Annotated in this window: 86 protein-coding genes (2 of these 86 cut by a window edge); 54 read left to right on the top strand and 32 right to left on the bottom strand. The window is 66.3% G+C overall.

Annotated elements, in window-relative coordinates:
• Positions 1-233, top strand: the 3' portion of a protein-coding gene (locus tag PTT45_RS12535; RefSeq protein ID WP_273813625.1) for a paraquat-inducible protein A. The gene continues 427 nt to the left of window position 1, outside the view; the window shows 233 of its 660 coding nt (coding positions 428-660); the start codon falls outside the window, past its left edge; the stop codon is at positions 231-233.
• Positions 220-870, top strand: coding sequence for a paraquat-inducible protein A (locus PTT45_RS12530; protein ID WP_273813624.1), 651 nt, complete (start codon positions 220-222; stop codon positions 868-870). Before PTT45_RS12535 ends, PTT45_RS12530 begins: the two co-directional genes overlap by 14 nt.
• Positions 871-917: 47 nt before the next feature.
• Here the strand turns inward: PTT45_RS12530 and PTT45_RS12525 are convergent, their stop codons facing one another.
• A complete protein-coding gene (locus PTT45_RS12525) occupies positions 918-1091 on the bottom strand; it encodes a general stress protein (protein ID WP_273813623.1) in 174 nt (57 codons plus the stop codon).
• 238 nt (positions 1092-1329) lie between these two features.
• On the opposite strand from PTT45_RS12525, the gene PTT45_RS12520 reads away from it, so the two are divergent.
• Positions 1330-1782 (top strand): phosphotransferase system, HPr-related protein, encoded by a 453-nt coding sequence (locus PTT45_RS12520; protein ID WP_273813622.1) that lies wholly within the window; start codon positions 1330-1332, stop codon positions 1780-1782.
• Positions 1783-1786: 4 nt separating this feature from the next.
• Here PTT45_RS12520 and PTT45_RS12515 read toward each other — a convergent pair whose 3' ends face one another.
• A complete protein-coding gene (locus PTT45_RS12515; RefSeq protein ID WP_273813621.1) occupies positions 1787-2155 on the bottom strand; it encodes a Rho termination factor N-terminal domain-containing protein in 369 nt (122 codons plus the stop codon).
• 144 nt (positions 2156-2299) lie between these two features.
• Between PTT45_RS12515 and PTT45_RS12510 the strand changes: the two genes are divergently transcribed.
• From PTT45_RS12510 to PTT45_RS12480, 7 genes are all read left to right on the top strand, one after another.
• Positions 2300-2488: a PSPA7_2676 family Cys-rich small protein gene (locus tag PTT45_RS12510; RefSeq protein WP_273813620.1), complete on the top strand. Its 189-nt coding sequence runs from the start codon at positions 2300-2302 to the stop codon at positions 2486-2488.
• On the top strand, positions 2479-2973 hold the full coding sequence (locus PTT45_RS12505) for an MgtC/SapB family protein (protein WP_273813619.1): 495 nt from the start codon (positions 2479-2481) through the stop codon (positions 2971-2973). Before PTT45_RS12510 ends, PTT45_RS12505 begins: the two co-directional genes overlap by 10 nt.
• Before the next feature lie 11 nt (positions 2974-2984).
• Positions 2985-3227, top strand: coding sequence for a hypothetical protein (locus tag PTT45_RS12500; RefSeq protein ID WP_273813618.1), 243 nt, complete (start codon positions 2985-2987; stop codon positions 3225-3227).
• A 116-nt stretch (positions 3228-3343) separates the two neighbouring features.
• Positions 3344-5335 carry an alpha-1,4-glucan--maltose-1-phosphate maltosyltransferase gene (locus PTT45_RS12495; RefSeq protein ID WP_273813617.1) on the top strand — a complete coding sequence of 664 codons (1992 nt, stop codon included), beginning with the start codon at positions 3344-3346 and terminating at the stop codon, positions 5333-5335.
• 13 nt (positions 5336-5348) lie between these two features.
• Entirely contained in the window at positions 5349-8648 is a 3300-nt protein-coding gene (gene treS, locus PTT45_RS12490; protein ID WP_273813616.1) for a maltose alpha-D-glucosyltransferase, read from the top strand.
• Positions 8645-10798: a 1,4-alpha-glucan branching protein GlgB gene (glgB, locus tag PTT45_RS12485; protein WP_273813615.1), complete on the top strand. Its 2154-nt coding sequence runs from the start codon at positions 8645-8647 to the stop codon at positions 10796-10798. Before treS ends, glgB begins: the two co-directional genes overlap by 4 nt.
• A gap of 153 nt (positions 10799-10951) precedes the next feature.
• Positions 10952-11410, top strand: coding sequence for a PA2169 family four-helix-bundle protein (locus tag PTT45_RS12480; RefSeq protein ID WP_273813614.1), 459 nt, complete (start codon positions 10952-10954; stop codon positions 11408-11410).
• Positions 11411-11580: 170 nt separating this feature from the next.
• On the opposite strand, the gene PTT45_RS12475 is transcribed toward PTT45_RS12480, so the two are convergent.
• From PTT45_RS12475 to PTT45_RS12460, 4 genes are all read right to left on the bottom strand, one after another.
• The gene (locus PTT45_RS12475) at positions 11581-12969 is read right to left on the bottom strand and encodes an efflux transporter outer membrane subunit (RefSeq protein WP_273813613.1); all 1389 of its coding nucleotides are present in this window, start codon (positions 12967-12969) and stop codon (positions 11581-11583) included.
• Complete coding sequence (locus tag PTT45_RS12470; protein WP_273813612.1) at positions 12966-16148, bottom strand: efflux RND transporter permease subunit; 3183 nt, start codon at positions 16146-16148, stop codon at positions 12966-12968. Before PTT45_RS12470 ends, PTT45_RS12475 begins: the two co-directional genes overlap by 4 nt.
• 11 nt (positions 16149-16159) lie before the next feature.
• Positions 16160-17401, bottom strand: coding sequence for a multidrug efflux RND transporter periplasmic adaptor subunit MexE (mexE, locus tag PTT45_RS12465; protein WP_273813611.1), 1242 nt, complete (start codon positions 17399-17401; stop codon positions 16160-16162).
• 161 nt (positions 17402-17562) lie between these two features.
• Complete coding sequence (locus PTT45_RS12460; RefSeq protein WP_273813610.1) at positions 17563-18480, bottom strand: LysR family transcriptional regulator; 918 nt, start codon at positions 18478-18480, stop codon at positions 17563-17565.
• A gap of 196 nt (positions 18481-18676) precedes the next feature.
• Between PTT45_RS12460 and PTT45_RS12455 the strand changes: the two genes are divergently transcribed.
• The 11 genes from PTT45_RS12455 to fhuF all read left to right on the top strand — a co-directional run bounded on the left by PTT45_RS12455 (position 18677) and on the right by fhuF (position 44889).
• Entirely contained in the window at positions 18677-19699 is a 1023-nt protein-coding gene (locus PTT45_RS12455; protein ID WP_273813609.1) for a zinc-dependent alcohol dehydrogenase family protein, read from the top strand.
• Between the two features lie 132 nt (positions 19700-19831).
• Positions 19832-20398, top strand: a complete 567-nt coding sequence (locus tag PTT45_RS12450) for a sigma-70 family RNA polymerase sigma factor (RefSeq protein WP_273813608.1) — start codon at positions 19832-19834, stop codon at positions 20396-20398.
• Positions 20399-20420: 22 nt separating this feature from the next.
• Entirely contained in the window at positions 20421-22091 is a 1671-nt protein-coding gene (locus tag PTT45_RS12445) for a multidrug ABC transporter permease/ATP-binding protein (protein ID WP_273813607.1), read from the top strand.
• Positions 22092-22283: 192 nt separating this feature from the next.
• A complete protein-coding gene (locus tag PTT45_RS12440) occupies positions 22284-22487 on the top strand; it encodes an MbtH family protein (protein ID WP_273813606.1) in 204 nt (67 codons plus the stop codon).
• Entirely contained in the window at positions 22487-23212 is a 726-nt protein-coding gene (locus tag PTT45_RS12435; RefSeq protein ID WP_273813605.1) for a thioesterase II family protein, read from the top strand. Before PTT45_RS12440 ends, PTT45_RS12435 begins: the two co-directional genes overlap by 1 nt.
• Before the next feature lie 23 nt (positions 23213-23235).
• A complete protein-coding gene (locus tag PTT45_RS12430) occupies positions 23236-34023 on the top strand; it encodes a non-ribosomal peptide synthetase (RefSeq protein WP_273813604.1) in 10788 nt (3595 codons plus the stop codon).
• On the top strand, positions 34020-39401 hold the full coding sequence (locus PTT45_RS12425; protein ID WP_273813603.1) for a non-ribosomal peptide synthetase: 5382 nt from the start codon (positions 34020-34022) through the stop codon (positions 39399-39401). Before PTT45_RS12430 ends, PTT45_RS12425 begins: the two co-directional genes overlap by 4 nt.
• Positions 39402-39505: 104 nt before the next feature.
• On the top strand, positions 39506-41689 hold the full coding sequence (locus tag PTT45_RS12420; protein ID WP_273813602.1) for a TonB-dependent siderophore receptor: 2184 nt from the start codon (positions 39506-39508) through the stop codon (positions 41687-41689).
• Positions 41679-42677, top strand: a complete 999-nt coding sequence (locus PTT45_RS12415; RefSeq protein WP_273813601.1) for a GNAT family N-acetyltransferase — start codon at positions 41679-41681, stop codon at positions 42675-42677. The genes PTT45_RS12420 and PTT45_RS12415 overlap by 11 nt, the downstream gene beginning before the upstream one ends.
• Positions 42678-42827: 150 nt before the next feature.
• Positions 42828-44123: a lysine N(6)-hydroxylase/L-ornithine N(5)-oxygenase family protein gene (locus PTT45_RS12410; protein WP_273813600.1), complete on the top strand. Its 1296-nt coding sequence runs from the start codon at positions 42828-42830 to the stop codon at positions 44121-44123.
• Between the two features lie 16 nt (positions 44124-44139).
• On the top strand, positions 44140-44889 hold the full coding sequence (fhuF, locus tag PTT45_RS12405) for a siderophore-iron reductase FhuF (protein ID WP_273813599.1): 750 nt from the start codon (positions 44140-44142) through the stop codon (positions 44887-44889).
• Positions 44890-44984: 95 nt separating this feature from the next.
• On the opposite strand, the gene fhuB is transcribed toward fhuF, so the two are convergent.
• From fhuB to PTT45_RS12375, 6 genes are all read right to left on the bottom strand, one after another.
• Complete coding sequence (fhuB, locus tag PTT45_RS12400; protein WP_273813598.1) at positions 44985-47000, bottom strand: Fe(3+)-hydroxamate ABC transporter permease FhuB; 2016 nt, start codon at positions 46998-47000, stop codon at positions 44985-44987.
• Positions 46997-47854: an ABC transporter substrate-binding protein gene (locus PTT45_RS12395; protein WP_273813597.1), complete on the bottom strand. Its 858-nt coding sequence runs from the start codon at positions 47852-47854 to the stop codon at positions 46997-46999. Before PTT45_RS12395 ends, fhuB begins: the two co-directional genes overlap by 4 nt.
• Positions 47854-48621 (bottom strand): ATP-binding cassette domain-containing protein, encoded by a 768-nt coding sequence (locus tag PTT45_RS12390; protein ID WP_273813596.1) that lies wholly within the window; start codon positions 48619-48621, stop codon positions 47854-47856. The genes PTT45_RS12395 and PTT45_RS12390 overlap by 1 nt, the downstream gene beginning before the upstream one ends.
• Before the next feature lie 305 nt (positions 48622-48926).
• Positions 48927-49823 carry a UTP--glucose-1-phosphate uridylyltransferase GalU gene (galU, locus tag PTT45_RS12385; protein ID WP_273814242.1) on the bottom strand — a complete coding sequence of 299 codons (897 nt, stop codon included), beginning with the start codon at positions 49821-49823 and terminating at the stop codon, positions 48927-48929.
• Positions 49824-49894: 71 nt separating this feature from the next.
• Positions 49895-50860 (bottom strand): class I SAM-dependent methyltransferase, encoded by a 966-nt coding sequence (locus PTT45_RS12380; protein WP_273813595.1) that lies wholly within the window; start codon positions 50858-50860, stop codon positions 49895-49897.
• Between the two features lie 2 nt (positions 50861-50862).
• Positions 50863-52218: an iron-containing redox enzyme family protein gene (locus PTT45_RS12375; RefSeq protein WP_273813594.1), complete on the bottom strand. Its 1356-nt coding sequence runs from the start codon at positions 52216-52218 to the stop codon at positions 50863-50865.
• A gap of 112 nt (positions 52219-52330) precedes the next feature.
• Here PTT45_RS12375 and PTT45_RS12370 point away from each other — a divergent pair, with 112 nt between their 5' ends.
• Complete coding sequence (locus PTT45_RS12370; RefSeq protein ID WP_273813593.1) at positions 52331-53506, top strand: carboxylate-amine ligase; 1176 nt, start codon at positions 52331-52333, stop codon at positions 53504-53506.
• Here PTT45_RS12370 and PTT45_RS12365 read toward each other — a convergent pair.
• Positions 53487-53957, bottom strand: a complete 471-nt coding sequence (locus PTT45_RS12365) for a hemerythrin domain-containing protein (protein WP_273813592.1) — start codon at positions 53955-53957, stop codon at positions 53487-53489. The genes PTT45_RS12370 and PTT45_RS12365 overlap by 20 nt on opposite strands.
• Positions 53958-54172: 215 nt before the next feature.
• Between PTT45_RS12365 and PTT45_RS12360 the strand changes: the two genes are divergently transcribed.
• Both PTT45_RS12360 and PTT45_RS12355 read left to right on the top strand, forming a co-directional pair.
• Complete coding sequence (locus PTT45_RS12360) at positions 54173-54520, top strand: hypothetical protein (protein ID WP_273813591.1); 348 nt, start codon at positions 54173-54175, stop codon at positions 54518-54520.
• Positions 54517-55641, top strand: a complete 1125-nt coding sequence (locus PTT45_RS12355; protein ID WP_273813590.1) for a mechanosensitive ion channel family protein — start codon at positions 54517-54519, stop codon at positions 55639-55641. Before PTT45_RS12360 ends, PTT45_RS12355 begins: the two co-directional genes overlap by 4 nt.
• Positions 55642-55645: 4 nt before the next feature.
• Here the strand turns inward: PTT45_RS12355 and PTT45_RS12350 are convergent, their stop codons facing one another.
• Positions 55646-56128: a CinA family protein gene (locus PTT45_RS12350; RefSeq protein ID WP_273813589.1), complete on the bottom strand. Its 483-nt coding sequence runs from the start codon at positions 56126-56128 to the stop codon at positions 55646-55648.
• 322 nt (positions 56129-56450) lie between these two features.
• On the opposite strand from PTT45_RS12350, the gene glgA reads away from it, so the two are divergent.
• From glgA to PTT45_RS12300, 10 genes are all read left to right on the top strand, one after another.
• Positions 56451-57950, top strand: a complete 1500-nt coding sequence (glgA, locus tag PTT45_RS12345) for a glycogen synthase GlgA (RefSeq protein ID WP_273813588.1) — start codon at positions 56451-56453, stop codon at positions 57948-57950.
• A complete protein-coding gene (treZ, locus tag PTT45_RS12340; protein WP_273813587.1) occupies positions 57950-59701 on the top strand; it encodes a malto-oligosyltrehalose trehalohydrolase in 1752 nt (583 codons plus the stop codon). Before glgA ends, treZ begins: the two co-directional genes overlap by 1 nt.
• Positions 59698-61755, top strand: coding sequence for a 4-alpha-glucanotransferase (gene malQ, locus PTT45_RS12335; protein WP_273813586.1), 2058 nt, complete (start codon positions 59698-59700; stop codon positions 61753-61755). The genes treZ and malQ overlap by 4 nt, the downstream gene beginning before the upstream one ends.
• Positions 61748-64552 (top strand): malto-oligosyltrehalose synthase, encoded by a 2805-nt coding sequence (locus PTT45_RS12330; RefSeq protein WP_273813585.1) that lies wholly within the window; start codon positions 61748-61750, stop codon positions 64550-64552. Before malQ ends, PTT45_RS12330 begins: the two co-directional genes overlap by 8 nt.
• Positions 64539-64823 carry a DUF2934 domain-containing protein gene (locus PTT45_RS12325; protein WP_273813584.1) on the top strand — a complete coding sequence of 95 codons (285 nt, stop codon included), beginning with the start codon at positions 64539-64541 and terminating at the stop codon, positions 64821-64823. The genes PTT45_RS12330 and PTT45_RS12325 overlap by 14 nt, the downstream gene beginning before the upstream one ends.
• A 9-nt stretch (positions 64824-64832) precedes the next feature.
• Entirely contained in the window at positions 64833-66959 is a 2127-nt protein-coding gene (gene glgX, locus PTT45_RS12320; RefSeq protein ID WP_273813583.1) for a glycogen debranching protein GlgX, read from the top strand.
• A gap of 121 nt (positions 66960-67080) precedes the next feature.
• Positions 67081-67863 carry an endonuclease/exonuclease/phosphatase family protein gene (locus PTT45_RS12315; protein WP_273813582.1) on the top strand — a complete coding sequence of 261 codons (783 nt, stop codon included), beginning with the start codon at positions 67081-67083 and terminating at the stop codon, positions 67861-67863.
• 8 nt (positions 67864-67871) lie between these two features.
• Positions 67872-69083 (top strand): cardiolipin synthase ClsB, encoded by a 1212-nt coding sequence (clsB, locus tag PTT45_RS12310; protein ID WP_273814239.1) that lies wholly within the window; start codon positions 67872-67874, stop codon positions 69081-69083.
• Positions 69080-70060: a lysylphosphatidylglycerol synthase domain-containing protein gene (locus PTT45_RS12305; protein ID WP_273813581.1), complete on the top strand. Its 981-nt coding sequence runs from the start codon at positions 69080-69082 to the stop codon at positions 70058-70060. Before clsB ends, PTT45_RS12305 begins: the two co-directional genes overlap by 4 nt.
• 88 nt (positions 70061-70148) lie before the next feature.
• On the top strand, positions 70149-70556 hold the full coding sequence (locus PTT45_RS12300; protein ID WP_273813580.1) for a hypothetical protein: 408 nt from the start codon (positions 70149-70151) through the stop codon (positions 70554-70556).
• 70 nt (positions 70557-70626) lie between these two features.
• Here the strand turns inward: PTT45_RS12300 and PTT45_RS22265 are convergent, their stop codons facing one another.
• Positions 70627-70764, bottom strand: a complete 138-nt coding sequence (locus tag PTT45_RS22265) for a PSPA7_2676 family Cys-rich small protein (RefSeq protein WP_337961738.1) — start codon at positions 70762-70764, stop codon at positions 70627-70629.
• Between the two features lie 156 nt (positions 70765-70920).
• On the opposite strand from PTT45_RS22265, the gene PTT45_RS12295 reads away from it, so the two are divergent.
• The 10 genes from PTT45_RS12295 (at position 70921) to PTT45_RS12250 (ending at position 78110) form a co-directional block, all read left to right on the top strand.
• Complete coding sequence (locus tag PTT45_RS12295) at positions 70921-71142, top strand: hypothetical protein (protein WP_273813579.1); 222 nt, start codon at positions 70921-70923, stop codon at positions 71140-71142.
• A 3-nt stretch (positions 71143-71145) separates the two neighbouring features.
• Entirely contained in the window at positions 71146-71748 is a 603-nt protein-coding gene (locus PTT45_RS12290; protein ID WP_273813578.1) for an NAD(P)-dependent oxidoreductase, read from the top strand.
• A complete protein-coding gene (locus PTT45_RS12285) occupies positions 71748-71987 on the top strand; it encodes a hypothetical protein (protein WP_273813577.1) in 240 nt (79 codons plus the stop codon). The genes PTT45_RS12290 and PTT45_RS12285 overlap by 1 nt, the downstream gene beginning before the upstream one ends.
• Positions 71988-72056: 69 nt before the next feature.
• Entirely contained in the window at positions 72057-72455 is a 399-nt protein-coding gene (locus PTT45_RS12280; protein WP_273813576.1) for a hypothetical protein, read from the top strand.
• A gap of 189 nt (positions 72456-72644) precedes the next feature.
• Positions 72645-73490 (top strand): STAS domain-containing protein, encoded by an 846-nt coding sequence (locus PTT45_RS12275; protein WP_273813575.1) that lies wholly within the window; start codon positions 72645-72647, stop codon positions 73488-73490.
• Positions 73491-73500: 10 nt separating this feature from the next.
• On the top strand, positions 73501-73926 hold the full coding sequence (locus PTT45_RS12270; protein ID WP_273813574.1) for an STAS domain-containing protein: 426 nt from the start codon (positions 73501-73503) through the stop codon (positions 73924-73926).
• Entirely contained in the window at positions 73886-74284 is a 399-nt protein-coding gene (locus PTT45_RS12265; protein WP_273813573.1) for an ATP-binding protein, read from the top strand. Before PTT45_RS12270 ends, PTT45_RS12265 begins: the two co-directional genes overlap by 41 nt.
• Positions 74281-75258, top strand: a complete 978-nt coding sequence (locus PTT45_RS12260; RefSeq protein WP_273813572.1) for a SpoIIE family protein phosphatase — start codon at positions 74281-74283, stop codon at positions 75256-75258. Before PTT45_RS12265 ends, PTT45_RS12260 begins: the two co-directional genes overlap by 4 nt.
• Positions 75251-77011, top strand: coding sequence for an ATP-binding protein (locus PTT45_RS12255; RefSeq protein ID WP_273813571.1), 1761 nt, complete (start codon positions 75251-75253; stop codon positions 77009-77011). Before PTT45_RS12260 ends, PTT45_RS12255 begins: the two co-directional genes overlap by 8 nt.
• On the top strand, positions 77001-78110 hold the full coding sequence (locus PTT45_RS12250) for a hybrid sensor histidine kinase/response regulator (protein WP_273813570.1): 1110 nt from the start codon (positions 77001-77003) through the stop codon (positions 78108-78110). The genes PTT45_RS12255 and PTT45_RS12250 overlap by 11 nt, the downstream gene beginning before the upstream one ends.
• A 6-nt stretch (positions 78111-78116) precedes the next feature.
• Here PTT45_RS12250 and PTT45_RS12245 read toward each other — a convergent pair whose 3' ends face one another.
• Together PTT45_RS12245 and PTT45_RS12240 are read right to left on the bottom strand one after the other, a co-directional pair.
• Entirely contained in the window at positions 78117-80555 is a 2439-nt protein-coding gene (locus PTT45_RS12245) for a glycogen/starch/alpha-glucan phosphorylase (RefSeq protein ID WP_273813569.1), read from the bottom strand.
• 10 nt (positions 80556-80565) lie between these two features.
• Positions 80566-80904, bottom strand: coding sequence for a DUF2513 domain-containing protein (locus tag PTT45_RS12240; RefSeq protein ID WP_273813568.1), 339 nt, complete (start codon positions 80902-80904; stop codon positions 80566-80568).
• 145 nt (positions 80905-81049) lie between these two features.
• Here PTT45_RS12240 and PTT45_RS12235 point away from each other — a divergent pair, with 145 nt between their 5' ends.
• From PTT45_RS12235 to PTT45_RS12220, 4 genes are all read left to right on the top strand, one after another.
• Positions 81050-81478, top strand: coding sequence for a hypothetical protein (locus PTT45_RS12235; protein WP_273813567.1), 429 nt, complete (start codon positions 81050-81052; stop codon positions 81476-81478).
• A complete protein-coding gene (locus tag PTT45_RS12230; RefSeq protein WP_273813566.1) occupies positions 81475-82572 on the top strand; it encodes a DUF3182 family protein in 1098 nt (365 codons plus the stop codon). The genes PTT45_RS12235 and PTT45_RS12230 overlap by 4 nt, the downstream gene beginning before the upstream one ends.
• Positions 82559-83329, top strand: a complete 771-nt coding sequence (locus PTT45_RS12225) for an alpha/beta hydrolase family protein (protein WP_273813565.1) — start codon at positions 82559-82561, stop codon at positions 83327-83329. Before PTT45_RS12230 ends, PTT45_RS12225 begins: the two co-directional genes overlap by 14 nt.
• A gap of 74 nt (positions 83330-83403) precedes the next feature.
• Positions 83404-83910: a DUF4142 domain-containing protein gene (locus PTT45_RS12220; RefSeq protein ID WP_273813564.1), complete on the top strand. Its 507-nt coding sequence runs from the start codon at positions 83404-83406 to the stop codon at positions 83908-83910.
• Positions 83911-83943: 33 nt separating this feature from the next.
• On the opposite strand, the gene PTT45_RS12215 is transcribed toward PTT45_RS12220, so the two are convergent.
• The 7 genes from PTT45_RS12215 to PTT45_RS12185 form a co-directional block, all read right to left on the bottom strand.
• On the bottom strand, positions 83944-87522 hold the full coding sequence (locus PTT45_RS12215; RefSeq protein ID WP_273813563.1) for an EAL domain-containing protein: 3579 nt from the start codon (positions 87520-87522) through the stop codon (positions 83944-83946).
• A gap of 1 nt (position 87523) precedes the next feature.
• Positions 87524-88585, bottom strand: coding sequence for a chemotaxis protein CheB (locus PTT45_RS12210; RefSeq protein WP_273813562.1), 1062 nt, complete (start codon positions 88583-88585; stop codon positions 87524-87526).
• Positions 88586-88595: 10 nt separating this feature from the next.
• Positions 88596-90794, bottom strand: coding sequence for a hybrid sensor histidine kinase/response regulator (locus PTT45_RS12205; RefSeq protein ID WP_273813561.1), 2199 nt, complete (start codon positions 90792-90794; stop codon positions 88596-88598).
• A gap of 84 nt (positions 90795-90878) precedes the next feature.
• Positions 90879-91487, bottom strand: a complete 609-nt coding sequence (locus PTT45_RS12200) for a chemotaxis protein CheW (RefSeq protein WP_273813560.1) — start codon at positions 91485-91487, stop codon at positions 90879-90881.
• On the bottom strand, positions 91472-92962 hold the full coding sequence (locus PTT45_RS12195) for a CheR family methyltransferase (RefSeq protein WP_273813559.1): 1491 nt from the start codon (positions 92960-92962) through the stop codon (positions 91472-91474). Before PTT45_RS12195 ends, PTT45_RS12200 begins: the two co-directional genes overlap by 16 nt.
• The gene (locus tag PTT45_RS12190; RefSeq protein ID WP_273813558.1) at positions 92949-93425 is read right to left on the bottom strand and encodes a chemotaxis protein CheW; all 477 of its coding nucleotides are present in this window, start codon (positions 93423-93425) and stop codon (positions 92949-92951) included. The genes PTT45_RS12195 and PTT45_RS12190 overlap by 14 nt, the downstream gene beginning before the upstream one ends.
• 103 nt (positions 93426-93528) lie before the next feature.
• On the bottom strand, positions 93529-93963 hold the full coding sequence (locus PTT45_RS12185) for a PACE efflux transporter (protein ID WP_273813557.1): 435 nt from the start codon (positions 93961-93963) through the stop codon (positions 93529-93531).
• A gap of 120 nt (positions 93964-94083) precedes the next feature.
• On the opposite strand from PTT45_RS12185, the gene PTT45_RS12180 reads away from it, so the two are divergent.
• From PTT45_RS12180 to PTT45_RS12170, 3 genes are all read left to right on the top strand, one after another.
• Complete coding sequence (locus tag PTT45_RS12180; protein WP_273813556.1) at positions 94084-94986, top strand: LysR substrate-binding domain-containing protein; 903 nt, start codon at positions 94084-94086, stop codon at positions 94984-94986.
• Between the two features lie 49 nt (positions 94987-95035).
• Positions 95036-95695 carry a glutathione S-transferase family protein gene (locus PTT45_RS12175; RefSeq protein ID WP_273813555.1) on the top strand — a complete coding sequence of 220 codons (660 nt, stop codon included), beginning with the start codon at positions 95036-95038 and terminating at the stop codon, positions 95693-95695.
• 89 nt (positions 95696-95784) lie between these two features.
• Entirely contained in the window at positions 95785-96234 is a 450-nt protein-coding gene (locus PTT45_RS12170; protein ID WP_273813554.1) for a nuclear transport factor 2 family protein, read from the top strand.
• 61 nt (positions 96235-96295) lie between these two features.
• On the opposite strand, the gene PTT45_RS12165 is transcribed toward PTT45_RS12170, so the two are convergent.
• The 8 genes from PTT45_RS12165 to PTT45_RS12130 form a co-directional block, all read right to left on the bottom strand.
• On the bottom strand, positions 96296-97747 hold the full coding sequence (locus PTT45_RS12165) for an efflux transporter outer membrane subunit (protein ID WP_273813553.1): 1452 nt from the start codon (positions 97745-97747) through the stop codon (positions 96296-96298).
• On the bottom strand, positions 97744-100851 hold the full coding sequence (locus PTT45_RS12160; protein WP_273813552.1) for an efflux RND transporter permease subunit: 3108 nt from the start codon (positions 100849-100851) through the stop codon (positions 97744-97746). The genes PTT45_RS12165 and PTT45_RS12160 overlap by 4 nt, the downstream gene beginning before the upstream one ends.
• On the bottom strand, positions 100848-103946 hold the full coding sequence (locus tag PTT45_RS12155; protein ID WP_273813551.1) for an MdtB/MuxB family multidrug efflux RND transporter permease subunit: 3099 nt from the start codon (positions 103944-103946) through the stop codon (positions 100848-100850). Before PTT45_RS12155 ends, PTT45_RS12160 begins: the two co-directional genes overlap by 4 nt.
• Positions 103943-105148, bottom strand: coding sequence for an MdtA/MuxA family multidrug efflux RND transporter periplasmic adaptor subunit (locus tag PTT45_RS12150; protein ID WP_273813550.1), 1206 nt, complete (start codon positions 105146-105148; stop codon positions 103943-103945). Before PTT45_RS12150 ends, PTT45_RS12155 begins: the two co-directional genes overlap by 4 nt.
• Positions 105149-105377: 229 nt before the next feature.
• Positions 105378-105878 carry a thiol peroxidase gene (gene tpx / locus PTT45_RS12145; protein WP_273813549.1) on the bottom strand — a complete coding sequence of 167 codons (501 nt, stop codon included), beginning with the start codon at positions 105876-105878 and terminating at the stop codon, positions 105378-105380.
• Between the two features lie 100 nt (positions 105879-105978).
• On the bottom strand, positions 105979-109653 hold the full coding sequence (locus PTT45_RS12140; RefSeq protein ID WP_273813548.1) for a translocation/assembly module TamB domain-containing protein: 3675 nt from the start codon (positions 109651-109653) through the stop codon (positions 105979-105981).
• A complete protein-coding gene (locus PTT45_RS12135; RefSeq protein ID WP_273813547.1) occupies positions 109650-111380 on the bottom strand; it encodes an autotransporter assembly complex protein TamA in 1731 nt (576 codons plus the stop codon). The genes PTT45_RS12140 and PTT45_RS12135 overlap by 4 nt, the downstream gene beginning before the upstream one ends.
• A gap of 64 nt (positions 111381-111444) precedes the next feature.
• Entirely contained in the window at positions 111445-112086 is a 642-nt protein-coding gene (locus PTT45_RS12130) for a GNAT family N-acetyltransferase (protein WP_273813546.1), read from the bottom strand.
• 132 nt (positions 112087-112218) lie between these two features.
• On the opposite strand from PTT45_RS12130, the gene xthA reads away from it, so the two are divergent.
• The 3 genes from xthA to PTT45_RS12115 form a co-directional block, all read left to right on the top strand.
• The gene (xthA, locus tag PTT45_RS12125) at positions 112219-113031 is read left to right on the top strand and encodes an exodeoxyribonuclease III (RefSeq protein ID WP_273813545.1); all 813 of its coding nucleotides are present in this window, start codon (positions 112219-112221) and stop codon (positions 113029-113031) included.
• Positions 113032-113132: 101 nt separating this feature from the next.
• Positions 113133-114488 (top strand): phosphate ABC transporter substrate-binding/OmpA family protein, encoded by a 1356-nt coding sequence (locus PTT45_RS12120; RefSeq protein WP_273813544.1) that lies wholly within the window; start codon positions 113133-113135, stop codon positions 114486-114488.
• Between the two features lie 154 nt (positions 114489-114642).
• Positions 114643-115343, top strand: partial view of a TerC family protein gene (locus tag PTT45_RS12115; RefSeq protein WP_273813543.1) — the 5' portion only. Its footprint extends 286 nt past the window's final position; the window shows 701 of its 987 coding nt (coding positions 1-701); the start codon lies at positions 114643-114645; the stop codon falls past the right edge of the window.

The following is a 115343-nucleotide window of genomic DNA, read 5'->3' as shown; positions in this document are numbered from 1 at the left end:
GCCGCCTCTACCGCATCTACCACCACCTGCGTGAGTGGGGGATGCTCGAGGTCTACCTGTTCGGCATCTTGGTTTCCATCGTCAAGCTGATCGACATGGCCGAGCTGCATCTGGGCCTCGGCCTGGCCTGCTTCATTGCCCTGATGATGGCGCAGGTATGGCTGGAGGTGACCATGTCGCCGCACCAGGTATGGGAAGCACTGAGCGAGGAGGGCGAAGATGCGCGCGATTGATGCCGGCATCCTGCTGTGTGGCGAGTGCCACAAGCTGGAATACCTGCGAGAGGGAGAGCATCAGCACTGCAGTCGTTGCGGTGCGCAGCTGCATGATCGGCGGCCCAACAGCATCGCGCGTACCTGGGCGCTGCTGATTACTGCGGCGATTCTGTACCTGCCGGCCAACCTGCTGCCAATCATGACGGTCAGCATGCTCGGCAAGGGTATGCCGGCGACCATCATGGAAGGGGTAGTCGAGCTGATCCACGCGGATATGTTGCCAATCGCCCTGGTGGTGTTCGTCGCCAGTATCCTGGTGCCGACCTTCAAGCTGGTGGGGATCGCACTGCTGCTGTACTCGGTGCAGCGGCGCCAGCCGATGTCGGCCAGGCAACGGATTCTCATGTACCGCTTCATCGAATGGATCGGGCGCTGGTCCATGCTCGATATCTTCGTCATCGCCATCCTGGTTGCGCTGGTCAACTTCGGCAACCTGGCGAGTATCGAGGCAGGCATGGGGGCTTCAGCCTTCTGTGTGGTGGTGATTCTCACCATGCTGGCCGCAGTGACCTTCGATCCCAGGCTGATCTGGGACAACACCTTCGATGACGAGGAAGAGCTGGGGGAAAGCGAAGAGGCTGGCGCTCGCAGCTGAGGCCAGCGGCGAGAGCGAAGCGAGCGCTCCGCTCTCGACTGCCTGTATCAGTTACTACGCGAGCCGTGGCTGTTCTGGCCGCCTTTGCGACCTGCCTCGGAGGCACGCTGTGGGTCGTTCCTGAAATTCCCTCCGCTCACATGGCCACCTTTCTTGCCGGCCTCGGACGCGCGCTGGGGGTCTTCCGCAAAGTTACCTTTACCACCTCGATGTCCAGCCATAGTCACATTCCTCGTTAGTAATCTAGGTGCGTGCCCAGCGGGCACACTTATTCGGAGGAACTAAGGAAGGAGGTGTTCAGTTTTTTTTAATTCCATGTGGGCATATCAAACCGTTTCTCGTGCCCTAGCAGGCCGGAAAAGGCATAAGGCCCAGACACATCTCCTCGCGTAAACAGCCTGAATCATTCCCGCCAGGGGCCAGTCGACAGTGAACGAACACTGCGACGGGAGCATCCCCATGAGCGAGCACGACAGCCGAGTGAAGGAAATCGACGACACCGAGGACCGCATGGGCTCCATGCACGAGCTGGACTTCAGCGAGCGCCGCGACGCGCGAAAAGGGCGGATCGGTGACGAGCGCCCCGTGGCTGAGGTCGAGAAGGAATTCCCGCCGCAGCGCGAGGCGCAGGCCGGCATGAGCGGGGGCGAAGCGCTGACGGATAGTTCCCACGAAGACAATGTGACCATGGACGACCTGACCCCGGAGACGCTGATCGACGAGGACGGCGAGTTCTCGCCGGACGGGCGCGGTGCCAGCGGCCCAGCTGACAAGGAGCTGAGCGTGGTGGATGGCACACGGATCGGCGGCGGCATCGGCCTGGATGAGGCGGAGTTGGCCCGCTCGGCGCCCCTCGACGGCAAACCCTGGACCGACCAGGTCTCACCGCCGGAAGACAAGGAGGAGCCGTAGCGGCTCAGCGCAGCGCGTCGAGCAATTCGGCCTTGCGCATGGTCGAGCGGCCACGGATGTCGCGCTTGCGAGCCAGGTCCATCAGCTCCTGGCGGGTCATGGATTCCAGCTTGGTGCCCGGACGTGGCACGCCCTGCCGGGTTGCCACCGCGCGGCGCGCCGAAGACTTCCGTGCGGCAGCCTTCTGCTGCGGGCTGGTGGTCTGGCCGGAGCCACCCTTGCGCTCGCCGCCACCGGACTGCTTGTTGACCGTCGCCCAGGCGCGGGCTTCGGCCTCTTCCGTGGGAACGCCACGCGCCTCGTAGCTTTCCTCGATATGCGCGGCCTTGCGCTTCTGTTTAGCCGTGTACTTGTCTTTGCTGCCGCGTGTCATGAGTTCTGCCTCCGCTTGCGCCGTGTGAGTACGGCCTCTTTCCAAGAGAAGGCGGCGCCCGCCCGATAGTTCGAAAAATCCTCAAACCTTCCGCGCCCAGCCACGGTCTCTGGCTTGAGTCCCCACGGATATGGAGCTTTCGTCATGCGTCTGCTTTGTCTGATTTCCGGTTGCCAGTGGTTTTCCAGCTCTTCCTCGGCAATGCCGCGCGTCTGCGGCAGCGATCTGCTGCACGAATGCTGCAGCCGCTGCGGTGGCCAGCGTTTCCTGCTGCCGGGTGAGCAGCGTGCGCTGTTCAGCCTGCGCCCCGGTCAACGGCTGCCGTGGAATTGAGCGATTACCTGTGGGCGGTGGTGTATGACGAGTTCGCCGACCTGGGCCAGCCGGAGCAGATGCTGCGCGCCACACTGCGCCTGAGCATGGCGGCAGTGCTGGGCGGATTGCTTGGCTTCGAGCGCCAGGCCAAGGGCAAGGCGGCGGGGCTGCGCACCCACATGCTGGTTACCCTGGGCGCGGCGTTGTTCGTGATGGTGCTGGACCTCGATGGCGCCGAGCACGACGCCGTCAGCCGCGCCATCCAGGGCATCGCCGCCGGCATCGGCTTCCTCTGTGCCGGCACCATTCTCAAGGGCGACAGCATCAGCCAGATAAAGGGCCTGACCACTTCGGCGTCGCTGTGGTTCAGCACCGCCGTCGGCATTGCCGTAGGCCTCGGGCGCGAGGGCACCGCGCTGCTTGGCACCCTGTTGGCGCTGTTGATCCTGCATGCCATGCCGCTGCTCGAGCGCGAGGCGCGGCAGCAGCCGCCCGATCATTGAAGGCTCAAGCCATGTTCCGCGAGTTCGAGCACTGCACCGCCTGGACCGACGCAATGTACAGCGGCGCCGGTTTCATCGGCCTGATCGAGTACCAGCCCAAGCGCTACGGCGGCGAAGTCACGGTGCTCTGGGTCTTCGACCCCAACTGCATCTGCGAGCGCGAGGCAGAGAACGCCGCCGAGCGCATGCTGCAGGCCATCCTCGATATCCACCCGGAGCGCGGCGTGCTCTACGCCGACGGGGTCCCGTTGTAAGCGAGCTGAACTTTTGCCGTCGCGCCGGGCTCGGAAACTCCATGCACCGGCAGCCGTGCCGGCCCACCGTTTTCACCCCCAGCCCACGTCCGCCAGGCGTCAAGGAGCCCGCCGAGATGCATTCGATTCGCCAGGCAGAATCCCGCAACAGCGCTACTCGCGCGGTTCAGATCGCCCGTATCGCCATCGAGTCGGTGACGCCGCAGGTCGAGGCGGGCCGCTTCGCCGCCAAGTGCCTGGTCAACGAGCCGCTGGAGGTGCGCGCGGTGATCTTCACCGACGGCCACGACCAGATCGCCGCCTCTGTGCTGTGGCGCCAGGACGGCGAACCGAACTGGCGCCGTGTGCCAATGCGTGCCCAGGGCAATGACCGCTGGCAGGCCTGGCTGACACCCGAGGCACTGGGGCGTGTGGAGTTCGTCATCGAAGCCTGGCAGGACCTCTACGCCAGCTACCACTACGAATTGAAGAAGAAGTACGCGGCCGGCGTGCCGGTAAGCCTGGAAGTACAGGAAGGCGAGCAGTTGTTGCGCGAGATCGGCTCCGGCGCGCCAGCCAGCCTGGCGGAGCGCTTTGTCGAGCTGCTGACGCGTTTCACCGATTGCCAGTCGCTGGACCAGCGCGTGGCCGTGCTGCTCGATCCGCTCACCAGCGAGCTGATGAGCCGCGCCGAGCATCGTCCGCACCTGACGCGCAGCGCACTGTTCCCGCTCGACGTGGACCGCCAGCTGGCCCAGTTCGCCAGCTGGTACGAGCTGTTTCCCCGCTCCGAGAGCGGCGATCCGCAGCGTCACGGCACCTTTCGCGATGTGCAGCGGCGCCTGCCGGACATCGCGGCGATGGGTTTCGACGTGCTGTATTTCCCGCCCATCCATCCCATCGGCCGCACCCACCGCAAGGGGCCGAACAACAGCCTCAAGGCCGGCCCGGATGATCCCGGCAGCCCCTACGCTATCGGCAGCGCGGAAGGCGGGCACGAAGCGGTGCATCCCGAACTGGGCAGCCTGGAAGACTTCCGCGAACTGGTGCAGGCGGCGCGCAACCATGGCCTGGAAGTGGCGCTGGACTTCGCCATCCAGTGTTCGCCCGACCATCCCTGGCTGAAGCAGCATCCGGGCTGGTTCAGCTGGCGCCCGGACGGCACCATCCGCCACGCCGAGAACCCGCCGAAGAAGTACGAGGACATCGTCAACGTCGACTTCTACGCCGAAGCCGCCGTGCCGGAGCTGTGGCTGGCACTGCTGGAGGTGGTGCAGGGCTGGGTGGAGCAGGGCGTCACCCTGTTTCGCGTGGACAACCCGCACACCAAGCCAATGCCGTTCTGGGAATGGCTGATCGCTGAGGTGCGCCGCTCGCACCCCGAGGTGATCTTCCTGGCCGAGGCCTTCACCCGCCCGGCGATGATGGCGCGCCTGGGCAAGCTCGGCTTCGCCCAGAGCTACACCTACTTCACCTGGCGCAACAGCAAGCAGGAACTGGCCGAATACCTCAGCGAGCTGAACGAGTCGCCCTGGCGCGAGTGCTATCGGCCCAACTTCTTCGTCAACACGCCGGACATCAACCCGTACTTCCTGCACCACAGCGGGCGCGCCGGGTTCCTCATCCGCGCCGCGCTGGCAACCATGGGCTCGGGCCTGTGGGGCATGTATACCGGCTTCGAGCTGTGCGAGTCGGCGCCGGTTCCGGGCAAGGAGGAGTACCTCGACTCCGAGAAGTACCAGCTGCGCAGCCGGGACTACCACGCGCCCGGCAACATCGTCGGCGAGATCACCCGGCTCAACCAGATCCGCCGCGACAACCGCGCGCTGCACAGCCACCTCGGCTTCCAGGCTTACACGGCGTGGAACGACAACATCCTGTACTTCGGCAAGCACACCGCCGAACGCGACAACTTCATCCTGGTGGCGGTCAGCCTCGATCCGCACCAGGCCCAGGAAGCGCATTTCGAACTGCCGCTGTGGGAGTTCGGCCTGGCCGACAATGCCGCACTGGAAGGCGAGGACCTGATGACCGGCCACCGCTGGACCTGGCACGGCAAGGTGCAGTGGATGCGCATCGAACCCTGGCACCTGCCGTTCGGCATCTGGCGCGTGCGCCCGGTGCGTTGAGAGGAGTATCGCCATGGCCCGAAGCAAGCCGTTTCTCGACGATCCGCAGTGGTACAAGGATGCGGTGATCTACCAGCTGCACGTGAAGTCGTTCTTCGATGCCAACAATGACGGCATCGGTGACTTCGCCGGGCTGATCGACAAGCTCGACTACATTGCCGAGCTGGGGGTGAACACCCTCTGGCTGCTGCCGTTCTATCCCTCGCCACGCCGCGACGATGGCTACGACATCGCCCTGTACAAGGGCGTGCACCCGGACTACGGCACCCTGGCCGATGCCCGCCGCTTCATCGCCGAGGCGCACAAGCGCGGGCTGCGGGTGATAACCGAGCTGGTCATCAACCACACCTCCGACCAGCACCCCTGGTTCCAGCGCGCGCGGCGTGCCAAGAAGGGTTCCAAGGCGCGCGACTGGTACGTCTGGTCCGACACGGACGACAAGTATCCCGGCACACGGATCATCTTCCTCGACACCGAGAAGTCCAACTGGACCTGGGACCCGGTCGCCGGTCAGTACTTCTGGCACCGCTTCTACTCGCACCAGCCGGACCTCAACTTCGACAACCCGCGGGTGCTGAGCGCCGTGCTCGGGGTGATGCGCTACTGGCTGGACATGGGCGTGGACGGCCTGCGCCTGGACGCGATTCCCTACCTGATCGAGCGCGACGGCACCAATAACGAGAACCTGGCCGAGACCCATGTGGTGCTCAAGCGTATCCGCGCGGCACTGGACGAGCGCTACACCGACCGGCTGCTGCTGGCCGAGGCCAACCAGTGGCCGGAGGACACCCGTCCGTACTTCGGCGGGATGGAAGAAGGCGAGGAGGGCGACGAATGCCATATGGCCTTCCACTTCCCGCTGATGCCGCGCATGTACATGGCCATCGCCCAGGAAGACCGCTTCCCGATCACCGACATCCTGCGCCAGACGCCGGAGATACCGGCCAACAGCCAATGGGCGATCTTCCTGCGCAACCACGATGAGCTGACCCTGGAGATGGTCACCGACGACGAGCGCGACTACCTGTGGAACTACTACGCCGCCGACCACCGCGCGCGCATCAACCTGGGCATCCGCCGGCGCCTGGCGCCGCTGCTGGAGCGTGACCGGCGCCGGGTGGAGCTGCTCAACAGCCTGTTGCTGTCGATGCCCGGCACGCCGGTGCTGTACTACGGCGACGAGATCGGCATGGGCGACAACATCTACCTCGGCGACCGCGACGGCGTGCGCACGCCCATGCAGTGGTCGATGGACCGCAACGGCGGTTTTTCCCGCGCCGACCCTGCCAAGTTGGTGCTGCCGCCGATCATGGACCCGCTGTACGGCTATCAGACCATCAACGTCGAGGCCCAGGCTGGCGACGCCCACTCGCTGCTCAACTGGATGCGCCGCATGCTCGCCGTGCGTAGCCAGCAGAAGGCCTTCGGCCGCGGCGCACTGAAGATGTTGGCACCGAGCAACCGGCGCATCCTCGCCTACCTGCGCGAGTACCGCGGCGTCGATGGCCGCGACGAGAGCATCCTCTGCGTGGCCAACCTGTCGCGGGCAGCGCAGGCGGTGGAGCTGGAGCTGGCCGCCTACGACGGCCGCGTGCCGGTAGAGATGGTCGGCGGCGCGTCGTTCCCGCCAATCGGCGAGATGACCTACCTGCTGACGTTGCCGCCCTATGGTTTCTACTGGTTCTACCTGGCGGATGCCTCACAGATGCCCAGCTGGCACATGGCGCCGGTGGAGCGCATGCCGGAGCTGCCAACCCTGGTGATCAAGCGCGACCTGCAGGAGCTGGCGCAAGCGCCCGCGCGCAAGGTGCTGGAGCAGGACGTGCTAGGCACCTACCTGAGCAAGCGCCGCTGGTTCAGCGCCACCGGTGAGACCGGCACGGCCCCGAGCCTGTCCTACGTGTTGCCCTTCGGCGACCTGGGCGCGCTGGCCGAAGTGACCCTGGACGGCGAGCGTTACCAGCTACCGCTGGCCTATGTCGATGAACGCCCGAGTGGCAACCCGTTGCCGCAACAGCTGGCCCTGGCGCGCCTGCGCCGTGGGCGCCAGGTCGGCCTGCTGACCGATGCCTTCAGCCTGCCGGCATTCACCTACGAGGTGCTCGCCCACCTGCACAGCCGCCAGGTGTTGCAGGGCGAGGGGCAGGAGATCCACTTCCTGGCCACGGTCAATTTTGCCGATTACCAAGCAGTGGCCGGCGAAGAGGTACAGGTGATCTCGTCCGAGCAGTCGAACAGCTCGCTGATCATCGGCGAGCGCATGGTGCTCAAGCTGGTACGCCGGCTGTTCCCGGGCGTGCACCCGGAGGCGGAGATGGGCGGCTTCCTCACCGCCCACGGCTACGCCAATGTCGCGCCGATGCTCGGTGAAGTGCGCCGGGTGGATGGCGAGGGCGAGTCGCACACGTTGATGATCCTGCAGGGTTACCTCGGCAACCAGGGCGATGCCTGGAGCTGGACCCTGAACAATCTGGAACGGGCACTGCGCGACGAATTGACTGGCGGCAGCTCGGTGGTCGACAGCTCGTACGACGCCCTTAGCGAGCTGCGCACCTTCGCCGGCATACTCGGGCAACGCCTGGGCGAGATGCACCTGGTGCTGGCACAGCCCAGCGACGATCCGGACTTCGGCGTGCGCCCGAGTGGCGAGCAGCACAGCGAGCAATGGGGCGAGTCCATCGCCGCCCAGCTACAGCAGGCGCTGGACGCCCTGGACCAAGGCCGCAGCCGCCTGGACGATACCCAGGCACGCGAGCTGGACGGCCTGTTGCAGCAGCGCAACGAACTGCAGCGCCTGGTGCGCGACCTGGCCAGCCTGGCGGCCGGCGGCGTGTGCATCCGCGTGCACGGCGACCTGCATCTGGGCCAGGTGCTGGTAGTGCAGGGCGACGCCTACTTCATCGACTTCGAGGGTGAGCCGAGCCGGCCGCTGGAGCAGCGCCGCCAGCGCCACAGCCCGATGAAGGATGTCGCCGGCATGCTGCGCTCCTTCGACTACGCCGCGGCCCTGGCACTGCGCAACGCCCAGGGAACCGACTCGTCGGAGGAGGCGCAGCAGCGTCGTCAGAGCCTGGTCGCCCGCTACCGCGGGGAGGCGCGCACGGCCTTCTACGACGCCTACCGCCTGGCCGCCGCCGATCTTCCGCACGAATGGCATGCACGTGAAGGCGAGGGCGCCGCACTGGCCCTGTTCAGCCTGGAGAAGGCCGCCTACGAGGTGCTCTACGAAGCCGCCTACCGCCCCGACTGGCTGGGTGTGCCACTGAGCGGGCTGCTGGAACTGCTCCATCAACTACAAGGGCATGGCCGATGAACGACCTGCAACGCTTGCGCCGCGCCGAACATGGCGACCCCTTTGCCTTCCTCGGCCCGCAGCGCGATGAGCGCGGGCCGCTGGTGCGCGCCTGGCTACCCGGCGCGCTGGCGGTGGAGCTGCTCGGCGCAGATAGCGGCGAGGTGCTCGGCGCCATGCATCTGGACGACGCTGCTGGCCTGTTCAGTCTGCCATTGCAGCGTGAGCAGCCTTATCGCCTGCGCGTCCACTGGCCGGACGGCGAGCAGGAGGTCGAGGACCCGTACTCGTTCGGCGCGCTGCTCGGCGAGATTGACCTGTACCTGTTCGCCGAAGGTAACCACCGCCAGCTGGGGCAATGCCTGGGCGCGCAGCCCATCGAGATCGACGGCGTGCCCGGCGTACGTTTCGCCGTCTGGGCGCCCAACGCCCGGCGGGTCTCGGTGGTCGGCGGCTTCAATGGCTGGGACGGTCGCCGCCACCCGATGCGCCTGCGCTACCCGAGTGGCGTGTGGGAGCTGTTCATCCCGCGCCTGGCGATCGGCGAGGTGTACAAGTACGAGATTCTCGCCTCTGACGGCGTACTGCCATTGAAGGCCGACCCGCTGGCGTTGCAGGGCGAGGCGCCGCCGGCGACCGGCTCGCGGGTCGCCGCGCCACTGCAGTTCGACTGGAACGACGAGGACTGGCTCGCCAAGCGCCGCGAACACCAGGGCCATGACCGGCCACTGAGCATCTACGAGATACACGTGGGCTCCTGGCAGCATGTGGACGAGCGCCCGCCGACCTGGGCCGAGCTGGCCGAGCGCCTGATTCCCTACGTGCTGGACATGGGCTTCAGCCATATCGAGCTGCTGCCGGTGATGGAGCATCCGTTCGGCGGCTCCTGGGGCTATCAGCCGCTGTCGATGTTCGCACCGACCTCGCGCTACGGCTCGCCGGCCGACTTCGCCGCCTTCGTCGACGCCTGCCACCGCGCCGGCATCGGCGTGATCCTCGACTGGGTGCCGGCCCACTTTCCCACCGACGAGCACGGCCTGGCGCGCTTTGACGGCACCGCGCTGTACGAGTACGAGCACCCCTTCGAGGGCTTCCATCAGGACTGGGACACCTTCATCTACAACCTCGGGCGCATCGAGGTGCACGGCTTCATGCTGGCCTCGGCGTTGCACTGGCTGCGCACCTTCCACATCGATGGCCTGCGCGTGGATGCGGTGGCCTCGATGCTCTACCGCGACTACTCGCGCAAGGAAGGCGAGTGGATTCCCAATCGTCATGGCGGCCGCGAGAATCTCGAGGCCATCGAGTTCCTGCGCCACCTCAATGAGGTAGTGGCGAGCGAGGCGCCGGGCGCGCTGGTGATAGCCGAAGAGTCCACCGCTTGGCCCGGGGTCAGCCGGCCCAGCGTCGAAGGCGGTCTGGGCTTCGCCTACAAGTGGAACATGGGCTGGATGCACGACAGCCTGGCCTATATCCAGCAGGACCCGGTGCACCGCAGTTTCCATCACCACCAGATGACCTTCGGCCTGATCTACGCCTTCTCCGAGCAGTTCATCCTGCCCATCTCGCATGACGAGGTGGTGCACGGCAAAGGCTCGCTGCTGGGCAAGATGCCCGGCGACCGCTGGCAGCAGTTCGCCAACCTGCGCCTATTCCTCAGCTTCATGTGGATGCATCCGGGCAAGAAGCTGCTGTTCATGGGCTGCGAGTTCGGCCAGTGGCGCGAGTGGGATCACGACCAGCAGCTCGACTGGTACCTGCTGCGCTTTGCCGAACATGCCGGCGTGCAGCGCCTGGTGCGCGAGCTCAACCGGTTGTACCGCGACTATCCGGCCCTGCATCGCCTGGATGGTCGTTCGGAGGGCTTCCGCTGGCTGATCGGCGATGACCAGCGCAACAGCGTATTCGCCTGGTTGCGCCAGGCCGACGGCGAGCCGCCGTTACTGGTGGTGCTCAACTGCACGCCGCTGCCGCGCAATGGCTACCACGTCGGCGTGCCACAGCGGGGCCGCTGGCAGGTGCTGCTCAACAGTGACGATGAGCAGTTCCTTGGCTCTGGCGCCGGCAGCCGAGGCGAGCGGGAGTGCTCGGTGGAATCGGCCCACGGCCAGCCACAGTCGCTCAACCTCGACCTGCCGCCGCTGGGCGTGCTGGTGCTCGCGCCGCTCTGAGCCAAGTCATTGATCTGCAAGCCGACCGCCCATCGGGTAGGTGGAACACCCCTCGAAGCGGTCCGGTCGATTCCCATAGGCGGCGCAGGCCGGACCCGCGCCTCTACTGTCATCATCCACAGCAGTCGGCACTGCCGGCAAAGGAAGCAAGCGATGAGCGATACCCTCAAAGACACCATCAAGGTCCTCAACAACCTGATCGAAACCAGCAAGGACGGCGAAGCCGGGTTCCGCACCTGCGCCAAGGACGTCAAGGACGCGCAGCTGCAGTCGCTGTTCAGCAACCGTTCGCGCGAGTGCGCCGCCGCTGCCGGTGAATTGCAGGGCCTGGTGCTGGAGCTGGGTGGCAAGCCGGAAGACAGCACCAGCGTCGGCGGCGACATGCATCGCCGCTGGGTCGACCTCAAGGCGCTGGTCACCGGTAAGAGCGACGAAGCCATCCTCAACGAGTGCGAGCGCGGCGAGGACGTGGCCAAGAAGCACTACTCCGAGGCGCTGAAGGAAACCAGCCTGCCAGTGAAGGTCCGCGAGGTGGTGCAGCGCCAGTACAACGGCGTGCTGCGCAACCACGACCAGATCAAGGCGCTGCGTAATATCGCCCGCGCCAGCTGATCGAGCTGTACCCCGCACAAGCGGCCGGCATTTGCCGGCCGTTTTCGTTTTCTTGAGCGCAAAAAAATCCCCACGGCCAGGAGCAGCCGTGGGGAGCGCAATGGCCGACAAAGGGCAGGGTCGACCCAGGAGGGACTGGGTGGCCTGAGCAGGCTCGGGCCGAATGTGGATCAGGCGCTCGGCTGCCAGCCTCCGCCGAGGGCCTTGTAGATGGCGACGATGCCGCGGTACAGCTCGATCTCGGCCAGGGCCTGGGCGTCTTCGGCGGCCAGGCGCTCGCGCTCGGCGTCGAGCAGCACGAGGAAGTCCTCGGTGCCTTCGCGGTAGCGCACTGCGGCCTGGGCTGCCGCTGCGCGGCTGGCTTCGGACTGGCGCACCAGCGAGACCAGACGTTGCTGGCGCTTGGCGTAATCGCTGAAGGCGTTTTCCGACTCTTCCAGAGCCAGCAGCACCTGCTGCTCGTAGCTGGCCAGGGCGCCATCGGCGTCGGCCTCGGCGCCGCGCAGGCGAGCCCGCACGCTGCCCAGGTCGAACGCCGCCCAACTGATGGTCGGTGCCACGCCCCAGGCCCGCGCATCGGCGGCGCCGAGTTGCGAGCCACGCCCGGCGGTAAAGCCGAGGAAGCCGGATAGGCTGACCCGTGGGAACAGGTCGGCGGTAGCTACCCCGACGTTGGCGGTGGCGGCGGCCAACTGGCGTTCGGCCACGCGCACGTCCGGACGGCGTCGCAGCAGCTCGGCCGGATCACCGATCGGCAGTGCCTTGGCGATCATCGGCAGCGGCTTGGCCGACAGGTCGACGGTCAGCTGTTCCGGACGCTGGCCGAGCAGGGTGGCGATACGGTGACGGGCACGCGCCTCTTCGGCCTGCAGTTGCGGCAGGCTGGCTTCGGTGGCGGCCAGGCGTGCGTCGCTGCGCAGCACGTCCAGCTCGCTGCCGACGCCGGCGTCGCGCAGTTGCTCGGTGAGGCCACGCGACTCCTGCTGGTTCTTCAGGTTGTCACGGGCGATCCGCTCGCGCAGCTGGGCGCCACGCAGGTTGCCGTAGGCGTCCACCAATTCGGCGATCAGGCTGACCTGCAGCTGGTACAGCTCGGCCTCGGCCGCTTCGCTCTGCGCGTCGCTGGCTTCGATGGTGCGCTGGATACGGCCGAACAGGTCGAGCTCCCAGGCCATGTCCAGGCCCAGGTCGTAACGCTCCTGGCGGATGCGCTCCTCGCTGGTCGGCGGTTGCTGGGCCTTGCCGAACTCGCCACTGGCGCGGCTGGTGATCACCGGCATCTGGTCGTTACCGACATCGTCACGGATGGCGCGGGCGGCACGCAGGCGGGCGAAGGCCACCCGCAGCTCGCGGTTTTCCTTGAGCGACTGCTGGACCAGCTGGCTCAGGGTCGGGTCTTCGAACTGCTGCCACCAGGCCGATTCGAAATCGGTGCGGTCGTAGTCGCCGGCCTCCAGCGCAGTGATCTGCGCTGGCTGGGTTTCTGGCGCCTTGTAGTCCGGGCCGACGGCACAGGCACTGACCGCGAGGGCGAGCAGGGCGGGAATCAACGGCTTCATGCATGCACCTCGTGAGCGATCTGGTTGGCCTTGCGTGCTTCGCGCTTCTCCACGAAGGCGCGGATCAGCACGTAGAACACAGGGGTCAGGAGCAGACCGAAGAAGGTCACGCCGATCATCCCGCTGAATACCGCCACGCCCATGGCATGGCGCATTTCGGCACCGGCGCCGCTTGAGAGCACCAGGGGCACCACGCCCATGATGAAGGCGATGGAGGTCATCAGGATCGGGCGCAGACGCAGGCGGCAGGCTTCCAGCACCGCGCTGATGCGGTCGAGGCCTTCTTCCTGTTTCTCCTTGGCGAACTCGACGATGAGGATGGCGTTCTTGCATGCCAGGCCCACCAACACGATCAAACCAATCTGGGTGAAGACGTTGTTGTCGCCGCCGGCCAGGATCACCCCGACGATGGCGGAGAACAGCACGGTCGGCACGATCAGGATCACCGCCAGCGGCAGGCTCCAGCTCTCGTACTGGGCAGCCAGCACTAGGAAGGCCAGCAGCACGCAGAGCGGGAAGATGAAGATCGCGGTGTTGCCGGCGAGGATCTGCTGGTAGGTCAGCTCGGTCCACTCGTAGGTCATGCCGTTGGGCAGCTCCTCCTTGAGCAGCTTGGCGATGGCCGCTTCGGCCTGGCCGGAGCTGTAGCCGGGAGCTGCCGCACCGTTGATCTCGGCGGTGAGGAAGCCGTTGTAGTGCATCACGCGATCAGGACCTGCGCTGTTGTCCACCTTGACGAAGGTCGACAGCGGGATCATCTCGCCACGGTTGTTGCGCACCTTGAGCTGGCCGATCTGCTCGGGCTCCAGGCGGAACTGCTGGTCGGCCTGGACGTTGACCTGGTAGGTGCGGCCGAAGCGGTTGAAGTCGTTGGCATACAGCGAACCCAGGTACACCTGCATGGTGTCGAAGATGTCGCTGATGGCCACGCCGTGGGTCTTGGCCTTCTCGCGGTCGATGTTGGCATCGATCTGCGGCACGTTGACCTGGTAGCTGGTGAACACCGACATGGGGTTCAGCTCCGGCAGCGCGCGCGCCTTGGCCAGGATGTTCTGGGTCTGCTTGTACAGCTCCTCGTAGCCGAGGCTGCCGCGGTCCTGGATCTGCAGACGGAAGCCACCGATGGTGCCGAGACCCTGTACGGGAGGCGGCGGGAAGATGGCGATGTAGGCATCCTGGATATCGGCGAACTGCGCGTTCAGCTCGGCGGCGATGGCATTGGCCGAGAGGCTCGGGTCCTTGCGCTCATCGAACGGCTTGAGCGGGGTGAACACGATGCCGCTGTTCGGGCTGTTGGTGAAGCCGTTGATCGACAAGCCTGGGAAGGCCACGGTGTTCTCCACGCCCGGGTGCTTGCCGGCGATTTCCGACATGCGCTTGATCACGTCCTCGGTACGGTCGAGGGTGGCGGCGTCCGGCAGCTGGGCGAAGGCGACCAGGTACTGCTTGTCCTGCTGCGGCACGAAACCGGTCGGGGTGCTGGAGAAGCCCAGGTAGCCGAGCGCCAGCAGGCCGCCATAGACGAACAGGGCGATCGAGCTGCCCCGCAGCACGCGCTTCACGGTGCAGACGTAGCCATGGCTGGCGCGGTCGAAGAAGCGGTTGAACGGGTTGAACAGCCAGCCGCCGAACAGCTTGTCGAGCACGCGGGAGAAGCGGTCCTTCGGCGCGTGGTGATCCTTCAGCAGCACGGCAGCCAGGGCCGGCGACAGGGTCAGCGAGTTGAACGCCGAGATCACGGTGGAGATGGCGATGGTCAGCGCGAACTGCTGGTAGAACTGCCCGGTGAGGCCGGAGATGAACGCGGTCGGCACGAACACGGCGCACAGCACCAGGGCGGTGGCGACGATGGGGCCGGTCACTTCCTTCATGGCCTGGCGGGTGGCATCGATGGGCGACTTGCCCAGGCCTATGTTCCGTTCGACGTTCTCCACCACGACGATGGCGTCGTCCACCACGATGCCGATGGCCAGCACCAGGCCGAACAGCGACAGGGCGTTGAGAGAGAAGCCGAACAGGTGCATCACGGCGAAGGTACCGATCAGCGACACCGGCACGGCGGCCAGCGGGATGATCGAGGCGCGCCAGGTCTGCAGGAACAGGATCACCACCAGCACCACCAGCACGATGGCTTCGAGCAGGGTGTGTACTACCGCCTCGATGGATCCACGCACGAAGATGGTCGGGTCGTAGACGATCTCGTAGTCCACGCCCTGGGGGAAACTCTTCTTCAGTTCGGCCATGCGTTCGCGCACCGAGTCGGAGATCTCGATGGCGTTGGAGCCGGGGCGCTGGAATACCGGGATGGCCACGGCCGGCTGGTTGTTCAGCAGCGAGCGCAGGGCGTACTGGTTGGAACCCAGCTCGACGCGGGCGATGTCCTTCAGGCGAGTGATCTCGCCATCGTCACCGGCGCGGATGATGATGTTCTCGAACTCTTCCTCGCTGACCAGGCGGCCCTGGGTGTTGATCGACAGCTGGAAGCTGTTGCCGGCATCGGTGGGCGGCGCGCCGAGGGCACCGGCAGCGACCTGGCGGTTCTGTTCGCGGATGGCGTTGACCACGTCGGTGGCGGTGAGGTTGCGCGAAGCCACCTTGTTCGGGTCGAGCCACACACGCAGCGAGTAGTTGCCCATGCCGAACAGCTGCACGTCGCCCACACCGTCCAGGCGCGCCAGCTCGTCCTTGACGTTGAGCGCGGCGTAGTTGGACAGGTAGAGCATGTCGTAGCGGTTATCCGGCGAGGTCAGGTGCACTACCATGGTCAGGTCCGGAGAGGCCTTGTCCACGGTCACGCCGAGCCGCTGCACTTCGGTGGGCAGGGTCGGCATGGTGCGGGTCACGCGGTTCTGTACCTGCACCTGCGCGTTATCCAGGTCGGTACCCAGGGCGAAGGTGATGGTCAGGGTCAGCTTGCCGTCGTTGGTCGACTGCGAGGACATGTAGAGCATGCCTTCCACACCGACGATGGCCTGTTCCAGCGGCGAAGCGACGGTCTCACCGATCACCTTGGGGTTGGCGCCGGGGAAGTTGGCGCGCACCACCACGGTGGGCGGCACCACTTCCGGGTATTCGCTGATCGGCAGCTGGAACAGCGAGATCGCACCGGCGATCAAGACCAGCAGGGACAGCACGGCCGCGAAGATCGGCCGCTTGATGAAGAACTGGGAGAAGTTCATGAAGTTCTACCTCAGCCGCGCGGTGCGTTGCTGGATTTGACTTGTTTGTCGGCTACGCGCGGAGCGTCGCGGCCATCCACGGCCTGGCGCAGGTTGGCGAGCTGGGCGAGGGTGGCCTCGTCGGCCATCGGCACCGCTTGCGGTTCGACGGTGGCACCGGGCATGGCGCGCTGCAGGCCGTTGACCACGATCTTCTCGCCCTTGGCCAGGCCGGTACGGACGATGCGCAGGCCTTCCAGCTTCGGGCCGAGCTCGATGGCGCGGTAGTTCACGGTGTTGTTCTCACCGAGGACCAGGACGAATTTCTTGCCCAGGTCGGTACCGACCGCGTCGTCCTTGATCAGCGCAGCTGGGTAGGTGCTGCTGCCGACCAGCTTGAGGCGGGCATACAGGCCGGGGGTGAACTCGCCCTTGCTGTTGTCGAACACGGCGCGGCCACGGATGGTGCCGGTGCGCGGGTTGACCTGGTTGTCGAGGAAGTCCAGCTGGCCCTGGTGCGGGTGACCGGCTTCGCTGGTCAGGCCCAGGTACACCGGGCTGGCGCCACGGGCATCGCTACCGGCCTTGCGCGCCAGCTCGACGTACTTGAGGAACACGCGCTCGTCAGCGTCGAAGTAGGCGTAGACCTTGTCGGTGGAGACCACCGAGGTCAGCAGCGACTCGCCGGCGTTGACCAGGTTGCCCGAGGTGATTTCGGCGCGGCTGACGCGGCCATCGATCGGTGCGGTGATGCGGGTGAAACCGAGGTTGAGCTGGGCGTTGTCCAGTTGCGCCTGAACGGCAGCGACCTGCGCCTGGGCAGCGGTGGCGGCACTGCTGCGCGCGTCGGCCAGTTCCGCGGAGATGGCATTGCTCTGGCGCAGGCGATCGCCACGACGGGCTTCGTTGGCGGTACGGGTGTAATCGGCGCGGGCCTGTTGCAGCTGCGCTTGCAGGCGCTTGACCTCGGCCTCGAAGGGGCGCGGGTCGATCTGGAACAGCAGGTCGCCTTTCTTCACCAGGCTGCCTTCGTCGAAGGCAACGCGGTCGATGTAGCCGGAGACGCGTGGGCGGATATCGACGGACTCCGGAGCCTCGAGGCGGCCGGTGAACTCATCCCACTCGTTGATTGGCTGTTCGATCACCTCGGCAACGCTGACCTTGGCGGCTGCAGCCTGCTGGCTGGCTTCTTCGCCCTTGCCGCAGGCGCTCAGCGCCAGGGCTGCGGTGATGGCCAGGGGCAGGCCCCAGGAGATATTGCGTGACTGTTCCATGTTTGACTCCGCCAGTCGGATTTGTGAATGGGGCGGAGTCTGATTTGGCGGCTTTGATGAGACTAATCGAACGCTGCGAAGTTGAACATCATCCGTAATGATGATTCAGCCTCTTGCGTTAATAGTTTCTGCAGCCCGCGTGATAGAGGGCTCGCGCGGAGTCAGGCGAGGCTGTCCGGATCGCCGCAGAACATCTGGATGCGCGAACGCAGCCAGCGCTCGGCAGGATCATTGTCCTGGGCGCCGCGCCAGCACATGTGCAGCTCGAAGGTGCGGCTATCCAGCGGCAGGTCCTCGGCACGCAGGCCGCCGGCGGCGGTGAGCGCGGCGGCGGTGTAGTCCGGCACGGTGGCCAGGATGTCGGTACCGGACAGCAGGGTGCCTAGGCCGTTGAACTGCGGCACGGCAAGCACCACGCGGCGCTTGCGGTCGAGCTTCTCCAGTTCCTCGTCGATGAAGCCGCTGAGGTCGCCGGCGAACGACACCAGTGCATGCGGGCGTGCACAGAAGTCGTCGAGGGCGATGTTGCCCGGCACGCTGTCGGCGCGCAGCAGGCGTGGCTTGCTGCGGCGCAGTACCTTGCGCTTGGCGTTGGCCGGCAGCTCATCGGTGTAGCTAACGCCTACCGATATTTCACCGGAGGCCAGCAGGTTGGGCATCAGCAGGTAGTTGGCACGGCGAATCACCAGCACCACGCCAGGGGCTTCGGCACGCAGGCGGCGGAGCAGGGGCGGCAGCAGGGCGAATTCGACGTCGTCGGACAAACCGATGCGGAACACCGCTTTGCTGGTGGCAGGGTCGAAGTCGGTGGCGCGGCTGACTGCGGTGGAAATGGAATCGAGCGCTGGCGAGAGCAGGCCGAAGATCTCGTTGGCCCGCGCGGTCGGCTCCATGCTGCGGCCGGTCCGCACGAACAGGGGATCATCGAACAGGCTGCGCAGGCGGGCGAGGGCGGCGCTGATCGCCGGCTGGCCAAGGAACAGTTTTTCCGCAGCACGCGTCACGCTGCGCTCGTGCATCAGCGTTTCGAACACGATCAGCAGGTTCAGGTCGACACGGCGCAGGTCGTTGCGATTCATGCTCGGCATCCATTCGGGAACCTGCGAAAGGTGCGGCCGCGCGGAGCCGCCGTCAAGTCCGCGAGCGTGGTGAAGCTGAACCTGTGCCGCTTATGGATCATCCATATTTATGGTGACTATCAATCTGTGCGGGTAGTTTTGCTGGAAAAGCCCGTATAGAGTCCGTGGCCATAGCAATATGAAGGCGAGGTGTTTGATGTCCCGCATGATCCGTTTCCACCAGTTCGGCGATGCCAGCGTGCTGCGTCTGGAGGATATGCCGACGCCCAAACCAGGCCCCGATGAGGTGCTGGTACGTACCCAGGCACTCGGCGTCGGCTGGCGCGATGTGCTGTGGCGGCAGAGCCTGTCGCCGGACGAGGCCGTCCAACTGCCTGCCGGCGTCGGCTTCGAGCTGGCCGGTGTAGTCGAGGCCGTCGGCGCCGATGTCACGGACTTCACTCCCGGCATGGCCGTGGCCAGCTTCCCGGCTTTCAGCCCCAACCAGTACCCGGCCTGGGGTGATCTGGTGCTGATGCCACGCAATGCGCTGACCCGTTATCCCGACGTGCTCAGCCCGAGCGAGGCGGCCGTGCACTACACGCCCTACATGCTGGCCTACTTTGCCCTGGTCGAACTGGCCGAGGTGCAGCCGGGGCAGCGCGTGCTGATCACCGAAGCCGCCCACTGCCTGGCGCCACAAGCCGTGCAGATGGCCAAGGCGCTGGGCGCCGAAGTCATCGCCGCCACCAGCGAAGGCGCGACCCGTGCCTACCTGCGTGAACTGGGCGCCGACAAGGTGATCGACACCGAGGAGCAGGACCTGGTCCTGGAAGTCGAGCGCTTCACCGACGGCAAGGGCGTAGAAGTGGTGCTGGACCAGTGCGCCGGCCCGCAGATGAAACTGCTCGGCGACGTCGCGGCGACCCGCGGCAAGCTGATCATCTACGGCGTCAACGGCGGCAACGATGCAGCCTTCCCGGCCTGCGCGGCGTTCAAGAAGCACCTGCAGTTCTTCCGTCACTGTGTGCTGGACTTCACCGGCCAGCCGGAATTGGGCCTGCAGCGTGACGAGGCAGCGGTGCAGCGCGCGCTGACGCGGATCAACCAGATGACCGCCGACCGCCTGCTCAAGCCGAGCATTTCCAGAAGCTTCGACTTCACCGATTTCGTCGCTGCCAACGAGTTCATGGAGACCTGTCCGGCCGGTGGGCGAGTGGTGATGACGCTGGATGCGTGATCACCAGCTATGATGGCTAAACGCCGCCTTCGGGCGGCGTTTTCATTGGGAGAAAGAAAAGATGAATGCCAGCATTGAAATGATAAGAATTATCATTAAGATGCGCAGCAGACTGCGGCCGAGGATCGGGCTATGGGAATGTTGGGCAGTTGGGGGGACTTCGGCAGCACGCCGGTAGCATCGCCCCAAGACGTCAAGGAAAATGGGCTGGAGAGCCTGTACACCGGCCACCGCCGGGTGCTGATCGATGCCGCCCAGAGCGTGCTCGGTTGCCGCGCGCGGGCCGAAGATGTGGTGCACGACGCCTTCCTCAAACTATGGGAAAGCGGCGACCGTCACGCCATCGAAGACCCGCTGCGCTACCTGTTCCGCATGGTGCGCAACCTGTCGATCGACCGTCTGCGTCGCCATGCGCTGGAAGGTCGCTACAGCGCCGACGATGAGCTGCTCGACGAACTGCCAGCACCGCAGTCCGGCCCCGAGCAGCGGGCCATCGGCCAGCTCGAGTGGCAGCGCCTGCAACTTGCCCTCGGCGAACTGCCCGAGCGTACCCGCACGGTGTTCACCATGAGCCAGCTGGAAGGTTACAGCCAGCGCGAGGTGGCGAGCCATCTCAGCGCTTCGCCGACCCTGGTGCATTTCCTCCTGCGTGACGCCCTTAGCCATTGCCGCAGCCGCCTCGAACCCGAGGCGGCCTGACTCCCGTCGTTCTGGACTCGCCATGAAACTGCTCAAACTGCTGTTCCGCGATAACCGCCTGCCGCTCTCCGGCATCGTCCTGCTGAGCCTGTGCAGCGCGGTGCTCAGCGTCGGCGTGATCGCCTTCATCAACCTCAAGCTGATCCGCCTGGAGGGCGAGCTGGCGACCACGCTGCTCAGCTTCCTCGGCCTGCTGGCGCTGCTGATGGTCAGCTCGGGAGCAGGGCAGGTGGCTTTGCACACCCTTGGTCACCGCTTCGTCTACCGCCTGCGCCGCAGCCTGGTGCGTCGCGTACTGGACACCGACATCGAGCGCCTGGAGCAGATCGGCGGCGCGCGCATTCTCGCCAGCCTGTCCAGCGACATCCGCAACATCACCATCGCCTTCGTCTATATGCCGGAGCTGACCTACGGCCTGATCCTCAGCATCGCTGCCTTCAGCTACCTGGCCTGGCTGTCGCCGGCACTGTTCGGTATCACCGCCGGCTGGCTGGGCCTGACCCTGCTGGTGGGCTGGTTCTTCGTCGGCAAGGTCAATCACCACATCCGCCTGCTGCGCGAGGCCGAGGACAACCTCTACCAGGACTACCAGTCGATCATCGACGGTCGCAAGGAGCTGGCGCTCAACCGTGACCGCGCGCGCATGCTCTACGACGAGGAGTTCGACCGCGACGCCCGCGCCTATCGCGATAACGTCACCCGCGCCGACATCTTTAACGGCCTGGCCGGCAACTGGGCCAACGCCATGGTGCTGGGCAGCATTGGCCTGGTGTTCTTCTGCGCCAGCGGCCTGGGCTGGGCCTCCGGCGAAGTCGCCGCCACTTTCGCCCTGACTGTGCTGTTCCTCCGTGCACCGATGGTCGCCACCGTTGCCGCGCTGCCCAGTCTGCTGGCCGCGCGCATCTCGCTGGACAAGCTGGAAGCATTGGACCTGGCGCCAGAGACCAGCGATATCGCCGCCGTACCCAGCCTGGGTGATTGGCAGAGCCTGCAGTTGGATGGCCTGGTCTATCGCTATCCGGGGGAGGGTGACGAGGCCGGCTTCGATGTCGGCCCCGTCGACCTGGAGCTGCGCCGTGGCGAACTGGTGTTTCTGGTCGGTGGCAACGGCAGCGGCAAGTCGACCCTGGCGCGCCTGCTCACCGGCCTGCATCGCCCAGCCAGCGGCGAGATCCGCCTGGATGGTCACGTCGTACAGCCGCACCAGTGGCAGTCTTATCGTCAGCTGTTCGCCAGCGTGTACACCGATTTCCACCTGTTCGCCCGCCTGCTCGGGCCGGCGGCAGCGGAAGTGGATGAATCCCTGGTCGGCCAGTGGCTGGATCGCCTGCGCCTGCGCCACAAGGTCAAGTTCGCCGCCGGTCGCCTGGCCGACACGCGCTTCTCTCAGGGTCAGCGCAAGCGTCTGGCGCTGATGTTGGCGATGCTCGAGGACCGCGACATCCTGATCCTCGACGAATGGGCCGCCGACCAGGACCCACTGTTCCGTCGCCTGTTCTACCGCGAGTTGCTGCCGCAGCTGAAGGCAGCCGGCAAGACCGTGCTCGCCATTACCCACGACGACCACTACTTCGACCAGGCCGACCGCCTGCTGAAGATGGATGGCGGACGCCTGTCCGAGCTCACCGGTGAGGCCCGTGACCGCGCCACCCAGGACGCGGTGCGCGAGATCGGTGGTTCCGTTCCGGCCTGAGGCACGCCTCGAGCCGCCTTTCGGAGCGCTCATGCACTGAGCGCTTCACCCGACTTTCTTTTCTGATTTCGCTGGTGGGCGAGCCGTAATTGGCTCGCTGGGAGCTGTCATGTCCGCGCAATCGAATTAAATGCAAATTATTCGCAGCTTCATGCGTCTTTAAAGCGTGCCACTTTTCACGAGGGATGCCCCATGAGTCTCGATAACCCCGAAACCACCTTCCTGGTGGTGATCAACGACGAGCAGCAATACGCCATCTGGCCGGCCTACAAAGCCGTTCCCGCCGGTTGGCGCGAAGACGGCGTGCGCGGTGACAAGCCGACTTGCCTGGCTCATATCGCCAGTGTCTGGACCGATATGCGCCCGCGCAGCCTGCGTGAGGCCATGGACGCCTGATGCAGCTGTTCTGCCTGGCTCATGCCGGCGCCAGCGCCATGCCTTATGCACGCTGGCGCAAGCGCCTGCCGCGTTGGCTGGAAGTCTGCCCGCTGGAGCTGCCAGGTCGTGGCGCCCGCGAGGGCGAGCCGCTGTGCCAGGAGCTGCCGGCGTTGCTGACCGACCTCAAACAGGCCTGGTCGCGCGAATGCAGCGGTCCTTACCTGCTGTGGGGCCACAGCCTGGGCGCCATGCTGGCCTTCGAACTGGCCCAAGCGCTGATCGCCGACGGTCACGAAGCGCCGCTGGCGCTGTTCGCCTCGGCGTCCCGCGCTCCGTCCCGACGCCTGCAGGCGCCACGCATGACCTCGCGCAGCGACGGCGAACTGTTCTCCGGCCTCGATGGCTTCGCTCGCTTGCCGCGTGAGCTGCTGGCCGATCCGCTGTTCCGCCGCGAGCTGTTACCCGTGCTGCGCAGCGACTTCGCCCTGGCCGAGAGCTATCGCTACCAGCGCCGCGCGCCATTGCCTTGCTCCCTGCATGTACTCGGCGCGCGCCGCGACTGCCTGAGCGAGGACGACCTGCGCGCCTGGCGCCGCGAAACCCGCGGCCCCTTCACCCTGGAATGGCTGGATGGCGACCACGCCTATCTGCGCCCCCAGGAAGAAGAACTGCTGTCCCTGATCGAATTTCATGCCTCGCGCCTGCTGCGGCGCGAGGCGGCCGGCATGCCACTGGGCGCCTAGGCCACTCTTTGCGAGGTGCTGTGATGAACGCGCAAGTCCCGTCGAACGTTGCCCTGGAATGGGCGCCGCTGTCCTTCGCCCAGCAACGGCTGTGGTTTTTCAGCCGCCTGGAAAGCGGCAGCACCGCCTACAACATCGGCGGCGTGCTGCATTTCGACGGTCAGCTGGACATGGACAGCCTGCGTCACGGCCTGGACCAGGTGTATTCCCGCCATGCGGCGCTGCGCACTGTGTTTCGCGAGCATGACGGCCTGGCCCAGCAGGCGGTGCTGCCATCTGGCGCGATGCCGCTGGAAATAATCGAACTGGAAGGCGGCTCCGAGCAGGTCGAATCCCTGGCTCGCAACTTCATCGAGGCCGACTACGACCTGACCCGTGGCACGCTGGTGCGCTGCGCCCTGTATCGCCTGGGCGAGAACAACCACGCCCTGGCCGTGGGTATGCACCACATTATCTCCGACGCCTGGTCGGTGCGCGTGCTGGTGGAAGAGATGGCCGAGTTTTACCGCGCCCGCCAGCAGAATCGCCAGCCGTTCATGACACCGCAACCGGTGCAGTACAGCGAGTACGCCATCGGCCAGCGCGAGTGGCTGGACAGCGAAGCCGGCGCCCAGCAGATGGCCTTCTGGCGCGAGCGCCTGGGCGGCGAGCAGCCGCCGCTGAGCTTGACGCCGGACTACCCGCACAACGCCCAGGCCGCGCGCCGCGCCGCCTACCGCACCTTGCAAGTGGAGCCTGCGCTGGTGGCGCGCCTTAGCGAGCTGGCCAAGGCCAGCGGCGCCACTCTGTTCACTGTATTGCTGGCGGCCCTGCAGCTGCAGCTGGCGCGCCTGTCCGGCCAGCGCGAAGTGCGCATCGGCGTACCAGTGGCCGGCCGCGCCAAGGGCTACGAGCGCCTGGTCGGCTTCTTCGTCAATACCGTGGTGCTCAAGGCCGAGTCGCGTCCCGAGCTGTCGGTGGCGGACTGGCTGGCGCAGGCCAAGGCCGGTCTCAAGCAGGCCCAGGCCAACCAGGAAATGCCCTTCGAGCGCCTGGTCGAAGAACTGGCACCGAGCCGTAGCCTGGGCCAGCAGCCGCTGTTCCAAGTGGCCTTCAACTACCGTCGCCAGCACCCGCTGGCGGCCAACTGGCTGCCGGGCATCGAAACCCAGCTGGCAGAGCTGCCGTCCAGCCAGATCCCCTTCGACCTGGCCCTGGACGCCGTGCGCGACCGTGGCGACGAGCTGCTGATCAACTTCGCTTATGCCGCCGACCTGTTCGCCGAGAGCAGCATCGAACGGCTGATCGCCGGCATGCTCGAAGTGCTCGACGGCTTCGCCAGCCAGCCCCAGGCGGCGCTGGGCGAAGTGGCACTGGTGACCGCGCCTGAGTTGGCGCAGCTGAATGAGTGGAATACACCGCAGCAAGGCTTCGATGCTGCGCGTTTGTTGCCGGAGCTGATCGCCGAGCAGGCACGCCTGCGTCCCGAAGCGATTGCCCTGGTACATGGCACTGAGCGAATTGCCTTCGCCGAGCTGGAAGCCCGTTCCAATCAACTGGCCAATCTGCTGGTGGCCCACGGCGTACAACCGGAGTCCCGCGTTGGCGTATCGCTGGAGCGCGGCAACGCAATGATCGTGGCCATGCTGGCGGTGCTGAAATCCGGTGGCGCCTTCGTCCCGCTCGATCCGGATTACCCACGTGAGCGCCTCAGCTACATGGTCGAGGATTCGGGGCTGAAGTGGCTGATCACTTCGTCCGATCTGGCTGAGCGCTTGCCGCTAGGCGAGGGCGTCGAATCGCTGTATCTGGATCAGCTCGACCTGTCTGTTTTTGAATCGTCAGCGCCAAGCGTCGAGCTGCATCCGCTGAACCTGGCCTACCTGATCTACACCTCTGGCTCCACCGGTCAGCCCAAGGGCGTGGCGGTGAACCACCTCGGCCTGACCATGCATGTGCAGACTATCGGTCAGCGCTACGGCATGACCCCGGACGATGTGGAACTGCACTTCGCCTCCATCAGTTTCGACGGCGCCCTGGAGCGCTGGACCGTACCGCTGGCCTTTGGCAGTCGCCTGGTGATTCGTGACCAGGAACTGTGGAGCGCCGAGAAAACCTGCCAGGTAATCGCCGACGAAGGCGTGACCATTTCCTGCCTGCCGCCCAGCTATGCCCAGCAACTGCTGGATTGGGTCGAGTCGCAAGGCCTGAAGCTGCCGGTACGCTCGTGGACACTGGGTGGCGAAGCCTTTACCCGGGAAACCTACGAGCGCCTGCAAAAAGTCCTGCAGCCCCAGCGCATCATCAACGGCTACGGCCCGACCGAGACCGTGGTGACTCCGCTGATCTGGGAAGCCTTCCCGGGCGACTCCTTCGAAGCCGCCTACGCGCCTATCGGTAACCCGGTCGGTCCACGCAGCCTGTACGTGCTGGATGCCGAACTCAACCTGCTGCCCATCGGTGTGGCCGGTGAGCTGTATATCGGTGGCGAAGTCGGCCTGGCCCGTGGCTACTTCCAGCGTCCGGAGCTGACTGCCGAACGCTTCCTGCCCGACCCGTTCGGCGCCGCCGGCGAGCGTATGTACCGCACCGGCGACCTGGTGCGCTGGCGTGAAGACGGCACCCTGGATTACCTGGGTCGCGTCGACCACCAGGTGAAGATCCGTGGCTTCCGTATCGAACTAGGCGAGATCGAGAGCCAGCTGCTGGCTCTGGAAGGCGTGCAGGAAGCGGCGGTGATCGCCCGCGAGACGCCGACTGGCAAACAGCTGGTCGGTTACGTCGTGGCCAAAGACGGCACCGACACCACGCAGCTCAAAGCCGAGCTGGCCAAGGTACTGCCGGACTATATGGTCCCCGCGCAGATCATCGCCCTGGGCAAGCTGCCGCTGACTCCGGCCGGCAAGCTGGACCGCGCCGCACTGCCGGAACCAACCTGGCAAAGCCAGAGCTACGAGGCGCCGCAGACCGACAACGAACGCATCCTCGCCGCCATCTGGGCCGAAGTGCTGGGCGTGGAGCGAGTAGGGCGCCAGGATCACTTCTTCGAACTGGGTGGCGACTCCATCGTCGCGCTGCAGGTGGTCAGCCGTGCACGCCAGCAGGGCCTGGGCCTGACACCCAAGGACCTGTTCCAGCAGCAGACCCTGACCCAGCTGGCCGGCGTTGCCCGCAGCGTCGCCGCACCACTGGCCGATCAGGGTCCGGTAACTGGCGCAGCACCGCTGCTGCCGATCCAGGCGCGCCTGCTGCAGCGCGAAGGCCTGGCCCCGTGCAACCAGTACCTGCTGCTGGAACTGGCCGAGCCGTTGCCGGCCACCCAGGTAGAACAGGCCCTGCAAGCTCTGGTTCAGCACCACGATGCCTTGCGTCTGCGCTTCGAGCAACACGCTGGCTGGTGGCAGCAGGTGCATGCCAGCGAAACCAGCAGCCCACTGCTGCAACAGGTCGAACTGGCTATCGGCGAAGACCCGCAGCCGCACTATGACGCCATCCAGCGTAGCATCGATCCGGCCAGCTCCGCGCACTTGCGCGGGCTCTACCTGACCCAGCCGGGCCAGGCTGATCGACTATTGCTGTCCATCCACCACCTGGTGGTCGACGGGGTGTCCTGGCGCGTGCTGCTGGAAGACCTGCAGCGCGCCTGCCTGCAACTGGCCAGCGGCCTGACGGTACAACTGCCGAGCAAGACCAGCGCCTTCAAGACCTGGGGCGAACGCCTGGCCGGCTGGAACGTCGACGCGCAACTGCCGTACTGGCAGACCCAGCAGGCCGCCGGTGGCGAGCTGCCGCTGCTGAGCAGCGAGGTTGGTAGCGAAGGTACTCGCCAGCGTTTGGAACTGAGCCTGGACGCCGGTTTTACCCGCGATCTGCTGCAGGCTGGACAGCAGGCTTATCGCCTGCGCGCCGACGAGTTGCTGCTGACCGCCTTCAGCCGTGTGCTGTGCAGCTGGAGCGCGCAGCCAACGCTGACCGTGCACCTGGAAAGCCACGGCCGCGCGCCGCTGTTCGACGATATCGATCTGTCGCGCAGCGTCGGCTGGTTCACTAGCCTCTACCCCGTGCGCCTGCAACCCGAAACCGAGCTGGCCGCCAGCCTCAAGGCGATCAAGGAACAACTGCGCGCCGTACCCGACCTGGGCCTCGGCTACGGCCTGCTGCGCCAGCGCGCGCAGCTGGACGAACGCGCGCCGCAGCTGCTGTTCAACTACCTCGGCCAGTTCGACGAGGGCGGCAACGGTCTGCGCCTGCGCGAAGGCGGCCTGTGGCGTGAAGCCGATGCGCCGCTGGACGCGCCGCTGGTGATCAACGCCGAGCAACGTGGCGGTGCCCTGCATCTGCACCTGGACTTCAACCCCAAGCAACTGGCGCGACCGACCCTGGAAGGCCTGCTCACTCGCCTGCAGGACGAGCTGCGTGCTATCGCCCAGCATTGCCAGAAGACCCCGGCCAGCCTGACCCCCAGCGACATACCGCTGGCCGGCCTGAGCCAGGCCGAGCTGGATGCGCTGCCTGGCGTGGAGGACATCCATCCGCTGTCGCCGCTGCAGCAGGGCCTGCTGTTCCACAGCCAGCTGGAAGGCGCCGGCAGCTACGTCAGCCAGTTGCTGCTGCCGTTCACCGGCCTCGATCCGCTGCGCCTGCAGAACGCCTGGCGGCAGGTACTGGCACGTCACGGCGTGCTGCGCAGCCGCTTCCTGCTGGGCGAGCGTCCGCTGCAACTGGTGCAGGCCGAGGTCGAGCTGGACTGGCAGGATCTCGACTGGCGCGGTGTCGCCGATTTCGATGCGCAGCTGCAGGCCTTCTGCAGCGCCGAGCGCGAGCGCGGCTTTGCCCTCGACCAGGCGCCGCTGCTGCGCCTGGCGCTGATCCAGCGCGGCACCGGCGATTTCGTGCTGGCCTGGACCCTGCACCACCTGCTGCTCGACGGTTGGAGCAACGGCCTGCTGTTCGCCGAAGTGCTGGCCCTCTACCACGGCGACCGCCTGCCGGCGCCGGGCGGCCAGTTCCGCGATTACATCAGCTGGCTCGACGGCCAGGATGCTGCCGCCGAGCAAGCTTTCTGGCGCGAGCAACTGGCCCCGCTGGACGGCGCCACACGCATCGCCGGCTGCCTGCCGTGCCGCGCACCGGAGCAGGGCCATGCCCGTCATCCGCTGCCGTTGGACAGCGCTACCGAACAGCAGATTCGTGGCTTCGCCCAGCGCCACGGCCTGACCCTCAACACCATGGTGCAGGCCGCCTGGGCCTTGCTGCTGACACGCCTGACCGGCAAGCGCAGCCTGTGCTTCGGCGCCACCGTGGCTGGTCGCCCGACCGAGCTGGCCGGTAGCGAGCAGATGCTCGGCCTGTTCATCAACAGCCTGCCGGTGGCGATCCAGCTGCCGGCCGAGCAGCCGCTGGGCGACTGGCTGGCCGCGCTGCAGGTGCAGAACCTGCAGCTGCGCGAGCACGAACACAGCCCGCTGCACGATATCCAGCGCTGGGTCGGTAGCGCAGGTGAAGCGCTGTTCGACAGCCTGCTGGTATTCGAGAACTACCCGCTGGGCGATGCGCTCAAGCAGGCCGAGCGCGGCGAGCTGCGCCTGGGCATGCCGCAGAGCCACGAGTTCACCCATTACCCGATGACCCTGGCCGTGCTGCCGGGCAGCCGCCTGGAACTGCTGCTGGCCTACGACCGCACGCACTTCGATGCCCATGGCATTGCCCAGGTCGAGGCACTGCTGCGCCAGGCGCTGACACTGGTATGCGGCAATCCGGCTCAGCCGCTGGGTAGCCTGGCGCTGCTGGGCGATGCTGAGCAGTTCCTGCTGGATGAGTGGAACAAGCCGCGCCAAGGCTTCGATGCTGCGCGCTTGTTACCGGAGCTGATCGCCGAGCAGGCATGCCTGCGTCCCGAGGCCATCGCCCTGGTACATGGCGGCGAGCGGATTGCCTTCGCCGAGTTGGAAGCCCGCTCTAATCGCCTGGCCAACCTACTGGTGGCCCACGGTGTGCGCCCGGAGTCCCGTGTCGGCGTCTCGCTGCAGCGCGGCAACGCGATGATCGTGGCCATGCTGGCGGTACTGAAATCCGGCGGTGCCTTTGTGCCGCTGGATCCGGATTACCCGCGCGAGCGCCTGTCCTACATGGTCGAGGACTCGGGCCTTAAATGGCTGATCACCTCGTCCGACTTGGCCGAGCGCCTGCCGATGGGCGAGGGCGTCGAGCCGCTGTATCTGGATCAGCGCGATCTGTCTGTTTTTGAATCGTCAGCGCCAAGCGTCGAGCTGCATCCGCTAAATCTGGCCTACCTGATCTACACCTCCGGTTCCACCGGCCAGCCGAAAGGCGTGGCGGTGAACCACCTCGGCCTGACCATGCATGTGCAGACCATCGGCCAACGCTACGGAATGACCTCGGACGATGTGGAGCTGCACTTCGCCTCCATCAGTTTCGACGGCGCCCTGGAGCGCTGGACGGTGCCGCTGGCCTTTGGCAGCCGCCTGGTCATTCGCGATCAGGAGCTGTGGAGCGCAGAAAAGACCTGCCAGGTAATCGCCGACGAAGGCGTGACCATCTCCTGCCTGCCGCCCAGCTATGCCCAGCAGTTGCTGGACTGGGTGGAAAGCCAAAGCCTGAAACTGCCGGTACGCTCCTGGACGCTGGGTGGCGAAGCCTTTACCCGCGAGACCTACGAGCGCCTGCAGAAAGTCCTGCAGCCACAGCGGATCATCAACGGCTATGGCCCGACCGAAACGGTGGTGACTCCGCTGATCTGGGAAGCCTACCCGGGCGATTCCTTCGAAGCCGCCTATGCCCCCATCGGCAACCCGGTTGGCCCGCGCAGCCTGTATGTGCTGGATGCCGAGCTGAACCTGCTGCCCATCGGCGTGGCCGGCGAGCTGTATATCGGCGGTGAAGTCGGTTTGGCCCGTGGCTATTTCCAGCGCCCGGAGCTGACTGCCGAGCGTTTCCTGCCCGATCCATTTGGCGCAGCTGGCGAGCGCATGTACCGCACCGGCGACCTGGTGCGCTGGCGCGAAGACGGCACCCTGGACTATCTGGGTCGGGTCGACCATCAGGTGAAGATTCGCGGCTTCCGTATCGAACTGGGAGAGATCGAGAGCCAGTTGCTGGCCCTGGACGGCGTACAGGAAGCGGCAGTAATCGCCCGCGAGACGCCAACCGGCAAACAGCTGGTCAGCTATGTCGTCGCTCGCGACAACACTGATACCAATGCCTTGCGCAGCGAGCTAGCCAAGGTTCTGCCGGACTATATGGTGCCCGCGCAGATCATCGCCCTGGCCAAACTGCCGCTGACTCCAGCCGGCAAGCTGGACCGCGCCGCGCTACCGGAGCCGACCTGGCAGAGCCAGTCCTACGAGGCCCCACAGACCGACAACGAACATATCCTCGCGGCAATCTGGGCCGAAGTGCTGGGCGTGGAACGGGTAGGGCGCCAGGATCATTTCTTCGAACTGGGTGGCGATTCCATCGTCGCGCTCAAGGTGGTCAGCCGCATTCGCCAGCAGGGCCTGCAGTTGCCGCTCAAGGCGCTGTTCGAACAGAGCCGCCTGGCCGACTGTGCGGCTTCTCTGCAACGCGAAGCTTCGGATGCACCGGTACTGCGCGCGCTGCCGCGTGGCGGCGATCTGCCGCTGTCGCATGCCCAGCAGCGCCTGTGGTTCCTCAACCGCCTCGACCCGAACAACGGCGCCTACCATATGCCGGCTGGCCTCGACCTGCAGGGCCGCCTGGATCGCCAGGCGCTGCAGGCCGCTTTCGACCAACTGGAAGCACGCCACGAGGCGCTGCGTACCCGCTTCGTCGAGGTCAATGGCGAGGCGCGTCAGCGAATCCTACCGGCCCAGGGCCAGCGCATCGACTGGCTCGACCTGCGCGAGCTGGCCGCCAACGAGCGTGAAGCCGAGGCCTGCGATTACGCACAGAGGCTGCTCAAGCGTCCGTTCAACCTGTCCAGCGAACCGCTGCTGCGGGTTGCCGTGCTGCGCCTGGGCGACCAGGAATACCGCCTGCTGCTGATCCAGCACCACATCGTCTCCGATGGCTGGACGATGCAGCGCTTTATCGGCGAGTTCTCCGCCGCCTACGCGGCATTCGCCGAGGACCGCACGGCGCAGTTCAGCGCCTTGCCGCTGCAGTACGCCGACTATGCCCAGTGGCAGCGTGACTGGCTGAAATCCAGCGAGGCCACGCGCCAGCTGGACTACTGGAAGGCCCGCCTGGGCGAACACCAGCCGCTGCTGGAACTGCCCACCGACCATCCGCGTCCGGCCCATGGCAGCCGCCAGGGCCTGCGCTGGCGTTTCGAGCTGTCGCCACAGCTCACCGCGCAGCTGCGCGCCCTGGCCCAGCGCGAGGGCAGCACCCTGTTCAGCCTGCTGCTGGCGGCCTGGCAGACATTGCTGCATCGCTACAGCGGCCAGGAAGACATCCGTGTCGGCGTACCGGTGGCCGGGCGCAGCCTGGCGGAAATGGACGGCGTGCTCGGTTGCTTCATCAACACCCTGGTGCTGCGCGGCGAGCCATCCGGGCTCAAGCCGTTCCGCAGCCTGCTCGGCGAACTAGCCCAGGCCAGCCGCGATGCCCTGGCCAATCAGGAGCTGCCGTTCGACCAGCTGGTGGAGGCGCTGCAGCCGACGCGCAGCCTGAGCCACCACCCGCTGTTCCAGGTGGCGTTCAACCACCAGCAGGTGGACTTCAGCGCCCTCGGCAATCTGCCGGGCCTGCGCGTGCAACCCCACGACCCGGGCGCCGCCGGTGCCCAGTTCGACCTGGCGCTGGATACCGAGGAAGCGGCCGACGGCAGCCTGAGCGGGTTCGTCAGCTACGCCGGCGAGCTGTTCGAGGCGCGCACCATCGCCCGCCTGGCACGCCATTTCGTGCGCCTGCTGGATGGCATCTGCGCCGATCCGAGCCAGCCCATCGGCCTGCTGCCGTTGCTGGAAGAAGACGAGCAGGCCCAGCTGGCTGCCTGGAATGACACGGCCAAGGACTATGGCCCGCTGGTCAACCTCAGCGAACGCATCAGTCAGCAGGCGGCGCGCACACCGCAGGCGCCGGCCCTGGTGTTCGGCGAGCAGACGCTGAACTACGCCGAGCTGGAGCAACGCATCAACCAGCTGGCCAACCGCCTGCGGGGCCTCGGAGTGAACCGCGGCAGCCTGGTCGGTATCAGCCTGGAGCGCTCGCTGGAGCTGGTGATCGGCCTGCACGCCATTGTCCGCGCCGGTGGCGCTTATGTGCCGCTCGACCCGGAATACCCGCTGGAGCGCCTGGCCTATCTGCTGGAGGATTCCGGCGTCGACCTGCTGCTGTCGCACAGTGCACTGGTCGAGCGTCTGCCGCTGCCGGCTGGGCTCAAGGCACTAGGTCTGGATCGCGAGGATTGCAGCGCCGAGAGTGCCGAGCCGCCGCGGGTCGCACTGCAGGCTGATGACCTGGCCTATGTCATCTACACCTCCGGCTCCACCGGCAAGCCCAAAGGCGCCGGCAACAGCCACGAGGCTCTGGCCAACCGCATTCTGTGGATGCAGGAGGCCTATCAGATCGGCGCTGGCGACGTGGTGCTGCAGAAGACCCCGTTCAGCTTCGACGTTTCGGTGTGGGAGTTCTTCTGGCCACTGATCACCGGTGCCTGCCTGGCTGTGGCCGCGCCGGGTGACCATCGCGATCCGCAGAAGCTGGTGGAGCTGATTCAGCAGCACAAGGTCAGCACGCTGCACTTTGTGCCGTCCATGCTGCAGGCCTTCCTCCTGCACCCGGATGTGGAGCAGTGCCAGAGCCTGACCCGCGTTATCTGCAGTGGCGAAGCGCTGCCGGCGGAGCTACAGGTGCGGACCTTCCAGCGCTTGCCGCAGGCTGGCCTATACAACCTGTACGGCCCGACCGAAGCGGCCATCGACGTCAGCCACTGGACCTGCGTGGAGGAGGGCCGGCATGCCGTGCCGATCGGCCGACCGATCGCCAACTTGCGCCTGCATATCCTCGACGCCCAGCTCAACCCGGTGCCGCAGGGCGTGCCTGGCGAGCTGTATATCGCCGGCATCGGCCTGGCGCGCGGCTACCACCGCCGCCCGGAGCTGACCGCCGAGCGCTTCCTGCCCGACCCGTTCAGTAACGAGGGCGGGCGCATGTACCGCACCGGCGACCTGGTGCGCTGGCGTGCCGATAGCGCCATCGACTATCTGGGGCGCATCGACCATCAGGTGAAGATCCGTGGCTTCCGCGTCGAACTGGGCGAGATCGAAGCCCAGCTCGGTGCTCAGCCTGGCGTCGCCGAGGCCGTGGTGGTGGCTCGCGACAGCCAGATCGGCAAGCAACTGGTCGGCTATGTAGTGGCCGATCCGCTGCCGGCAGATGAGTCCGCCTGGCTGTCCGGCATCAAGGCCGCGCTGAAGGTCGAGCTGCCCGAGCACATGGTGCCGTCGATCCTGATGCGCCTCGACCGCATGCCGCTGTCGCCCAACGGCAAGCTGGAACGCCGCGCGCTGCCCGAGCCGGTATGGCAGGCCCGCAGCTACCGCGCGCCGCAGTCCGTGCTGGAGATCACCCTGGCCAGCATCTGGCAGGAAGTGCTGGAAGTGGCCCAGGTCGGCCTCGACGACAACTTCTTCGAGCTTGGCGGCCATTCGCTGCTGGCCACCCAGGCCGTGGCCCTGTTGCGCCAGCGCCTGGGCCTGGAGTTGCCGCTACGCGCCTTCTTCGAGGCGCAAGACCTGGCGGCCCTGGCCGCCACCCTCGATGGCCAGGCTGGCAACGCCGCCGAGGAAGAAGACCAAGACCTGCGCGACATGGCCGCGCTGCTCGACGAACTGGAGGCCCTGTGACCGCGCCCATCGACAAGGCCGCCCTGGCGCGCCGTTTCCTCGCCCTCGGACCGACCGAGCAGAAGCGCTTTCTCGAGCTGCTGGCGACCAAGGGCATCCGTTTCGACCGCCTGCCGCTGGTACCGGCGCCGCGCGGCGAACACCTGCCGGCTTCGCATGCACAACAGCGCCTGTGGCTGGTGGCCCAGTTGGAGCCGGACAGCAGCGCCTACCACATGGTCGGCGCCTTTGCCCTCAACGGCGAGCTGGACCGCAGCGCGCTGCTGGCGTCCCTGGAGCTGGTGGTGCAGCGGCACGAGGCCCTGCGCACGCGCTTCTACGAGCATGAGGGCCAGCTGTGCCAGCGTATCGATCCGCCGGGGCCACTGGCTCTGGAAGAGCGCGATCTGCGCGGCGAGGCGCAAAGCATTCAGGCCCTGGCCGACGCCCATGCGGCGCGCACTTTCGACCTGATCGAAGGGCCGCTGCTGCGCGTGCAACTGCTGCGTCTAGACGAGCAGCAATGGCGCCTGCAGATCGTCTGTCACCACATCGTCTCCGATGGCTGGTCCATCGGGGTGTTCGCCGAGGAGCTGGGCCGCGCCTATGCCGCACTGCGCCTGGGTCAGACTCCGCAACTGACTGAACTACCGATCCAGTACACCGACTATGCCCAGTGGCAACGCGCCTGGCTGGAAGCGGGCGAGCGCGAGCGCCAGCTCGGCTACTGGCGCGAACGCCTGGGTAGCGAGCAGCCGGTACTGGCTTTGCCCTACAAGCTGGATGCTTCCGGGCAGCGGCATGCCGAACGCCAGAGCATCGAAGTACCGCCGGCCCTGGCCGAGCGCCTGCGCCAGCTGGCCCAGGGCGAGGGCGCGACCCTGTTCATGCTGCTGCTGGCGGCGTTCCAACTGATCCTGGCGCGCTACAGCGGCCAGCGTGATATCCGCGTCGGCGTGCCGGTGGCCAACCGCCAGCGTGCCGAGACCGCGCCGCTGGTGGGTTTCTTCGTTAACACCCAGGTGCTGCGCAGCGAATTCGACCTGGCCCAGAGCTTTCGCCAGTTGCTGGCTGATGTGCGCCGCCACGCCCTGGATGCCCAGGATCAGCAGGATCTGCCGTTCGACCAGCTGGTGGAGGCTCTCGCCCCTGAACGCAGCCTGGGCCAGACGCCGCTGTTCCAGGTGCTGTTTAACCACCAGAAACGCGATCTTGGAGCACTGCAGCTGCCAGGCTTGAGCCTGGAACCGCTGGCCCAGGGCGTACCGCATGCCTTGTTCGACCTGGCGCTGGACAGCCATGAAGACAGCAGCGGCCGACTGCGCCTGACCCTGACCTGGGCCCGCGAGCGCCTGGACGATGACCAGATGTGCCGCCTCGCCGAGCATCTGTTGAGCCTGTTGGAGCAGGTTGGCGCGGCACCGGACCAGTCGCTGGTCAGCCTGCCATTGCTGGATCATCAGGATCAGGAACGCCTGACTGAGTGGAACACGCCGCAGCAGGGTTTCGATGCTTCGCGCCTGTTGCCGGAGTTGATTGCCGAGCAGGCACGTCTGCGTCCCGAAGCCATCGCTCTGGTACATGGCGCCGAGCGCATCACCTTCGGAGAGCTGGAAGCCCGCTCCAATCGTCTGGCCAATCTGCTGGTGACTCACGCTGTGCGTCCCGAGTCTCGCGTCGGTGTATCGCTGGAACGTGGCAACGCGATGATCGTGGCCATGCTGGCGGTGCTGAAGTCGGGTGGTGCCTTCGTGCCGCTAGATCCGGATTATCCGCGCGAGCGTCTCAGCTACATGGTTGAGGATTCGGGGCTGAAGTGGCTGATCACTTCGTCCGATCTGGCCGAACGTTTGCCGCTGGGCGAAGGCGTAGAGCCGCTGTATCTGGATCAGCTGGATCTGAGCACCTTCGAAGCTTCGGCACCGGCCGTTCAGCTGCATCCGCTCAATCTGGCCTACCTGATCTACACCTCCGGCTCCACCGGACAGCCCAAGGGCGTAGCGGTGAACCACCTGGGCCTGAGCATGCATGTGCAGACCATCGGCCAGCGCTACGGCATGACCCCGGACGATGTGGAGCTGCACTTTGCTTCCATCAGCTTCGACGGCGCCCTGGAGCGCTGGACGGTACCGCTGGCCTTTGGCAGCCGTCTGGTGATTCGCGATCAGGAACTGTGGAGCGCCGAGAAGACCTGCCAAGTCATCGCCGACGAAGGCGTAACCATCTCCTGCCTGCCGCCCAGCTATGCCCAGCAGCTGCTGGATTGGGTCGAGTCGCAGGGCCTGAAACTGCCGGTACGTTCCTGGACGCTGGGTGGCGAAGCCTTTACCCGCGAGACCTACGAGCGCCTGCAGAAAGTGCTGCAGCCACAACGCATCATCAACGGCTACGGCCCGACCGAGACGGTGGTCACGCCGCTGATCTGGGAAGCCTTCCCCGGTGATTCGTTTGAAGCTGCCTACGCACCTATCGGTAACCCGGTTGGCCCACGCAGCCTGTATGTGCTGGATGCCGAGCTGCACCTGCTTCCTATCGGTGTAGCGGGTGAGTTGTATATCGGTGGTGAAGTCGGTCTGGCCCGTGGCTATTTCCAGCGTCCCGAGCTGACTGCCGAGCGCTTCCTGCCCGATCCATTCGGCGCCGCCGGCGAGCGCATGTACCGCACTGGCGACCTGGTGCGCTGGCGTGAAGACGGCACCTTGGACTACCTGGGCCGCGTCGACCATCAGGTGAAGATCCGTGGCTTCCGTATCGAGCTGGGCGAGATCGAAAGCCAGTTGCTGGCACTCGATGGCGTCCAAGAGGTGGCGGTGATCGCCCGCGAGACACCGACCGGCAAGCAGCTGGTGGGCTACGTAGTGGCCAAAGAGGGCGCCGATACCACGCAGCTCAAAGCCGATTTAGCCAAGGTACTGCCGGACTATATGGTGCCGGCACAGATCATCGCCCTGGAGAAACTGCCGCTGACCCCGGCTGGCAAGCTGGACCGTGCCGCACTGCCGGAGCCGACCTGGCAAAGCCAGTCCTACGAAGCGCCGCAGACCGACAACGAGCGCATCCTCGCCGCCATCTGGGCCGAAGTGCTGGGCGTTGAGCGGGTAGGGCGCCAGGATCATTTCTTCGAGCTGGGCGGCGACTCCATCGTCGCCCTGCAGGTGGTCAGTCGCGTACGACAGCAAGGCCTGCAACTGGCGCCACGCGAGCTGTTCCAGTTCCCGCGCCTGGCCGAGCTGGCCCAGGCAGCCCGTGCCGCCGGTGAAGACGTGGCGCAGGAGCCGGTAACCGGCGAACTGCCGCTGGCGCCGATCCAGGCGCACTTCTTCGCCATGGACCAGGCCGAGCCGGCGCACTGGAACCAGGCGCTGAATCTGGAACTGCTGCGTCCGCTCGATCCACAACTGCTGGAGCAGGCGCTGCAGGCGCTGGTGGCCCATCACGATGGACTGCGCCTGCGCTTCAGTCAGGAGCAGGGCGCCTGGCGCCAGCACTACGCCGAAATGAGCGCCGAGCAGCTGCTGTGGCTGCGTGAAGCCGGCAGCGATACCGAGGCTGAGAAGCTTTACCAACAGGCCCAGCAGAGTCTCGAACTGGCGGATGGCCCATTGCTGCGCGCGCTCTACCTCAAGCAAGCCGGCCAGGCTGACCGCCTGTTGCTGGCGGTGCATCACCTGGTGGTGGACGGGGTGTCCTGGCGCATCCTGCTGGAAGATATCCTCGCGGGTTATCGCCAGCTGGAAGCCGGGCAGACCGTGCGCCTGCAGAGCAAGAGCCAGTCCTACAAGCGCTGGACCGAGGCCCTGCAAGGCTGGGCTGGTAGCGAAGCGGCGCAGGTTGAACTGGATGCCTGGTGCAGCCGCCTGAGCGGCCCTGAGCTGGCCTTGCCGCGTGAGCTGGACGGTGCGACAGCCACGCATGGCGACAAGCGCGAAGTGCGCCTGGCCCTGGACGTCGCCGATACCAAGCGCCTGTTGCAGGCACCGGCGCAGCTCGGCGTGCGCATCGATGCCTTGCTGCTCACTGCGCTGACCCGCGCGCTGTGCCGCTGGAGCGGTCAGCCGGGCCTGCGGGCCAACCTCGAAGGCCACGGCCGCGAGGCGCTAGCCGGCGAGCTGGATCTGTCGCGCACGGTCGGCTGGTTCACCAGCCTGTATCCGCTGCAGTTGCCACAACTGGTCGACGTGAGCGAACACCTGCAGCAGGTTCAGCAACGCTTGCAGCAGGTCGAACATGGCGGCCAGGGCTACGGCGTGCTGCGCTGGCTGGGTTCGACTGCGGCGCAGGCGGCACTTGCCGCCGTGCCGAGCGCCGAAGTGATCTTCAACTACCTCGGCCAATACCAGGCCGGCGCGGCGGCGGACTGGTTCCGCCCGGCGGCCGGCGGTGGCGCGGAGGTAGCGGCAGGCAACCCGCTAGCCGCGCGCCTGGCGGTCAACGGCCAGGTGTTCGACGGCCAGCTGCAGCTGTCCTGGGAATACGCGGCCAACCAGTACCGCGGCGAGACCATCGAGGCGCTGGCCGCGGACTATCGCCGGGAGCTGCTCGGCCTGCTGGAGCTGGCCCGCGGCCAGGCCGTGCAGGGCCCGTCGCCGCTGCTGCGCCTGACCCGCCAGGAGGCCAGCACAAAGCCTGTGTTCTGCCCGCACCCGGTCACCGGCCGGGTCACCGGCTACCAGCCGCTGGCAGCGCGCCTGGACGGCGTGCGCGAAGTGTTCGGTCTGCAGTGCCGCATCTTCCTTGATCCAAGCTGGCGCGATACTTCGTTGGGTGAGATGGCCGACGCCTACTTGGCCGCACTGCTCAAGCAGCAGCCGCAGGGGCCGTACCGTCTGGTCGGCTGGTCGCTGGGCGGTAGCCTGGCGCTGGAGCTGGCGGCGCGCCTGGAGGCCCGTGGCGAAGAGGTGGCCTTCCTCGGTCTGCTCGACTGCTACGTGCCGGGCACCGAGATCGCCGGCGACGACGCCCGCCATCCGCAGGCGCGGGCCAAACTGGTCGAGCATCTGCAGCTGCTGGCTCCGGAGCTGCCGGCCAGGGCCTGGGACGGCCTATTCGAGCAGCTGCTGCAGCTCGAACCGCTGGACTGGCCGCAGGCCTGCGGCAACTGGTTCGCCGGCCAGCCGCTGGATGGCATGACGCGCCAGAGCCTAGAAGAACTGCTATTCGCCTGGGCGCTGGAGCAGCATATGCGCCGTCTGTGCGCCGGCTACGCGCTGCCCAAAGTCAAGGTGCGTCCACACTGCTGGTGGGCGGCGCAGCCGGGCGGGCGCGCTGCCTTGCTGGAGTCCGGCCTGGAGCAGGTGCAGGGCAGGGCGGCGGCACACCACCTAGTGGATACCGACCACCAGGGCATCGTGCGCCATCCACAGGTGCTCGCCGATCTGTCTGCTGCACTGGCTCGTTGAGGAAAAATGTAAGGCAAAGGTAAATTTTTCCCCGAGCGATTCGTCTAGTAGGGGCAAGCAGAATAAATGCGAATCTTTCTAATTTGATTTGATGGGGAGTGTTGATGGAACAGCCAGCCAAGTACCAAGCCAAAGTACCCTTCGCCAGGGCGCGCCTTCCTCTGGCCATGGCCTGCGCACTGAGCGCTTTCAGCATGGGTTTGCAGGCCGATGAGGCTGTACAGCTGGATGCCACCAATATCAGTGGTGAGCTGGATAGCCCGGTTGGTGAAGACCAAGGCTACGTGGCAAAGAACAGCCGCAGTGCAACCAAGATCAACACCCCCCTGAATGAGACACCGCGTTCGGTGTCCGTTGTGACCCAGGCGCAGATGGACGATCGCAATGTGCAGACCATCAGCGAAGCACTGCGTTATTCGGCAGGTGTTCAGGCCGGCTTCTACGGCGAAGACAACAAACAGGACTGGTTCATCATCCGTGGCTTCAAGCAGGCCAACAACGGCCTGTTCATGGACGGCTCGCGCATCTACTCCAGCGCCTTCTATAGCTGGCAGATCGACCCCTACATGCTTGAGCGCATCGAGGTGCTCAAGGGCGCTGCGTCGGTGCTCTACGGTCAGACTCCGCCGGGCGGCCTGATCAACCTGCAAAGCAAGCGCCCGACCGCCGATGCCAAGAACGAAGTCGGCATTCAGTACGGCAGCTTCGACCGCAAGCAGATCAACGCCGACGTTGGTGGCAAGCTGGATGAGGAGGGCAACGTGCTGTACCGCGTAGTCGCGCTGAGTCGTGACACCGGTACCCAGGTGGACGACGTGGACGCTGCCCGCATCCTGCTGGCCCCATCGATGACCTTCAATTTCAACGAAGATACCTCGCTGACCTTGTTGGCCAGCATGCAGAAGGATCGCTCGGATCCTCAGCTGCAGTTCCTGCCCTCCAGCGGCACCATTACGGCCAACCCCAATGGCGACATCGATACCGACACTGCCGTGGGCAACCCGAAGTACGAAACCTTCGAGCGTGACCAGTACACCCTGGGGTACGAGCTGAACCATCGCCTCAACGACAACTGGGACTTCCAGCAGAACCTGCGCTACGGCCATATGGATCTGGAACTACGCCAGCTGTTCTTCTACGGCAATCTCACCGATCGCGTCATCAATCGCGGCCTGACCTACAACGATGGCAAAGCCGACAACCTGTCGATTGACAACCGCCTGCTCGGCAACTGGATCGGTGATCGCTGGGAAAACACGCTGCTGCTCGGCTATGACTACCAGCAGTTGAAGATCAATGACCGCAGCCCCAATGGCTATCCGAACCTCGGAGTCATCCCGCCTCTGGACATCTTCAATCCAGGCAACAACACCCCTCTCTTCGGTTCGATTCCAATCGGCAATGACGTGCCGGTAGGTGACTTCGCCCTGGAAGACAAGGACACGCGGGCGGATCAGAACGGCCTCTACATTCAGGAGCAGTTCAAGTACGACGACTGGGTGTTCCTGCTGGGCGGCCGCTATGATCGCTCTCGCACGGACTTCGACAATCAGACCACCGGCGATAAACACAATGTCCGCGACGACAACTTCACCTGGAGCGGTGGTGTTGCCTATGTCATGGACAATGGGCTGACACCCTACATCAGCTACTCCGAGTTCTTCCTGCCGGTTACCGACCTCAATCGGGTCACCGGTAAGCCTTTCAAGCCGCAAGAGGGTGACCAGAAAGAAATCGGTCTGAAATACGAGCCGCAGGGGCTGGATGCCATGTTCACTGCCGCAGTATTCGAGCTGACCCAGGAAAACGTCACCAAGAACCAAGGTGGAGTACCTACCCAACTGGGCGAAGTTCGTAGCCGCGGTCTCGAGCTGGAAGCTCAGGCCAATGTCACCGAGAACATCAGCCTGATCGCCAGCTATACCAAGCTCGATCCGGAAACCACCAAGACCACCAACCCTGCAGAGAAAGATAAGGCCCCGGCCAACGTCGCCGACGAGATGGCTTCTCTGTGGGGCAAGTACCAGTTCATCGGTGGCGTCCTCAATGGCCTGGAGCTTGGCGCCGGCGTGCGTCACACCAGCTCCAGCTACGGCGACAACACCGAAACCCTGGAAGTGCCGTCCTATACCCTTGTAGACGCCATGATCGGGTACCGCATTCAGGACGTTCGCCTACAGTTGAACGCCAGCAACCTGACCGACAAGGAGTACGTTGCGGCCTGCGACTACTACTGCTGGTACGGCAATCGTCGCAACGTTATCGCCAGTGTGAGTTATGACTTCTAAGCCACTGCAACAATTGCTGCTGCCCTCGGGGCAGCAGCTGGCCGCCCGTGACGACGGCACTAACCTGGCCTTGCATCTGGACGAGCGCGCGCTGTTGCGCGCCCGGCGCCAGGGTGAGCTGCTGGTTCCGCTGGAGCTGGCCGTTGAGGAACAGTCCGAGGTTCTGTGGCTGCTGGCCTACTGGTGCTTTGCCAATGATCCGGCGCTGCAGGTGTTGCGTCTGCAGCTGGAAAGCATCGATCCGGCGTTGCTGAACAGCGGTCTGCTGGTGGGTGAGGGCGATAGTCTCCGCATCGAGCGCTCGCTGTTCTGGCAATTGCCAGGGCCGTTCCTGCGCAACACTGGCAGTGCCGGTTATCCGCAGCAGATGGTCATGCATGCCACTGGCCGCCGCCATCCGCGTCGTGTACCCAAGCCGGTGGGCGAGGTCTATCGTCGTTTCGACGCCAACCTGGGCGCCTGGATTTCCCTGCGCACCCTGGACATCGACAATGACCTCGAACGCTTCAACCGCTGGCAGAACAGTGCCCGTGTGGCCGCGTTCTGGCAGGAGGAGGGCGATCTCGAAAAACATCGCCGCTACCTGGAAGAGCTGGCCGCGGATCCGCGCGTGCTGACCCTGATCGGCTGCTTCGACGACGAGCCTTTCGCCTACTACGAGGCCTACTGGGCCAAGGAAGACCGTATCGCGCCGTTCTACGACGTGGAGGACTACGACCGTGGCATCCACATGTTGGTCGGCGAAGAGAGCCATCGCGGCCCGCACAAGGTGGCCAGCTGGCTGAGCGCGCTGACCCACTACCTGTTCCTCGACGATCCACGCACCCAGCGGGTGGTCGCCGAGCCCCGTGCCGACAACGCCAAGATGATTGGCCACATGCAGGCACAGGGTTATCACAAGGCCAAGGAATTCGATTTCCCGCACAAGCGAGCCGCACTCATGGTGCAGTCCCGCGAAGTGTTCTTCGAACACTGCCGTCTGGCATAGCAGTACGGCTCGCGCTTGCTGTTCGCGAGCCCAGAACAAAAGAGCCGCGCCCGAGCGCGGCCGTGAAACTGATGAGGTTGGGCGAGGCGAGTGCCTCCAGGGGCTGACTTGGCCTTCACACGAACCATCCGCAGAGGATCGGGGCCTGACATGAGCATAGAAACACTGGAATACGACGTGATCGGGCTGGGCTTCGGGCCCGCCAACCTGGCCATCGCGGTGGCCCTGGACGAAGACCGCCGCGTGCGTGAAAACGGTCTGCGCTACTGCTTCCTGGAGAAGAAGCCGGCCTTCGAGTGGCACGGCGGCATGCTGCTGGACGACAGTCGCATGCAGATATCCTTCCTCAAGGACCTGGCTACGCTGCGCAATCCATCCAGCCGCTACACCTTCGTCAATTACCTGCACCAGAAGCGTCGGCTGGAAGCCTTCATCAACATCAGTACCTTCACGCCATCGCGCCTGGAGTACAACGACTACCTAGGCTGGGCCGCAGCCCAGTTCACCGACCGTGTGCATTACGGCGAGGAAGTCATCGGCGTCGAACCTGTGCTGGACGGCGGCGACGTGACCCGGGTCAAGGTGATCTCGCGCCTAGCCGACGGCCGCACCCGTGCGCGCATCACCCGCAACCTGGTGGTCAGCATCGGTGGCGAACCGGTGGTGCCGGAGATGTTCCGCTCGTTGCGCGGTGACCAGCGGGTGATCCATTCCTCCAGCTACTTGGAACGCATCCACGGCTGCGCCGAGCCTAAGCGTGTGGCGGTGATCGGTTCCGGCCAGAGCGCGGCGGAAATCTTCAGCGACTTGTGCGGGCGCTTCCCGGCGGCCGAAGTCAGCATGGTGATGCGCAGCCAGGCTCTGCGTCCGGCCGACGACAGCCCGTTCATCAACGAAATCTTCGACCCGTCCTATACCGACGTGGTCTACGGTCAGGCTCCGGAGGCGCGCGAGGCGTTCATCCAGGCCAACGCCCAGACCAACTACTCGGTGGTCAATCTCGACCTGATCGAAAGCATCTACCACCGCCTGTACCTGCAGAAGGTCACCGGTCATGCGCCGCACAGCCTGCTGACCCAGCGCAGCATCGAGGCAGTGCAGGCCGGCACCGATGGCATTCAGCTGACCCTGAATGGGCCGGAAGGCCGCGAGGATCGCCTGTTCGATGCCGTCGTGCTGGCCACCGGTTATCGCCGCGATGGCTACAAGCGTCTACTCGAAGGCCTACAGCAGCATCTTGGCGACGGCGTGGAGCGCGACTATCGTCTGAGCTGCCAGCCGCAGATGAGCGCGGGTATCTACCTGCAGGGTTGCTGCGAGGCCAGCCACGGCCTGAGCGACACGCTACTGTCGGTACTGGCCATACGTTCACAGGAAGTGGTCGACGCCTTGCTGGACAACAGCCGTCGGCGCCAATCGACAGGAGTCGCCAGCGCATGTGCTTGACCCAGGCGGGGGGCCGATGATCCCGGCCATTGCCCCGCTGTTCCAAGGGCCTTTCGCCCACTACCGCGATGTACTGACCCTTGCGGATGACCCACGCCCGGCATTGCCCGGGCGTGAGTTTGTCAGCGCCGAGCGTCTTGAAGAACAGATGCTGCGCTTCGGCCCCGAGCATGCCGAGGGCGATCGGCGGGCGCTGATGTCGCTATGGTCGAAGTACTACTTCCTGCGCCTGATTCCGCCGGTATTGGCGGCAGGATTGATCATGAACTGGCGCCTGCCGCTGGATTTCGACGAGATCCAGGTGGTGGTCGGTGCCGACGGCCTGCCCGAGGCATTCAAGCTGCCGCATGCCGGCGAGCGCTGGAGCGCCGCGCCAGCCAACGGTTTCGAGCGCTTCTCCGGGCTGATGGACGACAACCTGCTGCCCTTCATCGATGGCCTGCGGGCCCATCGCAAGATCGCTGCCCGTGTCCTGTGGAGCAACGCCGGCAACTACTTCGAGTGGTTCATGTCGACCCTCGGCGGCCTGCCGTTCCCCAAGCCGATGCTGGCTCAGGGCTTCGAGGTGCTGGAAAGCAAGCTGCGTCCAGACGGTACGCGCAACCCGCTGTTCGAGCCGGTCAGCTACGTGCCACAGGACGAAGGCTGTGCACCCTGGCGCCAGCGCAAGCTGTGCTGCATCCGCAACGAACTGGGCATGGAGATGTGCGACAACTGCCCGCTGCTGGAAGAGCCGCCAGCGGAAGGTACTGCGGTACTGGATTGATGGCTGCGCTGGGTTACTCGCCTTGCTGGTGAGTAGCCCCTTAGTCTGCCCGAGGCTAGCAAGTGCCCTTTGGTATCCTGCCTTCAGCGAGCCCCTCAGCGCCGATACAGACACAGCATGAAATAGGCGCCGCCCAGCAAGGACGCCAGTAGTCCCGCCGGCAATTGCGCCGGGAACAAGGCTGTGCGGCCCAACCAGTCCGCCGCCACCATCACCAGTGCGCCAAGCAACGCTGCACCAAGCATCTGTGGCACCGCGCGGGCCAGGCCGAGCAAGCGCGCCAGGTGCGGCGCGAGTAGGCCGATAAAACTTAGCGGCCCGACGATCAGCGTGGCGCCAGCGGTCAGCAGCGCCGCCAGCAGGAGCAACACGAAGCGGCTGCGTCCCAGCGGCACGCCAAGCGCTCGCGGAGTACCTTCGCCCAGCGGCAACAGTTCCAGCCAGCGGCCGAAGGGCAGGGCGGCGGCCAGCAGGATCAGGCTGCACACCAGTACCCAGATAGCCATCTGCGGGCCGACGAAGTAGGTGGAGCCGGACATCCAGCCCAGCAGGTTCTGTCCGCGCGGGTCGCCACCGGCCAGCAATATGACCTGCAGGGCGTCGAACAGCGCGGTGATGCTGATACCGATCAGCAGCACCTTTTCCGGGGCGAAGCCGGAGCGACGGGATAGCCCGAGCAACAGCAGCAACGTCAGACCGGCACCCAGCCCGCCCAGGGCCAGCTGGGCCAGTGGGCCGGAATAGGGCAGCAGGAAGAGCAGGGCGATCAGCCCCAGCGCCGCGCCGGCGCTGATGCCGAGCACCTCGGGGCTGGACATCGGGTTGCCGGTCAGGCGCTGGATCATGCAGCCGGCCAGCGCCAGCATGCAACCGGCTGCGGCGGCAGCCATCACCCGAGGCCAACGCCAGTCGAGTACGGCGAGATCGCCCAGGTTCCACTGCCAGCCATCCAGCCCGCGACCCAGACCGAGGGCCATCAGCAGTCCCGCACCCAGCAACAGTGCCATTGGCACCAGGCGGCGAGCGGGGAAGGGGTGGCGAGCAAAATGCTGGCTATCGCCGCTCTGCGGCTGCCCGCCAGCCAGACGCAGGCGGGGCAGCAGCCAGAGCAACAGTGGGGCGCCCAACAACGCGGTGGCCGCTCCGGTGGGCACCAGTTCCGCCAGGCTACCGGCCAGGCGCTGAATGCCCAGGTCGGTGACGCACAGCAGCAAGCCGCCTAGCAATGGTGCCCAGATCAGACGCTGGGCAAGGGTGCGAGCGCCCAACAGGCGCACCAGAGCCGGCGCCGCCAGGCCGATGAAACCGATCACGCCGACTGTGCTGACCACGCAGGCGGCCAGATATACGGAGAGGGATAGGGTGACGAAGCGCAGAAAACGCAGCGGCACGCCGAGACTCTTCACACCGCTGTCGTCCAGTTCCAGCAGCGCCAGCGGTCGCAACAGCGGTAGCAGAAGCAACACGCCCAGGGCCAGGCGCGGAATCAGAAACTGCACGCCGCTCCAGCTGTTCTGGCTGAGCGAGCCGGAGCCCCAGATGAATACCGCGTTGAGATCCTGCTGCTGTACCAGCATCAGCGTCACGTTCAAGGCACTGAGATACAGGGTGACCACCAGGCCGGCGAGGATCAGCGTCAGCGGTGCCAGGCCGCGGCGCCAGGCCAGGGCAAATACCAGCGCTGCGGCGATACCACCACCAGCCAGGGCGACCCACTCGCGGCCATAATCGAGCGCCCAGGGCGCCCACAACGTGGCCACCAGCAGGCCGAACTGGGCGCCACTGGATACGCCCAGGGTGGTCGGCGAAGCCAGCGGATTGCGCAGCACCTGTTGCATCAGGGTGCCCGCCAGGGCCAGCACGGCGCCGCAGAGCAGCGCCATAAACAGCCGTGGCAGCCAGCTGAAATGCAGGATCAGCTGCTGCATGTCGCCTTCGGCAGGGCTGATCATGGCTTGCGCCCACTCGCCGAGAGGCAGGCGACGACCGAGATCGCTCAGCGCCAGTCCCAGAGCCAGAACCAGCAGCACGGAGCACAGCCAGCCAGGATGGCCGGAAAATCCACGACGCTCGCGGGTAGGCAACGGCCCCTGGGCCAGCAGATCGGTCATTGCTCGCTCTCCGGCGCCAGACGCGCCTCCAGCAGGTAGGCGAAGCGCTCTGCAGCCATCAGCCCGTTAAAGCTCCAAACCGGTGGTAAGCCGTACAGGCGCTGCTCACGCACCGCCGGCAGTTGCTGCCACAGGGCGCTGCCAGCCAAACCATCTTCGGTGCCAGGCGGCATAGGTTCCAGATAGAGCAGGGCGGCGCTGGGTTGTTCGGCCAGACGCTCGATACCCTGCTGGCTGAAGCCCCAATAGTTGGTCGGCCCAGTCCAGGCATTGCGCAACCCGGTGCGATCCAGTACCCCCTGGTAGATGCTCTGCTTGCCGAACAGGCGCACATGACGCTGATCGAGGAAGGTCATCACATAGAAAGGTGGCAGATCCCGGGTGGCCAAGCGCTGTTTGACCCGTGCCATCTGGGTATCGATGCGAGCAATCATGGCTTCGCCTTCGGCCTGACGACCGAGCAGCTCGGCCAGCTCGCGGGTCACTCGTTGGGCGCCGACATAGGCCTCGGCCTCCGGCGTATAGATGGCCAGCATATGCACCGGAGCAACGCGCTCCAGCTGCGCACGGCTAGCGGCAAACTGCGGGGTAATGAGGATCATGTCCGGCTTGATCTCGCTCAGCAGCTCGAGATTCGGCTCGATGCGCAGTCCCAGATCGATGACCTCAGCGGGCAGCTCGGGGGCCTGCACCCAGCGCCGATAGCCTTCGGTCTGGGCCACGGCGATGGGCGTCACGCCCAGTCCCAGCAATGTCTCGGTGAGACCCCAGTCGATTACCGCGATGCGTGGCTGGCGACCATCGGCCTGAGCCAGGCCTGCCAGCAGCAGAAAGGCGAAGAACAACCAGCGCATCAGACCACCACGGCAATGGGTTGCTGGCCGCGCGGATGGCTGAGCACCTGCATGGGCAGGCCATAGATGGCCTCCAGGTTGCTGTTGGTCATCAGCTCGGCCGGAGTGCCGTCCAGCAATAGACTACCGCTGTGCAGCGCAATCAAGCGGTCGCAGTAGCGGCTCGCCATGTTGATGTCGTGCAGCACTACGATCACGCTCAGGCCGAGTTGCTGGCTGAGCCGGTGTACCAGGCCGAGCACGTCCACCTGGTGAGCGATGTCGAGGGCCGAGGTCGGTTCGTCCAGCAGCAGGTAACGGCTGTTCTGCGCCAGCAGCATGGCCAGCCACACACGCTGGCGTTCGCCACCGGAAAGGCTGTCGACCATACGCTCGGCGAAGCGCAGCGTGTCAGTCAGCTCCATGGCCTCGCGAACCTTGGCGTGATCCTCGGCGCTGAAGCGGCCCAATAGACCGTGCCAGGGATAGCGACCGAAACCGACCAGCTCGCGTACCGTGAGGCTATCGGCAGACGGCAGTTGCTGCGGCAGATAGGCAACCTGGCGAGCGAAGTCCCGATCCTTCCAGTCGGCCACAGCCTTGTCGTCCAGCAGCACTCGACCAGCGCTTGCCGGTTGCTGGCGAGCCAGCATCTTCAGCAACGTGGATTTACCTGAGCCGTTGTGGCCAATCAGACCAACCATCTGGCCCTGAGGAATGTCGAGCGTGAGCGGATGCAGGAGCGTGCGCTCCGGCAAGCTGAAACTGACTGCATCGAGTCGGAACATGGTCGATCCTTGAGCACCGGTTTCTCGAAGGCGGGGACTTTAGCTAAAAACGATTATCCACTGCAAACAAGACTTAATAGAAACAAGTCACAACAAAATCGAAGGGCTGGGACCTCAGAGCCTAATCTATAAATTCGCATAATGTATATTATGTTAAATTATGTATTACGAGAGAGCCGCTGATGACGCTGCTGAGATACAGATTCATCAACCCGCCTCTCACGTCCCAGCTGAGTTAGCCGCTCTTCGACTTCCATGTCGCCTGGTCGATCCTAGCCATCCCACTCAATCAGCGCCGCGCATACTTACGCCGGCGTTGCCTCCTGAGCTTCGTGCTCCTCCTGCTCCAACACTTTGGGACGTTGGCGTTCCTGTCTGGTCTTGTAGAAGTGTTCGAAGCAGAAATTGCTGGCTGCCAGGTAGCCCTCGGCTGATCCGCAATCGAAACGTCGTCCCTGGAATTTGTAAGCCAGCACGCAGCCTTGTTGTGCCTGTTTCATCAGCGCGTCGGTAATCTGGATTTCGCCGCCCTTGCCTGGTGGTGTCTGTTCCAGCAGGTCGAAGATGTCCGGGGTCAGGATGTAGCGGCCGATGATCGCCAGATTGGACGGCGCGTCCTCGGGTCGCGGCTTCTCCACCATGCGATCGACACGGAAGATATCGTGGCGGATCGCCTCGCCGGAAATGATCCCGTACTTGCCGGTTTCTTCCGCTGGCACCTCCTCGATGGCAACGATCGAGCAGCGGAACTGGTTGTACAGCTTGACCATCTGCATCAGCACGCCGTCACCCCCGGGGTTGAGGCAGAGATCGTCGGCCAGTACCACGGCAAAGGCCTCATCGCCGATCAGCGGGCGGCCGGTGAGAATGGCGTGCCCTAGGCCCTTCATGGCGATCTGCCGGGTATAGGAAAAGGTGCAGTTGTCGATCAGCCGACGAATGCCGCGCAGCGCGTGCTCCTTATCGGTGTTGCTGATCTCGTGCTCCAGCTCGTAGCTGATGTCGAAGTGATCCTCGAGGGAGCGCTTGCCGCGCCCGGTGACCATGGCGATCTGGTCGAGGCCGGCGTCGAACGCCTCCTCCACCCCATACTGGATCAGTGGCGTGTCGACCACTGGCAGCATCTCCTTGGGCATCGACTTGGTGGCGGGAAGAAAACGAGTGCCGTAGCCGGCGGCAGGAAACAGGCATTTCTTGATCATTGTGGTCATCACCGAGTCGAGTCATTTACACAGTGCTGACCCGTGGCTGCGTCCGGCGGTTCAAGTGTTTTTCAGCGCTGCCAGCCACCCTCCTCTCGCCGACTGCGGGTAATGGTGAGCGCTACTGCGGCAATACGTTCAACCGCCTCGTAACCGGGCTCCAGCAACTGCTCACCGAACACGTCCGGATCCATCTCGCGATAACTCCAGACCACGCTTTGTCCTGGCAGCGTGGCCTTGCAGTACTCCAGCAGCGGATCGCGCCCACCAACCATTGCCACGCCGGTATACAGCAGCAGGCAGCCGCCAGGTGCCAGTTGCGCCAGCGCCTCGTCGATGATGGCAAGGGACAGCCCGACGCCCAGCTCTCCGCCGCCATCGCGATACAGACGGCCCTGCGGGTCGAGCATATAGGGCGGGTTACTGAGGATCAGGTCGAACTCACCGCCGATGGAAGCCAGTAGATCGCTGCGCAAGGTTCGCAGGTTGCCGATGCCGGCGAGCCGGGCGTTGACGTCTGTGTATTCGAGGGCGAGCGGATTGATGTCCACGGCCAGCACCTCGGCGCTCGGGCAGGCCCGCGCCACCAACAGTGCTCCCGGCCCTGCCCCGCAACCGATATCGAGGACCCGGCGCAGCTGTTCCGGTGGCTGGCGGCGCAGATGCTGTTCGATGGCCTGGGCGAAACGGTAGGTGTCAGGGCCGAAGAACACCGCATCGGCCTGCGAAGTCGGGTAGCACGAGTGCACGTAGAGCTCGTCATCCAGGCTGGACCAACGCACCGTACTGAGCCAGCCGCCATTCGCCGTGCTGTGCAGCACACCGGCGCTGTCCATCAGGCCGAAGAGCTCCTCGCCCACGGTGTCCGGATGGAATGGCCGGCTCCAGCCGAATACACCGGCAAGGTCGGTTGCCCAGGCGTTCTGCGCGCGCGCATTGACGCGCTGCTGGGTGAGCGGCGTGACGCTGGTGAAGCGGTAGGCCCTGGCGTGCAGCGCCTGGCCGAGGTGCAGCAGGGAGCGGTTGAGTCGGCTCATGATCAGCAGTAGCTCGCAGAGAAAAGACGGGTGGCCATCAGGCCGGCCGGGCTGTGGTGCAACGCAGGTGTCATCAACTGGATCAGCCGCTGGTTCTGTTCAGCTACCGCCAGGCCCTCCAGTTGCGCGAGCAGTGTTCTGGTCTCGCTGGCGAAGTCGCCTACTGGCTCTGGGCCCTCTTCGTCTCGGTTGCGTCGGCGCTGCGGTGCTACCTGTTCTGCAGGCTGCCAATCGCCGGCTATCCAGTCGTGCAGCAGCTGCCGCTCATAGCCGCTGAACACACCGAACATGGCCGCTCGCGGCCCGTCGACCAGCTGCCAGAATCGGCTTTCGCTCGGGTCCTGGTGGCGGTGTAGCCAGCCACGTGCCTGCAGCGCCGCGAGAAATCCAGGCATGTTCCCGGACTCGGCCAACCACTGGTTGATCGTGCGCCCGTCCAGTCGGCAATGGTCGGAGTGCACCGTGCCGGCGACCTGGCGCTTGCGTTCGAGCATTGCCAGCAGTTCGCGCTCGAGGTCGAAGTCTGCGATCACTCGCGTACTGCCGAGCCCCAGTTGGTTGAGCCGATAACCCTGGTTGACCCGCCGCAGGAACGCCTGGCGATCGCCCACCACCGGCAGGTTGTCCTGCAGCGCCTGCACTGCGCGCTGGGCGTGCCCGCAGCTGGCGTTGTCGATGGTCACGTGGAGCTGGAAGTAATAGGGATCGATGCCCAGCTCACGCAGCTCGTAGGTAGAGATCAGCAAGTGCAGCGGCAGCTGCTCGTAGCCCAGGTTGTAGCCGATCAGCTCGGGCAGATAGCGTTCGGCCAGATGGCCCAGGGCCAGCTGTTGCGTGCCCTGGATATAGTGCGCGTCACTCAGCCCGCCCAGTTCGTCGCAGCCGTTCTCGGCGAGCAACTGGCGGTACAGCAGCACATGGTTCTGCGCGGCCACGCCATTGCCCAGCTCCTCCAGGTAAGTCTGGATCAGCGGCTGCAAACGCACTTCCGGCCAGTGCGGCAGCAGGCCGTAGAGCCAGGCGCCGTCCACCAGCTTGGTCGGCGCCACCGCGCGCAGAAAGTACAGGGCATGGGCCAGATTGCTGAAGTATCGGCGTGGCTCGCCGCGCTTGCGGGTCTGCAGATAGCTCGCATAGGCCTCGGTGGTGCGACGGGCCTCTGCCCTGCCCCAGGCCAGCATGTGCTCGGGGGAATCCGGCAGATCACAGGGCAGCATTTCCGCGACGACCAGCTGGGTGTCGAGAAAGTCACCCGCGCGCGCCAGGGCCGCGGCGTCGGGTTGCGCCTGCAGCAGTGATTCGTAGGTGTCGCGTACCGGGTGGCAATCCACCGCAGTCAATGGACTGATCGGGCTCATCATGCTCCTGGCTTCGTGGTCGCTATCACTGGGAGTGCCCTGGCCAGCAAAGATTCCACACTCTGGATGAACTCGCCGGTGGCCGCGCCCGTCCCTTGAACAGGAGGGCGCCATGCCACAACAAAGCTTGAGCTTCGGTATCGAGGAAGAGTTTCTGCTGGTCGATCTGGCCAGTCGCGATGTCATCCGCCGGCCACCCGCAACCCTGCTGCCGGCCTACCGACACGAACTCGGCCCCTGCCTGGCCGAGGAAATGTTCCAGAGCCAGATCGAACTGGTCAGCCCCATCCTGTCGAGCCTGGATGAGGGCCGCGCCTGGCTGCAGGAGTCGCGGCAGCGTCTGAATACGCTGACTCGGCAACATGGCATCGGCCTGCTGGGCTCCGCCAGCCACCCATTCGCCGACTGGCGCGAGCAGCTGGCAACCGAATCGCCGCATTACCGCAAGCTGTTCGCCGACCACGGCGACATCGCCCGGCGTAGCCTGGTGTCCGGCCTGCATGTGCATGTCGGGGTGCCAAACGGGTACGACAGGCTGCGCGTGATGAACCGCCTTGTCGGCTGGCTGCCGCTGTTGCTGGCGCTGAGCTGCTCGTCGCCGTTCTGGGGTGGCCGCGACAGCGCCATGGCCAGCTATCGCCGCTGCCTCTGCGGCGAGTGGCCACGCATGGGTATTCCCGAGCCCCTGCCTGACGAGCAGGCCTTCGATGCCTATGTCGGGCTCCTGCTGGCCGCCGGCGCGCTGCAGCGGCGCGGCGACATCTGGTGGTTCATCCGCCCGTCGGCGCGATTCGCCACCCTGGAGCTGCGCATCGCCGACGCCTGCCCCCTGGTAGAGGATGCGCTGTGCATCGCCGGCCTGTTCCGCACACTGGTGACCTGGGCGCTGGATGCCAAGGACGACGAGTTGAATGGCCTGCAACGCCTGTTGCTGGAGGAAAACTACTGGCGAGCCAGGCGCCAAGGCTGCGCTGCGCGCTTTCTCGATGCGCGGGGCCATGACGAGCTGAGCGCCGCCGAGTGGCTGGCGCAGCTGGAGCAGTTGGTCGGCGCTGCGGGCGAGCCCGAGAGCTTCACCCAGGCCGCGCGGATACTGCGTGAAGGCAGCAGCGCGCAGCGCCAACGCCGGGTGCTGCTGGCGGCGCAAGGATCGGGGCTGAGCGAGCGACAGGCGCTGTGCGCGGTGGTCGACAGCCTGCTCGAGGAAACCGCTCGCCAGTGCGAGCGGCCTGCCTCCCTGCCCCGCTCGCCCTTGGTCGAATACCCGCCTACGCTGCCTGGCGACTGAGCGTCTGCTTCAGGCTGCGCCGGCGCTCCTCCATCTGCGCACCAAGCTCTTCCAGCTTCTGCTTGCCCAGCAGCTTGGACGCTTTGGGGAACATGTCGCTCTCCTCCTCTTCCAGGTGGTGGTCGAGCAGTTCCTTGAGCACCTTGGCGCGACCGGAGAAGGCCACCGAGGATGGCGCGGTCTTGAACAGGTCCGGCAACACCAGCGCATCCACGGTGCGGTGTTCCTCCTTGGCTTCGGCGAACATCACCGCCTCCTCCTTGCCGCCCGCCTTCTGGATGGCCGGATAGAAGATGGTCTCCTCGATGTCGGTGTGCACGCTCAGCTCCAGTTGCAGCCGTGCGATGAGGTCGCGGCGGGTCTTCACCGCACGCTCGGTTGTGGCGGTCAGTTTCTCCAGCAATTGACGGAACAATTGATGGTCCTGCTTGAGTAGCTCTACGGCGTTCATGGTGTTCTCCAGGCTTGTACGGTCATTGGTCCGTGAGCGGACTTAAGCAGTGACTGCCGCAGCGCTCGTCGAGTTCGCCTCGTCGATTGCCCAAGGCATTTGCCTGAACTAAGGCCCGCCGCCGGCCTTCTATCTGCATGACACGGACAGAAGGAGGCGCCTGCGATGGCACTAGCGTGGACCGTCAACCGGCCTGGGCGGCCGGGACACTGAGCATGGTGGGTGGACTCCTGCTGCTAGCACGCGCCGTCGGGCTGCTGCTGACTCTCAGCGGCATTGCCTTAATCGCCGTCGCCCTGCGCCATCCGCAGATGCAGCCGGCGCTGGTGCCACTGTTCTCCGGCCTGGCCCTGCTGCTCGGCGGAGTGCCACTGCTGCTACGCCGTGCGGAGGCAGTGCTGTTCTACAGCCTGCTGATCCTGTTGGCCGGGCTCTGGGCGCTGATCGAGCCTGGCATCGACGGCTGGCACCTGCTGCCAGGGCTGGTGCTATGGCTGGCCTTGGGCGTGATGCTGCTGCCGGTCAACCACCTGCTCGCCCAGATCACGGAGAACAAGCCATGAGCGAGGCCTGGCTCGACCTGTTGCCCTGGCCGGAAGTCCGCACCCTGCTGGTGGCATTGCTGGTCGCGACGATCGCCAGCCTGATCATGTACTGGGCGCTGCGCCTGCTGGTACGCGTCGCCCGGCCCCTGCCCTTCGCCGCCGAGATGCTGCAGCGTGCCCGCGACCCGCTGCGCCTGCTGGTGCCGCTGTTCGGCGTGCAGATGGTGCTGAGCAGCGCGCCAGACGAGCTGATGCTGATCGACGGCGCCAGGCGCCTGGTCTCGCTGGCGATGATCGCCGCCTTCACCTGGCTGGGCTTGCGTGTCGCCGACGCGATCCAGCGGGTCATCGTCGCGCGCCACCCGGTGAACGTGGTCGACAACCTGCAGGCCCGCCGCATCCATACCCAGACCCGCGTGCTGGTCCGCACCCTCAGCGGCTTCGTGGTGATCTTCGGTGCGGCCTGCATGCTCATGACCTTCCCCGCCGCACGCCAGTTTGGTACCAGCCTGCTCGCCTCCGCCGGCCTCGCCGGGCTGGCCGTGGGCTTCGCCGCCAAGCCGGTGCTGGGCAACCTGATCGCCGGCCTGCAGATCGCCCTGACCCAGCCGATCCGCCTGGACGACGTGGTGATTGTCGAGAACGAATGGGGGCGCATCGAGGAAATCACCGGCAGCTACGTGGTCGTGCGCGTCTGGGACGACCGCCGCCTGGTGGTGCCGCTGCAATGGTTCATCGAGCACCCGTTCCAGAACTGGACTCGGCGCACCTCGTCGCTGACCGGCGCGGTAGTGTTCTGGGTCGATTATTCGACGCCGCTGGAGCCGCTGCGCAAGGAGCTCGAGCGCCTGTGCGGCGAAGCCCGCCACCTGTGGGACGGCCGCGTCAGCGTGCTGCAGGTGGTGGACGCCGGCGAGCGCGCCCTGCAGCTGCGCGTGCTGGTCAGCTCGCTGGACTCCTCGCGCAACTGGGACCTGCGCTGCTTCCTGCGCGAGAACCTGGTGAACTTCATCTGTGCCCACTTTCCCGGCTGCCTGCCGCAGCTGCGCGCCTCGGTGGGCAGCGCCTCGGGCATCGACCTGGTGGATCAGCAGCCCGAGGGCAATGTGGTGGAGGCCGAACGCCAGCCCCCGGTCTAGAGCTCTAGAGCGCGCGCAGGCGCTCGTAGTAGTAAGGCAGCTGCAGCAGCGCATAGCGCGCCGCCGCATAGCGCACCTCGTTGCGCTCACCCTCGAACTTGAGCGTCTCGCTGACCACACCCTCGTGGTCGTTGATGCGCATGGCGCAGGCGAAGCACTGCACTCCGTCCATGGGGCCGTCGGCCTGCGCCAGGCCGGTGTTGGCCAGGGCGATTTCGGCATGGCCCATCTTCAGCGCACCGAGGGCCATTTCCCGCGCCACCTCCTCGCTGGTCAGGCCGAAGCGCTCGATGGTCAGCTGGTTGACGCCCAGGCACAGCTGCTTGGCTTCCGGCGAATAGACCACGAAGCCGCTGTCGAGCACCTCGCCGCTGCCGGGAATCTCCGCCATCAGCGAAGCCATCAGGCCGCCGGTGCAGGACTCGGCGGTGCTCAGGGTCAGGTGGTACTTCGCCAGAAAGTGCACGACCTGTTCGACGCTCTGCATCTGCTCGACCTCTCTGCAATGGGCTCTGCTCTTGCCCTAAGGGGAGGTTCCGGCGCCTGCAAAGTTCAAGTTTCCCGCTACGTGGCGTGCCCCGATCCAACCGCCAAAAAAGTCGAAACTTTCCGCAAAGCACGTCAGTCAGGGAAAGAGTATGGGGTTGTCGGTTTCCGCAGCAGACGACGCCAGTCGGCGATTGGCGCCGACGTGGCCACTTCGCCTTGCTCGCCGCCCCATGCCCAGCGGCAAACCCGGTGCCGCGTCACCTCACAGGGAGAACGACATGGGCAATGCCGCACTGACCGCACGAATCGACTCACACGCCATGAACCAAGCACCGCAGCAACCGCACCTGCATGTCGAGAGCCTGCGTGAACAGAAGAAGCGCATTCTCTTCGTCAGCTCCGAGTTCGCCGACCTGGTGAAGGTGGGTGGTCTGGGGGACGTGTCGGCAGCGCTGCCGCGGGCATTGCAGGCTTACCACGACGTGCGCGTGCTGATTCCCGGTTATCGCCAGGTACTCGAAAGCGGCCAGCAGATCCGTATCGTCGGCGAGGTCGGCGGCCTGGCCGCCCTGCCGCCCTGCAAGATCGGGCGTATGGACCTGGCCGACGGCCTGATCGTCTATGTCCTGATCAACTCCGAGCTATACGAGCGCGACGGCACGCCCTATGGCGACACCCAGGGCCGGGACTGGCCGGACAACCACATCCGCTTCGCCCGCCTGGGCCTGGCCGCCGCCGAAATCGCCAGCGGCACTGCCTGCATCCGCTGGTGCCCGGAGCTGGTCCACGCCAACGACTGGCCGGCAGCCCTGGCCCCGGCCTACATGGCCTGGCGCCAGGTGGCCAGCCCGACCGTGCTGACCATCCATAACCTGGCCTATCAGGGGCTGTGCGAGATGCCGAGCAATGCCGAGCTGGGCATCCCCGCCGAGGCCTGCGACAGCGACGGCATGGAGTTCTACGGCAAGCTGTCGTTCCTCAAGGCCGGCATCGTCTACGCCAGCCACGTGACCACGGTGAGCCATACCTACGCCGAGGAAATCACCACGCCGGACTTCGGCTGCGGCCTGGACGGCATGCTGCGCGCCAAGGTCGATGCAGGCCAGCTCAGCGGCATCATCAACGGCATCGACGAGAGCTGGGAGCCGCGCAGCGACACGCACCTGGTGCAGGGCTTCGGCATCCGCCAGTGGCAAGGCAAGCACGCCAACGCCGAGTACGTCGAGCGCATGTTCGGCCTGGACGCCGACGATGGCCCGCTGTTCGCCGTGGTATCGCGCCTGGTCCAGCAGAAAGGCATCGACCTGACCAGCGCCGTGGCCGAGGAGATCGTCGCCCAGGGCGGCCGCCTGGTGGTGATCGGCCGCGGCGAACCGGACCTGGAAGCCGCCATGGCCGACCTAGGCCGCCGCCATCCGGGGCGCATCGGCGTGCACATCGGCTTCAACGAGACGGACGCGCGGCGCATCTTCGCCGCCAGCGACTTCCTGCTCATGCCCTCGCGCTTTGAGCCCTGCGGCCTCAGCCAGATGTACGCCCAGCGTTTCGGCTCGCTGCCCATCGCCCGCCGCACCGGCGGCCTGGCCGACACCATCGAGGATGGCGTCACCGGCTTCCTGTTCCGTGAGCCGACCCTGCAGAGCTACCTGGAGGCCGTGCAGCGCGCGCTGAACGTCTACCGCCACCCGGAGCTGCTCGACGCCATGCGCTGCCGCGCCATGGCCGCGCCGCTGTGCTGGCAGGATTCGGTGGAACCCTACGATCGCCTCTACCAGCAACTGCTGGGCGCCACCCAGGCGATGGCGGCGGACCCGCTGTGATGTATCGCCACGGCGCCCAGCGCCTGCAGGAGCGCACGCGTTTTCGCCTGTGGGCTCCCGACAGTCGCGAGGTGCAGCTGGAGGCCCAGGATGGCTCGCTGTACGCCATGCAGGCACAGGCCGAAGGCTGGTTCGAACTGGATCTGGCGTGCCCGGCCGACAGCGCCTACCGCTATCTGATCGACGGCCGCCTGCGCGTGCCGGACCCGGCATCGCGCCGCCAGTTTGGCGACGTGCATGGCTTCAGCCGGGTAGTCGAGCACCAGGCCTATGCCTGGCGCTACCCGAACTGGCAGGGGCGGCCCTGGCACCAGACCGTGCTCTACGAGCTGCATGCCGGCCTGTGTGGCGGCTTCCAGGGCGTCGAAACGCTGTTGCCACACCTGGCCCAGCTGGGCATCACCGCCATCGAACTGATGCCGCTGGGCGAGTTTCCCGGCCGGCGCAACTGGGGCTACGACGGCGTGCTGCCGTTCGCCCCGGCCGGCAGCTACGGCAGCCCCGAGGACCTCAAACACCTGATCGACAGCGCCCACGGCCAGGGCCTGATGGTGTTCATCGACGTGGTCTACAACCACTTCGGCCCCGAAGGCAACTACCTCGGCCAGTACGCCAGCGCCTTCTTCCGCGAGGACCGGCAGACGCCCTGGGGCGCCGCTATCGACTTCCGCCGCCCCGAGGTGCGCGACTTCTTCATCGAGAACGCACTGATGTGGCTGCAGGACTATCGCGTCGATGGCCTGCGCCTGGACGCGGTGCATGCCATCGATGACGACGGTTTTCTGGTCGAGCTGTCCGAGCGCGTGCGCGCCGCCGTCGAGCCCGGCCGCCACGTGCACCTGGTGCTGGAGAACGAGCACAACCGCGCCGAACTGCTGCGCCGCGGCTTCGATGCGCAGTGGAACGACGACGGCCACAACGCCCTGCACGTGCTGCTGACCGGCGAGCGCGAGGGCTACTACGCCGACTTCGCCAGCGACCCCACCGCCCAGCTCGCCACCTGCCTGGCCCAGGGCTTCGTCTACCAGGGCCAGGCCAATCGCCACGGCCAGCCACGTGGTGAGCCGAGCGGCGATCTGCCGCCAAGCGCCTTCGTGCAGTTCCTGCAGAACCACGACCAGGTCGGCAACCGCGCCTTCGGCGAGCGCCTGGCCGCCATGGCCGACGAGGACGCGCTCAAGGCCGCCAGCGTGCTGCAGATTCTCTCGCCCATGGTGCCGTTGCTGTTCATGGGCCAGGAATGGGGCTCGATCCAGCCGTTCCTGTTCTTCACCGACTACCAGAACGAGCTCGCCCAGGCCGTACGCGACGGGCGCCGTGGCGAGTTCGCCGAGTTCTCGCGCTTCGCCGACCCGGCGCAGCTGCAGCGCATCCCCGATCCCAATGCCATCTCCAGCTTCGAGCGCTCGCGGCCCGACCTGGACCCGGTCGCCCAGCCACGCCAGCGCGAGTGGCTGAGCTTCCACCGGCGCCTGTTGCGCCTGCGCCAGATCCACGTGGTTCCGGGGCTGCCTGGCGCCCGCTCGATCGGCGTGGAGGTGCTGGCCTATGGCGCACTGACCGCCAGCTGGCGCCTAGGCAATGGCCAGTTGCTGCGCATCGATATCAACCTGGGCGACACCGCGATAGAGACCGGCGCCCGCTCCCAGGCCGCCGAGCCGCTGTGCGCCTACCGGATCAACGACGAGGAGTACCGACGCGGCCTGCTCCCCGCGCGCAGCGCCCTGGCCACGCTGGAGGTGACGCCATGAGCGATGCCCTGCTGGCCGAGCTGGCCAACGCCGCGGGCATCGGCATCGACTGGGTGGATGCCAATGGCCATGCGCAGCGAGTTTCGCCAGAGGCGCAGCGGCGCCTGCTGGAGTCGCTCGGCCATTCGGCGCAGAGCGAGCAGCAGATCCGCGACAGCCTGGAGGAACTGCAGCAGCGTGAGCTGGCCGCACTGGTACCGCCGTTGCTGACCCTCGAGCTGGGCGACAACCTGCGGCTGGGCGGCCGGGAAGCGCATGCCGCCTACAACCTGACGCGCGAAGACGGCCAGGTCTTCAGCGGCCGCCTGGACGAGCAGGCCAGCCTCCCCTCGCCCGAACATCCCGGCTATTACCGGCTGGAGATCGGCGCCTCGCAGCTGACCCTGGCAGTGACTCCGGCCGCCTGCCGCAGCGTGCAGGAGCTGTGCGGCAAACCCCGCGCCTGGGGCCTGAGCGCACAGCTGTATGGCCTGCGCCGCCACGGCGACGGCGGCCTCGGCGACACCCGCGCCCTGGAGGACCTGGCACGTCACGCGGCCAACCTGGGTGCCGACGCGCTGGCGATCAGCCCGGTGCACGCCATGTTCGGTGCGGCGCACAACCACTACAGCCCGTATTCGCCGTCCAGTCGACTGTTCTTCAATGTGCTGCATGCGGCGCCGGGCCAGCTGCTGGGCAGCGAGGCGGTTGCCAGTGCCATCGCCACCTGCGGCCTGCAGGACGAAATGGCGCGCCTGGAGCGCCAGGAACTGATCGACTGGCCGGCAGTGAGCGAGGCCCGTCAGCGCCTGCTCAGCCAGCTCTACCGCGACTTCCGCCTGCTCGATGGCGCCCTGCTCGGCGACTTCGTCGCCTTCTGCGATGCCGGCGGCGACGCCCTGCTGCAGCACTGCCGCTTCGAAGCGCTGCACGGCCACATGCTGCGTTGCGGCGAATCCGGCGACTGGCGCCAGTGGCCGCAGGCGCTGCGTGATCCACACGGGCCGGCGGTGCGCTCGTTCGCCAGCGACTACGCCGACGAGGTCGGCCTGCATGCCTTCGGCCAGTGGCTGATCGCCCATGGCCTGGAAAGCGCGCAGACAGTGGCCGGCGGCTCTGGCATGGGCATCGGCCTGATCGCCGACCTGGCGGTGGGCGCCGACCCGGCCGGCAGCCAGGCCTGGACGCGCCAGGGCGAGCTGCTGAGCGACGTTACCGTCGGCGCGCCACCGGACATCCTCAACCGCAGCGGGCAGAACTGGGGCGTGGCCGCCTTCTCGCCCGAAGGGCTGCGTCGCCACGGTTACCGCGCCTTCATCGAGATGCTCCAGGCCAACCTGGCGCACGCCGGCGGCATCCGCATCGACCATGTGATGGGTTTGCAGCGCCTGTGGGTCATTCCGCGCGGTGGCGACGCCCAGGACGGCGCCTACCTGCGCTATCCGCTGCAGGACCTGCTGCGCCTGCTGGCCCTGGAGTCGCACCGCCACCGCGCGCTGGTCATCGGCGAAGACCTCGGCACCGTACCCACGGGCCTGCGCGAAGAACTGGCGCGGCGCAACATCCTCGGCATGCGCGTGCTGCTGTTCGAGCAGCAGGATGGCCGCTTCATCGCGCCGCAGCACTGGCCGCGCGATGCCCTGGCCACCAGCACCACCCATGACCTGCCGAGCCTGGGTGGCTGGTTCGCCGGGCGCGATATCGACTGGCGCCTGCGGGCCGGCCACAGCCAGGCAGAACGCGAGCAGGACGACCGCGCCGAACGCCAGCGCGAGACCGCGGCCCTGCGCCAGGCCCTGGCCGAGCACGGCCGGCAGAACAGCGCCGGCAGCCCGGACGAGCAGCTGACGGCCTGCATCGACTACCTCGGCAGCACGCCGGCGCCGCTGGTGTTGCTGCCACTGGAGGATGCCACCGGCCAGGTCGAGCAACCCAACCTGCCTGGCCCCGGCGCCATCCACCCGAACTGGCGCCGGCGCTACGCCCTGCCCGCCCGCGAACTGCTGGAGCAGCCGGACACCCGGCAGCGCCTGGAGCGCCTCGATGCGGCGCGTCGGGAGGCCGGCAATGGCTGATCTGCGCGCCACCCTGCGCCTGCAGTTCCACCAGGGTTTCACCCTGCACGACGCGGTGTCGCTGGTGCCCTACTTCTCGCGCCTGGGCATCAGCCATATCTACGCCTCGCCATTGCTCACCGCGCGGCCCGGCTCGATGCACGGCTATGACGTGGTCGATCCGACCCGCATCAACCCCGAACTCGGCGGCGAGCCGGGCCTGGTGCGCCTGGCCGAGGCCCTGCATGGCCGCGACATGGGCCTGATCCTCGACATAGTGCCCAACCACATGGCGGTCGGCGGCGATGCCAACCCCTGGTGGCTGGACCTGCTGGAGTGGGGCCAGAACAGCCCCTTCGCCAAGTTCTTCGACATCCAGTGGAACTCGCCCGACCCGCTGCTGACCGGCCAGTTGCTGGTGCCCTTCCTGCGCTGCGACTACGGCGAGGCGCTGGGCAACGGCGACATCGCCCTGCATTTCGACCGCGAGCGCGGCAGCTTCTACGCCCAGCACTTCGAGCACCGCCTGCCGATCACCCCGCCCAGCTACGGCGAGATACTGCGCGGTGCCGACGACGCGGCACTGGCCGCCCTGGCGCGCCGCTTCGATGCCTTGCAGGGCTCCAGCAACGCCTGGCGCGAGGCCCAGCGCCTGTGCGCCGAGCTGGCCGAACTGGGCCGTCCGGAAGTCGGCGGCGAGGCGATACCCCGCGCGCTGGCGCGCTATCACTGTGATAGCGACGCCGGCCTGCAGCGCCTGCACCTGCTGCTCGAACGCCAGCACTACCGCGTGGCCAGCTGGCGCACAGCGGCCGACGACATCAACTGGCGGCGCTTCTTCGACATCAACGAGCTGGGCGGCCTGCGCGTCGAGCGCCCCGAGGTGTTCGAGCTGACCCACGGCAAGATCTTCCAGCTGATCGAACAGGGCCTGGTCGACGGCCTGCGCATCGACCATGTCGATGGCCTGGCCAACCCGCATGCCTACTGCCGCGGTCTGCGCCGCCGGGTCGAACGGCTGCTGCAGAAACGTCCTCAGCCTTTGAACGGCGGGCATTTCCCAATCTACGTGGAGAAGATTCTCGGTAGCGACGAGCACCTGCCGGACAGCTGGGCCGTGGACGGCAGCACCGGCTACGACTTCATGAACCAGCTGTCGCTGCTGCAGCATGATCCACAGGGTGAACAGCCCCTACGCGAGTTGTGGGCCGAGCTGAGCGGGCGCCCGGCGGACTTCGCCGAGGAAGTGCTGGAGGCACGCCGCCTGGTGCTGACCGGCTCGCTGGCCGGTGACCTGGAAGAAGTCACCCAGGGCCTGCTGCAGGTGGCGCGCAACGACATCGCCACCCGCGACCTGACCCTGGGCTCGATCCGCCGTGCACTGCTGGAGCTGATCGTGCACTTCCCGGTGTACCGCACCTACGTCGGCGGCGCGGGTCGCTCCGCGCAGGATCGGCGCATGTTCGAGCAGGCCCTGGACGGTGCGCGCCAGACCCTGGCCGAGGCCGACTGGCCGCTGCTGGAACACCTCGACCGCTGGCTCGGCGGCCAGCCATTGAACGACCTGCCGCCGGGGCGGCCACGGCGCCTGCGCGCGCGGGTGCTGGCGCGCTTCCAGCAGTTGACCTCGCCGGTGGCGGCCAAGGCCGTGGAGGACACCGCCTTCTACCGCAGCGGCCTGCTGCTGTCGCGCTACGACGTAGGCTTCGATGCGGAACACTTCAGCCGCCCGCTCGAACACTTTCACCGCCTCTGTCAGGAACGCCAGCAACACTTCCCATTGGCCCTGCTGGCCAGCGCCACCCACGACCACAAGCGCGGCGAAGACAGCCGCGCACGCCTGGCCGTGCTCAGCGAGCGCGCCAACTGGTACGCCGAGCGGGTGCGCCACTGGCAGCAACTGGCGGAGCCCTTGCGCAGCGACATCGCGCCAACCGCAGGCGAGGCACTGGTGCTGTACCAGGCCCTGCTCGGCAGTTGGCCGCTCGACCTGGCCGCGGACGACCAGACTGGCCTGCAAATCTATCTGCAGCGCCTGCTCGGCTGGCAGCAGAAGGCCCTGCGTGAAGCCAAGCTCAGCAGCAGCTGGAGCGCGCCGAACGACGCCCACGAAGCGGCGTGCGCACAGTTCCTCGAACGCCTGCTGACCGGCGACAACGGGCGCGAGCTGCGCCGTGAACTGGCCGCAGCGGCAAACGACCTGGCCCCGGCCGGTGCGCTCAACTCCCTCGCCCAGTGCCTGTTGCGCCTTACCGCCCCCGGCGTGCCGGACCTGTATCAGGGCGCCGAATACTGGGACTTCAGCCTGGTCGACCCGGACAACCGCCAGCTGCCGGATTTCACCGCGCGCATGCACTCGCTCAGCGGGCTGGAAGAGCCCGGCGATCTGCTGCGCCACTGGCGCGACGGACGCATCAAGCAGTGGTTGATCGCCAGCGTGCTGGCCATCCGTCATGGCCGTCCGCAACTGTTCGCGGCTGGCGACTACCTGCCGCTGCGCATCGAGGGCGAGCACGCCGACAGCGCCCTGGCCTTCGCTCGCCATCTGGATGGCGTGTACCTGATCACCATCGTGCCGCGCCTGGCAGCCGATCTGCTCGGCACGAGCAGCCAGCCGTTGGTGCCCGCCGAACGCTGGGGCGATACCCGCGTGGTGCTGCCGGAGGGCGCCGCCGGCCTGTGCCTGAGTGCCGTCTTCCCACCCTGCCAGCCGGCCGGCGGCGCGACCCTGCCGCTGGCCGAAGTGCTGGCGGAATTCCCGGTCAACCTCATCTGCCTCAAACCCCATCCCCAGGAGCAGCACCATGAGCATCAGTGAGCAGCGCGTACGCGAATTCGCCTATCAGATCTGGGAATCCGAGGGTAAACCCGCCGGCCAGGAAGACCGCCACTGGGCCATGGCCCGCAAGCTGGCGGAAGCCGAGGCGGCCGGTGAACAGCTGCAGCAACAGCAGCCGCTCAAGCCCAAGCGCATCAGCAAGCCCAAGGCCGTGACGCTGGCCGAGGCCGAAGCGCAGGCCGCGCAGCCAGAGCTGCTGAAGAAGCCGCGTGCGCCGCGCTCCGGCACGCCCAAGACACCCAAGGTTTGAGGTGACGCCATGGGCTCGCGTATCGCCGAAGGGCACCCCTTCCCGCTGGGTGCCACCTGGGATGGCCTGGGCGTCAACTTCGCCCTGTTCTCCGCCCACGCCACCAAGGTCGAGCTGTGCCTGTTCGACGAGCAGGGCCAGACCGAGCTCGAGCGCATCGAGCTTCCCGAATACACCGACGAGATCTGGCACGGCTACCTGCCGGACGCCCATCCGGGCCAGGTCTACGGCTACCGGGTCTACGGCCCCTATGAGCCGGACGCCGGGCATCGCTTCAACCCCAACAAGCTGCTGATCGACCCCTATGCCAAGCAGCTGGTGGGCCGGCTCAAGTGGTCCGAGGCGCTGTTCGGCTACACCATCGGCCATGCCGACGCCGACCTCAGCTTCGACGAGCGCGACAGCGCGGCCTTCGTGCCGAAGAGCAAGGTGATGGACCCGGCCTTCACCTGGGGCGAACAGGCGCCGATCCGCGTGCCGTGGGACTCCACCGTCGTCTACGAAACCCACCTGCGCGGCATCAGCATGCGCCACCCGGCCGTGCCCGAGGCATTGCGCGGCACCTGCGCCGGGCTGATGAACCCGGAGTTGCTGCGCCATATCCGCTCGCTCGGCGTCTCCAGCATCGAGCTGCTGCCGGTACATGCCTTCGTCAACGACCAGCACCTGCTGGAAAAGGGCATGAACAACTACTGGGGCTACAACAGCATCGCCTTCTTCGCCCCGCACCCGGCCTACCTGGCCAGCGGCAAGGTGGGCGAGTTCAAGGAAATGGTCGCCCACCTGCATGACGCCGGCCTCGAGCTGATCCTCGACGTGGTCTACAACCACACCGCCGAGGGCAACGAGCGCGGCCCGACCCTGAGCATGCGCGGCATCGACAACGCCAGCTACTACCGGCTGATGCCGGACGACCGGCGCTACTACATCAACGATTCCGGCACCGGCAACACCCTGGACCTGTCGCACCCCTGCGTGCTGCAGATGGTCACCGACTCGCTGCGCTACTGGGCCACCGAGATGCGCGTGGACGGTTTCCGCTTCGACCTGGCGACCATCCTCGGCCGCTACGTCGACGGCTTCGACGAGCGCCACAGTTTCCTCGTCGCCTGTCGTCAGGACCCGGTACTGAGCAAGGTCAAGCTGATCGCCGAGCCCTGGGACTGCGGCCCCGGCGGCTACCAGGTCGGCGGCTTCCCGCCCGGCTGGGCGGAGTGGAACGACAAGTTCCGCGACAACGCACGGGCCTTCTGGAAAGGCGACGAGGGCCAGCTGGCCGAGCTGGCCAGCCGCCTCACCGCCTCGGGCGATCTGTACGACCAGCGCGGTCGCCGGCCCTTCACCTCGGTCAACTTCATCACCGCCCACGACGGCTTCACCCTGCGTGACCTGGTGTCCTACGACCACAAGCACAACCAGGACAACGACGAGGACAACCGCGACGGCACCGACCACAACATCTCCTGGAACCATGGCCACGAAGGCCCTACGGACGATGCCGGCATCCGCGAGCTGCGCCTGCGGCAGATGCGCAACCTGCTGGGCACCCTGCTGTTCGCCCAGGGCACGCCGATGCTGCTGGCTGGCGACGAGTTCGGCCGCACCCAGCACGGCAACAACAACCCCTACTGCCAGGACAACGAGCTGAGCTGGGTGGACTGGAACATCGACGACGAGGGACGCGGGCTGATCGACTTCACCCGCCGTCTGATCGCCCTGCGCCGCGCCTACCCCATCCTGCGCCGCGGGCGCTTCCTGGTCGGGCATTACAACGAGGAACTGGGGGTCAAGGACGTCACCTGGCTGACGCCGGATGGTGAGGAAATGAGCGAAGAGCACTGGCACGACGCCGAGGCCCGCTGCATGGGCATGCTCATGGACGGCCGCGCCCAGCCCACCGGCATCCACCGCAGCGGCGAGGATGCCACCCTGCTGCTGATCCTAAGTGCGTACCACGAAGTCGTGGAATTCCTCCTCCCGGAAGTCGCCGAAGGCAGCGCCTGGCGTTGCCTGGTGGACAGCGCCAGGCCCCAGCTGCGTGGCGTCGAGCCGCAGCCGTTCGGCAGCCGGCACGCGGTGGAGGCGCGCTCGCTGCTGCTGTTCGAGCTGCAGACCGATGGTGGCAAAAAAGCCTGAACGGCCTCGCTGGCCTCAAGTCCCAACCTGAGTAGGCAGCAGACCAGGGGGAACCCATGACAACGAGCCACACTAGCTCGGCGAAGTGCATCGTCGCTTCGACAGGCCGGGAGGTTGGTGCATGACCGACGCCTTGCCCATCCTCACCGTGGACAGCGCGCCAGCCGTGCAGCAGCTGCGGGTGCTGACCATCAACACGCACAAGGGCTTCACCGCGCTCAACCGGCGCTTCATCCTGCCCGAGCTACGCGAGGCGGTGCGCGCCACCGGTGCCGACCTGGTGTTTCTCCAGGAGGTGCTCGGCACCCACCAGCGCCACGCCCGCCGCCACCGCAACTGGCCAGACACGCCGCACTACGAATTCCTCGCCGACAGCATGTGGCCGCAGTTCGCCTATGGGCGCAACGCGGTCTACCCGGACGGCGATCACGGCAACGCGCTGCTCAGCAAGTTTCCCATCAGCCACTACGAGAACCTCGACGTGTCGATCGGCGTGGTCGAGCAACGCGGCCTGCTGCATTGCGTGTTGCAGGTTCCCGGCCCGCATGAGGTGCATGCGGTGTGCGTGCACCTGGGGCTGCGCGAGCACCACCGCCAGCAGCAGCTGCGCCTGCTCTGCCGCCTGCTCGAAGGCATGCCGGCCGATGCCCCGGTAATCGTTGCCGGCGACTTCAACGACTGGCGCCTGCGGGCCAGCGCCATTCTCGCCGAGCAGGGCCTGCACGAGGTCTTCGCTAGCGACCTGGGCGAGCCGGCCAAGAGCTTTCCGGCGCGCTGGCCACTGCTGCGCCTGGACCGCATCTACGTACGCAACGCTAGCAGCCACGGCCCGACTGTGCTCTCCACGCGCCCGTGGTCGCACCTCTCCGACCATGCCCCGCTGGCCGTGGAGGTGCATCTATGAGCCAGCACCTGAGCTACCAGTGGCGTGAAGGCAACGAGGTGGACCTGCTGATCAACGGCGAGGATTACTACCCGCGGGTGTTCGAATGCATCCGCCAGGCGCGCAGCGAAGTGCTGATCGAGACCTTCATAATCTTCGAGGACAAGGTCGGCCAGGAGCTGCAGCAAGTACTGATCGAAGCGGCCCAGCGCGGCGTGCGCGTGGAGCTGACGGTGGACGGCTACGGCAGCGCCGACCTCAGTCGCGAGTTCGTCATCGCCATGACCGCCGCCGGGGTCAACCTGCATGTCTTCGACCCCAGCCCGCGCTGGCTGGGGGTGCGCACCAACCTGTTCCGCCGCCTGCACCGCAAGATCGTGGTGGTCGACGGCAAGCGCGCCTTCGTCGGCGGCATCAACTATTCGGCGGACCACCTGGGCGACTTCGGGCCGATGGCCAAGCAGGACTACGCCGTGGAAGTCGCCGGCCCGGTGGTGGCCGACCTGCACCGCGCCAGCCTGCGCCTGATGCGCCCTGCCCTGGATGCGCCCAGCGACGTCCAGCCGGACGGCCGAGCTGCCGGCGCTGCCCGTATGCTGCTGTCGATCCGGGACAACAACGGGCACAGCCGCGACATCGAGGCCCAGTACCTGCTGGCCATTCGCGCCGCCAGGCAGCGCCTGGTCATCGCCAACGCCTACTTCTTCCCCGGCTACCGCCTGCTGCGCGAGATGCGCAACGCCGCGCGGCGCGGCGTGCAGGTAACGCTGATCCTCCAGGGCCAGCCCGACATGCCCTGGGCGCGGGGCTTCTCGCGCATGCTCTACAACTACCTGCTGCGCGACGGCGTGGAGATCTACGAGTACTGCCAGCGCCCGCTGCACGGCAAGGTCGCCCTGGCGGACGATGAATGGGCCACGGTGGGCTCCAGCAACCTCGACCCGCTGAGCCTGGCACTCAACCTGGAGGCCAACCTGATCCTGCGCGACGCCCGCTTCAACCAGCGGCTGTTCGAGCACCTGCAGGGCCTGGCCAGCGAACACTGCAAGCGCATCAGCCTGGAGCGTGCCATTCGCGGCTACTGGTGGCGCGCGCCGCTGATCTTCCTGTGCTTCCACTTCACCCGGCTGTTTCCCGCCATCGCCGGCTGGTTCCCAGCCCATTCGCCGCACCTGACCTCGCTGCGCCCGGATGCGCAGGAGCAGGCGCAAACCTGCTTCGACCAGGGCAAGCCCTCATGAGCCAGTCCCACGCCAACCCCTGGATCGTCTGGGGCAAACGCCTGCTCACCACCTTCTTCTTCATCCTGGTGCCGGTCCTGCTGTTCCTGCTGGTGAAGAACCTGGAGTGGAACGATGTGGTGCAGGCGCTGCGCAGCTACAGCGCGCCGACCCTGGCGGCCTGTGTCGGCATCACCGCCGCCAGTTTCCTGATCTTCGCCAGCTACGACCTGCTCGGGCGCATCTACACCGGCCACCACCTGCCGGCGCGGCAGATACTGCCGCTGACCTTCGTCTGCTACGCCTTCAACCTCAACCTCAGCTCCTGGGTCGGCGCCATCGCCCTGCGCTACCGCCTCTATTCGCGGCTGGGCCTGGGCATGGCGACGGTGACGCGCATCCTCACCTTCAGCCTGATCACCAACTGGCTGGGCTACCTGATCCTCGCCGGCGGCGTGTTCGCGCTACGCCTGGTGCGCCTGCCCGAGCAATGGGAGATCGGCGCGACGGCGCTGCAGATGATCGGCGTCGGCCTGCTGCTGGTGGCCGCCACCTACCTGCTGGCCTGCCGCTTCGCCCGCCGCCGCTCCTGGTCCTGGCGTGATCACGAGGTCACGCTGCCGCCGCTGAAGCTGGCCCTAGCCCAGGCCGGCATGTCCATGTGCAACTGGTCGCTCTCCAGCCTGCTGGTGTTCCTGCTGCTGCCCGCGGGAATCGACTACCCGACCGTGCTCGGCATCATGCTGGTCAGCAGCATCGCTGGCGTGATCACCCACATCCCCGCCGGCCTCGGCGTGCTGGAAGCGGTGTTCATTGCCATGCTGCAGGGCCAGGCGTCGAAGGGCGCCGTACTCGCCGCGCTGATCGGCTACCGCGCCATCTACCTGCTGTTGCCACTGCTGGTGGCCGTGGTGGTCTACCTGGTGCTGGAAAAACGAGCCAAGGCGCTACGGCAGAAGTCCGAGCGTTCCGGGCGGCTGAAGACCGAAGGCGCCTGATACGCCTGTGCAGCACGCGATAGACACTCCAAAGACAAATCGAATAGCGTCGGCGGGCCGCCAACTAGACCACTAGGAACAGCAAACCATGCAGCACTTCCCTGACCAACGCCTCCTGCTGGCAGGCGCTCTGCTGGCTCTCTCCATCACCGGTTGCGAAGCCCCCGAGTCGAATCCAGCACCCGCCAAGACTACGGGTTCAGCCGATACGAGCCTCGCTCAACCCACCGAAGAATGGCTCGGCAAGTGGATCGGGCCGGAAGGAACCTTTCTTCTGCTGGAAGGAGGCGCCGGAAAGTACCAGGTCACCATCCAGAACCTCGATGGCCCACGCACCTTCCAAGGGGTTGCTGCAGGGGATCGGATAGCGTTTGAACGCGACGGGGTGACGGAGCATCTGCATGCCACCAACGGGGCGGACACGGGCATGAAGTGGCTGAGCGAGAAGTCCAACTGCCTGACCGTACGTAGCGGCGAAGGCTACTGTCGCGACTGACGAACGACCGCGACGATGTTTCTGCGCCCTACCACCCATGGCAAGGGCGCTCCCGGCCGGCAATCGCCGATCAGATCGGCTGTTCCTCCGGCAGATAGCGATGACACCCGCAGCGACTGCAGCACTGGCATAGCAGCACTTCGCTTCCTACTTCCATCGGGGTGGCGGCAGACCACATACAACCTCGAATCAGGCACATAAGCGTCATTTCAGCCTCCTCGCGGCTAAGGGCCGCCGGATGTCCGTCATAACAATCGACCCTCCCAGGGCGGCGAAGGTTTATCCAAAAATTCATGGATCACCGCGCCGCCTGCGGCTGTCCATTGCTCACGGGACCACGAGGGCCCCATGAGGACACTGCGCAATGGCGAAGAAATACGTCTTTCTGGTCAGCTACATACTGGATAACCAGCCGCAATCCACCCGGGTGGATGTCGATGCCGAGTCGCTGACGCCAGACCAGGCGCTGTTCTACCTGCAGTCGCTGCATGCCGGGGCGCTGCCCGGGTTGATCACCGATGTGCAGGTGAGCCGTGTAGACACCGAGCGCACGGCCTTCCCGCCGGGCCACGGCCGGCAGCCCTGAGCCATGCACAATCTCGAGACGCCGACCTTCAAGCTGGTGCTCTACGGCGCCCACAGCAGCCTGGGCAGCGCGCTGCTGGCGGAGGCGCTGCACCGCCAGTACGAGGCCACGGCGATACTCACCGAGCTCAATTCGGTCCGCGCCAGACCTGGGCTGCGGACCAAAGGCGGCGAACTGTTCGATCCGATTGGCGTGAGCCAGAGCGTGGCGGGCATGGACGCGGTAATCGCCTTGCTCGATGCCGGCCAGCCCCCTGGAGACTTCTCTCAGCATTTCAACGCCTTGCTGGCGCTGCTGGATGGTCTGGAAACCGCAGGCGTGCCGCGTCTGCTGGTGGTGGACGATTTCGACTGGATGAACGGCGAACCCACACCCGATTCTCCGGTCCATCATTTGGAAGAGCGTCTGTTGGCCAGCCCGGTGTCCTGGACCCTGGCACAGGCGCCGGAGCAGCCGTCCCGCCTGCTGGAGATCGACGATTTCCGCCAGCCCGACACCACTGCCCTGCCCCTGCAGCGTTTCGCCATCGCCCTGCTCGACGAGATGCGCCTGGCACTGCACCGGCATCAACGCATTCACATCGATCTGCACGGAGGGAAAGGCTGATGGAAGCCGAAAGCGTCATCTTCCTCGCCATCTCATCCTGGTTCCTGGTAGCCGCGGCCATGCTCTGGGGCATGCTGCGCGTGGTTCGCCGGCACGCCCAGGATGCCCACGCATACCACGCGCCGGCTGTGCCCCGCGAAGCGCCCACGCTGGTCAGACGCAAACCACGCCGGCCCAAGCCGCCGCGCCCGATCCTGTCGCCGGCCCTGCGCGCTGCGCAGCACTTCGCGCACCGCTGAAAAATCTTCGGCACTCGGCTCAATGTGGCAGGTCGAAGCGGAAATCGACCACTTCTGAGGAGCAGCGTGATGATCAACCAACCAAGGATCGAGCCGGTATTTCGCGAGGAACTGCTGCATGCGCTGGTGGATTGCGCGGCCCAGCATTTCGAGGAAGCCGCCGACTACGCGCACGCCAATGGCCTGCAGGCCAGCATGCAGCTGCGCAACGAAACTCAGGCCGAGTTGAAGCTGACCCTGCGTCGCCCCAGCGATGGCACGCCCTGCTGCTACCGCATCACGGAAGTGCCCAACAGCCATCTGGTGCTGCACGAGAAGAGCTACGGCCGCGAGGTACAGCGCCTGCAAGCGCCGCTGGACTCGATCAACCACACCCTGGTGGAAACCGAGCTGGCGGCCTTCTTCATCAAGGCTGCGGCCCTCCCGCTGGACTATGTGGCGGAGCGCCATCAGCCGGGCTTCTTCTGAGCCCCCCAGCGTCAGCGCACGTCCATGGCACCGTAATCCGCCTGGTCGTTTTTAGGTAAAAAGTCCGATAAGACCGACCCTGCGCTGTTATGGTCGGCTTTCGCACTGTCATTGCATACCTCATGTCATTCGACACTGCTGCATCAGGAGCTAGTGTCACCCCTTCTCCCGCATGAAAGGAAATCAGCGATGTCCGCCGTATCTCAGCTAGCCGAGCTTCTCAAACAGAACGAAGAACCCCTGCTGGAAAAGTGGATGGCGGCCCAGCGCGCCGCTGGCATCCGCATGGATCTGGTCGACGACCGCACGGTGCAGGACAACTCCCGCGAGCTGCTCAAGGCGGTGACCATCGCCCTGGCCCAAGGCTCGGATGACATCAATTCCGCCGCCTGGAAGCCGCTCAAGGCGCAGCTCGAAAGGCTCTCGGTGACCCAGGCCCGCCAGGGCTTCTCCCCGTCCGAGACCGCCACCTTCGTGTTCTCCCTCAAGGAGCCGCTGTTCGACCTGATCCAGCAGCAGGACAGCAACGCCATCGAACTGGTCTGGCTGTTCAGCAAGCTGATCGACAAGCTCGGCCTGTTCAGCGTCGAGTACTTCATGGCCGGCCGCGAAATGGTCATCCGCGAGCAGCAGGAGAGCCTGCTGGAACTGTCCACCCCGGTGGTACAGCTGTGGGACCAGGTACTGGCCGTGCCGCTGATCGGCGCGCTGGACAGCAACCGCACGCAAATCGTCATGGAGGCGCTGCTGGAGAAGATCGTCGAGACCGAGTCCGACATCGCCATCATCGACATCACCGGCGTGCCGACCGTGGACACCATGGTCGCCCAGCATCTGCTCAAGACCATCACCGCAGCCAAGCTGATGGGCGCCAAGTGCATCATCAGCGGCATCCGCCCGCAGATCGCCGCCACCATCGTCCACCTCGGCGTGGAACTGGGCGACGTGGTGACCAAGGCCTCCCTGGCCGACGCCTTCAAGCTGGCCCTCAAGGAGCTGGATATCCGCCTGGTTCGTAGCGAAAAGGCTCGCTGAGGGAAGTGCCATGGTAGATCGCATTCCGATTCTCAAGATGGGCAAGTACCTGCTGCTCAGCATCCAGGTAGACATGCACGACCAGCTGGCCATGGACCTGCAGGAGGACCTCACCGAACAGATCGTGCGGCACCGCGCCAAGGGCGTGCTGATCGACATCTCCTCGCTGGAGATCGTCGACTCCTTCATCGGCCGCATGCTGTCCCATATCGCCAACGTCTCGCGGATTCTCGATGCCAAGGTGATTGTCGTCGGCATGCAGCCGGCGGTAGCCATCACCCTGGTCGAGCTGGGGCTGTCGCTCGACGGCATCGCCACCGCACTCAACATCGAAAAAGGCATGCGCTGGCTCGAAAACAGCGTGAGCGAGGACGGTATCGCCGGGGAGCAAGAGCATGACGACGACACAGACGCTCCCGCTGAAACAGGAAACTGACATCGTCGTCATCCGCCAGAAGGTCCGCAAAGCCGCCGAAGAAGCCCGTCTGGGCCTGGTCTCGCAGACCAAGATCGTCACAGCGGCCAGTGAAATTGCGCGGAACGCGCTGATCTACGGCGGTGGTGGCGAATGTCTGATCGAGTCGACCACCCGCGACGGCCGTGCGGCGCTGCGCCTGGTTATCACCGACCAGGGACCAGGCATCGTCGACATCGAGCGGGCGCTGGTCGACGGCTATACCTCGGGCAGCGGCCTGGGCCTGGGCCTCAGCGGCTCACGGCGGCTGGTGGATGAGTTCGTGCTGCGCAGCCAGGTTGGTACTGGAACGACGGTGGAGTTGTGGAAGTGGAAATGATCGGGCAGGTCACGCAGTTCGCCCATGCCGTCACTCACGAGGCGCACGCCGATGCGGTGCGCCGGCTGGTGGTCCGCCACCTCGGCCAGGTGAGCAAGGATGAGGCGCTGATCGGACGCATAACCGTGGTGGTGCAGGAAATGGCGCGCAACCTGGTGCTGCACGCCAAGGGTGGCGAGTTCCTCTACTACCAGGACGACGAGCGTATGCAACTGCTGGCGGTGGATCGCGGCCCGGGCATGACCGATGTAGCCCGCTGCCTCGCCGACAGCTACTCCACCTCCGGCACCATGGGTGCCGGCCTGGGGGCCATCAGTCGCCTGTCCGACCAGTTCGACATCTACTCGCAACCAGGCCAGGGCACGTTGGTACTCGCCCAGTTCCAGCTACGCCCGGCCACGCCGGGGCAGCTGATTTCCGCCGGTATCTGTACGCCCTACCCCGGCGAAGAGCTCGCTGGCGACGCCTGGGCGATCAACGGCAACCGCGTGCTGGTCTGCGATGGCCTGGGCCACGGCCACGCCGCGCACGCCGCCAGCAGCAAGGCACGCGAGCTGTTTCTCGAATATGACCTGAACCTACCGCTGGAAAACCTGCTCGAACGCCTGCACCGCGCGCTGACGTCGACCCGGGGCGGTGCCCTGGCGCTGGCCGAAGTGCTGCCGGAACAGGCCCAGGTGCGCTTCTGCGGCATGGGCAACATCGCCGGCGTTCTGCACGACGGTCGCAGCCGCAGCATGGTGTCCGGCAACGGCACGGTGGGATACCGGATCGGGCGCATCCAGAGCTTCAGCTATCCGTGGTCACCGAGCACCACGATGATCCTGGCCTCGGACGGCATCAGCACCCGCTACGACCTGGCGACCTATCCGGGCCTGGCCGGGCGGCACCCGGCGGTGATCGCAGCGGTGATTCACCGCGACTTCAGGCGCCACAACGACGACGCGACGGTGGTAGTGATGAAACATGCATAGTGCTCGACGTATCGCCACCATCCACATCCGCGAGGAAACCGATGTGGTCACCTGCCGGCAGAGCGCCAAGCGCATCGCCGGCTGGCTCGAACTGTCGCAGCTCGAGCAGATCCGCTTCGCCACCGCGGTCTCGGAGCTGGCGCGCAACGTCTACCAGTACGCCGGCGAAGGCGCCTTCCATTTCGACCTCGCGGAAAACGCGGCCGGCCAGCTCTCGGGCCTGAGCTTCGAGGCCATCGACAGTGGTCCCGGCATCGGCGCGATCGACCAGATCCTCGACGGCAGCTATATCTCGCCCACCGGCATGGGCGTCGGCCTGCTCGGTGCCCAGCGGCTGATGGACGACTTCGACATCCGCACCTCGGCCAAGGGCACGCGCATCCGTGCGCGCAAGCAGATATCCCCGCCCCGCCCGTTCCCCCTGCCGAAGCAGATCAACGCCATCCGCGACCAGTTGCAGGGCGAAGGCGCGGCAGACCCCTTCATCGAGCTGCGCGTGCGCGGCACCGAGCTGCTGCTGACCGCCGCCGAGCTGCAGAACAAGCAGGTCGAGCTGGAAGCCACCAACCAGGAGCTGGAAAACACCAACAAGGGCGTGGTGGCGCTGTATTCCGAGCTGGAGAAGGCCACCGAGGAAGTGCGCCACGCCAGTGAGTCGAAAAGCCGCTTCTTCGCCAACATGACCCACGAGATCCGCACGCCGATCAACATCGTCGAGAACATCAGCAAGCTGCTGCTCAAGGGCATCGACGGCCCGCTCAACACCGAGCAGCACAAGCAGGTGTCGTTCATCAGCGACGCCGCTGCCGAGCTGTCGGAGCTGGTCAACGAGCTGCTCGACATCTCCGAGGCCGATTCCGGGCGTATCGAGATCGTTCCCGTGCGCTTCACCCTCGCCGACTTCATCGAGCAACTGCGCCAGTTCGTCGGCGCCCTCTCCCAGCGCTTCCCGCAGCTGTCCTGGGAGATAGTCGGAGCCAGCCAGGACGTGGAGCTGGAGACCGACCGCCACCGGCTGTTCCAGATCCTGCGCAACCTGATCGGCAATGCCTTCAAATACACCCCCTCCGGCAAGGTCTGCGTGCGCACCTACCTGCCGGACGAGCACAGCATCGAGTTCCTGGTCGAGGACACTGGCGTTGGCATCGCCCCGGCGAACCACGACAAGGTGTTCGAGGAATTCCTGCGCGTACGCAACCCCGAGCAGCAGGTGCAAGGCACCGGCCTGGGCTTGCCGCTGGCGAAACGCCTGGCGACCCTGCTGCACGGCGACATCTCGCTGAACAGCGACGTGGGCAAGGGCAGCCGCTTCCTCCTGCGCGTCGACCGGCGCCACGGCAACCCGAGCGGCGAGCAGCGGGAACTGGACCTCAGCGGCATCAACGTGCTGGTGATCGACGACAGCGAGGCCGATCGCTACCTGCTGACGCGCCTGCTGCAGCCCTACCTCCCGGTCATCATCGAGGCCGTCACTGCGGCATCGAGCATCGACAAGCTGCATGCGGTGCGCCCGGACATCATCTTCCTCGACCTGGACCTGCCGGACATCGACGGCCAGGACCTGCTCGAGAGCATGGACTGGAGCATGCATGCGCGGGTGCTGATCAACACCGCCAAGCCGCTCGATGACGCGGCCCTGGACCGCCTGGGCCGGCAATGCCGGGCCATCCTGCACAAGTCCCACCCCGACTATCCGGCGCAGGTCCTGCACCACGTGCGCCGCCTGACGGAGGAGCAACGCGATGCGCACTAGACGAATCCTCATCGTCGACGACATGGAAGCCAACCGCTATGTGCTGCGCAAAATCCTCGCCGGCGACGCGAACTTCCAGGTGATCGAAGCCGCCACCGGCGGCGAGGGCCTGGAGCTGATGCTCGAAGGTGTCGACCTGGTGATCCTCGACATCAACCTGCCGGACATGACCGGCTTCGAGCTGATCCAGAAGGCCGAGCAGCGCCTGGGCCCCGCCCGGCTGCCGGCGATCATCAACATCTCGGCCACCTTCGTCAGCGGCCAGGACAAGGCTACCGGGCTGAACACCGGCGCCCGCGCCTACCTGACGCACCCGATCAACCCGGAAGAAGTGCTGGCCACCATCACCAGCCTGATGAAGAGCAACACCCGCCTGGAGCGGGTCGAGCGCCAGCGCAACTGGGCCGAGGCGCGCAACGAGCAGCTGAGCAAGGAAAAGATCATGCTCGAGCGCTTCATGCGCTCCTTCAGCCATGACCTGCGCTCGCCGCTGTCCGCCGCGGTGATGGCCACCGGGCTGATGCAGCGCAACCCGGCGCGGCGCACCGAGGAGCTGCTCACCGTGCTGCAGGACAACCTGCAACGCATCGACGAGATGGTCAGCAACCTGCTGGACATCTCCCACGTCAGCGTCGGCGGCGGCATTAAGCTGCTCAGCGAGCACATCGACCTCGGCGCGCTGCTGCGCGACGCGGTGGCCAACCTGCAGCTGCAGGTCGACAACCCCCTGGAGCTGCACCTGGAAGAAACCAGCCCGCAGGTGGTGTGGGACCGCTCGGCGTTCCTGCGCATCTTCGACAACCTGATCGGCAACGCCGCCAAGCACGGCCAGCCGGGCCAGCCGATCCGCATCGAGCAGAGCGTGGATGATTGCTTCGTTCGCCTGCTGGTAACCAACCACGGCACCTTCCCCGACGAGGTGCTGGCCAACCTGGCGACGCCCTACTTCATCTCCAGCCGCAGCGACACCAAGGGCTGGGGCCTCGGCCTGCCGATCGTCCAGGCCCTGGCGGAGAGCTTCGGCGGCCAGGTGAGCTTCGGCAACCAGGGCGAACTGGCCCGCGTCGAGCTGCGCCTGCCCCTGACCGTGGCCGACTGACGCACCTCAACCGGGCAAGGCGCGCCAGATCTCCCCGGCGTACTCACGGATGGTCCGATCCGAGGAGAACCAGCCCATGCGTGCGGTATTGAGTACCGAGGCACGCCACCAGCGCGCCGGGTCCTGCCACAGCGCATCGACCTTGCGCTGGGTCGCCCAGTAGTCGTCGAAATCGGCGCAGAGCATGAAGCGATCGTCGTACACCAGCGCATCGATCAGCCCGGTGTAGCGCGCCGGGTCGTCCGGCGAGAACACGCCCGAGCGGATCGCCTGCAGGGCCCCGGCCAGGCGCTCCGAACCAGCCACCACCGCACTCATGTTCAGCTCGCCAGCACCCTTGCGCGCCTCCACCTGCTGCGCGGTCATGCCGAAGATGAACATGTTGTCGTTGCCCACCTGCTCGCACATCTCCACGTTGGCGCCATCCAGGGTGCCGATGGTCAGCGCGCCGTTGAGAGCGAACTTCATGTTGCTGGTGCCGGAAGCCTCCAGCCCTGCCGTGGAAATCTGCTCGGACAGGTCCGCCGCAGGGATGATGGTTTCGGCCAGGCTGACGTTGTAGTTGGGAATGAACACCACCTTGAGCAGGCCACGCACCGTGGGGTCGTCGTTGACCGTGCGGCTGATGTCGTTGGCCAGCTTGATGATCAGCTTGGCCTGGTGATAGCTGGCCGCCGCCTTGCCGGCGAAGATCTTCACCCGCGGCACCCAGTCGGTGGTCGGTTCGTTGCGGATCGCCTGGTACAGCGCCACGGTGTGGATCAGGTTGAGCAGCTGGCGCTTGTACTCGTGGATGCGCTTGACCTGCACATCGAACATCGCGCCGGTGTCCAGCACCACGCCCAGGCGCTCCTGCACCAGCGTGGCCAGGGCCGTCTTGTTGCGCTGGCGCAGCGCGGCGTAGCGCTTGTGCATGCTCTTTTTCTCGGCATGGTTCTCCAGCCCGCGCAGTACGGTCTCCGGCGAGTCGAGCACGGCCTCGCCGAGGGTCTCGACCAGCAGCTCGGTTAGCGCCGGGTTGATCTGGAACAGCCAGCGGCGGAAGGTCACTCCATTGGTCTTGTTGTTGATGCGCGTCGGGTACAGGCCATGCAGGTCGCGGAACACCGTTTTGCGCATCAGCTCGGTGTGCAGCGCCGACACGCCGTTGACGCTGTGCGTGCCGAGGAATGCCAGGTTGCCCATGCGCACGCGCCGGCCGTGGTCTTCCTCGATCAGCGAGACCGAGCGCAGCAGGTCGAAGTCGTGGATGTCCTGCGCCCGCAGCGCGTCGATGTGGTAGGCGTTGATCAGGTAGATGATCTGCATGTGCCGTGGCAGCAGGCGCTCCATCAGCGATACCGGCCAGGACTCTAGGGCTTCGGGCAGCAACGTGTGGTTGGTGTAGGACAGCGTCGCCACGGTCAGCTGCCAGGCGTCGTACCAGCTGAGCAGATGGACATCCACCAGCAGGCGCATCAGCTCGGCCACGGCGATGGCCGGGTGGGTATCGTTGAGCTGGATCGCCACTCGCTCCGGCAGCAGGCGAATGTCGCCGTGCTCGTGCATGTGGCGTTGCAACAGGTCCTGCAGCGAGGCGGAGACGAAGAAGAACTCCTGGCGCAGGCGCAGCTCTTGCCCCGCTTCGGTGCTGTCGGCCGGGTACAGCACCCGCGAGATACTCTCGGCGCGTACCACCTCGACCACCGCGCCGATATGGTCGCCGGCGTTGAAGCGGTCCAGATGCAGGTCTTCCTCGGCGCGCGCACGCCACAGGCGCAGGGTATTCACCGCCGAGCGCCGCCAGCCGATCACCGGGGTGTCGTAGGCGATGGCACGCATGGTTTCCTGGGGCTGCCAGCTGTGTCGCGGCACCTCGCCGCCTTCCGTCTGGCTGAGCACCACGCCGCCGAAGCCGATGCTGTAGGCCACTTCGGGACGCTCGAACTCCCAGGGGTTGCCGAAATCCAGCCAGGTCTCGGTCTGTTCCAGCTGCCAGCCGTCCGCCAGCGCCTGGCGGAACAGCCCGTGTTCGTAGCGGATGCCGTAGCCGTGGGCGGCCAGGCCGAGGGTAGCCATGCTCTCCATGAAGCAGGCTGCCAGGCGTCCGAGGCCACCGTTGCCGAGCGCGGCGTCCGGCTCGACCTGGCGGATGCGCTCGAGATCGACGTCCAGCTCGCCCAGCGCCTCACGTGCCACCTCGAGCAGGCCGAGATTGCTCAGGTTGTCTACCAGCAGGCGGCCGATCAGGAATTCCAGCGAGAGGTAATAGATACGCTTCTGGCCGCGCCTGTCGAGCTGTGCCGAGGCCTCTTCCCAGCGGTCGACCACGTGATCGCGCGCGGCCAGGGCAATGGCTTCGAACCAGTCGTGATCGAAGGCGTTGCTCGGGTCCTTGCCTACTGCGTACTTGAGCTTGGCGAGGATGCTCTGCTTGAACTCGGCGACCTCCTTTCCCGCAGCCATAGCGACCTCCTCAGGCGATGCGGCGCAGCGATTCTCGTGCGGCGTCGGCCAGTTGGGTGAGCAAGGGTAGCTGCCGCTCCGCCGGCACCTCGGCTTGCGCCGCGGCGCGCAGGTTGTCCAACAGGTCATGGCCCGGCAGCGTCAGGCTGCGGGCGATCAGCACCGGCTCGCCGTCCCAGGAATGTTCCAGCTCGCACTCGACGAGGCCGGCCTGGTGCAGCAGGTGCAGGTGGTACTTGACCGATTCGAGGTCGTGCTCGGCGAGTGGCGCCGGCTCGAAGCAGTGGCCGTACTCGCGGCTTTCGATCTCCAGCAGCAGCGCCCTGATCAGTTGCTTGTCTCTTTTCATCGCTGTGTTCCCTCCTCAGGCATCACCAGCTAAGGGTCCGCGCGGCCGCGCTTAGTTCAACCTTTCTCGTCGCAGAAAAGCTGAACTCGGGCGGCGCCAGGCGGCTCACAACTGCAGGTTCCAGAAACGACAAGGGAGGCTTCGGATGATTACCAAAGCCACAGCACTGCTGATCGGCAGCCTGCTCACACCGCTGGCCCTGGCCGACGGTTGCCACGTCCTCACCCGTTCGGCCAGCCCTGGCGTGGAAGCGGTGGAGACCGAGAGCTGCTACGAACTGCACGGCATGCCTGCCGGCACGATCAACTGGTCGTGCAGCAACGAGAGCCAGGAAACCCTGGGGACCCGCCAGGAGAAAGTCGCCAAGTGCGATGCCGGCTATGTGGCCAGCTGCCGCGCCGCCGTCACCCAGGAGACCTTGGCCAACCACAAGTCATCCAGCACCAACCCGCCGGCCAACGAGCCCAACGTGCCGGATGACGCCAAGGTGGTGACCTACTACTACAACCTCAACGACCGCACCCAGGCGAGGAACGACTGCGAAAAAGGCGGAGGCACATGGGAGGAACGATGAACCCCCACGCCGGCGTACTGCTGCTGCCGGCCACCGATGTCAGCCGCCATGAGCTGGCCGTGCACCAGGTACTCGGGCGCAAGCTCGCCGCGCTGCTGGGCAGCAGCTTTCTCGGCGAACATGACGCGCAGCAACACACCGACGGCCCCTACTACTGGCTACCGAGCGAGACGCTGATCGGCCAGCAGCGCTGCCAAGAGCTGGGCATCGGCGGCGCCGAAGACTTCTTCGGCGGTGCGGTGGCCCAGCCATTCATGTCGACCAAGGCCATCAGCCACCCGCTGATCGATGGCGCCAGGCGCCAGCCGCCGGGCTGGTCGCGGCAATTCTCCGAACAGGTGGCCGGAGCGATTCTCGGCGGCTACACGGCATTCGACCTCGACGACGCCCGCCGCGCCGGCCTACGCCTGCTGAAAGATGGCCCATTGCGCCTCAAGCCCGTGCGCGGCAAGGCCGGCCGCGGTCAGCTGGTGATCCGTGACGCTCCCGAACTGGATGCCGCGCTGGCCGAGCAGGAGGCTGCCGAGGTTGCCACCTGGGGGCTGGTGCTGGAGGAGAACCTCAGCGAGGTGGTGACCTACAGTGTCGGCCAGGTGCAGGTCGCCGGCGTGCTCGCCAGCTATTACGGCAGTCAGCGCCTGACCCGCGACAACACCGGCGTGGAGGTCTATGGCGGCTCCGATCTGACCCTGGTGCGCGGCGACTACGCCGAACTCATGCGCCTGGACATGCCCGAGACGATTCGCCTGGCCGTGTCCCGCGCGCAACTCTACGAGCATGCCTCGGTGCAGGCCTTCGGCCTGGTCGCCTCGCGGCGCAACTACGACGTGGCGCAAGGCATCGACAGCCGCGGCCGCTCGCGTTGCGGTGTGCTGGAGCAGTCCTGGCGCGTTGGCGGGGCCAGCGCTGCGGAGATCTTCGCCCTCGAGGCCTTTGCCGCCGACCCGCAGCTAGCCAGCCTGCGCGCCTCGACCTACGAGTGCTACGGCGAAAGCCTGCCGCCGGACGACGCCAGGCAGCTGTACAAGGGCGAAGAGCCGGAGATCGGCCTGCTCGGCAAATACGTGAAGGTGGAGCCGCATGTCACCGCATAGCGAACAGGTGGATATACAGGTGGAAGAAGACATCATCGCCGGCACCATGGTGACGCCACGGCGCAAGGTGCCCGGCATCCTCTTCGTGCATGGCTGGGGCGGCAGCCAGCAGCGCGACCTGGCGCGTGCCAAGGGTATCGCCGGGCTTGGCTGCGTGTGCCTGACCTTCGACCTGCGCGGCCACGAGCTGACCCGCGAACGTCAGCCCAGCGTGACCCGCGAGCAGAACCTGAGCGATATCGTCGCCGCCTACGACCGCCTGGCCAAGCACCCGGCCACCGACCCCGAGGCCATCGCCGTGATCGGCACCAGCTACGGCGGCTACCTCGCCTCGATACTCACCACCCTGCGCCCGGTGCGCTGGCTGGCGCTGCGTGTGCCGGCGCTGTACCTGGACGAGGACTGGAGCGTGCCCAAGCACCAGCTCGACCGGCAGCGGCTGGTGGAGTACCGCAACACCTTCCTGCAGCCGCAGGGTAATCGTGCCCTGTCGGCATGCTCCGAGTTCGCCGGCGACGTGCTGTTGGTGGAATCCGAGCACGACGACTTCGTCCCTCACACCACGCTGATGAGCTACCGCTCGGCCTTCGTCAGGGCGCACTCGATGACCCATCGCATGGTCGATGGCGCCGATCACGCGTTGACCGAGGACAGTGCCCAGCGCGCCTATACCTCGCTGCTCACCGGCTGGATCAGCGAGATGGTCATCGGCGCGCGCATCGGTGATTACCCCCATCACCTGGCGCTCTACTCCTGAGAAAAGCTGAACCCAGCCCGCCTCGTACCGTCACAACCCTAGTCACTCAGGGCGGTCATGTAGGAGGCTCGCACATGTCTATCTCAACCATTTCACGCGGCGCGACGCTGTGCCTGCTGCTCTTTACGGCGCCAATAGCGCTCGCCTCCGACGTCGACGTGAAGCACTTCATCGAGCAGGCAGCCACGGTCAGCGCCACCACCACCGAGGCGGCCACGCTGGCGCTGCGCACCAGCAACTCGGCGGACATCAAGGACTTCGCCCAGCGCATCATCGACGACCACCCGCGCGGCAATGCCGACCTGCAGGCCTTCGCCCGCGAGCGGAAGCTGGAGCTGCCCGCCGACCAGGAACTGCAGCAGCGCGCCAGTGCCGAGCTAAAGCCACTTCGCGGCAAGGACTTCGACACCCGCTTCGCCGAGCTGCAGGTGCGCAGCTTCGAACAGGGCCTGGCGCTGTTCGAGCAGGCCGCCGAACGGGGTGATGACGAGCTGCAGGCCTTCGCCCGCGCCAAGTTGCCGGTGCTCAAGCACCAGCTGCAGAACGCGCGCATGCTGACCCGCGCGCATCCGGCCTCCTGAGGCTTTGGCGGGCAGCGCCCTGCCCGCCTGGCGTCAGCGCGCCTTGTCGAACTGCTCGCGCAAGCGCTTGTTCTCGCGGTGCAGCTCGCGCAGCTGGAAGGCATCACGCACTTGGTTGCGCAGGTCTTCGGCCTCCCAGGGGCTGGTGACGAAGCGATAGATCACTCCTTCGTTGAGCGCCTTGAGGATGCTGGCGACCGCGTTGGCATTGCCCAGCAGCATGCGCACCGCGTCCGGGTAGATGGTCCTGATCTTGCGCAGGAAATCCACGCCGCTCATGTCCGCCAGTTCCAGGTCGGCCAGCACCACGTCTACCGGATGGGTGGCCATCAGGCTCAGCGCCTCGCTGCCGTCTGCGGCATTGAGGATGGTGTAGCTCTCCAGGCGCAGGGTGCGGCGCAGCTCCTCCATCTCCTGCGCTCCCGAGTCGATCACCAGCAGGTAGCGCGCACTGCCGTCGATGATGTTGGTCGGCAGACTGAGCGGCGCATTGCCCTGGAGGAACTGCATGCACGCCAGCGGCGGTAGTGGCGGCGAGTAGAAATAGCCCTGCAGCTCGTCGCAGCCGGCGGCGCGCAGGAAGCTCATCTGCTCGGCCTGCTCCACGCCCTCGGCGATCACCCGGATACCGAGGTTGTGGCCGATGGAGATCATCGAGCGCGCCAGCGAGGCGCTGTCCGGCTCGGTGAGGATGTCGGTGATGAAGCTGCGGTCGATCTTCAGCTGGCGGAACGGGAAGCGCTTGAGGTAGCCCAGCGAGGAATAGCCGGTACCGAAGTCGTCGATCGAGAAGCGCACGCCCACGTCGCACAGACGCTGCATCTTCTTCTGCACTTCGCCGGCATCGCTGGCGAGGATGGTCTCGGTCAGCTCGACCTTGATCCAGCGCGGCGGAATGGCCTGGGCCTTGAGCACGCCGAGGATGCGTTCGATGAAGTCGTCCTCGGCGAAGCTGATCGCTGAGAAGTTCACCGCCACGCTGAGGTCCTGGCCGAAGAACTCGCGCCAGATCACCAGCTGCCGACAGACCACCTCGAACACGTAGAAGTCGATGGAGGCGATCCAGCCGGTCTCCTCGGCCAGCGGGATGAACTCGGCCGGCGAGACGATGCTGCCGTCGCGGCTCCAGCGCACCAGTGCCTCGAAGCCGCACAGGCGGCCGCTCTGCAGGTCCAGCTGCGGCTGGTAGAAGACGATGAACTCCTGGTTCTGCAGGGCATGGCGGATCTGCCGCTCCAGGGCCAGGCGCGTCTGCACCTGCTCGTTCATCTCCGGCATGAAGGCGCAGATACGGTTACGCCCCTGGTGCTTGGCCTGGTACATGGCCGTGTCGGCATTGCGCAGCAGGGTTTCCACGTCGCGGCCATCGGCGGGATAGCAACAGAAGCCGATGCTGCAACTGACCAGAATCTCCTGGTCGTCGAGTATCACCGGCGTGGCGATGCGGTTCTTCAGCCCCTCCAGCCAGTTGATCTGCTCGCTGAGCTGCATGCCGTCGACCAGCACGATGACGAACTCGTCACCGCCCAGGCGGGCGATGGTGTCGATGTCACGGATGCCGCCACGCAGGCGTGCGGCGATCTCGACCAGCAGCCGGTCGCCGATGCCGTGCCCCAGGCTGTCGTTGACCACCTTGAAGTTGTCGATGTCCATGAAGGCGACGGTGAACGGGCTGTTGTCGCGCCCGGCAAAGGCGATGGCCTGGCCGATACGGTCATTGAGCAGGTTGCGGTTGGGCAGCCCGGTGAGGCTGTCGTGGTTGGCCTGGTGCTCCAGCTCCTCCTGGTAGCGCTTGCTCTCGGTGACGTCATGCAGGATGCCGACGAAATGGCTGAGCTTGCCGCGGTCGTTGACCACCGGCGCCACTCGCAGGTCGTTCCAGAACTCCGAGCCATCCTTGCGGAAGTTGCGCAGCAGCGCCGCGCCCTCCTCCTGCGCCGCCAGCGCACGGCGGATGTTGTCCAGCTCGGGCTGGTCGCGCTCCGCGCCCTGCAGGAAGCGGCAGTTGCGTCCCAGCACCTCCTGGACCGAGTAGCCGGTGATGCGTTCGAAGGCAGGGTTGGCGTAGACGATGGGGTGATCCGCCTGCTCGGCGTCGGTGATGATCACCGCGTTGACGCTGGCCTCCACGGCGCGCGTACGGGTGCGGATCTCCAGGTCCCGGCGGCGCTGCTCGGTGATGTCCTGGATCACCACGATCGCGCCCTGGATCACCTGGTTGGCATCGTGGAACGGCACCGCCGAGTTGAGGATGGTCTTGCGCTGGCCCTTGAAGGTCTCGATGTCGATCACTTCGTTGCGCGAGATGCGGCCCTGGCGGACCGCGCGCATCATCGACCAGTCATCCTCGGTGATGCGCTCGCCACTCTCTGCCCACCAGCCGCGGTAGCGGGCATAGCCCTCGACACCGCCCGGATGGGCGCCACCCCAGATCAGGCTGCTCTCCGGGTTACTCATGATCAGCCGGCCCTGCTGGTCGGTGACGAACACCCCGACCGGCAGGTTGTCGAGCACCTTGCGCAGCAGCTGCTCGCTGGTGGCCAGGGCTTCGGTGCGCTGTTCTACCAGCTGTTCCATGCTCTCGAACAGACGCACGCGACCCAGCGCCATGGCCAGCTGCCGGCCGATGGATGCCAGCGCGCTGAGCGACTCGGCCGACCAGGGCCGGGCGTCGCGCTGCACCACGTTGAGCATGCCGATGGTCTCACCGCTCAGCTGCAGCGGGATGCTGGCGTGGATGCCCTCGCCCGGCTTGGTGCTGAGTGCAGGGCAATTGCTGATGTTGCTCGGCTGGCTCAGCTTGTCCTCGTGCCAGGCATGCCGGCACGGGCAGTTGAGCGCGCAGCTGTCCAGGTCGGCGGTGGCGTAGCTCGGCCCGCGGGCACAGGCTCCGGCCACCTGGGCCGGCTCCTTGGGATCGCCGGAGGCATCCAGCAACAGCCAGGCACCCACCGCATCGGGGAATTCCAGGATGCGTCGCAGCGCCGCGTCGATCACATGCCGCTCGCTCTTGGCGTCGGTCAGGCCGCTGGTGAAATGGAACAGGCAGTTGAGCAGCGAGTTGGTGCGGGTCAGCTCGTCGTGCTTGTGCTGCAGCTCCTGGTTCAGCCGCACGCCCTGCTCGTAGGTGGAAATCAGCAGGTCGAGAATCTGCTGGCGGCCGGCGGTGATGAAGTGGCGCTCGCCCTCCAGCACCACCTCCACGCCCATCTGCACGCGCTCGTGGTTGCGCAGCTCGAGGTTGATCAGGAAATAGCGGATGCGCGACATCAGGTACTTCTCGTCAAAGGGTTTGACGATGAAGTTGTCGGCGCCCGAGGCCAGGCCATGCACGACGTCGCGGGCATCGGCCAGCGATGTCACCAGGATGATCGGGATCGCCTGGGTCTGCGCCGAGCTCTTGAGCTGGCGACACAGTTCGTAGCCATCCATTTCTGGCATGACGATGTCGCTGATGACGATGGTCGGCTTGCGCACCGCCACCATTTCCAGCGCCTCGCGGCCGTTGCGTGCGACGCGCACCTTGCAGCCGACAGATTCGAGCATGTACTGCAGCTCGGCAGCCTGGGTGGGGCTGTCTTCCACCACCAGGATTTCGGCATCCGCGTACATGTCATTCCCTCCCATTGCTTCCATTCACTACGACCATGTGGGCGGCTATTACGTTGAGCAATTCGGCAATACCTTCCGGAGGCAGCACCTGGCGTGCGGCCTGCAGTTCGATGGCGGCTCTGGGCATCGAATCGATCACCGCCGTGCCGGGGTCCTGCACCAGGGTCAGCGCGCCGGCGCGGTGCATCTCGGCGAGTCCCTGGGCGCCATCGCGGCCCATGCCGGACATCTGGATACCGATGGCATGCCGGCCAAAATGGCTGGCGACCGAGTGGAACAGGTGATTCGCCGCGGGGCGCACGTGCTCGACCGGCGGGCCGTCGTCGAGCAGCACACCACGGTTAGCGGCGAAACCGAGATGGTGGTGATCCGGTGCCAGGTAGAGCACATCCGGCAGCAGCTGCTGGCCGTTCTCGGCAATGCACACGCGCATCGGCGTGAGGCTGGCCAGCCAGTCGCGAAAACTGGGCAGGAATCCCGGCGCTATGTGCTGCACCAGTACCATCGGCCAGGGCTGCGGCGCCAGGCGCTGCAACAGGGCCTTGATCGCCAGCGGCCCGCCAGCCGAGGCGGCGATGGCCACCAGCCGCGGCTCCTGCGCGGCAGTCTGGGCCACCAGGGGCGGAATGCCCGAAGCGGTGCTGGCCTCGCTGCGCCGCTGACGCCGGCTGATCTTCACCTGGGCCATGTTGCGCAGGGTGCGCAGCAGCTCCTCGATGCGGTCGGCGAAGTCATCAGCAGTCGGTGCGCTGGGTTTCTCCAACACCGCCAGGGCACCGGCTTCTAGGGCACGCATGGCGGTGGCAGAAGCGCGGTGGTCGATGCTGGCGGAGAGGATCACCACCGGCAGCGCGTAGCTTTCCAAGATGCGTTCGGTGGTCTCGTAGCCATCCATACCCGGCATGTGCACGTCCATGGTGACGATATCCGGGGTGAAGCCGGCCAGCAGCTGCAGTGCCTCGTCGCCGCTGCACGCCTCGCGCACCTCGAAGCCCTCGCCCTCGAGTACCGCGCGCAGCAGCATGCGCGTCACCGGTGAATCGTCCACTACCAATACACGCATCTATATCCCCTTAGAGCAGCCGGCGAATGGCTTCGAGCAGGCTGTCCTGCTCGAAGCCACCCTTAGCCAGGTAGGCGTTGGCCCCTGCTTCCAGGCCGCGGGCGCGGTCCTCGGCGGAATGCAGGGCGGTTACCAGCACTACCGGCAACTCGGCCAACTCACGGTCGGCGCGGATGCGGCTGGTCAGGGTGAAGCCATCCAGACGCGGCATTTCCACGTCGGACACCAGAAGATCGAACTGTCCCTGCTTCAGGGCATTCCAGGCTTCCAGCCCGTCGTTGGCGGTGGTGACGCGGTAACCCGCCGCCTCGAGAATGGCCTTGAGCAGGCCACGCGAGGTGAAAGAATCCTCGGCAATCAGCAAGCGTTTGAGTGTTTCGCTGTGCTGCGCGCGTGGTCGCTGGCTGAGGCTGGAGGCCTCGCTGGCCAGCGCGCTGCGGTACAGATCGGCGGGATGCAGAATGGGCACCAGCTGGCCATCACCGAGCAACGTGGCGCCCATCAGGTTGCGCACCCGCAGCAGCTGCTTGCCCAGGCTCTTGACGATGATTTCCTGGTCGCCGAGCAGTTCCTCCACCAGCAACACGAAGCGCTCGCCACGCACCCGCAGTAGCAGCAGCGTCAGGTCGCCACCGCTCAACGCCGGCTGCGCCAGGCCGAGCACGTCGCCCAATGGCCAGAGCGGCAGCACCTGGCCTTCGAAGGCCAGGGTCGGGCGATTTTCCAGGGTCCGAATGGCACCCGGTGCCACTCGCAGGCAACGCTCTACCGCAAGCGCCGGCACGGCGAACACGCGCTCGGCATTGCGCACTATCACCGCGCGGAAGGTCGACAGGCTGAGCGGCAGGTGCAGGTGGAAACAGGTACCGGCAGCGGGCCTGGTTTCGGTCTCGATACGCCCGCCGATACGCTCCACCGTGTCCTGAATGATCGCCATACCCAGGCCGCGCCCGGAGATGTCGGTCAGCATCGGGCTGGTGGACAGCCCGGAGACGAAGATCAGCGCCAGCGCTTCGCGCTCGCCCAGGGCATCGGCCTGCTCTGCCGTGAGCCGTCCGGCGTTCACCGCCTTGGCCTTGAGGCGACGCACATCGATGCCCTGGCCGTCATCGCCGACTCGCAGTTCGAAACGGTCGGCGGACTCCTGCACCAGCTCCACCACCAGCTTGCCCACCGCACTCTTGCCCTGCAGGGCGCGCTGCTCGGGCGTCTCCAGACCATGGTCGATGGCGTTGCGCAGCAGGTGGGTGAGCACTATCCGCAGCTCGTCGAGAATGCGCTTGTCGACCTGCAAGCTGGCACCCCGCACTTCCAGCTCGACGCGCTTGCCGGCCTGGCTGGCGAGATCCTGGACCATCGCCGGCACGCCCTCGAACAGGCTGCTGCCCGAGAGCAACAAGGCTTCCTGCATCTCGGCGGTGAGCGACTCGGAGAGCTGGGTCAGGCCCTGGGCCAGCTGGCCGCCTGCCTTGGCCAGGCGGGTGGCACCGAAATGCAGGCGGTCGAACTGGGACAGGCTCCAGTCCAGGTAATCGAGCACGCTCTTCAAACCGTCGCGCGCGCCTTCAGGCATCTCGTCGAGCCCTTCGCGCAACTGGCGCAAAGCAGCGGAGCCGAACATGCGCTTGCTGCGCTGCGGCTCGAAGGCTGCCGCGTGCTCCTGCAGCACACGGACATGGGCCTGGGCCTCCAGCTTATGTTGCAGCAGTACTTCGCTGTGGAACAGCAACGCATCCAGGCGCTGGGTCGAGACCCGCACCGTAGCCGGGTCCTGCGGGCCTTCGGGGCTGGCGACCGTGACCGCCGGCAACTCCACCGCCTGCCCCTGGGCGCTGTCGTTGAGGCTGTCGATCAGCTGCGTCAGATCATGCTCATCCACCGGCTGCTCGGCATGCAGACGCTGCACCACCTTGAGCGTCAGCCGGCACAGCTCCACGCGCTCGGGGCTCAGTTCCAGATCGCCATGGCGCACGCTGCTGAGCAGGCTCTCCCAGGCATGGCACAGCTGCTCGATCTGGTTCACCCCGGCGGCGCGCGAGGCGCCCTTGATGCTGTGTACCTCGCGGAACAGCGACTCGATGTCGTCCTGGCTGGCACCACCCTCGCGCCAGTTGGCCAGCGCATCGGCCAGCGTGGCCAGGCGCTCCGCGGCCTCGGCACGGAAGCTGGCCAGCAGGCGTTGCCGCAGCGCGTCACGATCCATGGGCATGGCGGCCTCGGCTCGTCAGGCGACCGCAGCGCGAAGTCTGCGGTGGTCGCGGGTGGCTACTCGGCATCCTGCCCTCCATATCGCTTAATCGTCGTCACGAATCTGCAGATCGGGATCGGCCAGCAGGCGCGCACCATCCAGCACGGTCTTCTGGTCCGGGGTCACGCCCAGCAGGTAGCGCGCGCGGATGCCGGTAAGGTTGGCCAGCTCGCTCTGCAGGCTGTCACGGCGCAGCTGTTCGATGCCGCGAATGCGGTCCGCCAGCAGGCCGAACTCCATGTCCGGGCTGCGCAGCACCACCAGGTAGTTCTTGTCCGACAGCCCCTCGATCGGCAGTTCGAAGAACACCCGCAGGTCCAGCACCGAGACGATGTGCCCGCGCACCCCGACTATGCCCAGGACAAAGGGCGGCGTACCCGGCAAGGGAGTGAACTGTGGCAACGGCAACGCCGCCACCACATAGCGGCTCTCCACCGCATAGACCTCCTCGCCGAGGGTGAAGCACAGCACTTCGATCAGGCTGTCCGGGCGTTCCTCCTGCAAGCTGCGAGCCCACTCGCGGCTACGCGCCTGCAAGCGCTCCTCGCGTTGCTGGAGGTCCGGGGCGAAGCCCTCGTCGATGCGCTGCTCGAACTCGGCCAGGCGCTCGCGCAGTTGCTCCCAGCGCTGCTCGTCGTTCAGGAAGGTGGGCATGGCTCATCCCCCAGGAGTTGTTCGCATAACTTCCGCAGCTGGTCACGCCCCAGCCCTTCGGCGAACTGCAACGGCTCGTGCGCTTCGTCCTGCAGCAAACGGCAGCAGCGACGCAGCGACTTGTCCCCCGCCTGCCGACGCCCCGTTTCGCGCAGCAGCAAGCCCTGCTGGAAGTGCGCCATGGGGCACTCCGGCGCCAGGTACAGCAATTTGTGCAGCGCCTGCAGCGCCGCCGGCACGTCACCCTCATGGCGGGCCAGCATGGCCTGCAACCAATAGGCCTGTGGTTCCGCAGGATCCAGCGCCTGAGCGCGCTGCAGCCACTCCCTGGCCTCGGCGCTGCGCTGCTGCTCCGCCCAGCTGCGTGCCTGCAGCAGGCAGGCCTCGTAGCGCTGGTTCGGCGTCAGCCCCGACTGGGCCAGATAGGCCTGTAGCGCCGTGCGCACAAGTTCGTGACGCCCCTGCTCCAGCGCCGTCTCGGCATGCTGCCAGAGCTGTTCCCGCGATGGCTCGACAGGCACTGCGGGCGGTTCGATGACGGATTCGCGCTCCAGCTTCGCGCTCGTTGTCGGTTCGTAGGCAACAGCCGGCGGCATAGCAGGCAGCGGCCGCGGCCCTTGCCCGCCGGCAGCCAATGCATAGTTGCTGCCCGCCCAGAAGCCACTGAACCCGGCCTGGCTGGCCAGACCGGCCTCCACCGCACTGAGCAGCAGGATGCCCTCCGGGCTCAGGCAAGCTTGCAAGCCCCGCAGCGCCGCGCTGGCGTGCTCGGCAGAGAAGTACATCAGGACATTGCGACACAGGATCAGGTCGACGCCGATCAGGCTACTGCGCGGGTCAGGCAATGGCCCCGCGGTCAGGTTGTGCTGCAGGAAGCGGATGCGCCCACGCCACTGCGGGCGCACTCGCCAGGCATTGCCTTCGGCCTGGAAATAGCGGCTGCGAAAAGCCTCTTCGTTGCGGCGAAAAGCGTTCTGTCCATAACAACCCTGCTCGGCCCGAGCGAGGAAACTGCCATTGATGTCGCTGGCCAGCAGTTCCACGGTCCAGCGTTCGCGCTCACCACCCAGCAACTCGTCGAGCATGAACAGCAGGCTGTAGGCCTCTTCGCCGGTGCAGCAAGCCGCGCTCCAGACTCGCAGCCGGTACTGGCCGGCCTCGCGGCGGCGTTGCAGCAAGGGGCGCAGATGCTGGCGCGCCAGCCATTCGAAAGCCTCGGGATCGCGGCGGAAATAGGTCTCGCCCACGGTGAACGCGGGGATCAGGCGTTGAATCTGCGCATCATCCCAATCGCCGAAGGCCAGCTGCTCGAGCCAGAGCGAGGGTTCACCGTCCTGTTTCTCCGCCAACTGGCGCAGGCGCCGCAACAGGTCAGCCCGACGGTTGCCGGAAAAATCCAGGCCCAGGTGCCGATGCACCTTGTTCGCCAGCAGCTCCAGCTGCCGCGGCGAGCAGATCGGCTCAGCCTGGCGCATGGCCCGCTCCTCTGGCATGCAGCGCCTGCTGCAGTTCGAGCTCGTCGGCATCCGAGAGCACCTGCTCGATGTCCTGGATCAGCAGCAGGCCTTCCTCGGTGCGCAGCACACCGCGCACCAGTTCGCTGGGCACCTGTGGCTGGGCCGCAGGAATCAGGTCGCTCGGCTCGCAGTGGGTCGCCGTCTCCACCCGCTCCACCGGCACCAGCAACTCGCGGGCACGGCTGCGCAGCCAGAGAAATGGCTGCCACAGGCCGAGCGGCGTCGCCGGCCAGGCGAAGCGCCTTGCCAGGTCCACCACGGGAACGATCTGCCCGTGCACGTTGGCCAGGCCGATGACGGTTTGCGGGGCCCCGGGCAATGGCATGCACTGCAGGGCCGGGATCACCCGGATCACGCTGTCCAGAGGTACCGCCAGGTGCTGTCCTGCTAGCCGGAAGGGCAGCACAGATAATCTATCCATAGAGGCATCCAGTTGCCGCTAGCAATCATCTTTACCCTAGCCCAGCACTACGCCACGTCCAGCGAACCCGTCCTCGCAGTCAGGTAATCGGCCCTATTCGCTTTCAGCCCCGGCATGCCTCCATGGCGGAAGCCGGTACGCCGAAGAGCGCATCGAAGGCCCACTGGAATACGAAGGCATAGAAAAAGAAGAACACCAGCAGACCGATATCGGTAGCCAGAGCCTGCAGCCAGGAAATGTCCAGCCACCAGGCCATCAGCGGTACCAGCAGCACGACCAGGCCACCCTCGAAGCCCAGCGAGTGCAGCACGCGCCGGCCCAGGGTGCGGCTACGTCGCACCTGACGCGCCTCCCAGTATTCGAAGAGGGTGTTGAACAGCATGTTCCAGCTCAGTGCCACCAGCGACAGCAGCAGCGCCAGGGTGCTGGAGTAGGTCAGGCTCTCGTCGAAGCCCCAGGCGATCACCGGCGCGACGAACAGCGCAGCGACAAGCTCATAGAGCAGCGCCTGCACGACCTTTCTCTTCGCCCCTTGCATATCTCACCTCATCCGTTGCGGATTGCCTTAATGGCGCGAAATCTAAGCTTGAAGCCTGCTGCGGACAAATGACCTATAGTCCGCCGAGATGAATTCAACTCACCAGTTGTAGAGGCAGGCATGTTCGCTCGCATTCCCCTCACCGCCCTGCGCACCTTCGAGTCGGCGGCCCGTCTGGCCAGCTTCCGCGCTGCCGCGCTGGAGCTGAACGTCACCCCTACCGCCGTATCGCACCAGATCCGTGGCCTCGAGCAGTGGCTCGGCACCCTGCTGTTCGAGCGCCTGGGGCGCGGCGTGCGCCTGAGCGAAGCCGGCGAGAAACTGCAGCGCAGCCTGCATGGCGCCTTGCTGGAGATCGACCGCAGCCTCAACGCCCTGAAGCCGCCGAGTGGCGAGCAATGCGTCAGCCTCAACACCATGCCGGCCTTCGCCGCGCTGTGGCTGGTACCCCGCCTCGGCCGCTTCTATCGGCGCCATCCCGGCATCCGCGTGCGCATCGAGACCAGCAACGAACTGGTCGATCTGGAGCGCGATGCCAGCCTCGACCTGGTGATCCGCTGCGGCCTGGACGAATACCCGCAGTTCCACCAGCAGACGCTGATGGATGAGCACTTCGCCGCCTATGCCGCGCCGCAGCTGCTGGCAGACATGGCAACGCGCCGGCCGGAGCTGATCGGCGTAGGCTGGGATGCACCCTTGGCCGGCCTGCCGACCTGGCAAAGCTGGGCGGACTTGGCTGGCGAGGACTGGGTTGGCGCGGCGACCTGCCGCGACTATCCGGACGAGCACTACGCTCTGCAGGCCGCCATCGCCGGCCAGGGTCTGGTACTGGCCAGCTCGGTGCTGGTGTCGGACAACGTGGCCAGCGGCCTGCTGCAGCCCTATCGCACCGATATCAGCCTGCCCGGCGCGCCCTACCTGGCATTGTGCGTACCGGGACGCGAACGCCAGCCGGCGGTCAAGGCGCTGCTGGACTGGCTGGCCGAGGAAGTACAGCAGGAGCGTACGGCGACTGTCGATTGAGCCAGCCCTCATTCGACCAGCAGTAACCTCACCCACGGAGACGCGCAGCATGGCCCTGGAACTCTTCGCTCACCCCTTCTCGTCCTACTGCCAGAAGGTGCTGATCGCCCTCTACGAGAACGACACGCCGTTCGAGTACCGGCTGCTGGCGCCGGAGCAGCCACAGAACATGCAGCGCCTGACGGAGCTCTGGCCGCTGCGGCGCTTTCCGCTGCTGCTGGACGATGGCCAGCCGGTGCTGGAGTCGAGCGTCATCATCGAGCATCTGCAGCTGCGCCACCCCGGCCCGGTGCGCCTGATCCCCGCCGACCCGATCCAGGCCCTGGAAGTGCGCCTGATGGACCGGGTGTTCGACAACTACATCTCCACGCCCCAGCAGAAATGCGTGTTCGATGCCCTGCGCCAGGAGGGCGAGCGCGATGCCTACGGCGTGAGCGAGGCGCGGCGGATGCTGGACACCGCCTACGCCTGGCTGGAGCAACGCCTGCAGGGGCGCACCTGGGCTGCCGGCGACAGCTTCAGCCTGGCAGACTGTGCGGCCGGGCCCTTCCTGTTCTACGCCGACTGGACCCAGCCGATTGGCGAGGCCTTCCCTACCCTACGCGCCTATCGCCAGCGCCTGTTGCAGCGCCCCTCCTTCACCCGCGCCGTGGATGAGGCGCGGCCCTACCGGGCGTTCTTCCCGCTGGGCGCACCGGATCGGGACTGATCCACAGCTTGCACGGCCACGGGGTTCCTTTTGCCGGCGCTATGCCGCTAGCATCGGCAATCCGTATCCCCGCCGCTCAAGGAAGGTCCATGAAAAAGCTCGCGCTGTCCCTGCTCTGCCTGTTCGCCCCGCTCGCCCATGCCGATTCGGAGCTGACCGAAGCCAGTATCCGCAGCCTGTACGAGCAGGTAGCGGCCGACGCCTCGAAACGTGACATCGACGCCACCCTGGCGCACATGAGCGACGACGTGCGCATTCATATCAGCGCACCCACCGGCAGCATCGAGCTCGACGCCGGCAAATACCGCCAGCTGCTCCAGCAGGGCTGGGGCGGCCTGGACAGCTACCGCATGGAAGTGGCCATCGAGTCGATCGAGATCGCCGCGGACGGCCAGAGCGCCACGGTCAAGGACACCACCAAGGAAACCCTGAGCATGCAGGGCCACGAGATGAGCACCGGCATGCAGGAGACCGCCAGCCTGCGCCTGATCGACGGCGAACCGAAAATCGTGCGTATCGAGGCGACCATCCAGCCTTGACCCTGCCTGCGATCTGCTGCGCGTCGGTGTAACGGCAGCGAGATCGCAGACGGTTTCCGAGCTATTCCTCGACTGGCAGCCCCTGCCAGCCACCACCGAGGGCAGCGATCAGCTGCACGCTGGCGGTCAGGCGGCTGCCCTGCAGGGTCAGACGGGTGCGTTCGTTGGACAGCGCGGTGGTCTGTACCGTGACCACATCGGTGAACTCCACGGTACCGGCGCGGTACTGGTTGAGCATCAGCCGCAGCGATTCGCGCGCGGCGTCCAGCGCCTCCTGCTGCACCACCGCCTCGCGCTCCAGCACGGCCAGCTGCACCAGGTAATCCTCCACTTCGCGGAAGCTGCCCAGCACCGTCTGCCGGTAGTCAGCCACGGTCTGGTCGTAGCTGGCCTCGGCCTGTTCGACGCGGGAGCGGATCAGGCCGCCGTCGAACAGGTTGAGGGCGAAGGCCGGGCCGATGGACCAGAAGCGGTTGGGCGAGCTGATCCAGTTGTCCAGGCCGCCGCTGCGGTAGCCGCCGCTGGCGGACAGGCTCAGCTCCGGATAGTAGGCGGCCTCGGCCACGCCGATCTCGGCATTGGCGGCCATCACCCGGCGCTCGGCGGCCGCCACGTCGGGGCGCCGCTCCAGCAGGGTCGATGGCAGGCTGACCGGCACGCTGGGCAACGCCGGCACATCATCACGCACCGCCAGTTCGAACTCGGAAGGCGCCACGCCGACCAGCACGGCAATCGCATGCTCCAGCTGGGCACGCTGATATTCCAGATCCACCGCCTCGGCCTCGGTGCCCTTGAGCTGGGTCAGCGCCTGGGTCACGTCGGACTTCGGCACGATGCCGGCCTTGTACTGATTCTCGGCGATGCGGAAGGCCTGCTTGTAGGCCGCCACCGTCTCGTCGAGCAGACGCTTCTGCTGGTCCAGCACGCGCAGCTGCAGGTAGTTCTGTACCAGTTCGGACTGCTGGCTCAGGCGCACGCCGGCCAGGTCGGCACTGCTGGCATCGAGGCCGGCGTTCTCCGACTCCAGCTGGCGACGCAGCTTGCCCCACAGGTCCAGCTCCCAGCTCACACCGAGGCTGGCCTCGTAGCTCTTGGAAACCTGCGACTGGCCACCGCCACTGACGCTGATGCCGCCAGTGGTGCCGATGGTGCTGTCGCCGCCGCCCTGGCCGGCGCGGGTCACGCCGGTATTGAGGCCGACGGTCGGGAAGAAGCCGGCCCGCGCGCCACGCACCAGCGCCTGGGCCTGACGGTACTGGGCCGCAGCCGAGGCCAGGCTCTGGTTGTTGGCGTCCAGACGCTCGACCAGGGCGTCCAGCTCGGCATCGCCGTAGAGCTTCCACCAGTCGCCGCGCAGCGCGGTATCGGCCGGCGCAGCGGACTTCCAGCCGGCAGCCTGTTTGAACTCGGCTGACGGCGCGCTATCCGGGCGCAGGTAGTCCGGGCCGACGGCGCAGCCGGCCATGGCCAGGGCAGCGAACAGGAAGGAAATGCGGGGCAATGTGGACTTCATAGCGGAGTTTCCAGGGCGGCGTCAGTGCGCACGCCACGCCAGCGGTTGACCCGATGGCGCAGACGGTCGAGATACAGGTAGACCACCGGGGTGGTGTAGAGGGTAAGCAGCTGGCTGAGCACCAGGCCGCCGACGATCGCCAGGCCCAGCGGCTGGCGCATCTCGGCGCCCTCGGCTTGGCCCATCAGCAATGGCAGCGCGCCGAGCATCGCGGCCAGGGTGGTCATCATGATCGGCCGGAAGCGCAGCAGGCAGGCGCGGCGGATCGACTCCTGCGGGCTCAGGTGTTCCTTGCGCTCCAGCTCCAGGGCCAGGTCGATCATCAGGATGGCGTTCTTCTTCACCACGCCGATCAGCAGGAACAGGCCGAGCAGCGAAATCATGCTGAACTCGCCGCAGGTGAGCAGGATCGCCGCCAGCGCGCCGACGCCGGCCGAGGGCAGCGTGGAGAGAATGGTCAGCGGGTGGATGTAGCTCTCGTAGAGGATGCCGAGGACGATGTACACCACCAGCAGGGCGATCAGCAGCATCACCGGCTGGCCCTGGGCCTCCTTCTCGAACTGGCCGCCGGTACCGCCGAGCAGGCCCTGCACCTCGATGGGCATGTTGAGCTCAGCCACCGCCTTGCGGATCGCCGCGTTGGCCTGGTCCTGACTCACGTCTGGCGCCAGGCTGTAGCCGATGCTCTCGGCAGCGAACTGGCCCTGGTGGTTGACCCGATCCTCTTCCAGGCTGCGCTCCCAGCGGGCGAAGCCGGACAGCGGCACGCGCGCACCGTCGGCGGAGATCACCTGGATCTGGTCGAGCGCCTCCGGGTACTGGGCGTATTTCGGGTCGATCTCCATCACCACGCTGTACTGGTTGAGCGTCTCGTAGATGGTGGAAATCTGCCGCTGGCTGAAGGCGTTGTTCAGCACGCTGGTGATCATCGCCATGTCCACGCCCAGGCGCTGCGCCGTGGTGCGATCCACCACCAGGTTGATCTGCTGGGCGCCCTCGCCCTCGTTGGCGTCGATATCGGTCAGCTCCGGCAGCTTGGCCAGGGTGTCGCGCACCTTGGGCAGCCACTCCTTCAACTGGCCCATCTCGCTGGCCAGCAGTACGTACTCGTTCTCCGAGCTGCGGCCCTGGCGGCCACCGAACTGCAGATCCTGGTCGGCCATCAGCATCAGCCGCGCGCCAGGCACCTTGGGCAGGTTCTGGCGCAGGCGGTCCATCACCTCGCGCGAGGAAGCGTCGCGTTCGGCAATCGGCTTCAGGCGCACCACCAGGAAGGCGTTGTTGATGCCGCTCTCGCCGCCGATGAAGCCGGCCACGCTGTGGATCGCCGGGTCCGCCAGCAGGCCGTCGCGGAAGGCGTCCATCTTCGGCTGCATGACCTGGAACGACAGACCATCGTCGCCGCGCACGAAACCGATCAACTGGCCGGTGTCCTGCTCGGGGACCAGGCTCTTCGGCACCGTGGCGAACAGGTAGAAGTTGCCGAAGATGGTCAGCAGCAGGACGGTCAGGGTCAGCCGAGAATGCGCCAGAGCCCAGTCCAGGCTGCGCCCGTAGAAGGCCAGCACGCGCTCCTGCACCCGCGCACCGACCTGCTGCAGGCGGCTCGGTTCGCGCTCCTCTTCCTCGGCCTTGAGCCAGCGCGAGCAAAGCATCGGCGTGAGCGTCAGGGACACGGCCAGCGAGATGAGGATGGCCGCCGTCAGGGTCACGGCAAACTCGCCGAACAGGCTGCCGACGATGCCGCCCATGAACAGGATGGAGAGGAACACCGCCACCAGCGACAGGTTCATCGACAGCAGGGTGAAGCCCACCTCCTCCGCGCCCTTGAAGGCCGCGGCCATGGGCTTCTCGCCGGCCTCGATGTGCCGCGAGATGTTCTCCAGCACGACGATGGCGTCGTCCACCACCAGGCCGGTGCAGATGATCAACGCCATCAGCGACAGGTTGTTCAGCGAGAAGTCCAGCAGGTACATCACGGCAAAGGTGCCGACCAGCGACACCGGCACCGCCAGCGCCGGAATCAGCGAGGCGCGCCAGCGGCCGAGGAACAGGAACACCACCATGATCACCAGGCCGACCGCGATCAGCAGCGTGCGCTCGGCCTCGTGCAGGCTGGCGCGGATCACCGGCGAGCGATCCATGGCCACTTCCAGCTTGGCGCTGGCCGGCATTACCGCCTCCAGGGCTGGCAGGTCACGGCGGATGTCCTCGATGGTCTGGATGATGTTGGCGCCCGGCTGGCGGTTGACCACCAGCAGCACGGCCTTCTCGTCGTTGTAGAAACCGGAGTTGTAGCGGTTCTCCACCGAGTCGCGGACCTTGGCCACATCACTCAGGCGTACCGGGGCGTTGTTCTGGTAGCGGATGATCAGGTCCTGGTACTCGGCCGCCTTGTGCATCTGGTCGTTGGCCTGGATCTGCCAATGGCGGTCGGCATCGGACAGGTCGCCCTTGGGCCGGTCGCGGTTGGCCTCGGCGATGGCCGTGCGCACCTCGTCCAGGGCCACGCCGTACTGGTCGAGCAAGCGCGGTTCCAGCTCCACGCGCACGGCCGGCAGCGAACTGCCGCCGATCTCGATCTTGCCCACGCCCTGGACCTGCGACAGCTTCTGCGCGATCACCGTGGAAGCCAGGTCGTACAGCTGGCTCTTGTCCAGCTGCGGCGAGGTCAGCGACAGCACCATGATCGGTGCCTGCGACGGGTTGAATTTCTCGTAGGTCGGCATGGTGCGCATGCCGCTGGGCAGCAGGTTGCGCGAGGCGTTGATCGCCGCCTGCACCTCACGGGCGGCGGCGTCCACGTTCCGCCCGATCTCGAACAGGATGATGATCCGCGTGTTGCCCTGGGCGCTGCGGCTGGTCATCTCGCTGATGCCGGCGATGCTGCCCAGCGCCCGTTCCAGCGGCGTGGCGACGCTGGAGGCCATGGTCTGCGGGCTGGCGCCCGGCAGGTTGGCGCTGATGACGATGGCCGGGAAGTCCATGTTCGGCAGCGGCGCCACCGACAGCAGTCGGAAGCTGACCAGCCCGGCGAGGATGATCGCCAGGCTCAGCAGCAGGGTCGCTACCGGCCGGCGGATAAAGGGCGCGGAGAGGTTCATGGCGCCAGCGCCACTCCCGAGGCGCTACGGCCGAGCAGGCGCCGCGACATGCGGTCAAACGCCAGGTAGATCACCGGGGTAGTGAACAGCGTCAACACCTGGCTCAGCAGCAGGCCGCCGACCATCACCAGACCCAGCGGCTGACGCAGCTCGGCGCCGGAGCCCGAGGCCAGCATCAGCGGGATGGCGCCGAACAGCGCGGCCAGAGTGGTCATCAGGATCGGCCTAAAGCGCAGCAGCGCAGCCTGGTAGATGGCCTCGTGCGGCGCCATGCCCTGGTGCCGCTCGGCCTCCAGGGCAAAGTCGATCATCATGATCGCGTTCTTCTTGACGATACCGATCAGCAGGATGATGCCGATGATGGCGATCAGACCCAGGTCGTTGCCGGTCAGCAGCAGCGCCAGCAGCGCGCCGACCCCGGCCGACGGCAGCGTCGAGAGGATGGTGATCGGGTGGATATAGCTCTCGTAGAGCACGCCGAGCACGATGTACATGGTGACGATGGCCGCCAGGATCAGTAGCAGCGTGCTCGACAGCGAGGCGCGGAAGGCCTCGGAGGCGCCCTGGAACTGGGTCTGGATGCCGGCCGGCAGGCCGATCTCCTGCTCCACCCGCTCGATCACTTCGACCGCCTCGCCCAGCGACACGCCCTGAGCCAGGTTGAAGGACACGGTAACCGCCGGGAACTGGCCGATATGGTTGACCAGCAGGCTGGCCGGGCGCTCCTCGACCCGCGCCAGCGAGGCCAGCGGTACCTGGCCGCCACTGGCGGTGGCCACGTGGATGCGTTGCAGCGCCTGCGGGCCCAGCTCACCGGCGCCCGTGCTCTCCAGCACCACGCGGTACTGGCTGGCCTGGGTGAAGATGGTGGATATCTGCCGCTGGCCGAAGGCGTCGTATAGCGCGTCGTCGATGTTGCCGACGCTCACGCCCAGGCGCGAGGCGGCGTCGCGGTCGATGCTGAGGAACACCTGCAGACCCTGGTTCTGTAGGTCGCTGGCGATGTCGCGCAGTTCCGGCTGCTCGCTCAGGGCGGTGATCAGCCTGGGCGTCCACTCCTCCAGCAGCTTGCCGTCCGGCGACTCCAGGCTGAACTGGAACTGGGTCCGGCTGACCCGGTCCTCGATGGTCAGGTCCTGCACCGGCTGCAGGTACAGGGCGATGCCCGGCACCTTGGCCAGCTCGGGACGCAGGCGCTCGATCACTTCGCTGGCGGTGGCGTCACGCTCGCGGTGCGGTTTGAGGTTGATCAGCAGGCGGCCGCTGTTGAGGGTCGGGTTGTCGCCGTCGACGCCGATGTAGGACGACAGGCTCGATACGTCCGGGTCCTGCAGGATCACCGCAGCCAGGCGTTGCTGCCGTTCGCTCATGGCCTTGAAGGAGATCGACTGCGGCGCCTCGGAGATGCCCTGGATCACCCCGGTGTCCTGCACCGGGAAGAAGCCCTTGGGCACGGCCAGGTACAGCACCACGGTGAGCGCCAGGGTACCGATGGCCACCAGCAGGGTCAGGCCCTGGTGACGCAAGGTCCAGTTCAGGCCCACGGCGTAGCGTTCGATCAGGCCGTCGATAAAGGCGCCGGCGGACTTGTAGAAACGCCCCTGCTCCTCTTCCTTCTCGGCCTTGAGCAGGCGCGCGCACATCATCGGCGTCAGGGTCAGCGACACCACCAGGGAAATCAGGATGGCCACCGCCAGGGTGATGGCGAACTCGCGGAACAGCCGCCCCACTACGTCGGCCATGAACAGCAGCGGAATCAGCACGGCGATCAGCGAGAAGGTCAGCGAGATCAGGGTGAAACCGATCTGCCGGGCGCCCTTGAGCGCGGCATTGAACGGTGTCTCGCCCTCCTCCAGATGGCGGGCGATGTTCTCCAGCATGACGATGGCGTCGTCCACCACGAAACCGGTGGCGATGGTCAGCGCCATCAGCGTCAGGTTGTTGATCGAGAAGCCGGCCAGGTACATCACGCCGAAGGTGCCGATCAGCGACAGCGGCACGGCGATGGACGGGATGACGGTGGCGGAGACCTTGCGCAGGAACAGGAAGGTCACCAGCACCACCAGGCCGATGGCCAGGACCAGCTCGAACTGCACGTCCTTGACCGCCGCGCGGATGGTCTGGGTACGGTCGGTGAGCACCTGCACTTCCAGGCTGGCCGGCAGCGATGCGGTGATCTGCGGCAGCAGGCGCTGGATGCGGTCGACCACCTCGATGACGTTGGCACCCGGCTGGCGCTGGATGGTCAGTAGCACTGTCTCGTTGCGGTCGGCCCAGGCGGCCAGGCGATCGTTCTCCGCGCCATCCACCACCTTGGCCACGTCGCGCAGGCGCAGGGCCGCGCCGTTCTCGTACTTGAGGATCAGGTCCTGATATTCATCGGCGGACTTGAGCTGGTCGTTGGCATCCAGCTGCGAGACGCGGGTCGGGCCGTCGAAGTTGCCCTTGGGCTGGTTGACGTTCTGCGCAGCGATCAGCTCGCGCACATCGGCCAGGTTGAGGCCATGGCTGGCCAGGGCCTCGGGATCGACCTTGATGCGCACGGCCGGGCGCTGGCCGCCGGCCAGGCTGACCAGGCCGACGCCGCTGATCTGGGCGATCTTCTGCGCCATGCGCGTATCGATCAGGTCGTGCACCTGGGTCAGCGGCAGCGTGTTGGAGCGGATCGCCAGGGTCAGTACCGGGGTGTCGGCCGGGTTGACCTTGTTGTACACCGGCGGCGCCGGCAGGTCGTCGGGCAACAGGTTGGTGGCGGCGTTGATCGCTGCCTGCACTTCCTGCTCGGCCACGTCCAGGTTGACGTCCAGGGTGAAGCGCAGGGTGATCACCGAGGCGCCGCCCGAACTGGTCGAGGACATCTGCTTCAGGCCCGGCATCTGGCCGAACTGGCGTTCCAGCGGCGCGGTCACCGCGCTGGTCATCACCTGTGGGCTGGCACCCGGGTACAAGGTAAGCACGCGGATGGTCGGGTAATCCACCTCCGGCAGTGCGGATACCGGCAGCAGGCGGTAAGCGATCAGGCCGGTAAGGAAGATCGCCACCATCAGCAGCGTGGTGGCGACCGGCCGCAGGATGAACAGGCGTGAAACGTTCATGCGCCCTGCTTCTGTGCGGCCTTGCCTTGCGGCTGCGCCAGGGCGCCCGGCTCGTTGCCGATCACCTGCACCTGGCTGCCTTCCTTGAGCTTGTCGGTACCTTCCAGCACCAGGCGCTCGCCGACCTTGACGCCGGAATCGATCAGGCTGGTGGCGCCATCGCTGGCACCGACCTTGATGTCGCGCAGCTGCACCTTGTCATCGGCGCCGAGAACGAAGACGAAGGTGCCGCGGGCGCCGAACTGCACGGCGGCGGACGGGATCAGCGTAGCCTGCTGGCGCGTTTCCACGCGCAGGCGCACGTTGACGAACTGGTTGGGGAACAGCTGCTCGCCGGCATTGCTGAAGCGGCCCTTGAGTTTGACGGTGCCGGTGGCCACGTCGATCTGGTTGTCCAGGCTGTGCAGCTCGCCTTCGGCCAGCAGCACCTGCTCGCCACGGTCCCAGGCCTGTACCAGCAGCTTCTGGTTGTCGCGCACCTTGGCCAGTACCGGCGGCAAATCTTTCTCCGGCAGGGTGAAGTTGACGGCGATCGGCTCGACCTGGGTGATCACCACCAGCGGCGTGGTGTCACTGCTGCGCACCAGATTGCCGAGGTCGACCTGGCGCAGGCCGAGGCGGCCGGTGATGGGCGCGCGGATACGGGTGAAGTCGAGGTTGAGGCGAGCATCGGCGACCGCGGCCTGGTTGCTCTTCACCGTACCCTTGTACTGGCCGACCAGCGCCTGCTGGGTGTCCAGGGTCTGCTTGGCGATGCTGTCCTCGGCGTACAGGCCCTGGTAGCGCGCCAGGTCGATCTCGGCGTTCTTCAGCTGCGCCTGGTTCTGCGCCAGGGTGCCCTCGGCCTGTTGCAGCGCCACCTGATACGGGCGCGGGTCGATCTGCGCCAACAGGTCGCCGGCCTTGACCAGCTGACCTTCCTCGAAGAACACCTTGACCAGCTCGCCATCCACCCGCGAGCGCACGTTGACAGTGTTCAGCGCCGTGACGGTGCCCAGGGCCTTGAGCTCGATATGGAAGTCGCCGCTGCCCACCTCGGTCAACCGTACCGGCACCGGACCACCCCAGGGGCCGAAGTCGCCAGCGGGCTTCTGCTCAGGCGCCTTCGGCCACAGCCACCAGGCCACCAGGGCGATGAGCAGAACGGCAGAGGCGATCAGCCAGGTGCGGGAGGGTCTGGAAATACTGCGGGATTCGGGCATGGCGCGGGGTCACTGTCCTTGGGAGGGTGAACGATAAGTACTCCCAGCGGCCAGGCAAAGGGTCTTTACCGCCTTTTTACCTAGATAGACGTAACAGGAAGTTGGAAATTTAGAAAAAACAACGGCCTGCACATGGCAGGCCGTTGTTGGCAGTCACACTGCAGAGGCTTGCGCGTCTGGGAACATGGGACCTGGCCCCAGTACGATTCCCGCCGCGCAGCAGGCGCTCTTACTTCAGTACGGCGATGGCCGCAGCGTAGTTCGGCTCGTCGGCGATTTCGCCAACCAGCTCGCTGTGCAGCACCTTATCGTTCTCGTCCAGTACCACCACGGCACGGGCGGTCACGCCTACCAGCGGGCCGTTGGCGAAAGCCACGCCGTAGTCATTGAGGAAGTTGGCGCCACGCATGGTGGACAGGTTGATCACGTTGTCCAGACCCTCGGCACCGCAGAAGCGCGCCTGGGCGAACGGCAGGTCGGCGGAGATGCACAGCACCACGGTGTTAGGCAGCGCGCTGGCTTCGGCGTTGAACTTGCGCACGGAGGTGGCGCAGGTCGGGGTGTCGATGCTCGGGAAGATGTTCAGCACCTTGCGCTTGCCGGCCAGGCTGGCCAGGGTCACGTCGGAGAGGTCCTTGGCCACCAGGCTGAATGCCGGAGCCTGTTGGCCAGCTTGCGGCAGCTGGCCAGCGACCTGGATCGGATTGCCCTTGAGGGTGACTTGAGCCATGGAAAGGGTCCTTCTTGGTTGGGTGAGATTGGATCGGGCACAGAGTTAAGCACGGCCATCGACAAATGTCCTGACTTGACAGTCAGAAACTTACCGAGAGTCAGAAGTCGCGTTTATAGAACAGGTCCAGCGAGCTGGCCAGGCCGCTGGCCGCCTCCAGGTAGAGGCGCCGGGTCAGGTCATAGCGCAGCGCGATGGTGTTCGCCGGCTCGAACACGCCGACGCCATAGCGCAGGCTGAGCCGTTCGGACAGCCGCCCGCTGGCCACCACGCTGGCCTTCTGTCCGGTGCCGGCGGTGTCCAGCTGGAAATCGCTGATGCCCAGGCGGCTGGCCAGGTCGCCGGTAATCGACGAGCTGCCGGCCAGACCGAGCCCCAGCGCCGCTTCGGCCAGCAGGTTGCTGTCCTCGCCGCTACCGCCCAACGGTCGGCCGAGTACCAGGTAGGACAGCGCCTGCTCCTCGCTCATCGCCGGCTCGGCGAACACCTGGGTGCGTGGCTGCGCGGCATTGCCGCTGATGCGCAGGCCGGCGGTGACCTCGTCGACCCGGCGGATCGCCTCGACATCGAGGAATGGCTGGTCGATGGGGCCAGTGAACAGCAGCCGCGCACGACGCACGTCCAGGCGCTGGCCGTAGGCGCGATAGCGGCCCTTGTTCAGGTTGAGTTCACCGCGCGTGTCGAGGTTGTCGCCAATGTGCAGGCGCCCGGCCAGTTCGGCATTCAGGCCGAAGCCGGCGAAGGTGAGCTTGTCGCGCCCGACGCTGACATCCACGTCCATGGCCATCTGCAGCGCCTGTCGCTGTGCGGGCTGGCGCCCGACTACCTCGGCATCCTGCGACACCGCCACGGTCGAGGGCGGCAGCTGGCGAATCCGGATCGCACCGCGGGGCACGTCCACCGCCCCGCTGATCGCCAGGCGCCCTTCGCTCAGGCGAGCCAGCAGATCGGGCTCCACCTCCAGTTCGGCATAGGGTTCTACCCGCAGCGGCAGGCGCTGCCCGCGCAGGCGCAGCTCGCCGTCCAGCGCGCCCTGCGCCCAGGCGATCTGGCCAGTGAGGCTACCCTGCCCCTGCTCGCCGCTGCGCCAGTCGCCGCGCAACTGCAACTGTTCGCCAGCGATAAGCGCCTGCAGGTCGAGCTGCTCGACGCTCAGCGGCAGCTGCGCCCCGGAGACTTCCCCGCCGCTGAGCGCCAGGTTGCCATCGACGCGCGGCGCCAGCAGGCCGCCACTGAAGCGACCATTGCCATTCAATTGCCCAGCCAGGTGCTCGACGCCGGGCAGGAATGGCCGGGCCACGGCCAGGTCGAGGTCGGCCAGACGGAAGTCGCCACTCAGCGGCCGGCTGGCCGGACGCGGGTCGATCTCGAGCTGCACGTCCAGGGTGCCTAGTGGCCCGCCGGCGAAGGCCAACCGGCTGTCGATGCGCTGCGGGCGCAGGGTCGTGAGCAGATTCAGCTGCTGGTAGGGGAAATCCAGCCAACGCTCCTGCTCGCGCACGCGCAAACGCCCGCCATCGGCATTCACCCGCAGCTCGCCGCGCGGGCCGGCGGCGGGCAGGTCGAGGGCGAGTTCGGCCGAGAGCTGACCCTCCCAGGCGAAGTCCTCCGGCAACCAGGGCGCCAGGCTGGCCAGCGGGAAGTCCTGCAGGCGATAGCGCAGCCGTGGCTCCGGAGCCAGGCGCGCCGCCTCGCCGCACAGGCTGGCCGTGCCGGACAACCAGCAGTGCGCACCCAGGTTCAGGCGGCCGTCGGCCAACCGGGCGAGGCTGGCCGGCTGTTGCAGGCGCCAGTCCTGGCCGCCGCTGCGCAACTCGCCGGATGCCAGCCGCCCGTTCCAGCTCCAGCCAGCAGTTTCCTGCTTGAGCAGGCCATCCAGTGCCAGCGCGGCCTGCAGCTTTTCTCCCTGCAGGTCCAGGCTCAGGCGTTGCTGGCGGCGGTCGCCGCTGCCGCTGGCCGTCAGGGTACCGAGGCTGGTATCGCCCAGCCGGATGCCAGCCGCCGTCAGCGCCAGGCTGCCGCGCTGCGCCGCGTCCAGGCGGGCGGCTAGCGTCAGCTGGCGGAGCTTGCGATCTTGCCGGCCGATTCCCTGGCCGCTCAGGTCGAGTTGACCCTGCGGTGCAGACAGATTGCCGGCCAGGGTCAGCTGGCCCTGCAACCCGCCGCGCAGCCCTGGCCAGAGCTGGCCGAGCCGGGGCGCAGCCAGCTGCAGCTGCGCCTTGAGTTGCTGATCGAGCGCCCCGTCGCCGTACATCCGGTTATCGCCGAGGCGAACATCCAACGCGCCCAGTTGCCATTGGCTGTCGTTGCCCGCGCCTTTCAGCTGCAGGGCTGCCGGCTGGCCACGCAGGCGGCCCTTGAGGTCGAGATCGGCAGTGGCCGCGAGCTGGCCGGCACGCCATTCGCCCTGGCTGAGCAGCTTGCCGGCGAGGCTGCCGGGCAGCTCGGCCAGCCAGTACGCGGGATCGAGGCGATCGACGTTCAGATCGGCCGTCCAGGCCACGCCCTCGGCGAAGCGCAGGCCCAGGCTGCCCTTCACTTCGCCCTGCCCGGCCCGTAGCTGCAGTTCCGGCAAGCGCACAGCGCTCAGGTCGCCCTCGACCGGCGTGCTCAAGTTGAAGTCACCGGCAGGTCCGACCATTTCGGCGTCGACCTGGCCCCGGTACGCGCCCTCGCTGTAGTGCGCCCGTGCCTGCAGCTTGCGGGCAGTCACCGCTGGTGGCGTCTGCTGCGGGTATAGCCGCGTCCAGGGGAAGTCACGCCAGTCCAGCGCTGCCTCGGCGGCAAATCCCTTTTGCCAGTCCAGCTGCCCGCTCAGCTCGGCATACCGCTCCTCGCCGGCATCCAGGCGCAGCGCGGTAATCTCGGCGCCCGCGGCATCCACCCTGCCCTGCAGCTTCACGGCCACCGCGCCACCGTCACCCGGCAGGCTGGCGCTACCCTCGACCCGGTAACCCTCGGCCAGGTTGCCGATGCTATTCAGCACTATCTTTTCCAGGCGCAGCGTATCCGGCAACTCGGCGGCAGCCTTGAAGGCCTCCACTTCTATATGCGCGCTGGCGGGCAGGTGCTCGGCCAGGGGCTGCACCTCGCCAGTCAGGCGTCCGGCCAGGTAACCGCTGCTGTCGGCACTGAGCGCCAGGCTCTTCTGCAACTCGCCTTCTACTCGCAGGGCCAGGCGCCAGGGCTGATCGTCCGGCGCTGGCAGGTCGAGGGTGCCTTCCGCCTGCAGCGGCCAATCGCCTTCCGGCTGCAAATGGCCACTCAGGTTCAGCGCCAAGGCGCCCTGGCGCAACGTGGCGCGCTCGATGCGCAAGCCATCGCCTACCCAGCGTGCGCTCAGCTGCAGATCGCTGAACGGGTCCGCATCGTCGATGCTCAGCTGGCCAACCCTGGCCTGTTCCAGCTCGATAGCCAGCGGCAGACGCAACACCGGCAGCCCGAGCGGCGCTTCGTTTGTCTCGCTCGCCGATGGCAACCGCAGATGGACCCGTTCGGCCTCGACGCGTTGCAGGCACAGGGTCAGGCGCAGCAGGCAGCTGGGCGTCCACTCCAACCGGGGGCGCAGCAGCTCCACGCGCTGTTCGCCCTGGGTCCAGCTCAGGCGCTCGGCCTGCCAGTCACCACCCAGGCGACCGCTGAAAGACTCGACCGCCACACCCGGCAGGCGCGCCAGCAGCCAGCGACTACCCGTGGTCGTCCCCAGCAACGACGCCAGCAGCAGCGTCACGCCCAGCACGACGAGCAAAACCGCCCACGCGATGCGCCGCCTCACAGCTCCGGCCCCATGGAGAAGTGCAGGCGGAAACCGCCGTCATCGTCCAGTGCGCGGGCCAGGTCCAGGCGCAGCGGGCCGACCGGCGAGACCCAGCGAATGCCGAAGCCGACACCGCTCTTGAGGGTCGGAATCTCCAGCGAATCGAAGGCGTTGCCCTGGTCGACGAAGGCTGCCGCGCGCCACTTCTCGGCGAAGGCGTACTGGTATTCCAGGCTGCCGGCGACCAGGTAGCGACCACCAACCTTACGGCCCTCATCGTCCTCCGGCGACAGCGACTGGTAGTCGTAGCCGCGCACACTCTGGTCGCCTCCTGCGAAGTAGCGCAGCGACGGCGGAATCGAGTCGTAGTCGCTGGTCTCGGTGCCGCCCAGCTGCAGACGTCCGAGGAAGCGATGGCGTTCATACAGGGTAACCAGGCCCTTGAGCATCAGGTTGCCATGGACCACGTCGGCATCCGACAGCAGGCCTTTCTTCGCCACTGCCACGTCGGCCTGGATGCGGTAACCGTTGTTCGGGTCCAGGCGGTTGTCGCTCTGCAGGTAGGAATAGCTGGCGCCGGGCATCACCAGGTTGCTCAGCCCGGAGTCGTCGCCCAGCTCGTACTCCTCGCGCTGCCATTTGAGCGACAGCACCTGTTGCCAGCCACTGTCCAGGCGGTGATGCCATTCGGGGCCGATCTTCAGCAGCTTGCTGAGGCTGTCGGTATCGGCGATTTCCTCGTACTGGTAGCCGCCGGCGAAGCGCAGCTTGTCGGTCAGCGGTGGATCGAGCGGCACGTCGTACCATAGGCCGACGTTCTGCCGCGGCGCCGACACCTCGCTCTCGAAGCCATAGCTGTGACCTTGCGCGTTGGCCCAGTGGCGGGTCCAGTTGAGGCGCCCACGCGGGCCGACGTCGGTCGAGAAGCCGCCACCGATACCGAAGGTGCGCGGCTCGCGCATGGTCAGCTGCACGCTAACCGGGATGCTCTCGCCACTGGCCTGGGCTGGCACGGCATCCACCCGTACCCCATCGAAATAACCGCTGCCCTGCAGCGACTGGTAGAGATCGGCTATCAGCTCGGCGTCATAGGGCGCGCCGGCCTCGAACGGCACCATGCGCTGCAGCAGTTCCTCGTCGAGTGGCGCGTCGCCGGCAAACTGCACGGCGCCGAGCCGGTAGCGCGGGCCGCTGTCATAGACCAGTTGGATGTCGGCGACGCCAGCCTGCGGGTCGATCCGCAGGCTCTGCTGGGTGAAGCGCCCTTGGAAGAAGCCGTAGCGCGAGGCCTGGTTCTGGATCAGCCGCTTGGCATCTTCGTAGTGCCCGTGGTTGAGCTGGGCGCCGCTGCGCAACTGCTTGCTGCTGGGCAAGCGCAGTCCTTTCAGCTCCAGCGCCGCGCCGACGATCCGGATATCCACGTTGCGCAGGCGCACCGGCTCGCCTGGGCTGATGCGCAGCACCAGGCGCAGGCCATCGCGGCCGTTGCGCACTTCGCGGGTGATCTGCGCCTGGTAGTAGCCCAGCGCCTCGCTGGCCTGCAGGGCCTGGGCCTCGACCACGGGAGCGAGACGCTGCAGGTCGACCTCGCCGGTGGCGTCCAGCGTGCCGACGTAGCCCTCGATGTTGTGTTTCAGCTCCGAATTGGACGGCTCGATACGCAGATCGAGACGCGCCTGCGCCAAGGCGCCGGACGCGAGGACGAACGAAACAACAACGACGAGGAGCCTTCCTGGAACACTCATGGCAGCGGATGCTAGCACGCTCGCGGCAGATCACTAGCCGCGAGCGCGCTGCTCCGCTATGGGGTCAGGCGCTGGCCTGCTGCGCCGCCTGCGGGTTGGGGTGGAAGAACACGTGCTCGCGGATCGGCCCCACCGCCACCTCGCCGATTTCCTCGTAGCCCTGGCGTTGATAGAACTCCAGGTAGTGCGGGTTGCCGGTATCCAGCACGATGCCTTGGGAGCCGGCGTCTTCGGCGCACCAGTCGTGCAGGGCTGAAAGCAGCTGCTCGCCCAGTTTCTGCCCCTGGAACTGCGGATGTACGCCGAGCAGCGGCAGCACGTGGTACGGCCCCGGCGGTAGGCAGGCAAGGACCGCGTCGTGGTATTCCAGGTAACGCTTGGTGCAGCGGAAGCCGGTGGTCATCAGCATGCGCAGGCGCCAGCCCCAGCTCTCGGTGATATCCAGACGGCGGATCGGTGGCGCGATCAGGGCGATGCCGACCAGGCGTTCCTCGATCACCAGGCCGATGGCTGGCAGCTCCTCGGCGAAGTGCTGCTGCACCAGCTCGCGCACGGTGGCGCGCACGCGCTGGTCGAAGCCGGGGCGTTCGCTCTCGAACAGGTAGGCGAAGGTCGGGTCGTGACGGTAGGCGTGGTACAGCAGCGAGCGGGCCTCGCGGGCGTAACCATGGTCGAGCATGCGGACTTCGGCGGTGCGGTGTGGCATCAGGCTGACCTCGATTGTTATTGGTTTGTTGGGTCGAAGGCCAAGTTAGCACCGCATCCCGCCAGCTGCCAGACGCTGGCCGTCGCCGGACTGCTGGGCTAGCATCGCTGTTTTCCCTGTCGGTAGCCTCCCATGAAGATCGTTTCCTTCAATATCAACGGCCTGCGCGCCCGCCCCCATCAGCTGCAGGCGCTGATCGAGAAGCACCAGCCCGACGTGATCGGCCTGCAGGAAACCAAGGTCTCCGACGATCAGTTCCCTGCCGAGGAAATCCGCCAACTCGGCTACCACGTGCACTACCACGGGCAGAAGGGCCACTACGGCGTCGCCCTGCTCTCGCGCCAGGCGCCGCTGGAACTGCACAAGGGCTTCCCGGATGACAACGAGGAATCCCAGCGCCGCTTCATCTATGGCACCTACGCCGACGAGCACGGCAACCCGGTGACCGTGATGAACGGCTACTTCCCCCAGGGCGAAAGCCGTGACCACCCCACCAAGTTCCCGGCCAAGCAGCGCTTCTACGCCGACCTGCAGACCCTTCTGACCAGCCGTTTCCAGCCGAGTCAGCCGCTGGTGGTGATGGGCGACATCAATATCTCGCCGGAAGACTGCGACATCGGCATCGGCGAGCCCAATCGCCTGCGCTGGCTGAAGACCGGCAAGTGCAGCTTCCTGCCGGAAGAGCGCGAGTGGCTGGCCACATTGAAGAGCTGGGGGCTGGTCGACACCTTCCGTCTGCACAACCCGACGATCAACGACCGCTTCAGCTGGTTCGACTACCGCAGCCGCGGCTTCGAGGACGAGCCCAAGCGCGGCCTGCGCATCGACGTGATCCTGGCCAGCGCACCGCTGCAGGAGCGGATCAAGGACACCGGTATCGACTACGACCTGCGCGGCATGGAAAAGCCCTCGGACCATGCCCCCATCTGGCTGGAACTGAGCTGATACAACAAGGGGCGCCACGGCGCCCCTTGTCACATCCGCGTAATCTTTTCGACTTAATCTCCGCGACGCCTTAACCCCTCTAGCACAAGGTGTCTGCTTCCATGTCCCGCGCCAGTGATCGGCACACCCCCAGCCACGTCTATGCATGGCTGCTCCTCGGTTTCATCTGCTACGCCCTGCCCTGGTCGGTGTTCGCCGCCGACACCTCCACGCTCCTGCGCATCCAGGGCTCCAACACCATCGGCGCCAAGCTTGGCCCGGCACTGGTGGTTGGCCTGTTCGAGAGCCAGGGCTTCACCAATGTGCGCGTCGAACCCGGCGCGGAGAACGAGCAGCATGTGCTGGCCGTGGACAAGCTGGGCCGCACCCTGCAGGTAAACGTCGCCGCCCACGGTTCCGGCACCGGCTTCGTTGCCCTGCAGGACGGCAGCGCCGACCTGGCCGCCTCGTCGCGACCGATCAAGGATGCCGAGGCCGGCAGCCTGCAGAACCTGGGCGACATGCGTGGCGCCAGCGCCGAGCAGGTGATCGCCATCGACGGCCTGGCCATCATCGTCAACCCGAACAACCCGCTGCAGGCGCTGACCACCGAGCAGATCGCCGCGGTATTCGCCGGCGAGGTGAAGGACTGGTCAGCCCTGGGCGGCAAGCCCGGCGCCATCACCGTATATGCCCGCGACGACAAGTCCGGCACCTTCGATACCTTCAAGGAGCTGGTCCTGGCCGCCCACGGCAAGACCCTCGCCGGCGGAGCCAAGCGCTTCGAATCCAGCGACAAGCTGTCCGATGGCGTCAGCCAGGACCCAGGCGGCATCGGCTTCATCGGCCTGCCCTACGTGCGCAGCAGCAAGGCCCTGGCGATCGCCGATGGCCAGTCGCAACCCATGCCGCCGAGCGCCGCGACCATCGCTACCGAGGACTATCCGCTGTCGCGTCGCCTGTTCCTCTACAACCCGCCGGGCAGCACCAACGAATGGGTCAAGGCCCTGGTGCAGTTCGCCCACAGCCCGGACGGACAAGCCATCGTCGAAAAAAGCGGCTTCATCTCGCAGACGGTCAAGGCGGTCAAGGTCACAGCCAACACGCGTATGCCCGATGACTATCGCAAGCTGGCCGACGAAGCCCAGCGCCTGTCGGTGAACTTCCGCTTCCAGGAAGGCAGCGCCACCCTCGACAACAAGGCCCAGCGCGATATCGAGCGCGTCATGGACTACCTGAAGAGCAACGACAAGCTGCGTCAGAAGGTGGTGCTGGTCGGCTTCGGCGACCCGAAGAACGATCCCGAGCGCGCCGCGCTGCTGTCCAAGCTGCGCGCCATGGCGGTGCGCCGCGACCTGTCCAAGGGCGGCGTGATCTTCAAGGAGATCTCGGGGCTCGGCGAGCAGATGCCGGTGGCCGCCAACGATGGCGACGAAGGCCGCATGAAGAATCGTCGCGTCGAGGTCTGGGTCTACTGATCTGCCCGCGTGGTTGCCGAACCCCGCGAGCCCACCTAGCCTTAAACACATGACCGGCCATAACGGCCGGTCCAAGTGACGCCGGGCCCCTCTGGCGGCGAGCCATCGCCGTGATGTCGGAGTCACTGTCTGTCAGACAGCGACGGAGGGGCTCATGGATCCGCTGATCGACTTTCTCACCTCGCCCGTGCTCGGCACCGCCACCTGGTTGTGGCTGAGTTTCCTGGCCATCGTCATCGCCCTGCTGGTGTTCGACCTCGGCATCCTGCACCGCGACCAGCACGAAATCGAAATGCGCGAGAGCCTGCTGCTGTACAGCGGCTACTTCGGCGTCGGCGTGCTGTTCGGCCTGTGGGTCTGGTACGAACTGGGCAGCCAGCCGGCGCTGGAGTTCTACACCGGCTTCCTGGTCGAGCAGTCGCTGTCGATGGACAACGTGTTCGTCATGGCGATGATCTTCGGCTTCTTCGGCATTCCCCGGCGCTATCAGCACCGGGTGCTGTTCTGGGGGATCATCGGCGTCATCGTCCTGCGTGCGATCATGATCGGCCTGGGCACGGCGCTGGTGCAGGAGTTCGAGTGGATCCTCTACGTGTTCGGCGCCTTCCTGCTGTTCACCGGGGTGAAGATGATGTTCAGCCGCGAGGAACAGCACCCGGACCTGTCGCAAAACCCGTTGCTGCGGTTCCTGCGCAAACACCTGCGGGTCACCGATGAGCTGCACGACGGTCACTTCTTCATTCGCCACAGCCCGCCAGGCGCCGAGCGCGCCCTGCTCTACGCCACGCCGCTATTCCTGGCCCTGGTGCTGATCGAACTGGCCGACCTGGTGTTCGCCGTGGACAGCGTGCCGGC

It is taken from the genome of Pseudomonas sp. Gutcm_11s (assembly GCF_028649395.1).
Classification (GTDB): domain Bacteria; phylum Pseudomonadota; class Gammaproteobacteria; order Pseudomonadales; family Pseudomonadaceae; genus Aquipseudomonas.
The sequence above is the reverse complement of the archived record's forward strand: the minus strand, read 5'-3'. Positions and strand labels throughout refer to the sequence as shown.

Coding starts and splice junctions, on each gene's coding strand:
- PTT45_RS12270 (WP_273813574.1), top strand. CDS start 73,501: ATGGTAGATCGCATTCCGATTCTCAAGATGGGCAAGTACCTGCTGCTC.
- PTT45_RS12155 (WP_273813551.1), bottom strand. CDS start 103,946: ATGAACGTTTCACGCCTGTTCATCCTGCGGCCGGTCGCCACCACGCTG.
- PTT45_RS12235 (WP_273813567.1), top strand. CDS start 81,050: ATGATTACCAAAGCCACAGCACTGCTGATCGGCAGCCTGCTCACACCG.
- PTT45_RS12280 (WP_273813576.1), top strand. CDS start 72,057: ATGATCAACCAACCAAGGATCGAGCCGGTATTTCGCGAGGAACTGCTG.
- PTT45_RS12170 (WP_273813554.1), top strand. CDS start 95,785: ATGAAAAAGCTCGCGCTGTCCCTGCTCTGCCTGTTCGCCCCGCTCGCC.
- PTT45_RS12210 (WP_273813562.1), bottom strand. CDS start 88,585: ATGCGTGTATTGGTAGTGGACGATTCACCGGTGACGCGCATGCTGCTG.
- PTT45_RS12130 (WP_273813546.1), bottom strand. CDS start 112,086: ATGCCACACCGCACCGCCGAAGTCCGCATGCTCGACCATGGTTACGCC.
- PTT45_RS12420 (WP_273813602.1), top strand. CDS start 39,506: ATGGAACAGCCAGCCAAGTACCAAGCCAAAGTACCCTTCGCCAGGGCG.
- PTT45_RS12530 (WP_273813624.1), top strand. CDS start 220: ATGCGCGCGATTGATGCCGGCATCCTGCTGTGTGGCGAGTGCCACAAG.
- PTT45_RS12135 (WP_273813547.1), bottom strand. CDS start 111,380: ATGAGTGTTCCAGGAAGGCTCCTCGTCGTTGTTGTTTCGTTCGTCCTC.
- PTT45_RS12495 (WP_273813617.1), top strand. CDS start 3,344: ATGCATTCGATTCGCCAGGCAGAATCCCGCAACAGCGCTACTCGCGCG.
- glgB (WP_273813615.1), top strand. CDS start 8,645: ATGAACGACCTGCAACGCTTGCGCCGCGCCGAACATGGCGACCCCTTT.
- glgA (WP_273813588.1), top strand. CDS start 56,451: ATGAACCAAGCACCGCAGCAACCGCACCTGCATGTCGAGAGCCTGCGT.
- PTT45_RS12460 (WP_273813610.1), bottom strand. CDS start 18,480: ATGAATCGCAACGACCTGCGCCGTGTCGACCTGAACCTGCTGATCGTG.
- fhuB (WP_273813598.1), bottom strand. CDS start 47,000: ATGACCGATCTGCTGGCCCAGGGGCCGTTGCCTACCCGCGAGCGTCGT.
- PTT45_RS12470 (WP_273813612.1), bottom strand. CDS start 16,148: ATGAACTTCTCCCAGTTCTTCATCAAGCGGCCGATCTTCGCGGCCGTG.
- xthA (WP_273813545.1), top strand. CDS start 112,219: ATGAAGATCGTTTCCTTCAATATCAACGGCCTGCGCGCCCGCCCCCAT.
- PTT45_RS12440 (WP_273813606.1), top strand. CDS start 22,284: ATGAGTCTCGATAACCCCGAAACCACCTTCCTGGTGGTGATCAACGAC.
- PTT45_RS12225 (WP_273813565.1), top strand. CDS start 82,559: ATGTCACCGCATAGCGAACAGGTGGATATACAGGTGGAAGAAGACATC.
- PTT45_RS12520 (WP_273813622.1), top strand. CDS start 1,330: ATGAGCGAGCACGACAGCCGAGTGAAGGAAATCGACGACACCGAGGAC.
- PTT45_RS12250 (WP_273813570.1), top strand. CDS start 77,001: ATGCGCACTAGACGAATCCTCATCGTCGACGACATGGAAGCCAACCGC.
- treS (WP_273813616.1), top strand. CDS start 5,349: ATGGCCCGAAGCAAGCCGTTTCTCGACGATCCGCAGTGGTACAAGGAT.
- PTT45_RS12500 (WP_273813618.1), top strand. CDS start 2,985: ATGTTCCGCGAGTTCGAGCACTGCACCGCCTGGACCGACGCAATGTAC.
- galU (WP_273814242.1), bottom strand. CDS start 49,823: ATGATCAAGAAATGCCTGTTTCCTGCCGCCGGCTACGGCACTCGTTTT.
- PTT45_RS12435 (WP_273813605.1), top strand. CDS start 22,487: ATGCAGCTGTTCTGCCTGGCTCATGCCGGCGCCAGCGCCATGCCTTAT.
- PTT45_RS12415 (WP_273813601.1), top strand. CDS start 41,679: ATGACTTCTAAGCCACTGCAACAATTGCTGCTGCCCTCGGGGCAGCAG.
- tpx (WP_273813549.1), bottom strand. CDS start 105,878: ATGGCTCAAGTCACCCTCAAGGGCAATCCGATCCAGGTCGCTGGCCAG.
- PTT45_RS12525 (WP_273813623.1), bottom strand. CDS start 1,091: ATGGCTGGACATCGAGGTGGTAAAGGTAACTTTGCGGAAGACCCCCAG.
- PTT45_RS12410 (WP_273813600.1), top strand. CDS start 42,828: ATGAGCATAGAAACACTGGAATACGACGTGATCGGGCTGGGCTTCGGG.
- PTT45_RS12480 (WP_273813614.1), top strand. CDS start 10,952: ATGAGCGATACCCTCAAAGACACCATCAAGGTCCTCAACAACCTGATC.
- PTT45_RS12120 (WP_273813544.1), top strand. CDS start 113,133: ATGTCCCGCGCCAGTGATCGGCACACCCCCAGCCACGTCTATGCATGG.
- PTT45_RS12475 (WP_273813613.1), bottom strand. CDS start 12,969: ATGAAGCCGTTGATTCCCGCCCTGCTCGCCCTCGCGGTCAGTGCCTGT.
- PTT45_RS12515 (WP_273813621.1), bottom strand. CDS start 2,155: ATGACACGCGGCAGCAAAGACAAGTACACGGCTAAACAGAAGCGCAAG.
- mexE (WP_273813611.1), bottom strand. CDS start 17,401: ATGGAACAGTCACGCAATATCTCCTGGGGCCTGCCCCTGGCCATCACC.
- PTT45_RS12185 (WP_273813557.1), bottom strand. CDS start 93,963: ATGCAAGGGGCGAAGAGAAAGGTCGTGCAGGCGCTGCTCTATGAGCTT.
- PTT45_RS12510 (WP_273813620.1), top strand. CDS start 2,300: ATGCGTCTGCTTTGTCTGATTTCCGGTTGCCAGTGGTTTTCCAGCTCT.
- PTT45_RS12205 (WP_273813561.1), bottom strand. CDS start 90,794: ATGCCCATGGATCGTGACGCGCTGCGGCAACGCCTGCTGGCCAGCTTC.
- PTT45_RS12360 (WP_273813591.1), top strand. CDS start 54,173: ATGGTGGGTGGACTCCTGCTGCTAGCACGCGCCGTCGGGCTGCTGCTG.
- PTT45_RS12265 (WP_273813573.1), top strand. CDS start 73,886: ATGACGACGACACAGACGCTCCCGCTGAAACAGGAAACTGACATCGTC.
- PTT45_RS12445 (WP_273813607.1), top strand. CDS start 20,421: ATGAAACTGCTCAAACTGCTGTTCCGCGATAACCGCCTGCCGCTCTCC.
- PTT45_RS12305 (WP_273813581.1), top strand. CDS start 69,080: ATGAGCCAGTCCCACGCCAACCCCTGGATCGTCTGGGGCAAACGCCTG.
- PTT45_RS12165 (WP_273813553.1), bottom strand. CDS start 97,747: ATGAAGTCCACATTGCCCCGCATTTCCTTCCTGTTCGCTGCCCTGGCC.
- PTT45_RS12390 (WP_273813596.1), bottom strand. CDS start 48,621: ATGTTCCGACTCGATGCAGTCAGTTTCAGCTTGCCGGAGCGCACGCTC.
- PTT45_RS12285 (WP_273813577.1), top strand. CDS start 71,748: ATGGAAGCCGAAAGCGTCATCTTCCTCGCCATCTCATCCTGGTTCCTG.
- PTT45_RS12160 (WP_273813552.1), bottom strand. CDS start 100,851: ATGAACCTCTCCGCGCCCTTTATCCGCCGGCCGGTAGCGACCCTGCTG.
- PTT45_RS12375 (WP_273813594.1), bottom strand. CDS start 52,218: ATGAGCCCGATCAGTCCATTGACTGCGGTGGATTGCCACCCGGTACGC.
- PTT45_RS12200 (WP_273813560.1), bottom strand. CDS start 91,487: ATGCCCACCTTCCTGAACGACGAGCAGCGCTGGGAGCAACTGCGCGAG.
- PTT45_RS22265 (WP_337961738.1), bottom strand. CDS start 70,764: ATGACGCTTATGTGCCTGATTCGAGGTTGTATGTGGTCTGCCGCCACC.
- PTT45_RS12315 (WP_273813582.1), top strand. CDS start 67,081: ATGACCGACGCCTTGCCCATCCTCACCGTGGACAGCGCGCCAGCCGTG.
- PTT45_RS12300 (WP_273813580.1), top strand. CDS start 70,149: ATGCAGCACTTCCCTGACCAACGCCTCCTGCTGGCAGGCGCTCTGCTG.
- PTT45_RS12240 (WP_273813568.1), bottom strand. CDS start 80,904: ATGAAAAGAGACAAGCAACTGATCAGGGCGCTGCTGCTGGAGATCGAA.
- PTT45_RS12355 (WP_273813590.1), top strand. CDS start 54,517: ATGAGCGAGGCCTGGCTCGACCTGTTGCCCTGGCCGGAAGTCCGCACC.
- PTT45_RS12275 (WP_273813575.1), top strand. CDS start 72,645: ATGTCCGCCGTATCTCAGCTAGCCGAGCTTCTCAAACAGAACGAAGAA.
- PTT45_RS12325 (WP_273813584.1), top strand. CDS start 64,539: ATGAGCATCAGTGAGCAGCGCGTACGCGAATTCGCCTATCAGATCTGG.
- fhuF (WP_273813599.1), top strand. CDS start 44,140: ATGATCCCGGCCATTGCCCCGCTGTTCCAAGGGCCTTTCGCCCACTAC.
- PTT45_RS12175 (WP_273813555.1), top strand. CDS start 95,036: ATGGCCCTGGAACTCTTCGCTCACCCCTTCTCGTCCTACTGCCAGAAG.
- PTT45_RS12455 (WP_273813609.1), top strand. CDS start 18,677: ATGTCCCGCATGATCCGTTTCCACCAGTTCGGCGATGCCAGCGTGCTG.
- PTT45_RS12365 (WP_273813592.1), bottom strand. CDS start 53,957: ATGAACGCCGTAGAGCTACTCAAGCAGGACCATCAATTGTTCCGTCAA.
- PTT45_RS12190 (WP_273813558.1), bottom strand. CDS start 93,425: ATGGATAGATTATCTGTGCTGCCCTTCCGGCTAGCAGGACAGCACCTG.
- PTT45_RS12180 (WP_273813556.1), top strand. CDS start 94,084: ATGTTCGCTCGCATTCCCCTCACCGCCCTGCGCACCTTCGAGTCGGCG.
- PTT45_RS12290 (WP_273813578.1), top strand. CDS start 71,146: ATGCACAATCTCGAGACGCCGACCTTCAAGCTGGTGCTCTACGGCGCC.
- PTT45_RS12260 (WP_273813572.1), top strand. CDS start 74,281: ATGATCGGGCAGGTCACGCAGTTCGCCCATGCCGTCACTCACGAGGCG.
- PTT45_RS12395 (WP_273813597.1), bottom strand. CDS start 47,854: ATGCGCTGGTTGTTCTTCGCCTTTCTGCTGCTGGCAGGCCTGGCTCAG.
- glgX (WP_273813583.1), top strand. CDS start 64,833: ATGGGCTCGCGTATCGCCGAAGGGCACCCCTTCCCGCTGGGTGCCACC.
- PTT45_RS12370 (WP_273813593.1), top strand. CDS start 52,331: ATGCCACAACAAAGCTTGAGCTTCGGTATCGAGGAAGAGTTTCTGCTG.
- PTT45_RS12430 (WP_273813604.1), top strand. CDS start 23,236: ATGAACGCGCAAGTCCCGTCGAACGTTGCCCTGGAATGGGCGCCGCTG.
- PTT45_RS12245 (WP_273813569.1), bottom strand. CDS start 80,555: ATGGCTGCGGGAAAGGAGGTCGCCGAGTTCAAGCAGAGCATCCTCGCC.
- PTT45_RS12380 (WP_273813595.1), bottom strand. CDS start 50,860: ATGAGCCGACTCAACCGCTCCCTGCTGCACCTCGGCCAGGCGCTGCAC.
- malQ (WP_273813586.1), top strand. CDS start 59,698: ATGAGCGATGCCCTGCTGGCCGAGCTGGCCAACGCCGCGGGCATCGGC.
- PTT45_RS12450 (WP_273813608.1), top strand. CDS start 19,832: ATGGGAATGTTGGGCAGTTGGGGGGACTTCGGCAGCACGCCGGTAGCA.
- PTT45_RS12150 (WP_273813550.1), bottom strand. CDS start 105,148: ATGCCCGAATCCCGCAGTATTTCCAGACCCTCCCGCACCTGGCTGATC.
- PTT45_RS12330 (WP_273813585.1), top strand. CDS start 61,748: ATGGCTGATCTGCGCGCCACCCTGCGCCTGCAGTTCCACCAGGGTTTC.
- treZ (WP_273813587.1), top strand. CDS start 57,950: ATGTATCGCCACGGCGCCCAGCGCCTGCAGGAGCGCACGCGTTTTCGC.
- PTT45_RS12220 (WP_273813564.1), top strand. CDS start 83,404: ATGTCTATCTCAACCATTTCACGCGGCGCGACGCTGTGCCTGCTGCTC.
- PTT45_RS12215 (WP_273813563.1), bottom strand. CDS start 87,522: ATGTACGCGGATGCCGAAATCCTGGTGGTGGAAGACAGCCCCACCCAG.
- PTT45_RS12350 (WP_273813589.1), bottom strand. CDS start 56,128: ATGCAGAGCGTCGAACAGGTCGTGCACTTTCTGGCGAAGTACCACCTG.
- PTT45_RS12295 (WP_273813579.1), top strand. CDS start 70,921: ATGGCGAAGAAATACGTCTTTCTGGTCAGCTACATACTGGATAACCAG.
- PTT45_RS12230 (WP_273813566.1), top strand. CDS start 81,475: ATGAACCCCCACGCCGGCGTACTGCTGCTGCCGGCCACCGATGTCAGC.
- PTT45_RS12195 (WP_273813559.1), bottom strand. CDS start 92,962: ATGCGCCAGGCTGAGCCGATCTGCTCGCCGCGGCAGCTGGAGCTGCTG.
- PTT45_RS12255 (WP_273813571.1), top strand. CDS start 75,251: ATGCATAGTGCTCGACGTATCGCCACCATCCACATCCGCGAGGAAACC.